Annotated in this window: 89 protein-coding genes, 4 tRNA genes, 1 rRNA gene and 4 pseudogenes (1 of these 98 only partly in view); 48 read left to right on the top strand and 50 right to left on the bottom strand. The window is 58.8% G+C overall.

Annotation, left to right across the window (positions count from 1 at the left end; all coding sequences use genetic code 11):
* Positions 1-202 (bottom strand): 16S ribosomal RNA (locus tag ACIPIN_RS07815) (it extends 1,337 nt beyond the left edge of the window).
* Between the two features lie 588 nt (positions 203-790).
* On the opposite strand from ACIPIN_RS07815, the gene ACIPIN_RS07810 reads away from it, so the two are divergent.
* From ACIPIN_RS07810 to ACIPIN_RS07800, 3 genes are all read left to right on the top strand, one after another.
* Positions 791-1,450: a methyltransferase family protein gene (locus ACIPIN_RS07810; RefSeq protein WP_401117225.1), complete on the top strand. Its 660-nt coding sequence runs from the start codon at positions 791-793 to the stop codon at positions 1,448-1,450.
* Positions 1,451-1,658: 208 nt separating this feature from the next.
* Positions 1,659-2,273, top strand: a complete 615-nt coding sequence (locus ACIPIN_RS07805) for a LysE family translocator (RefSeq protein ID WP_401117223.1) — start codon at positions 1,659-1,661, stop codon at positions 2,271-2,273.
* Positions 2,274-2,368: 95 nt separating this feature from the next.
* Positions 2,369-3,898, top strand: a complete 1,530-nt coding sequence (locus tag ACIPIN_RS07800; protein ID WP_401117221.1) for an FAD-dependent oxidoreductase — start codon at positions 2,369-2,371, stop codon at positions 3,896-3,898.
* Between the two features lie 18 nt (positions 3,899-3,916).
* Here ACIPIN_RS07800 and hemB read toward each other — a convergent pair whose 3' ends face one another.
* Together hemB and ACIPIN_RS07790 are read right to left on the bottom strand one after the other, a co-directional pair.
* Positions 3,917-4,891, bottom strand: coding sequence for a porphobilinogen synthase (hemB, locus tag ACIPIN_RS07795; protein WP_401117219.1), 975 nt, complete (start codon positions 4,889-4,891; stop codon positions 3,917-3,919).
* 228 nt (positions 4,892-5,119) lie between these two features.
* A complete protein-coding gene (locus ACIPIN_RS07790; protein WP_401117217.1) occupies positions 5,120-5,818 on the bottom strand; it encodes a glutathione binding-like protein in 699 nt (232 codons plus the stop codon).
* A gap of 331 nt (positions 5,819-6,149) precedes the next feature.
* On the opposite strand from ACIPIN_RS07790, the gene ACIPIN_RS07785 reads away from it, so the two are divergent.
* Both ACIPIN_RS07785 and ACIPIN_RS07780 read left to right on the top strand, forming a co-directional pair.
* Positions 6,150-6,824, top strand: coding sequence for a histidine phosphatase family protein (locus ACIPIN_RS07785; protein ID WP_401117216.1), 675 nt, complete (start codon positions 6,150-6,152; stop codon positions 6,822-6,824).
* A 92-nt stretch (positions 6,825-6,916) separates the two neighbouring features.
* Positions 6,917-7,972 carry a permease gene (locus tag ACIPIN_RS07780; RefSeq protein ID WP_401117214.1) on the top strand — a complete coding sequence of 352 codons (1,056 nt, stop codon included), beginning with the start codon at positions 6,917-6,919 and terminating at the stop codon, positions 7,970-7,972.
* 43 nt (positions 7,973-8,015) lie between these two features.
* Here ACIPIN_RS07780 and mnmH read toward each other — a convergent pair whose 3' ends face one another.
* Complete coding sequence (gene mnmH / locus ACIPIN_RS07775; protein ID WP_401117212.1) at positions 8,016-9,113, bottom strand: tRNA 2-selenouridine(34) synthase MnmH; 1,098 nt, start codon at positions 9,111-9,113, stop codon at positions 8,016-8,018.
* Positions 9,113-10,147 (bottom strand): selenide, water dikinase SelD, encoded by a 1,035-nt coding sequence (gene selD, locus ACIPIN_RS07770; RefSeq protein WP_401117210.1) that lies wholly within the window; start codon positions 10,145-10,147, stop codon positions 9,113-9,115. The genes mnmH and selD overlap by 1 nt, the downstream gene beginning before the upstream one ends.
* Before the next feature lie 268 nt (positions 10,148-10,415).
* Between selD and ACIPIN_RS07765 the strand changes: the two genes are divergently transcribed.
* Both ACIPIN_RS07765 and ACIPIN_RS07760 read left to right on the top strand, forming a co-directional pair.
* Entirely contained in the window at positions 10,416-11,372 is a 957-nt protein-coding gene (locus ACIPIN_RS07765) for a nucleoside-specific channel-forming protein Tsx (RefSeq protein WP_401117208.1), read from the top strand.
* A gap of 42 nt (positions 11,373-11,414) precedes the next feature.
* On the top strand, positions 11,415-12,449 hold the full coding sequence (locus ACIPIN_RS07760; RefSeq protein WP_401117206.1) for a purine-nucleoside phosphorylase: 1,035 nt from the start codon (positions 11,415-11,417) through the stop codon (positions 12,447-12,449).
* Positions 12,450-12,546: 97 nt separating this feature from the next.
* Here the strand turns inward: ACIPIN_RS07760 and ACIPIN_RS07755 are convergent, their stop codons facing one another.
* The 4 genes from ACIPIN_RS07755 to ACIPIN_RS07740 form a co-directional block, all read right to left on the bottom strand.
* On the bottom strand, positions 12,547-13,503 hold the full coding sequence (locus tag ACIPIN_RS07755; protein ID WP_401117204.1) for a zinc-binding alcohol dehydrogenase family protein: 957 nt from the start codon (positions 13,501-13,503) through the stop codon (positions 12,547-12,549).
* A 30-nt stretch (positions 13,504-13,533) separates the two neighbouring features.
* Complete coding sequence (locus ACIPIN_RS07750) at positions 13,534-13,707, bottom strand: DUF1427 family protein (RefSeq protein WP_071554717.1); 174 nt, start codon at positions 13,705-13,707, stop codon at positions 13,534-13,536.
* Between the two features lie 93 nt (positions 13,708-13,800).
* Positions 13,801-14,589, bottom strand: a complete 789-nt coding sequence (locus tag ACIPIN_RS07745) for an AraC family transcriptional regulator (protein ID WP_401117203.1) — start codon at positions 14,587-14,589, stop codon at positions 13,801-13,803.
* Positions 14,590-14,706: 117 nt separating this feature from the next.
* Positions 14,707-14,874 (bottom strand): metallothionein, encoded by a 168-nt coding sequence (locus tag ACIPIN_RS07740; protein WP_401117201.1) that lies wholly within the window; start codon positions 14,872-14,874, stop codon positions 14,707-14,709.
* A gap of 168 nt (positions 14,875-15,042) precedes the next feature.
* Here ACIPIN_RS07740 and ACIPIN_RS07735 point away from each other — a divergent pair, with 168 nt between their 5' ends.
* Positions 15,043-15,882: a hypothetical protein gene (locus ACIPIN_RS07735; RefSeq protein ID WP_401117199.1), complete on the top strand. Its 840-nt coding sequence runs from the start codon at positions 15,043-15,045 to the stop codon at positions 15,880-15,882.
* Between the two features lie 108 nt (positions 15,883-15,990).
* A complete protein-coding gene (locus ACIPIN_RS07730) occupies positions 15,991-16,569 on the top strand; it encodes a hypothetical protein (protein ID WP_401117197.1) in 579 nt (192 codons plus the stop codon).
* Between the two features lie 8 nt (positions 16,570-16,577).
* Here ACIPIN_RS07730 and ACIPIN_RS07725 read toward each other — a convergent pair whose 3' ends face one another.
* The 3 genes from ACIPIN_RS07725 to ACIPIN_RS07715 all read right to left on the bottom strand — a co-directional run bounded on the left by ACIPIN_RS07725 (position 16,578) and on the right by ACIPIN_RS07715 (position 19,913).
* Positions 16,578-17,288 carry an alpha/beta hydrolase gene (locus tag ACIPIN_RS07725; protein ID WP_401117196.1) on the bottom strand — a complete coding sequence of 237 codons (711 nt, stop codon included), beginning with the start codon at positions 17,286-17,288 and terminating at the stop codon, positions 16,578-16,580.
* Between the two features lie 544 nt (positions 17,289-17,832).
* The gene (locus ACIPIN_RS07720) at positions 17,833-18,945 is read right to left on the bottom strand and encodes a succinylglutamate desuccinylase/aspartoacylase family protein (RefSeq protein ID WP_401117194.1); all 1,113 of its coding nucleotides are present in this window, start codon (positions 18,943-18,945) and stop codon (positions 17,833-17,835) included.
* Positions 18,946-19,133: 188 nt separating this feature from the next.
* The gene (locus ACIPIN_RS07715) at positions 19,134-19,913 is read right to left on the bottom strand and encodes an ABC transporter substrate-binding protein (RefSeq protein WP_401117193.1); all 780 of its coding nucleotides are present in this window, start codon (positions 19,911-19,913) and stop codon (positions 19,134-19,136) included.
* A 280-nt stretch (positions 19,914-20,193) separates the two neighbouring features.
* Between ACIPIN_RS07715 and ACIPIN_RS07710 the strand changes: the two genes are divergently transcribed.
* On the top strand, positions 20,194-20,847 hold the full coding sequence (locus tag ACIPIN_RS07710) for a type 1 glutamine amidotransferase (RefSeq protein WP_401117191.1): 654 nt from the start codon (positions 20,194-20,196) through the stop codon (positions 20,845-20,847).
* 165 nt (positions 20,848-21,012) lie between these two features.
* Here the strand turns inward: ACIPIN_RS07710 and ACIPIN_RS07705 are convergent, their stop codons facing one another.
* A complete protein-coding gene (locus tag ACIPIN_RS07705) occupies positions 21,013-21,447 on the bottom strand; it encodes a rhodanese-like domain-containing protein (RefSeq protein ID WP_401117189.1) in 435 nt (144 codons plus the stop codon).
* A 100-nt stretch (positions 21,448-21,547) separates the two neighbouring features.
* Here ACIPIN_RS07705 and ftrA point away from each other — a divergent pair, with 100 nt between their 5' ends.
* Positions 21,548-22,525: a transcriptional regulator FtrA gene (gene ftrA / locus ACIPIN_RS07700; RefSeq protein WP_401117187.1), complete on the top strand. Its 978-nt coding sequence runs from the start codon at positions 21,548-21,550 to the stop codon at positions 22,523-22,525.
* Positions 22,526-22,597: 72 nt separating this feature from the next.
* Here the strand turns inward: ftrA and ACIPIN_RS07695 are convergent, their stop codons facing one another.
* Positions 22,598-23,827, bottom strand: a complete 1,230-nt coding sequence (locus ACIPIN_RS07695) for an acyl-CoA dehydrogenase (RefSeq protein ID WP_401117185.1) — start codon at positions 23,825-23,827, stop codon at positions 22,598-22,600.
* Positions 23,828-24,004: 177 nt separating this feature from the next.
* Here ACIPIN_RS07695 and ACIPIN_RS07690 point away from each other — a divergent pair, with 177 nt between their 5' ends.
* The 3 genes from ACIPIN_RS07690 to ACIPIN_RS07680 all read left to right on the top strand — a co-directional run bounded on the left by ACIPIN_RS07690 (position 24,005) and on the right by ACIPIN_RS07680 (position 26,553).
* The gene (locus ACIPIN_RS07690; protein WP_401117183.1) at positions 24,005-24,940 is read left to right on the top strand and encodes a LysR family transcriptional regulator; all 936 of its coding nucleotides are present in this window, start codon (positions 24,005-24,007) and stop codon (positions 24,938-24,940) included.
* 148 nt (positions 24,941-25,088) lie between these two features.
* The gene (locus ACIPIN_RS07685; protein WP_401117181.1) at positions 25,089-25,490 is read left to right on the top strand and encodes a MerR family DNA-binding transcriptional regulator; all 402 of its coding nucleotides are present in this window, start codon (positions 25,089-25,091) and stop codon (positions 25,488-25,490) included.
* Positions 25,491-25,653: 163 nt separating this feature from the next.
* Complete coding sequence (locus ACIPIN_RS07680) at positions 25,654-26,553, top strand: hydroxymethylglutaryl-CoA lyase (protein WP_401117179.1); 900 nt, start codon at positions 25,654-25,656, stop codon at positions 26,551-26,553.
* Positions 26,554-27,185: 632 nt separating this feature from the next.
* On the opposite strand, the gene ACIPIN_RS07675 is transcribed toward ACIPIN_RS07680, so the two are convergent.
* Positions 27,186-28,880 (bottom strand): AMP-binding protein, encoded by a 1,695-nt coding sequence (locus ACIPIN_RS07675; RefSeq protein WP_401117178.1) that lies wholly within the window; start codon positions 28,878-28,880, stop codon positions 27,186-27,188.
* A gap of 252 nt (positions 28,881-29,132) precedes the next feature.
* Between ACIPIN_RS07675 and ACIPIN_RS07670 the strand changes: the two genes are divergently transcribed.
* Genes ACIPIN_RS07670 through ACIPIN_RS07655 form a run of 4 tightly spaced genes read left to right on the top strand, consistent with a single transcriptional unit; the run spans position 29,133 to position 34,693 of the window.
* Positions 29,133-30,296, top strand: a complete 1,164-nt coding sequence (locus ACIPIN_RS07670; RefSeq protein ID WP_401117176.1) for an isovaleryl-CoA dehydrogenase — start codon at positions 29,133-29,135, stop codon at positions 30,294-30,296.
* A gap of 11 nt (positions 30,297-30,307) precedes the next feature.
* Positions 30,308-31,915 (top strand): carboxyl transferase domain-containing protein, encoded by a 1,608-nt coding sequence (locus ACIPIN_RS07665; RefSeq protein ID WP_401117174.1) that lies wholly within the window; start codon positions 30,308-30,310, stop codon positions 31,913-31,915.
* A gap of 13 nt (positions 31,916-31,928) precedes the next feature.
* Positions 31,929-32,744 carry a gamma-carboxygeranoyl-CoA hydratase gene (locus ACIPIN_RS07660; protein WP_401117172.1) on the top strand — a complete coding sequence of 272 codons (816 nt, stop codon included), beginning with the start codon at positions 31,929-31,931 and terminating at the stop codon, positions 32,742-32,744.
* The gene (locus tag ACIPIN_RS07655) at positions 32,744-34,693 is read left to right on the top strand and encodes an acetyl/propionyl/methylcrotonyl-CoA carboxylase subunit alpha (protein WP_401117170.1); all 1,950 of its coding nucleotides are present in this window, start codon (positions 32,744-32,746) and stop codon (positions 34,691-34,693) included. Before ACIPIN_RS07660 ends, ACIPIN_RS07655 begins: the two co-directional genes overlap by 1 nt.
* An 85-nt stretch (positions 34,694-34,778) precedes the next feature.
* Here ACIPIN_RS07655 and ACIPIN_RS07650 read toward each other — a convergent pair whose 3' ends face one another.
* A complete protein-coding gene (locus tag ACIPIN_RS07650; protein ID WP_401117169.1) occupies positions 34,779-35,444 on the bottom strand; it encodes a LexA family protein in 666 nt (221 codons plus the stop codon).
* A gap of 129 nt (positions 35,445-35,573) precedes the next feature.
* Here ACIPIN_RS07650 and ACIPIN_RS07645 point away from each other — a divergent pair, with 129 nt between their 5' ends.
* Positions 35,574-35,915, top strand: a complete 342-nt coding sequence (locus ACIPIN_RS07645; RefSeq protein ID WP_123426372.1) for a DUF6124 family protein — start codon at positions 35,574-35,576, stop codon at positions 35,913-35,915.
* Between the two features lie 518 nt (positions 35,916-36,433).
* Positions 36,434-37,585 carry a M14-type cytosolic carboxypeptidase gene (locus ACIPIN_RS07640; RefSeq protein WP_401117167.1) on the top strand — a complete coding sequence of 384 codons (1,152 nt, stop codon included), beginning with the start codon at positions 36,434-36,436 and terminating at the stop codon, positions 37,583-37,585.
* Positions 37,586-37,627: 42 nt separating this feature from the next.
* On the opposite strand, the gene ACIPIN_RS07635 is transcribed toward ACIPIN_RS07640, so the two are convergent.
* Positions 37,628-38,074 carry a winged helix-turn-helix transcriptional regulator gene (locus tag ACIPIN_RS07635; RefSeq protein WP_401117165.1) on the bottom strand — a complete coding sequence of 149 codons (447 nt, stop codon included), beginning with the start codon at positions 38,072-38,074 and terminating at the stop codon, positions 37,628-37,630.
* Positions 38,075-38,176: 102 nt separating this feature from the next.
* Between ACIPIN_RS07635 and ACIPIN_RS07630 the strand changes: the two genes are divergently transcribed.
* Positions 38,177-39,391 (top strand): MFS transporter, encoded by a 1,215-nt coding sequence (locus tag ACIPIN_RS07630; RefSeq protein WP_401117163.1) that lies wholly within the window; start codon positions 38,177-38,179, stop codon positions 39,389-39,391.
* On the opposite strand, the gene ACIPIN_RS07625 is transcribed toward ACIPIN_RS07630, so the two are convergent.
* Both ACIPIN_RS07625 and ACIPIN_RS07620 read right to left on the bottom strand, forming a co-directional pair.
* On the bottom strand, positions 39,385-39,927 hold the full coding sequence (locus ACIPIN_RS07625) for a cytochrome b (protein ID WP_401117162.1): 543 nt from the start codon (positions 39,925-39,927) through the stop codon (positions 39,385-39,387). The genes ACIPIN_RS07630 and ACIPIN_RS07625 overlap by 7 nt on opposite strands.
* Positions 39,924-41,018 (bottom strand): catalase family peroxidase, encoded by a 1,095-nt coding sequence (locus ACIPIN_RS07620; RefSeq protein WP_401117160.1) that lies wholly within the window; start codon positions 41,016-41,018, stop codon positions 39,924-39,926. The genes ACIPIN_RS07625 and ACIPIN_RS07620 overlap by 4 nt, the downstream gene beginning before the upstream one ends.
* A 158-nt stretch (positions 41,019-41,176) precedes the next feature.
* Between ACIPIN_RS07620 and ACIPIN_RS07615 the strand changes: the two genes are divergently transcribed.
* The 4 genes from ACIPIN_RS07615 to ACIPIN_RS07600 all read left to right on the top strand — a co-directional run bounded on the left by ACIPIN_RS07615 (position 41,177) and on the right by ACIPIN_RS07600 (position 45,171).
* The gene (locus ACIPIN_RS07615) at positions 41,177-41,683 is read left to right on the top strand and encodes an RNA polymerase sigma factor (RefSeq protein WP_401117159.1); all 507 of its coding nucleotides are present in this window, start codon (positions 41,177-41,179) and stop codon (positions 41,681-41,683) included.
* Complete coding sequence (locus tag ACIPIN_RS07610) at positions 41,680-42,432, top strand: anti-sigma factor family protein (protein WP_401117157.1); 753 nt, start codon at positions 41,680-41,682, stop codon at positions 42,430-42,432. The genes ACIPIN_RS07615 and ACIPIN_RS07610 overlap by 4 nt, the downstream gene beginning before the upstream one ends.
* 186 nt (positions 42,433-42,618) lie before the next feature.
* Positions 42,619-43,755, top strand: coding sequence for a cell division protein ZapE (zapE, locus tag ACIPIN_RS07605; protein WP_401117155.1), 1,137 nt, complete (start codon positions 42,619-42,621; stop codon positions 43,753-43,755).
* A gap of 90 nt (positions 43,756-43,845) precedes the next feature.
* Positions 43,846-45,171, top strand: a complete 1,326-nt coding sequence (locus tag ACIPIN_RS07600) for a protein kinase (protein ID WP_401117153.1) — start codon at positions 43,846-43,848, stop codon at positions 45,169-45,171.
* 136 nt (positions 45,172-45,307) lie between these two features.
* Here ACIPIN_RS07600 and ACIPIN_RS07595 read toward each other — a convergent pair whose 3' ends face one another.
* Entirely contained in the window at positions 45,308-46,012 is a 705-nt protein-coding gene (locus ACIPIN_RS07595) for a YebC/PmpR family DNA-binding transcriptional regulator (protein WP_401117152.1), read from the bottom strand.
* Between the two features lie 141 nt (positions 46,013-46,153).
* Between ACIPIN_RS07595 and ACIPIN_RS07590 the strand changes: the two genes are divergently transcribed.
* The gene (locus ACIPIN_RS07590) at positions 46,154-48,022 is read left to right on the top strand and encodes a type VI secretion system Vgr family protein (RefSeq protein ID WP_401117150.1); all 1,869 of its coding nucleotides are present in this window, start codon (positions 46,154-46,156) and stop codon (positions 48,020-48,022) included.
* 154 nt (positions 48,023-48,176) lie between these two features.
* Here ACIPIN_RS07590 and ACIPIN_RS07585 read toward each other — a convergent pair whose 3' ends face one another.
* Positions 48,177-49,037: a LysR substrate-binding domain-containing protein gene (locus tag ACIPIN_RS07585; protein WP_401117148.1), complete on the bottom strand. Its 861-nt coding sequence runs from the start codon at positions 49,035-49,037 to the stop codon at positions 48,177-48,179.
* Positions 49,038-49,148: 111 nt separating this feature from the next.
* On the opposite strand from ACIPIN_RS07585, the gene ACIPIN_RS07580 reads away from it, so the two are divergent.
* The 3 genes from ACIPIN_RS07580 (at position 49,149) to ACIPIN_RS07570 (ending at position 51,991) form a co-directional block, all read left to right on the top strand.
* Positions 49,149-50,258, top strand: coding sequence for a 2-aminoethylphosphonate--pyruvate transaminase (locus tag ACIPIN_RS07580; protein WP_401117146.1), 1,110 nt, complete (start codon positions 49,149-49,151; stop codon positions 50,256-50,258).
* 148 nt (positions 50,259-50,406) lie between these two features.
* The gene (gene phnX, locus ACIPIN_RS07575) at positions 50,407-51,234 is read left to right on the top strand and encodes a phosphonoacetaldehyde hydrolase (protein ID WP_401117144.1); all 828 of its coding nucleotides are present in this window, start codon (positions 50,407-50,409) and stop codon (positions 51,232-51,234) included.
* 199 nt (positions 51,235-51,433) lie between these two features.
* Complete coding sequence (locus ACIPIN_RS07570; RefSeq protein WP_401117142.1) at positions 51,434-51,991, top strand: cytochrome b; 558 nt, start codon at positions 51,434-51,436, stop codon at positions 51,989-51,991.
* Here the strand turns inward: ACIPIN_RS07570 and ACIPIN_RS07565 are convergent.
* Together ACIPIN_RS07565 and ACIPIN_RS07560 are read right to left on the bottom strand one after the other, a co-directional pair.
* Positions 51,978-52,910, bottom strand: coding sequence for a 1-aminocyclopropane-1-carboxylate deaminase/D-cysteine desulfhydrase (locus ACIPIN_RS07565; protein ID WP_401117140.1), 933 nt, complete (start codon positions 52,908-52,910; stop codon positions 51,978-51,980). The genes ACIPIN_RS07570 and ACIPIN_RS07565 overlap by 14 nt on opposite strands.
* A gap of 174 nt (positions 52,911-53,084) precedes the next feature.
* Positions 53,085-55,124 carry an FAD-dependent oxidoreductase gene (locus ACIPIN_RS07560; protein WP_401117138.1) on the bottom strand — a complete coding sequence of 680 codons (2,040 nt, stop codon included), beginning with the start codon at positions 55,122-55,124 and terminating at the stop codon, positions 53,085-53,087.
* Between the two features lie 210 nt (positions 55,125-55,334).
* On the opposite strand from ACIPIN_RS07560, the gene ACIPIN_RS07555 reads away from it, so the two are divergent.
* Positions 55,335-56,465 (top strand): carbon-nitrogen hydrolase family protein, encoded by a 1,131-nt coding sequence (locus tag ACIPIN_RS07555; protein ID WP_401117136.1) that lies wholly within the window; start codon positions 55,335-55,337, stop codon positions 56,463-56,465.
* Between the two features lie 3 nt (positions 56,466-56,468).
* Complete coding sequence (locus tag ACIPIN_RS07550; RefSeq protein WP_401117135.1) at positions 56,469-57,509, top strand: AraC family transcriptional regulator; 1,041 nt, start codon at positions 56,469-56,471, stop codon at positions 57,507-57,509.
* 59 nt (positions 57,510-57,568) lie between these two features.
* On the opposite strand, the gene ACIPIN_RS07545 is transcribed toward ACIPIN_RS07550, so the two are convergent.
* From ACIPIN_RS07545 to ACIPIN_RS07535, 3 genes are all read right to left on the bottom strand, one after another.
* Positions 57,569-57,751 carry a hypothetical protein gene (locus ACIPIN_RS07545; protein ID WP_401117133.1) on the bottom strand — a complete coding sequence of 61 codons (183 nt, stop codon included), beginning with the start codon at positions 57,749-57,751 and terminating at the stop codon, positions 57,569-57,571.
* 149 nt (positions 57,752-57,900) lie between these two features.
* Positions 57,901-58,782, bottom strand: a complete 882-nt coding sequence (locus tag ACIPIN_RS07540) for a DUF2242 domain-containing protein (protein WP_401117131.1) — start codon at positions 58,780-58,782, stop codon at positions 57,901-57,903.
* A gap of 91 nt (positions 58,783-58,873) precedes the next feature.
* A complete protein-coding gene (locus tag ACIPIN_RS07535; RefSeq protein ID WP_401117129.1) occupies positions 58,874-59,773 on the bottom strand; it encodes a LysR family transcriptional regulator in 900 nt (299 codons plus the stop codon).
* Between the two features lie 124 nt (positions 59,774-59,897).
* On the opposite strand from ACIPIN_RS07535, the gene ACIPIN_RS07530 reads away from it, so the two are divergent.
* The gene (locus tag ACIPIN_RS07530) at positions 59,898-61,103 is read left to right on the top strand and encodes an MFS transporter (protein ID WP_401117128.1); all 1,206 of its coding nucleotides are present in this window, start codon (positions 59,898-59,900) and stop codon (positions 61,101-61,103) included.
* 71 nt (positions 61,104-61,174) lie between these two features.
* On the opposite strand, the gene ACIPIN_RS07525 is transcribed toward ACIPIN_RS07530, so the two are convergent.
* The 10 genes and pseudogenes from ACIPIN_RS07525 to ACIPIN_RS07480 form a co-directional block, all read right to left on the bottom strand.
* Positions 61,175-63,034 carry a SurA N-terminal domain-containing protein gene (locus tag ACIPIN_RS07525; protein WP_401117126.1) on the bottom strand — a complete coding sequence of 620 codons (1,860 nt, stop codon included), beginning with the start codon at positions 63,032-63,034 and terminating at the stop codon, positions 61,175-61,177.
* Positions 63,035-63,135: 101 nt separating this feature from the next.
* Positions 63,136-63,212: transfer RNA gene (locus ACIPIN_RS07520), tRNA-Asp, on the bottom strand.
* A gap of 53 nt (positions 63,213-63,265) precedes the next feature.
* Complete coding sequence (locus ACIPIN_RS07515) at positions 63,266-63,538, bottom strand: HU family DNA-binding protein (RefSeq protein ID WP_002552737.1); 273 nt, start codon at positions 63,536-63,538, stop codon at positions 63,266-63,268.
* A gap of 147 nt (positions 63,539-63,685) precedes the next feature.
* Positions 63,686-66,082 (bottom strand): endopeptidase La, encoded by a 2,397-nt coding sequence (gene lon / locus ACIPIN_RS07510; protein WP_401117125.1) that lies wholly within the window; start codon positions 66,080-66,082, stop codon positions 63,686-63,688.
* A gap of 197 nt (positions 66,083-66,279) precedes the next feature.
* Positions 66,280-67,563: pseudogene (gene clpX, locus ACIPIN_RS07505) on the bottom strand (ATP-dependent Clp protease ATP-binding subunit ClpX).
* A 106-nt stretch (positions 67,564-67,669) separates the two neighbouring features.
* Positions 67,670-68,311 (bottom strand): ATP-dependent Clp endopeptidase proteolytic subunit ClpP, encoded by a 642-nt coding sequence (gene clpP / locus ACIPIN_RS07500; protein WP_019692758.1) that lies wholly within the window; start codon positions 68,309-68,311, stop codon positions 67,670-67,672.
* 92 nt (positions 68,312-68,403) lie between these two features.
* A complete protein-coding gene (tig, locus tag ACIPIN_RS07495) occupies positions 68,404-69,714 on the bottom strand; it encodes a trigger factor (RefSeq protein WP_103316154.1) in 1,311 nt (436 codons plus the stop codon).
* A 454-nt stretch (positions 69,715-70,168) separates the two neighbouring features.
* Positions 70,169-70,253, bottom strand: a tRNA-Leu gene (locus tag ACIPIN_RS07490).
* Positions 70,254-70,309: 56 nt separating this feature from the next.
* Positions 70,310-70,385 (bottom strand) — tRNA-His (locus ACIPIN_RS07485).
* A 40-nt stretch (positions 70,386-70,425) separates the two neighbouring features.
* Positions 70,426-70,502 (bottom strand) — tRNA-Arg (locus ACIPIN_RS07480).
* A 280-nt stretch (positions 70,503-70,782) separates the two neighbouring features.
* Here ACIPIN_RS07480 and folD point away from each other — a divergent pair.
* Positions 70,783-71,637, top strand: a complete 855-nt coding sequence (gene folD / locus ACIPIN_RS07475) for a bifunctional methylenetetrahydrofolate dehydrogenase/methenyltetrahydrofolate cyclohydrolase FolD (protein ID WP_401117123.1) — start codon at positions 70,783-70,785, stop codon at positions 71,635-71,637.
* A gap of 288 nt (positions 71,638-71,925) precedes the next feature.
* Here folD and ACIPIN_RS07470 read toward each other — a convergent pair whose 3' ends face one another.
* A complete protein-coding gene (locus ACIPIN_RS07470) occupies positions 71,926-72,321 on the bottom strand; it encodes a hypothetical protein (RefSeq protein WP_401117121.1) in 396 nt (131 codons plus the stop codon).
* Positions 72,322-73,263: 942 nt separating this feature from the next.
* Here ACIPIN_RS07470 and pbpG point away from each other — a divergent pair.
* Entirely contained in the window at positions 73,264-74,205 is a 942-nt protein-coding gene (pbpG, locus tag ACIPIN_RS07465; protein WP_401117119.1) for a D-alanyl-D-alanine endopeptidase, read from the top strand.
* A gap of 81 nt (positions 74,206-74,286) precedes the next feature.
* On the opposite strand, the gene ACIPIN_RS07460 is transcribed toward pbpG, so the two are convergent.
* Entirely contained in the window at positions 74,287-74,964 is a 678-nt protein-coding gene (locus ACIPIN_RS07460; RefSeq protein WP_401117117.1) for a peptidase C39 family protein, read from the bottom strand.
* Between the two features lie 209 nt (positions 74,965-75,173).
* Here ACIPIN_RS07460 and ACIPIN_RS07455 point away from each other — a divergent pair, with 209 nt between their 5' ends.
* The gene (locus ACIPIN_RS07455; protein WP_401117115.1) at positions 75,174-75,344 is read left to right on the top strand and encodes a hypothetical protein; all 171 of its coding nucleotides are present in this window, start codon (positions 75,174-75,176) and stop codon (positions 75,342-75,344) included.
* A gap of 85 nt (positions 75,345-75,429) precedes the next feature.
* On the opposite strand, the gene ACIPIN_RS07450 is transcribed toward ACIPIN_RS07455, so the two are convergent.
* Complete coding sequence (locus ACIPIN_RS07450) at positions 75,430-76,185, bottom strand: TerC family protein (RefSeq protein WP_401117113.1); 756 nt, start codon at positions 76,183-76,185, stop codon at positions 75,430-75,432.
* Between the two features lie 29 nt (positions 76,186-76,214).
* Positions 76,215-76,466, bottom strand: a complete 252-nt coding sequence (locus tag ACIPIN_RS07445) for a hypothetical protein (protein ID WP_401117112.1) — start codon at positions 76,464-76,466, stop codon at positions 76,215-76,217.
* Between the two features lie 135 nt (positions 76,467-76,601).
* Here ACIPIN_RS07445 and nhaR point away from each other — a divergent pair, with 135 nt between their 5' ends.
* The gene (gene nhaR / locus ACIPIN_RS07440; RefSeq protein WP_401117110.1) at positions 76,602-77,501 is read left to right on the top strand and encodes a transcriptional activator NhaR; all 900 of its coding nucleotides are present in this window, start codon (positions 76,602-76,604) and stop codon (positions 77,499-77,501) included.
* 4 nt (positions 77,502-77,505) lie between these two features.
* On the opposite strand, the gene ACIPIN_RS07435 is transcribed toward nhaR, so the two are convergent.
* A complete protein-coding gene (locus ACIPIN_RS07435; protein ID WP_401117108.1) occupies positions 77,506-78,660 on the bottom strand; it encodes an MFS transporter in 1,155 nt (384 codons plus the stop codon).
* A 283-nt stretch (positions 78,661-78,943) separates the two neighbouring features.
* Complete coding sequence (locus ACIPIN_RS07430) at positions 78,944-79,453, bottom strand: DUF1993 family protein (RefSeq protein WP_401117106.1); 510 nt, start codon at positions 79,451-79,453, stop codon at positions 78,944-78,946.
* A gap of 138 nt (positions 79,454-79,591) precedes the next feature.
* On the opposite strand from ACIPIN_RS07430, the gene ACIPIN_RS07425 reads away from it, so the two are divergent.
* A complete protein-coding gene (locus ACIPIN_RS07425; RefSeq protein ID WP_401117104.1) occupies positions 79,592-80,239 on the top strand; it encodes a YceH family protein in 648 nt (215 codons plus the stop codon).
* A 56-nt stretch (positions 80,240-80,295) separates the two neighbouring features.
* Here the strand turns inward: ACIPIN_RS07425 and ACIPIN_RS07420 are convergent, their stop codons facing one another.
* The gene (locus tag ACIPIN_RS07420; protein ID WP_401117102.1) at positions 80,296-81,114 is read right to left on the bottom strand and encodes a shikimate 5-dehydrogenase; all 819 of its coding nucleotides are present in this window, start codon (positions 81,112-81,114) and stop codon (positions 80,296-80,298) included.
* A gap of 245 nt (positions 81,115-81,359) precedes the next feature.
* Between ACIPIN_RS07420 and ACIPIN_RS07415 the strand changes: the two genes are divergently transcribed.
* From ACIPIN_RS07415 to ACIPIN_RS07405, 3 genes are all read left to right on the top strand, one after another.
* Positions 81,360-81,698 carry a hypothetical protein gene (locus ACIPIN_RS07415; protein WP_401117100.1) on the top strand — a complete coding sequence of 113 codons (339 nt, stop codon included), beginning with the start codon at positions 81,360-81,362 and terminating at the stop codon, positions 81,696-81,698.
* 261 nt (positions 81,699-81,959) lie between these two features.
* Entirely contained in the window at positions 81,960-82,154 is a 195-nt protein-coding gene (locus ACIPIN_RS07410; protein ID WP_054596479.1) for a hypothetical protein, read from the top strand.
* A 106-nt stretch (positions 82,155-82,260) separates the two neighbouring features.
* The gene (locus tag ACIPIN_RS07405; protein WP_019692817.1) at positions 82,261-82,443 is read left to right on the top strand and encodes a hypothetical protein; all 183 of its coding nucleotides are present in this window, start codon (positions 82,261-82,263) and stop codon (positions 82,441-82,443) included.
* Here ACIPIN_RS07405 and ACIPIN_RS07400 read toward each other — a convergent pair.
* Positions 82,440-83,501 carry an AI-2E family transporter gene (locus ACIPIN_RS07400; protein ID WP_401117098.1) on the bottom strand — a complete coding sequence of 354 codons (1,062 nt, stop codon included), beginning with the start codon at positions 83,499-83,501 and terminating at the stop codon, positions 82,440-82,442. The two genes, ACIPIN_RS07405 and ACIPIN_RS07400, sit on opposite strands and share 4 nt — an antisense overlap.
* Before the next feature lie 153 nt (positions 83,502-83,654).
* On the opposite strand from ACIPIN_RS07400, the gene yegQ reads away from it, so the two are divergent.
* Positions 83,655-84,980: a tRNA 5-hydroxyuridine modification protein YegQ gene (gene yegQ, locus ACIPIN_RS07395; RefSeq protein ID WP_401117096.1), complete on the top strand. Its 1,326-nt coding sequence runs from the start codon at positions 83,655-83,657 to the stop codon at positions 84,978-84,980.
* Positions 84,981-85,171: 191 nt separating this feature from the next.
* On the opposite strand, the gene ACIPIN_RS07390 is transcribed toward yegQ, so the two are convergent.
* The 3 genes and pseudogenes from ACIPIN_RS07390 to ACIPIN_RS07380 form a co-directional block, all read right to left on the bottom strand.
* Positions 85,172-85,927: a methyl-accepting chemotaxis protein gene (locus tag ACIPIN_RS07390; protein WP_401117350.1), complete on the bottom strand. Its 756-nt coding sequence runs from the start codon at positions 85,925-85,927 to the stop codon at positions 85,172-85,174.
* Between the two features lie 102 nt (positions 85,928-86,029).
* A pseudogene (locus ACIPIN_RS07385) lies at positions 86,030-86,854 on the bottom strand (cache domain-containing protein); the annotation flags it as partial.
* A gap of 162 nt (positions 86,855-87,016) precedes the next feature.
* Entirely contained in the window at positions 87,017-88,333 is a 1,317-nt protein-coding gene (locus tag ACIPIN_RS07380) for a Na+/H+ antiporter family protein (RefSeq protein WP_401117348.1), read from the bottom strand.
* A 395-nt stretch (positions 88,334-88,728) separates the two neighbouring features.
* Here ACIPIN_RS07380 and ACIPIN_RS07375 point away from each other — a divergent pair.
* Both ACIPIN_RS07375 and ACIPIN_RS07370 read left to right on the top strand, forming a co-directional pair.
* A pseudogene (locus tag ACIPIN_RS07375) lies at positions 88,729-90,018 on the top strand (HAMP domain-containing protein); the annotation flags it as partial.
* Positions 90,019-90,120: 102 nt separating this feature from the next.
* Complete coding sequence (locus tag ACIPIN_RS07370) at positions 90,121-90,876, top strand: methyl-accepting chemotaxis protein (protein ID WP_401117346.1); 756 nt, start codon at positions 90,121-90,123, stop codon at positions 90,874-90,876.
* A gap of 129 nt (positions 90,877-91,005) precedes the next feature.
* Here the strand turns inward: ACIPIN_RS07370 and ACIPIN_RS07365 are convergent, their stop codons facing one another.
* The 3 genes from ACIPIN_RS07365 to ACIPIN_RS07355 are packed head-to-tail and all read right to left on the bottom strand — an operon-like array spanning position 91,006 to position 93,298.
* The gene (locus tag ACIPIN_RS07365; protein ID WP_401117094.1) at positions 91,006-92,319 is read right to left on the bottom strand and encodes a sensor histidine kinase; all 1,314 of its coding nucleotides are present in this window, start codon (positions 92,317-92,319) and stop codon (positions 91,006-91,008) included.
* Positions 92,316-92,984 (bottom strand): response regulator transcription factor, encoded by a 669-nt coding sequence (locus ACIPIN_RS07360; RefSeq protein ID WP_401117092.1) that lies wholly within the window; start codon positions 92,982-92,984, stop codon positions 92,316-92,318. Before ACIPIN_RS07360 ends, ACIPIN_RS07365 begins: the two co-directional genes overlap by 4 nt.
* Positions 92,984-93,298, bottom strand: coding sequence for a PepSY domain-containing protein (locus ACIPIN_RS07355; protein WP_401117090.1), 315 nt, complete (start codon positions 93,296-93,298; stop codon positions 92,984-92,986). The genes ACIPIN_RS07360 and ACIPIN_RS07355 overlap by 1 nt, the downstream gene beginning before the upstream one ends.
* A 155-nt stretch (positions 93,299-93,453) precedes the next feature.
* Between ACIPIN_RS07355 and ACIPIN_RS07350 the strand changes: the two genes are divergently transcribed.
* From ACIPIN_RS07350 to codA, 5 genes and pseudogenes are all read left to right on the top strand, one after another.
* The gene (locus ACIPIN_RS07350; protein ID WP_401117088.1) at positions 93,454-94,533 is read left to right on the top strand and encodes a patatin-like phospholipase family protein; all 1,080 of its coding nucleotides are present in this window, start codon (positions 93,454-93,456) and stop codon (positions 94,531-94,533) included.
* Positions 94,534-94,627: 94 nt separating this feature from the next.
* Positions 94,628-94,984: a 6-carboxytetrahydropterin synthase QueD gene (queD, locus tag ACIPIN_RS07345; protein WP_401117086.1), complete on the top strand. Its 357-nt coding sequence runs from the start codon at positions 94,628-94,630 to the stop codon at positions 94,982-94,984.
* Positions 94,985-95,067: 83 nt separating this feature from the next.
* The gene (locus ACIPIN_RS07340) at positions 95,068-95,898 is read left to right on the top strand and encodes an alpha/beta fold hydrolase (RefSeq protein ID WP_401117084.1); all 831 of its coding nucleotides are present in this window, start codon (positions 95,068-95,070) and stop codon (positions 95,896-95,898) included.
* 14 nt (positions 95,899-95,912) lie between these two features.
* A pseudogene (locus ACIPIN_RS07335) lies at positions 95,913-96,062 on the top strand (cytosine permease); the annotation flags it as partial.
* Positions 96,063-96,075: 13 nt separating this feature from the next.
* Complete coding sequence (gene codA, locus ACIPIN_RS07330; protein ID WP_401117082.1) at positions 96,076-97,314, top strand: cytosine deaminase; 1,239 nt, start codon at positions 96,076-96,078, stop codon at positions 97,312-97,314.
* Positions 97,315-97,500: the final 186 nt, after the last annotated feature.

Raw genomic sequence — 97,500 nt, 5'->3', positions numbered from 1 at the left:
GTCCCCTGCTTTCTCCCGTAGGACGTATGCGGTATTAGCGTCCGTTTCCGAGCGTTATCCCCCACTACCAGGCAGATTCCTAGGCATTACTCACCCGTCCGCCGCTCGCCACCAGGTACAAGTACCCGTGCTGCCGCTCGACTTGCATGTGTTAGGCCTGCCGCCAGCGTTCAATCTGAGCCATGATCAAACTCTTCAGTTCAAACATCTTTGGGTTTTGAGAAAACCCTAAACTTGGCTCAGCAATCGTTGGTTACATCTTTGATTTCTCGCGGAGTAACTTGTGATGCTGACAATCTTGTTGACTATCAGTCTGACTGCACAAGCACCCACACGAATTGCTTGATTCAGTTGTTAAAGAGCGGTTGGTTAAGATCTTTCGTCTCAACCGAGGCGCGCATTCTACAGCAGCCTCTGTTGCTGTCAAGCGGTTATTTTCAGAAGTTTTCAAAGTTTCCTTTGCAACTTCAACCACTTGCGCTTCCGATCTCTCGTTAGCGGGAGGCGAATTCTACAGCGTTACTCGCTGCTGTCAACACCTCTTTTTCAACTCCTTCGGGCTTCGATGAACTGAAGCGTAACCGCTGCCGAAAACTGCGTAACTCTTTGTTTACCAAGGAGTTTTCCGTTTCGACTGCGCCGGAAGAGGGGCGAATTATAGACAGATACAATTCGTCGTCAAGCTCTAATTTTGGTTTTCTATGCTTACTGGCGAAAGCGGCCGATCAAACACCGCAATCCACCTGATCCCACTACGCTTAATAGAGTCTGCCCAACGAGCAACCCCGCCATGAAGATCTCCCTGAAGCTGGCCGTGTTCAGCATTGCAGCAACCTTGTTCTATCTCGGACTCGCCATTCTCGGTTTGGGTGGTTTTGCCGCGTTCTTCTCTCATCCGGCCCTGGTGGTCATTGTCCTTGCGACGCTGGTGATGACGGGACTGGCGCTGCTGACAGAAGGCAATTTGAGTTCCGGGGAACGTGAAGACCGTGCCAACCGGTGGGTGCTGCCGGTATTCGGCGTGATCGGTCTGTTGTCTGCATTTGTACCGGCCTATACCGACCGAGTGGATTTCTGGACCTTCGGTGGCGAAGGCATCCGCTGGGTTGGCGCGCTTCTATTTATTGCGGGGGGCGCGTTGCGGATGTGGCCAGTGTTCGTACTCGGCAAGCGTTTCAGTGGCCTGGTCGCCATTCAGCCTGGGCATACGCTGGTGACTGAAGGTATCTACCGAACGCTGCGTAACCCGAGTTATCTCGGGATGCTGGTCAACGCGCTGGGCTGGGCGCTGGCCTTTCGCTCCAGCGTCGGGGTCGTGCTCACCGCCCTGCTGCTCCCAGCCCTGATTGCCCGTATAAATGCAGAGGAAGCCTTGCTGCGTAGTCAGTTTGGTGCCGAGTACGAGGCTTACTGTGCGAAAACCTGGCGGCTTATCCCCAGGGTTTACTGAGATCGGACCTCGGCGCCGGCGCCGGCGCAGCCCCGCAGCCCCGCAGCCCCGCAGCCCATCTAGCGGAAGCCAGCCCCAACGCCGCCACGACTCAACATCCGAATCTACACTCCGGTTTCATCCATTGGAAAAGCAAGCGCCCTTGCACTTCAATGGGAGATTGATTTGTGGTTGTCAGACACCCAACCCTGTTCTGGAGTTCGCCCCGATGCTGAGCCTCGACTTCTTCATCACCTCGTTGATTGTCGTCTTGATCCCCGGTACCGGGGTGGTATTCACGATTTCCACGGGACTCACCGCCGGCAAACGCGCAAGTCTCTTTGCCTCATTGGGTTGCACGGCCGGGATCGTGCCTCATTTGCTAGCCTCGGTGCTGGGCTTGTCGGCGATTCTGCACACCAGTGCGCTGGCGTTTCAGGGCTTGAAGTTCGCCGGAGTCGCCTACCTGCTGTACCTGGCCTATGCGACGTGGCGTGATCGCTCAGCCTTTGCGATCGCCGATGTGTCGAACACGATGAGCGCTGGTCGACTGGTGCTCAGGGCCTGCCTGCTGAATGTGCTCAACCCCAAACTTACGATTTTCTTCCTGGCGTTTCTCCCGCAGTTCATCATCTCAAACGGTCCGGCCCCTTCGCTGCAAATGCTCACCCTGAGTTCTGTGTTCATGCTGATGACCTTTGCGGTATTCGTCATCTACGGGCTTCTGGCCAATGTGTTCCGCACGGCCGTGATCGAGTCGCCCGGCGTGCAGAACTGGCTGCGACGCGGCTTTGCCGCAACCTTCCTAGCACTGGGACTGAACCTGGCGTTTGCGCAAAGGTGAAGACCTGCCTGAATCAGTGGGCAAGCTCCTCGGTCAATCCGATCTAAACTGGTTACACCCCCTGTTCAGCGGGACTCTCGACCGAGGGCAACGACATGAACCGCAGCGATGTACTGATCGTTGGCGCCGGCCCCACAGGGCTGGTCCTGGCGCTTTGGCTCAGCAAGCTGGGAGTCCGGGTGCGCATTCTCGACAAAACCAGCGCACCCGGCACCACTTCGCGCGCCCTGGCGGTTCAGGCTCGCACACTGGAGTTGTACCGCCAGCTCGACCTCAGTCAGGCCGTGGTGCAGAACGGACACAAAGTGCCGGCAGTCAATCTGTGGGTCAAAGGTGAACCGGTGGCGCGGCTACCCTTCGAGGATATCGGCAAGGACCTGACCCCCTACTCGTTTCTGGAAATATTCCCGCAGGACCAACATGAGCGACTGTTGATCGAACGCCTGGAGAAGTTCGGCGTGGTGGTCGAGCGCGACACCGAACTGACCGGATTCATCGAACATGGCGGCACCATCACCGCGCAGCTACTCCTGCCCGACGGGCAAGAGCATACCTGTCAGGCCTGCTACCTGGCGGGTTGTGACGGCGCTCGTTCTACCGTGCGCAAGACACTCGACATTGGCTTTCCCGGTGGTACCTACCAGCAAGTGTTTTATGTCGCCGACGTCGAGGCCTCCGGTCCGGCGCTCAATGGGGAATTACATGCGGATCTTGATGAAGCAGACTTTTTGGCGGTTTTTCCGTTGGCCGGCGAAGGCCGTGCACGGCTGATCGGAACTGTGCGCGACGAACGCGCGGAGAAGGCCGAAACCCTCAAGTTCGAAGACGTCAGCAGCCGGGCCATAGAACACCTGAAGGTTCAGGTGCACAAGGTCAACTGGTTCTCGACCTACCGGGTCCATCACCGGGTAGCGGACACCTTCCGCTTCGGGCGTGCCTTTTTGCTGGGCGATGCCGCCCATGTGCACAGCCCCGCCGGCGGCCAGGGCATGAACACCGGCATTGGCGATGCAATCAACCTGGCCTGGAAGCTCGCCGCCGTACTCAACGGCGCAGCCAACGACAAACTGCTCGACAGTTATGATGTCGAGCGCATGGCGTTTGCCCGGCGACTGGTGGCGACCACCGACCGGGTGTTCAGTTTCGTCTCCGCTGAAGGCGCAATGGCCGATCTGATACGCACCCGCGTTGCACCGTTTCTGCTGCCAAAAATGGTCTCATTTGAACTGGCGCGCGAGTATCTGTTTCGTACGGTGTCGCAAATCACCCTGAATTATCGCGGGATGCCTCTGAGCGAAGGCCACGCGGGCCATGTTTTCGGCGGTGATCGCCTGCCCTGGGCGCATGACAGCGAGACCGATAATTTCAACAGCCTGGCAAGCCTGAACTGGCAGGTTCACGTGTACGGCGACACCAGCGAAGAAATGCTTGCCTGGTGCGCCGAACATCATCTGGCCCTGCACATTTTCGACTGGCATCCGACCCACGAAGCCGCCGGGCTGGCGCGCAACGGCTTCTATCTATTAAGGCCTGACAATTACGTGGCCATCGCCGACCTGTCTGCCGACCCGAAAGTCATCGAGCGTTACTTCCGGGACCACGGGATCAAGCCGTTCCTCTGGTAACAACGGCATGCCAGCGGCTTAAATCCCGCTCAACGCCAGGTCCATCGCAAAGTAGGTGAAGATCAGGTCCGCACCCGCTCGCTTGATCGCGCCCAGGCTCTCGCGCACCACGCGGTCTTCATCGATGGCACCGGCGGCAGCGCCGAACTTGATCATCGCGTACTCGCCACTCACCTGGTAAGCCGCCAACGGCAAACGCGACGCTTCGCGGATATCACGGATGATGTCCAGATACGCACCGGCTGGTTTGACCATCAGTGCATCTGCGCCTTCCTGCTCGTCAAGCAGCGACTCACGCACGGCCTCGCGGCGGTTCATCGGGTTCATCTGGTAACTTTTGCGATCACCTTTGAGCGCGCTGCCGCCGGCTTCACGGAACGGGCCGTAGAGTGCCGAGGCAAATTTGGTCGAATAGGCCATGATCGAGGTCTGGCTGAAACCGGCTTCGTCGAGGGCCCGGCGAATCGCCTGGACTTGACCGTCCATTGCCGCTGAAGGCGCAATCACGTCCGCCCCGGCACGCGCGGCAGCGACGGCTTGCTTGCCGAGGTTGATCAGGGTTTTGTCGTTGTCGACCTCACCCGAGTGAATCACCCCACAGTGGCCATGATCGGTGTACTCGCAAAAACAGGTGTCGGACATCACGATCATCTCCGGCACCGCGTCCTTGCAGATCCGCGCCATGCGCGACACCAGACCGTTTTCGTTCCAAGTGTCGCTGCCGCTGCCATCCAGGTGGTGGGAAACCCCGAAGGTCATCACTGACTTGATGCCGGCCCGCGCATAGCGCTCGATTTCCCCGGCCAGTTTCGACTCTGGAATCCGCCGCACGCCGGGCATGCTGGTAATCGGCACGAAATCGTCGATTTCTTCTTCGACAAAGATCGGCAGCACCAGGTCATTGAGGGTGAACTCGGTTTCCTGGAACAGGCTGCGTAACTGTGGATTACGACGTAAACGGCGCGGACGGGCTTCGGGGAACTGGCTGGACATGGGATTTCCTGGCAGGAGGCCAACGGCCTGGACAAGACAAAAGTCATAAAGGAAGGGAGCTTATGCCCCTCTCCCCCACCGATACAAACGTAAGTTCAGGAACAGTTTGTTTCCGAATCCGTAACAGTCTGGCTCTTGTCAGCGAAAAGCCTCGGGCTCCGCCAGCAGACTCTTGATCGCGACGTAATGCCACTCCAAGGCATTGTGCTGGAGTGGCGTTGTTTGCCGTTACTTGGGAATTTCCAGCCCGCGAATCACTGCCGGCCGTGCCAGGAAGCGTTCCAGTACACGCAACACATTCGGGAAGTTCTTGATCCCGACCAGATCCCCCGCTTCATAGAAGCCGATCAGGTTGCGCACCCAAGGGAAAGTTGCAATATCGGCAATGGTGTAACGCTCGCCCATGATCCAGTCGCGGCCTTGCAGACGTCCGTCGAGCACCTTCAGCAAACGCTTGCTCTCGTCGACATAACGGTCACGCGGACGCTTGTCTTCGTAGTCCTTGCCGGCAAATTTATTGAAAAAGCCCAACTGGCCAAACATCGGTCCGATGCCGCCCATCTGGAACATCAGCCACTGAATCGTCTCGTAACGCGCAGCCGATTCCTGCGCCAGCAGTTGCCCGCTTTTGTCGGCGAGGTAGATCAGAATCGCCCCGGACTCGAACAACGCCAGTGGCTGATCATCCGGCCCGTGGGGGTCCAGGATCGCAGGAATCTTGTTGTTGGGGTTCAGCGACAGAAATGCTGGAGACAGCTGATCATTGGTGTCGAAACCCACCCGGTGCGGCTCGTAAGGCAAACCGGTTTCTTCGAGCATGATCGAGACTTTGACGCCGTTGGGCGTTGGCAAGGAATAGAGCTGTATCCACTCGGGAAACTGCGCAGGCCATTTTTCGGTGATCGGGAATGCAGACAGATCGGTCATGGTGAACATCCAGTGACAATTGAATGGCAGAGGGTGGGCCTTGGTTGCGGCAGAAGTCAGGCCTTTACGGCGGCTAGATTATAGGAACGGCGTTGGCCGGGGCAGGTTAAATCAGAAACATTCTGTCGATAACCTTCCCGGCAGCCAGCCCGGTCCCGCAGATAAAGTAATGCGCGCCGTTTCGAATCGAACCAAAGGGTGCCAGCGGACTCTCAAGGCTGCCCTTGCGTTAGACACATCGGCCCCACGACATGAAAAGCACTTGAAGCCGAGCGCTCTCAGTGTGATGTTTTGTCAGCCTTAATCGAATGCGCTGAAGAATAATAACTCAATGAAAAAGCACCTGAACTTCGTTAAAAACCTGAAACCGCGCACCGTTGTGTTCTGTGCGGCCTTGCTCATGACCTGCGCCCTGTTCCTGGCGCTGAAGGCCAGTGAGAGCTGGGCTCAACCTGCAGACGGCACCCAAACCCTGGTGTTTTTACGTCACGCAGAAAAGCCAGCTGGTGGTCTCGGACAGCTGAACTGCCAGGGCCTGAACCGCGCGATCAAACTGGCACAGCTACTGCCTGAGAAGTTCGGCAAGGCCAATTACGTGTTTGCCGCCAATCCGACGCGCAACGTCGAGGAAGGCGAGTTCGACAACTCCTACAGCTACCTCCGTCCGCTGCTGACCATCAGCCCCACCGCGATCAAGCTCGGGCTGCCGGTGAACATCGAGTTTTCGGTCAACGACATCGGCGAAATGGCCGACGAGTTGCTTCACGACAAGTACCACAACTCGATCATCTACACGGCCTGGTCCCATGGCTATCTGCCGGAGTTGATCAACAAGGTGGCTGAAGAGGCCACCGGTGAAACACGCCCCCTTCTCGACGATTGGCCATCCAGCGATTTCGACTCGCTGTACGTGCTGACTCTGACCTGGCACAACGGCAAGGTCACGGTGCTCAGCCACAGCTATAAGCAGGAGCTGAACAACGGCCCGCAGACATGTCCGACATAATGGGTCGGCTTGTGCCCACCGTTATCCGGGCCGCTGGACTAGACTGCACTGGAGTATGATGCCCCACTGTCCCTATTGTCCGGAGCCTCTGCATGTCCAACTCCTTAGCGGCCCCCAACCGGGGCTTGACGCTCTGGTGGAAACCCGCCCTGTTCCTGCTGGTCGCCTGTATCGGCCTCTACTACGTCAAGTGGTCGCCCTACTACCTCAAGGCCTTCGCCGCCGCCGATAACCACAGCATCGGCGCCTCGATCCTCAACGATGAACAAACTGCACCGCTCGCCGCTGCACTGGCGTACGCCAAGGTGTACTTCCTGGCGATCTGGAAAGCGGCCGTACTGGCGGTGATTCTGGGTTCTCTGTTGCAGGTATTGATACCGCGAGACTGGCTGCTGCGGTTGTTCGGCCGTGCCGGTTTTGCTTCGACCTTGCGCGGCGGGTTGTTCGCCCTGCCAGGCATGATGTGCACCTGCTGCGCCGCGCCCGTGGTGTCAGGCATGCGCCGTCAGAACGTCTCGGTGGATGCGGCGTTGGCGTTCTGGATTGCCAACCCGGTACTCAACCCGGCAACGCTGGTGTTCATGGGCTTCGTACTCGGCTGGGGCTTTACCGCCCTGAGGCTGGTGGCGGGGATTGTGCTGGTACTGGGTGTTTCGTTGGTCGCCCAACGCATCTCGCGCCCCGAGTACATGCCAGAGGCGGCGCTGGAAGCAGTGGCCGAAGCCACCCGCACAACCGACGCACAACCCTTCCTGAGCCGCTGGGCGCGGACCTTGTGGCAACTGTTCTGGACCACTATTCCGATCTACGTGCTGGCAGTACTGGTTCTGGGCGCCGCCCGGGTCTGGCTGTTCCCTCACGTTGACGGCGCGATGGCTGACAGCTTGCTATGGCTGATACCACTGGCCATCGTCGGCACGCTGTTCATGATCCCCACCGCCGCGGAAATCCCCATCGTGCAAACCATGATGACCCTGGGTTTGGGTACCGCACCGGCCGTCGCGCTACTCATGACCTTGCCGAGCATCAGCCTGCCGTCACTGCTGATGCTGCGTAAGGATTTTGACACCCGAGTGCTGGTGACCGTGGCCGTGCTGACCATGTTGATTGGCGTGATTTGCGGGCTGATCGGGGCGTTGGTGCTTTAAAGGGGATTGCAGGCGCTGATTAGCCAGCGCCTGCGTCTCGGTTTTAACGGTTACCGCGCTCATGCAAGTACTCAAGCACGGCGGTCTGCTCGCCAACGAACTCGATTCGAGCGCCTTTCTTCTCGCGCTGGAAGGCGTACATCGGGTCGTAATACTCTTTCAACAATCCTTCGATCCAGCCACGATGCAAGTCCACTGCACCGCTGCGCACCTGCTCGGCCAACGCGGCCTCCATCAATTCGAACATGCGCTGATGACGCTCGCCGCCCAGGCGTTTGCTGATGTTGTTCAGGCTTCCCAGTAAACGCTCAGAGAACTGTGCGAATCCTTCATCGCCATACACAGTGATGAATTCCGCACATAGATTCACCACGTAATCACGCAAAATTCGCTCGACCCGACCCTGCAGGCTGTCTTCAAGCCAGACCATCGGAAACTGCTGCATGCCCTGATACAGCGCAAGTGGCAAGGCACAGCTGCCAACCATACGGCTTTCATCTTCGAGCACGAACTGCTCTATGCCACGGGCGCGCTTTTTCAGCACGTCCACCGCCAGGCGATTCTCGAAGTCGATATTGGTGGGCTGCCCGGTCGCACGTTTACCGAAGCTGGAACCGCGATGATTGGCGTGACCTTCAAGGTCCAGACCATTGTTCAAACGGGTGAGGACATCGGTTTTACCGGTGCCGGTCATGCCGCCGAGCAAGACAAAGTCGCACTGTTCGACTGCCTGATCGACCGTTTCCAGCAGGAAAGTCCGCATCGCCTTGTAGCCGCCACCGACCCGAGGGTAGTCGATGCCCGCCTCGTCCTTGAGCCATTGCTGAACAATCTGCGAACGTAAACCGCCGCGAAAGCAATACAGGTAACCGTCGGGATTAGCCCGGGCAAAATCAGCCCAGGCCTGGATACGCGCAGCCTTGATCTCGCCCGAGACCAACTGATGCCCGAGCACGATGGCGGCCTGCTGGCCTTGCTGCTTGTAACAAGTACCAATGCGCTCACGTTCGTCGTCCGTCATCAGCGGCAGGTTGATCACCCCGGGGAACGAACCCTTGGTGAACTCGACCGGCGCGCGGGTATCCATCATCGGCCGGTCGTTGAGGAAGATGTCGCGGTAATCAGTGAAATCGATGGGCATCAAATCACCTCTACCGCGTTGCCCTGTCGCTCAACCAACTCACCGATCGGCGCGAGGTTCAGCCCCAGTTCAGTGGCAACGGCAAGAAACTGCTCATTGCCCTCGGGTGTCACGGCAATCAGCAAACCACCGCTGGTCTGCGGATCGCACAACACGCGTTTGTGCAGTTCCTGCACACGTCCGACCTTGTTGGCGTAGCTGTCGAAGTTACGCAGAGTACCGCCTGGCACGCAGCCTTGATCGAGGTAGTACTCGACACCCGGCAGACGTGGCACCCGGTCGTAATAAATACGTGCGGTCACAGCACTGCCATCGGCCATTTCCACCAGATGCCCCAGCAACCCGAAACCGGTGACGTCGGTCATCGCGGTCACACCATCGAGTTTGCCGAAGCGGCTACCGGGTTTGTTCAGGGTGCACATCCAGTCACGAGCCAGGCCCACATCGCTGGCGCGCAGCTTGCCCTTCTTCTCGGCTGTGGTGAGGATACCGATACCCAGCGGTTTGGTGAGGTACAGCAAGCAACCAGCGGTGGCGGTGTCGTTGCGCTTCATGTGGCGCTTTTGCACCAGCCCGGTGACCGCCAGACCGAAGATCGGCTCCGGCGCGTCGATCGAATGCCCGCCGGCCAATGGAATACCCGCCTCATCACAGATCGAACGGCCGCCGCGAATCACCTCCCGGGCAATCTCCGGCGCCAGCACGTTGACCGGCCAGCCGAGAATCGCAATCGCCATCAACGGATCACCGCCCATGGCGTAGATATCGCTGATGGCATTGGTGGCAGCGATGCGGCCGAAGTCGAACGGGTCATCGACAATCGGCATGAAGAAGTCAGTGGTCGACACCACGCCACGCTCGTCGTCGATGGCATACACCGCCGCATCATCGCGCGATGCATTGCCCACCCAAAGTTTTGGGTCGAGATTCTGCGCGCCGCTACCGGCCAGAATCACCTCCAGCACCTGAGGCGAAATCTTGCAGCCACAGCCTGCGCCGTGGCTGTACTGGGTCAGGCGAATCGGCTCGCTCATGGGAACAACCTCTGGAATTCTAGATCTGCGATTCTAGCAGAGCACGGTGCAAGAGCTGACAGAGCCCGTCCCGCTTTCGAACAGACGCGCTCGCTGATGGGGCAAATTGCTAACCAAAACGTCAGCTAATTCACAAAGTTTCCATTTATTTCAATCGCCTATTCCAAGTTGGTCCGCAACATGCAAACGTTTGCGCTAGTAACTTGAACGGTTCATCAGCGCATCAGCGTTCAAGTTCTACCAACCACTGCACGAACAGGGATTTTCAATGCACGTCACTTTCAGACGCACCGCGTCCTGCCCCACTTTTGCTGCATCCTTGCTACTAAGCTCCGTTACGGGGCTACTCAGCTCCGCGGCCCTGGCTCAAGAAAAAACTGTTGATGAGTCCGCCCAAGGCGAGACCCTGAGCGCTGAAGCCAGCCCACCGAAAAAGGGCGCGTACCTGTCGGACTGGTTCAATCAGGACCTGACGCTGATCGGCAGCAAGGACATCCGCTTCGGCCCACAACCGGCCGACGACGTTTACCTGGAGTACGAGTACTTCGGGCGCAAGGGGCCGTTCGAACTGTATGGCTATATTGACGCCCCGAAGATCCTCGGCATCGGCAACAGCCATGACAAAGGCGTCTGGGATCACGGTTCGCCGTTGTTCATGGAGCACGAGCCACGTATTTCCATCGACTACCTGGCCGGTCGCAGCCTGGCGGTCGGGCCGTTCAAGGAATGGTATGTCGCGTTCGACTGGATCTACGACCACGGCAGCAGCACCGCCAATCGCGCCAACACGCTTTACAGTGGCCTGGGCACTGACATCGACACCCATTCGCGGGTCAACCTGTCGGCCAACTTCTACGGGCGCTATCAGTGGGAGAACTACGGAGCCAGCAACGAATACTCGTGGGATGGTTATCGCGCCCAGTTGAAGTACATCGTGCCCATCGATAGCTTCAGCAATGGCGCGTCATTGACTTACATCGGTTTCACCAACTTCGACTTTGGTTCAGACCTGCACAAAGACAATCCGGCGCGCACGGCCAACGCCACCGTGGCCACTAACGTATTGCTCTATTCATTCACGCACCTGCGCTTCACCTTGGTCGGGCGTTACTTCCATAACGGCGGCAACTGGGAGGATGGCAGCGAGTTGAACTTCGGTGACGGCAACTTCCGCGCTCGCTCCAATGGCTGGGGTTATTACGCGGGTGTCGGGTATCAGTTCTGAGTGGCAAGCTGGTTCGTTTTCAACATCTACCAAGGAGGTTCCATGCACACAGTTACACGCCTTTCTCTGTCAGCCGGTCTGGCCTGCAGCGCCCTGTTCTCTTCCAGTGTCTGGGCGAGCGAAGCGCCGATCACGCCGAAAGTCATGCTGATCAGCATGTTCGCCCCGGAAGCGCAAAACTGGATTGATCGCCTGGAGCTCAAGCAGGAGATCCGCGTTCCGGGACTTTCCGCCGAGTACCCGAACATTCGCTGCAATACACAGCAGGTTTGCCTGATGGTCACCGGCATGGGCCAGACCAACGCCGCGGCATCCACGCTGGCATTGGCCCTGTCACCGAAATTCGATCTGCGCAAAAGCTATTTCCTGATCGCCGGAATTGCCGGCATCAACCCACACCACGGCACCATTGGCACCGCCGCGTGGGCGCACTATCTGGTGGAGTTCGGCACGCAATGGGAAGTGGATTCGCGGGACGCTCCTTCGGCGTGGCCGACCGGTTACATCGGCATCAACACCAAAGGTCCGAACGAAAAACCGCCGCTGGACTACAAGACCGAAGTCTTCGAGCTCAACCCGAAGCTGCAAGCCAAGGCCTTCGCCCTGAGCGCGAAAGTAGCACTCAGCGAAAGCAAGGAGTCCGTCGCGTGGCGGGTGAAATACCCCTATGCCCCGGCCAATCAACCACCGGTGGTCACTCAGTGCGACACCCTGGCGGGCAATACCTGGTTTTCCGGAACACGCCTGAGCGAACGCGCCGAAGTCTGGACCCGGTTGCTGACAGACAACAAAGGCGTTTATTGCACGACTCAGCAGGAAGACAACTCGACGTATGAGGCGCTGCTGCGCGCAAGCCGTGAAGGTCTGGTGGATATCCAGCGCTTGGCCGTGGTGCGCGCCGGTTCCGACTTCGACCGTCCGTATCCGGGTTACAGCGAAGTCGACAACCTGCTCAAGTACGCCGATCAGGGTGGTTTTGTGCCGGCCCTGGAAAACCTCTTCCGCACCGGAAACCCGCTGGTGCAGGAGATTCTGAAGAACTGGTCGGCGTGGGAGAAGGGTGTGCCTGAGGCGTGAGGCTACGCCCGTAGGAGCTGCCGAAGGCTGCGATCCGTTGATTTTCGACGTTAGCGTGAAAAAGATCGCAGGCTACGCCAGCTCCTACGGGGCAGCATCACGGCAACAAAATCACCTTATCGCCGCTGCCCTGATTCACCTCGGCATAACGCTCAAGCCCCTCGGCCAGTGGCGACTCCACCAACCCTTCCGGTAGCGGCAACAATCCTTCATCGAAGAACCGACCAAACTGCTCAAGCATCACAGCGCAGGCTTCGACGCCGTACAGCAATGAGTTGATCCCGATCACCGAACCGCCACGGCGATACAACGCCAGCGCCGGCAGTTGCACATGCCCGTCGACCGGTGCGGCGATGATTGCGATGCGGCCGAAAGTGGCCAGCGCCGCTACCGCCGCCGGTAGCCAGAAACCTGTGGTGTCGAAAATCACGTCGGCACCGCCCGCGAAAACCGCATTGACCTGAGCGCCCAGCGCCTCCGGTGTTTCCAGCTGAATTGTATTAAAGCCTTGGTCCTGCAAAGCTTTGACCTGCTCGGGACGTCGCGCCGCCGCCAACACCTGGGCGCCGCGAATTTTTGCCAGCGCCAGCGCCGCGCTCCCCACCGCACCGCCACCGATCACCAGCAAACGGGTTTGCGCGGTCACCAGGCTGCGCTCCAGCGCATCCCACGCCGTGGTGTATGGCACGCCAAGACTGGCAGCCTGGGCAAAGCTCAAATGCGTCGGTTTGAGGGCGATGCCCTTGGCCGGCAGCTTCACGTATTGCGCATGGGAGCCATCGGCGAAAAAGCCCAACTCGCGGCCCGTGCCCCAGACTTCCTGACCGATCAGCGCTTGCGGACCTTCAATCACCACACCGGCAAAGTCGCGACCGGGAATCCGCGGCAGCGTGGTGTAGGGAAAACGTCCGAGCACGTTCTTCACGTCGCTGGGATTCAGGCCAGCAGCCTTTATCTGCACCAACACTTCGTTGGCGCCCGGAACCGGGGTCGGCACCTCAACGAAATGCAGGGCCGCCAGATCACCGGTTTTATCGAATTGCAGTGCTTTCATGGGAATGTCTACCAGATAAATGAAGGGATTTCAGGAGATCCAGCCAGCAACCAACTGCCGCCCCATGGGCCACAACTGCTCGCCAGCCAGCATGCCCAGCAACCCCACCAGCGCGATGGCCGGTGGCGCGGGCGAGCGGAAATCCAGCGCGCCGTAGAGCAGGCCGACGCCAAGACCAATAGCCAGTGAAATGAGGTAGTTCATGCTGAACTCCGTGCAATGGGGGATGCACAGAGTCTAGAGAATCGCCGCTAAAGCGATCGGCCAAGTACTTCAGGATTTCGGCCAAATGCCCTTCTACGGCGCCGAGCTGGAATCGCCTTCGCGGGAAAACTGCGAGGGTGGAACACCCAACTCGCGGCGAAACATGTCGCTGAAGCTGCTCGCCGAATAGCCCAGCTCACGGGCGATTGCGCTGACCGGCACACCCTGGATCAGCTCGGCGACCGCAATCGCCAATTGCACCTGACGCCGCCACTCGGCAAAACCCATGCCCAAGCCATCCTTGAACAACCGCGCCAGGGTCCGCACGCTGGCGCCGGCATTTTCGGCGTGCTGCTCAAAGGGGATGTCCAGCGATGGTGCGGCCATGACCGCCTGACAGAGATTGACCAGCCGCCGCTCGCTGTTGCCCGGCATGGGAATTTTCAGCAACGAACGTTTCGCCCGTTTCAGCTCCAGCAATGCCAGCCCCACCAGCGCCTCGTAGTACTCCGCCGGCCCACTGTCGCCCTGCTCCACCAATCCGAGGATCAACTCGCGCAGCAAACCGCCGACCTCGATCACCTGAACGCTGCTGTCCAGAGTCGCGGCCAACGCCGGACGCAGGTAGATATTGCGCATCTGCAAGTCCGACACCACGCGAATCCCGTGCACGACGCCCGGCGGTAACCAGACCGCCCGTTGCGGCGGTACCACCAGCGTTTCGGCCGGAGTCTCGACCCACATCACCCCGCTCATCGCATACAACAACTGACCCCAGACATGCTCGTGCGGCTCTATATACAAGCCGCGCGGATAGGTGCGCGCCAATGGCTGCACCGGCACATCGGTGTCACTGAGATCAGGCGGAGCGGCAAGGGCCATGGGCAAGGATCGTGATAAAGGGCGAAGACCTCATGGTAACGAGGCACCGCGATTGCTGCCAGTTGACACGTCTGCTCAACGTGGAGCGCAACCGGCTCCACGTTCAGGCAGAGGTTTTCAGCCGTGAACCCCCTTGGCGCATTGGCAACCCGCCGAGGTGCAGGCTTCGCCGTGTTCATGATGCTTGGCGCAACCCTCACAGCAATAGTGTTTGCCGTGACGGACGATAGAGTGCTCACCCAGTTTGCACGTGCAGTTGGGACAGGCGCAGGTCGTTGCTTTCATCAATCTGACTCCATACGTGTGGTCGTCCAGAGGCGGCACCAATGCCGCACCTGAGCAGTGACCGCACCCGACGACGTGATACGCGGCCCTCGCTCACCTTTTAGGGTAGTCGATGGCGAGACGAAGCCGGGTATGCTGTGGCGACTGCCATTGACCAAGGACTTGTCCGTGCTGCTTCTGAAACTGTCGCTGATCCCCGGTTTTCTCTTGTTGATTTCCCTCGCAGGCAAACGCTGGGGACCGAGCGTAGCCGGTTGGTTGTCAGGATTGCCGGTGGTGGTGGGGCCGATTCTGTTTTTTCTGGCAGTTGAGCAAGGTCCGGCCTTCGCGGCGCAAGCGGCGACAGCCGCCCTGTCAGCGATGTTTGCGATGATCGCCTTCTGCGTGGTTTACGCCCAGGCGGCGCAAAAACTCGACTGGCCTGCGGCATTGATGATCGCCCTGCTGAGTTGGGCCACGGCGGCCGTGGTGTTGTCGCTGATTCCAGCGTCGCTGGTGTTTTCGACCCTCGCTGCGACCACTGCGCTGCTCGCGGCACCTTATCTGTTTCCGTCAGTCCAGCCCTTGGCTTCAGGTCCTGCGCCGAAGTCCGACAAACTCTTGCTGCGCATGCTGGCCGGGGCGCTTCTGACCCTGGCGGTGACCTTGCTCGCCAGCACCGTTGGCGAACGCTGGAGCGGATTGCTCGCGGTGTTCCCGGTGCTCGGCAGCGTCATGGCGGTGTTCTCCCAGCAAACCCGAGGGCCGGCGTTCACCGCCGCGTTACTGCGGGCCACGGCCACCGGCATGTACTCGTTCGCGGCATTCTGCCTGACGCTGGCGTTGGCACTGCCACATTGGGGGTGGGGTGCATTCGTCCTCGGCGTGGCGGTGTCCCTTGGCATGTTGCTGATTACCAAGCGGCTGGCCGCGCCATCGCGTGGTAACGCCCGACAAATGCCCGAAGTGGCGATCGAACGAGTACCGGCCAAGCACGTTGGCGGTGCTGATACTTCACTCAAGCCTTGATCGTGACCTCACGTCGCCTCTCGCGCCATGACTCAAGATCGCGCTGGAGTGATCAAGGTTGGCCGTGGGATGATCGCCGCCACCGCGCGATTACCCCGGAGAGTTTGCATGTCGTTTACTAAAAAAGCCGTTGTCCTGTTCCTGACAGCGGTCACCAGCTTCGCTGCCGTGAGCGTTTACGCCGCCAAGCAACCGGCCGCGAAAACCGCACCCGCGCAAAAAATCTCGGCGCTGGGCGGCAAATTCGCTTTCACCCTGCCCCAGGGTTTCATCGCCAACCCACTGGCAGGTGGCGACGCGGCCCAGGGTACTTCCGGCGCAGAAGGCACCATGTACACCAATCAGGCGAGCAAAACCGTACTGATCGTCGCCGAAAACACCTTGCCCAACGGCCTGAACGTCAAAGACAACGACGCCGCATTTCTCGATGAGTCAGTGTCCGGTTTTGCCACTCAGCAACGCGAGGCTTTGTCTGACTTCAACAAACAAAGCGAAAAAAGCCTGACCGTCAAAGGCCTCGGCCTGCGTCAGATCGATAGCACCGCCACCCAGGGCGGTGGCCCGACCCTCAACACCAGCCTGCTGGCTGGCTCCGGCACGCGCATGATGCTGATCCAGATCATCTCCCGCGCCGACGACAAGGCTGGGCATGCGGCACTGGTCAAACAGATCCTTGGCGATAAATAAGCCCCCGGCTACTGATTGATCCGCAGCAGCCAGGCATTCAAATCCTGCATTTCGGTCGCACTGATGGTGTGGCCGATGCCCGGATAAGCATGAAATTCAGGCGTGAGCGCAATGCTCTGCAACAGGCTGCTGGCCTCACTGCCATCGCTGTAGGGCAGCTTCAGGTCAGCGGTCCCGTGACCGATGAAAATCGCCAGTGGCTCAAGCGCCTTGTCGGCCTTGAGCTGCGATCGCAACACCGGCAGAACCTTGCCACTCAACGCCGCAATCCCGCGCACCACGTCGGGATGACGCAAGGCGACTTCATACGACATGATCGCGCCTTGGCTGAACCCCACCAGAAACACCTTATCGGCCTCGGTGTGATACTTCTTCGCCGCCTGCGCGACGAAATCGACAATCAGCGCGCTGCTGCTGTTCAGATCGTCGGTATCACCGTCATAAGCGCCTTCGCCCTTCTTGCGAAACCACTGATAACTGTCCTCCTCCACCGTCTGCGGCGCCCGCATTGACAGGTACGTGTACTGCGCCGGCAACTCATCCTTGATGTCGAACAGGTCCTCTTCGTTACTGCCAGAACCATGAAGAAAAATCACCAACGGCTGATTGCGCGAATCAGGGTTCGATTGCTCAAGGTACGGCAACGGCAAATCACCGTTGAGCGCCGCGTGGGCAACGGAAGACACCAGCAACATCAACACAGCAAAAAAACGAAACATGGACCTTCCCAGAAATACGGCGAATTCGCCCCAGAGCCTAACACCACAAGAAGCACCTCCGAAAACCGCCCCTAAACCACTCAGGCCGGCTGTCAGACCGCCAAGATCAAAAGATCGCAGCCTGCGGCAGCTCCTACAGATATCACCCACCCACAATGAAGCGGCGTGCCCGCTCCCACCACTCAACAGGCCGAGCGTTAGCTCGCCTGCCGCTGTTGATCTTGATCCACCCGCCCCTTCGGGAGGCCGAGTGGAGGTGTTCAGCAGGGGGTTGGCGCGCAGCGCCGTACGGCGCAGCCGGACACATCGAGAGGAGGTCGTCGCGCAGCAGACCGTAGGCGATGCCCCCTGATGGACACCGAAGCGAGGGAACCCCGAGCCCCAGCGAGGGGCCGTACGCTCGGGGCGAAGACCTTTGCTTCCTTTGGGGCGTTTGCCAAAGGGAGTTGCCGTAAGGGCGAAACCGCCAGCCGCCGTTACCGCAGAAACGGATATGTACACCAGCAAAAGACAGGCCGGCTATCAGGCCGCCTAGACCAAAAGCTCAATCGTTGACCAACTTCCCAACCCGAATCGCCTCCCGCCCCGCCACTTTCGCTTGCCAGGTACCCGGCTGCGTATACCGCCCACGATCCAGCGCAAACAACACCCCACTGGTCCCGGCACACACCACCGTCACCCGATCACTCAACGGATCAACCACCTCAAACAACGCATCGCCCTTCTCGACCCACTCACCCGCCTCACGCAGAAAACTCACCACCCCGTGATGCGGCGCAAACAGATACTCCGTCCCCTCGAACGGCACCCCCTCACAGCACTCGCTTGGCGCTTGCGGCCACTGCCCGGCAATAAAACCCTGCTCCGCCAGAAACCCAAGGATCGCCTCGCAATTGGCTTGAGCCTGATCAACCCGCGTGTCGCCCATGCTCCCCAGCTCCAGCGTCGTGGCAAGGTTGGCCGGTGGAATCGCCGCCTCTGGAAACGCTTTGGCCAGCCGCAACCACGGCGACGAGCAGGACTCATCGAACGAACTGCCACCGGAGTCTTCACACAACAACGCCACCCCGGCCTTCAACCGCGCCGCCAGAGACTGCCACTGCGGCCAGTGTTGCGGCAGCGCATAAAGATGGATGGCTGCCTCGAAATCGCAATGCAAATCCAGGGTGATGTCAGCCTCACAGGCATGACGCAACAACAACCGATGCAAGGCCTCCAGCTGTGACGCCGGTGCCGGCAACCGGTCGAGGACCTGACCCATGGTCTGGCGGATCAACACAATGTTGGCGTCGGCGTCGCTCCCCAACTGCGAACCGATCAACTCACCCACCGGCCCGCTGAGTTCGTAGAAAGCCCGGTTGAAATTCTTCCCGCTGCCCAGCTCGAAACGGCCCATGTGGGCGCTTTGCAGATGCTGGTCCAGGCCAATCGGGTTGGCCACCGGCACCAGTTCGATAACGCCGTTGAGCTGGCCCTGGGCTTCGAGTTCGGTGAGACGCTTTTTCAGCTCCCAGGCCGTACGCATGCCCGGCAGCTCATCGGCGTGCAGACTGGCCTGAATGTAGACCTTGCGCAAACCCGCGCCAAAACGAAACACACTGAGGCGGCGCTCGGTGCCGAGGTGGCTCCAGGGCAGTTGATGATCGATACGTTGCATGGCGGGCTCCTGTGTTGAGCCTCGTAGGAGCTGCCGAAGGCTCGGGCCGCGTTCGGACGATCTTTTCAGATCAAAGGATCGCAGCCTTCGGCAGCTCCTACGAGGTAATGTGTCGGGCAGAGTGATTCATATGGGCACAAAAAAGGTGGCCACCGCGTCAACGGTAGCCACCTTTTTGAACGGAGAAATTATTTTCCGTAAACGTCGAACTTGAAGTACTTGTCCTGCACTTGCTTGTACTTGCCGTTGGTGCGGATTTCGTTGATGGCGGTGTTGAACTTGTCCGCCAGCTCTTTATCGCCTTTGCGCACCGCAATACCGGCACCACCGCCGAAGTACTTGGCGTCTTCGTATTCCGGGCCAACGAATGCGAAGCCTTTGCCGGCGTCGGTTTTCAGGAAGCCGTCATCAAGGTTGACCGAGTCAGCCAGCATCGCGTCGAGGCGACCGGAGGTCATGTCCAGGTTGGCTTCCTGCTGGGAGCCGTAGCGCACCAGGTTGATCCCTGCCGGTACCAGCACTTCAGTGGCGAAGCGGTCGTGGGTACTGGCGCGCAGCACACCGACTTTCTTGCCTTTGAGTTCGGTCAGCGGGTCTTTGATGTTGGTGCCTTCCTTCATCACGAAGCGTGCCGGGGTGTGGTAGTACTTGATAGTGAAGTCGACGTTCTTCTTGCGGTCGTCGGTGATGGTCATCGACGACAGGATCGCGTCGATTTTCTTGACCTTGAGCGCCGGGATCAGGCCATCGAACTCTTGCTCGACCCAGGTACATTTGACTTTCATCTGCTCACACAGCGCGTCGCCGATGTCCACGTCAAAGCCGCTGAGTTTGCCTTCAGGCGTCTTGAACGAGAACGGTGGGTAGCCGGCTTCAATCCCCAGACGGATCGGCTTGGCATCTTCGGCCACGGCCGAAAGGGACAACACGGACAGTGCCAGAGCACCGAACATCACTAGCTTCTTCATTTATAACTCCTGTGTGCGGAGACTCTTATTGGCAGCATTCGATGGGTAGCTTGTGGCTAGTATTTATCGAAGTGGCCGGCAGTCTAGAGCTGCACCCAGGATGCAAATTGTGCATATGCGACAAATAGTTATAAAAAAGCAATCGAGGTGTTTCACCCGGTAATTACGTGCGCCAGCGCGGTGCAACGACCTTCAGAAACACCTCGTTTTCAGTCAAGATGCCGCACGTACCGACGGAAAAAGCCGAGCGCACAATTCACTGCCACCTGAGAGCCGCGCCATGCCCGAGCATTCGACCTCGTTGAACCTGATCCAGCACCACCCCGCCGAAGGCCCGGGTGCAATTGACGATTGGGCCGAGTCCCGGGGGCTGACGCTGAAGGTGTTTCGCGCCGATCTTGGTCAGCTTCCGCCAGCAGGCGCTGCGCCGGTAATCATTCTGGGCGGGCCCTATGAAGCCAACGCAGGTCCCGAGTGGCTGGCCGAGGAACGTCGGTGGCTGGCCGCCAGCCTCGCGCAGGGCGCACCAGTGTTCGCCATTTGCCTGGGCGCGCAGTTGCTGGCCCTGAGTCTGGGTGGGAACGTGCGGCGAATGGCCCAGACCGAAACCGGCTGGACCTCGGTGACCTTCGCCGATGGGCGCGCATTGAAGGTACTGGAATGGCATGAGGATGCGATCGACCTGCCGCCAGATGCACGGTTACTGGCCAGCAGTGCCTTGTGTGAGCAGCAGATGTACGCCGTGGGCTCGACCCACGTGGGATTGCAGTTTCACCCGGAATGGAACGCCGAGTCGGTCGCGCTACTCAATGCTCACTTCGGCGAAGAGTCGCCCCTGCCCCGGGATCAGGACGACAGCACCGCTTACCGCCAAGTGTTCGACTGGTTGCAAGCGACGCTCGATGAATGGCACGCGGCCGTGTCCAGGGTTTAGCACTCCCCTGTGGCGAGGGAGCTTGCTCCCGCTCGATCGCGAAGCGGTCGCAATAAAGTTGATGCGTTTTCCTGATAGAACGCATCGGCAGTTTTTACGACTGCTACGCAGCCGAGCGGGAGCAAGCTCCCTCGCCACAAGAGCTCACTCGACAATGTGTCGTGATCAGCACTCGCATCCGATGGCCGCACTGGCTTGCCGTTCAACCGCGCGGCTCAACTCAAAGCCTTCATCCAGCCACCCGGTTACTCCGCCGATCATTTCCTTGACCGGGTATTCCAGTGCCGCGAGCTTCACCGCAGCCTTGTTCGCGCCATTGCAGTGAGGACCGGCGCAATACACCACGAACAGCGTGGTTTTCGGGTAAGCCGCCAGTAGTTCAGCGCTGATCAAGCGCTGAGGAATGTTGATCGCGCCCGGCACATGACCGCGCTCGAACGCCAACGGACCGCGCACATCCACCAGAACGAAATCCACGTCGCCGGCCTGCTGGCTGCCAAAGACGTCGGAACAGTCGGTTTCAAAGGTCAGGCGGTTGCTGAAGTGCATCAAGGCAACGGCGGATGGAGCGGCAGGAATGTCGCGAACCAGGCTGGTCATGGGTGTTCTCCAAAGCGTGTGTGGGCGTAGGAGGACTGTATCCAACTCGCCGTTACCGCTACAGTGGCGCACAAGACACTCACTGGGAATTTTCCGCCAAATGCACATTGAACCCGGATTAGTCGCAATTCTGGCCTACGACGGTCTCTGCACTTTCGAGTTCGGGATTGCCGTGGAGATCTTCGGCCTGGCGCGACCGGAGTTCGATTTTCCCTGGTACGAACACCTGATCGTCGGCGTCGATCAGGGACCGATGCGCGCCATGGGCGGCATTCAGGTATTGGCGGACGGCGGTATGGAACTGCTGGAAACCGCGCGGACCATCATCATCCCCGGTTGGCGCAGCCGCACTGAGGCGGTACCCGAGGCGCTGCTTATCGCTCTGCGCCAGGCGCATGCCCGTGGAGCACGGCTGCTGTCGATCTGTTCCGGGGTATTTGTACTCGCGGCCACGGGGTTGCTCGACGGGCTGAGCGCGACGACTCACTGGCGTTATACCGAGGAGCTGGCCGAGCGCTTCCCGAATATTCTGGTCGACCCCGACGTGTTGTATGTCGACGCGGGTCAGTTGATCACTTCCGCCGGCAGCGCCGCCGGCATTGATGCGTGCCTGCACCTGGTGGCGCGGGACTTCGGCACCCAGGTCGCCAACTCGGTGGCACGCCGACTGGTGATGTCGCCGCAACGTACCGGCGGCCAGGCGCAGTTCATTCCCGCCCCCGTCAGCCGCACGCCGCGCAGCGATCTGTCGCGCGTCATGCAGTGGGCGCGCGAGCGCTTGCATGAACCGCTGGGCGTACGCGAACTGGCGAGCCAGGCGGCCATGAGCGAGCGAACTTTTTTGCGACGTTTCAGCGAAGCCACCGGTGCCTCGCCCAAATCCTGGCTGCAACAACAACGGCTGGCACGCGCCCGAGAGCTGCTGGAAAGCAGCGCCCACAACACCGAATCCATCGCGTTGCAATGCGGTTACCGTTCGGTGGAGAGTTTCCGGGTGGCGTTTCGCAGCGTGGTCGGGCTGCCGCCGTCGGTGTATCGGGAGCGGTTTGGCCGCGAGGTGAAAGCGCTATCAGTATGAGGGGTGGCTGCAAATGCACTCACCCGCAAACACAGCAGCACTGCGTTTGCGGGTGAGGTACAGCGACGGGACTCAGTGCCCGCTGCGCATCATTTCATTGGGTACGTATTTGCCGATTTCGAACTTGCCGATCGCCGCACGGTGCACTTCATCCGGGCCGTCGGCCAGACGCAGCGTGCGTTGCATGGCGTACATGTAGGCCAGCGGGAAATCGTTGGAGACACCCGCGCCACCGTGGATCTGAATGGCCCGGTCGATTACCTTCAAGGCAACGTTCGGCGCAACCACTTTGATCTGGGCGATTTCGCTTTTCGCCACTTTGTTGCCCACGGTGTCCATCATGTAGGCGGCTTTGAGGGTCAGCAGCCGCGCCATATCGATTTCCATCCGCGAGTCGGCGATCTTGTCGATATTGCCGCCCAAGCGCGCCAGCGGTTTGCCGAATGCGGTGCGGTTGATCGAACGTTTGCACATCAATTCCAGTGCGCGCTCCGCCATGCCGATCGAGCGCATGCAGTGGTGAATCCGCCCTGGGCCCAGGCGCCCCTGGGCGATCTCGAAGCCACGGCCCTCACCTAACAGCACATTCTCGTAAGGTACGCGGACGTTCTCGAACAGCACTTCGGCGTGACCGTGAGGCGCGTCGTCGTAACCGAATACCGGCAGCGGACGGACGATCTTCACGCCGGGAGTATCCACCGGCACCAGGATCATCGAGTGCTGCTGGTGACGCGGTGCATCGGGGTTGCTCAGGCCCATGAAAATCAGGATTTTGCAGCGTGGATCGCACGCGCCGGAGGTCCACCACTTCTTACCGTTGATCACCCATTCATCGCCATCGCGCACCGCACGGGCGGCCATGTTGGTGGCATCGGAGGACGCCACGTCCGGCTCGGTCATGGCGAACGCCGAACGGATCTCGCCGCGCAGCAGCGGTTCCAGCCAGCGGTGTTTTTGCTCTTCGTTGGCGTAACGCACCAGCACTTCCATGTTGCCGGTGTCCGGCGCCGAGCAGTTGAATGGCTCAGGCCCGAGCAAGGATCGGCCCATGATTTCCGCCAATGGCGCGTATTCCAGGTTGGTCAGGCCGGCGCCCAGTTCGGACTCCGGCAAAAACAGGTTCCACAAGCCTTCGGCCTTGGCCTTGTTTTTCAGCTCTTCCATGATCGCGGTCGGCTGCCAGCGATCGCCTTCGGCGACCTGACGTTCGAACACCGCTTCGGCTGGATAAACATAAGCATCCATGAACGCAGTCACGCGTTCACGCAGTTCCTGGACCTTGGGGGAATAGGCGAAATCCATGGGCAGCTACCTTTTTTGACGAGGTGTTGAAGACGTTGTTGAGGTCATGAATCGATGCTAGATCAGCTACGAAAATTTACCTAGCCTATTCTCGGCGTGTATTAACATTCATCACCGATATATGATCGGCTGATCGAGCCCACCTGCTCCTATAACAAAAGCCAAGAGCGAAACGCCATGAATCTAAGCAAGGTCGACCTCAACCTTTTCATCGTTTTTGACGCGATCTATACCGAAGCCAACCTGACCCGCGCCGGGCAGATTGTCGGCATTACCCAGCCGGCGGTGTCGAACGCTCTGGCCCGACTGCGCGAGACCTTCAACGACCCGTTGTTCGTGCGTACAGCCCAGGGCATGGTGCCTACGCCCATGGCGCAAAACATCATCGGCCCGGTACGTAACGCGCTGTCGCTATTGCGGGTATCGGTGCAGGAAAGCCGGATTTTCAACCCGCTGCAGGCGGTCAAGACCTACCGCATCAGCATGACCGACCTCACCGAAGCGGTGATCCTGCCGCCGCTGTTCCAGCGCCTGCGACGGCTGGCGCCGACGGTGATCATCGAGAGTTTCCTGTCCAAACGCCGCGAGACCACCAAGGAGCTCGCCGCTGGCCGCCTGGACTTTGCCGTCGATGCCCCGCTCAACACCGACCCGCAAGTGCGCCACGTCAAGTTGATGGAAGATCGCTACGTGTGTGCCATGCGCAAGGGCCATCCCATGGCGAGCAAGGAAAAGTTCAGCCTCGACGACTACCTGTCACTGACCCATGTGCACATTTCCAGCCGTCGTAGCGGCCTGGGCTATGTCGACCTGGCCTTGGGCAAAATGGGCATCCAGCGCAAGATCGCCCTGCGTTCGCAGCATTATCTGATGGCCTCCCAAGTGTTGCAGCAGACCGATATGGTGATGACCGTGCCAGAGCGTTTCGCCCGACGTCATGATCTGCACGCCTTTAATCTGCCGGTCAACGATGTGCCGCCGGTGGAAACCCACCTCTACTGGCACGAAAGCACCGACCAGGACCCGGCCAACCGCTGGATGCGCGAGCAGATGATCGAGTTGTGCCAGCAAGTGACGGCGCATGAGAAGAAGCTGGATAAGCCGTTGGCTTGAGAAGATCAAAAGATCGCAGCCTGCGGCAACTCCTACGTTGGAATACGATCCCCTGTAGGAGCTGCCGCAGGCTGCGATCTTTTCCAGCTTGACGTTCACGTCAACCTGGAATTAGCTTAGCGCCATGACCTCTTTTTCGAGCGCGCCCATGAGCAGCCAGACCTACAGTATTTCCGACCTCGCCCGCGAGCTCGACATCACCACCCGCGCCATTCGTTTTTACGAAGAGCAAGGCCTGCTCAGCCCCGAACGCCGCGGCCAGGAACGCATCTACTCGCCACGCGACAAGGTCAGCCTGAAGCTGATCCTGCGTGGCAAGCGCATCGGCTTTTCCTTGGCCGAATGCCGCGAACTGATCGAACTCTACGACCCCACCAGCGGCAATCAGAAACAGTTGCACAGCATGCTGGCGAAAATCACCGAACGTCGTGAACAGCTTGAGCAGCAACTGCTGGACATCGAGCAGATGAAACTGGAACTCGACACCGCCGAAGAGCGCTGTGTTCAGGCGCTGGAACAAACGATCAAGAGCCAGCAGGCGGTCCAATAGCCGTCAGAAAATCCAGAGTGGGAGCGGGCTTGCTCCGGGCGGCGATCCGACGAAAGCAGACTTACATTCAACATTGAAATTGACTGACCGACCGCTTTCGCAAGCAAGCCCGCTCCCACTAAGGCTCTCTGAACATTCAAATAATCACAACAGGTCCATTGCCATGTCCCTCCCCACCCACGTACGCCTGATCGAAGTCGGCCCACGCGATGGTCTGCAGAACGAAGCCCAACCCATCAGCGTCGCGGACAAGGTGCAGTTGGTCGATGCACTCAGTGCCGCAGGCCTTGGCTATATAGAAGTCGGCAGTTTCGTGTCGCCCAAATGGGTGCCGCAAATGGCCGGCTCGGCCGAGGTTTTCGCGCAGATCCAGCGCAAGCCCGGCGTGACCTACGGTGCGCTGGCGCCGAACCTGCGCGGGTTCGAAGACGCGATCGCGGCTGGGGTCAAGGAGGTCGCGGTGTTCGCCGCCGCGTCCGAAGCCTTCTCGCAACGCAATATCAATTGCTCGATCAGCGAAAGCCTGGAGCGTTTCGCGCCGATCATGGAGGCCGCCAGACAACACGGGGTCAGCGTGCGCGGTTACGTGTCTTGCGTGCTCGGCTGCCCTTACGAAGGTAACGTGGCACCAGAGCAAGTCGCGAGGGTCGCACGCGAGTTGTACGCCATGGGCTGCTACGAAGTCTCCCTCGGTGACACCATCGGCACTGGCACCGCGGGCGCGACACGCAAGATGTTCGAAGTGGTTTCAGCCGATGTACCACGGGACAAACTGGCCGGGCATTTCCATGATACCTACGGTCAGGCCATGGCCAACATCTACGCCAGCCTGCTGGAAGGGATCGCGGTGTTCGACAGTTCCATCGCCGGCCTTGGCGGCTGCCCGTACGCCAAAGGCGCCAGCGGTAATGTCGCCACCGAAGACGTGCTGTACCTGCTCAACGGGCTGGGCATAGAGACCGGTGTCGACATGGAGAAACTGATTCTGGCCGGCCAGCAGATCTGCACCGTGCTGGGTCGCCCTACCGGTTCACGCGTGGCGAAGGCCCGTAGCGCGAAGTGATGTGTCGGGGGTGTTACCGCCCCCTCAACAAAACGAGTAACACGGAAACAATCTGACTGAATTTTTATGAGCGAATCATCCTACAAAATATTAAATCGTTGATTTTAAAGGATTTTATAAAATTGGCATGGCTTCTGCTATCTCTATGGCATAACAAGAATAAAAAGCAGCAAACCAAATAAAAATAAGACGTAACGACTCTGACATAACAAAAACAACACGGCAGAGACGCAGCTAACAGATTTTTTTGGAGAAGGTGTGCTTTTCAGGGTGCTGCTTGCAGTAACCCGCAACCGGGCAGAGAACAATAAAACTACCTTCAGGTAGCTCCCGAACTGGTTGGATCGCTTGGCGAAAAGGCAGATCAGCGCTCAAAAAAATACGTTTGCTCTTGACCCCGGATGGGGGTCGCCCAAAACAGCTGTAAAGGGTCACGGTTGCCAAAAACAACAACAGACCGCCCCTTAATAATAAAAAAAGAGCACGCAACGACAAATTAAAGGGGAGCTTCGGCTCCCCTTTGTGCTTTCTGGCGTTTGGCCAAACCTGTAGGAGCAAGGCTTGCCCGCGATGGAAACGCCTCGATCCAACAGGGAAACCGCGTCATCGTTCATCGCGGGCAAGCCTTGCTCCTACGGTTTATCGCGTAACTCCTCGATACTGATCTCGCGCATCCGGAACTTCTGGATCTTGCCGGTCACGGTCATCGGAAACTCCTCAACGAACTTGAAGTAACGCGGTGTCTTGAAGTGCGCGATGCGCTCCTTGCACCAGGTTTGCAGCTCCTGTTCGCTAACGCTATGGCCTGGATGAAACTTGATCCAGGCAACGATCTCCTCACCGTATTTCTCGCAGGGAATGCCGATGATCTGCACATCCGCCACTGCCGGATGAGTGAAGAAAAACTCTTCCAGCTCACGCGGGTAAATATTCTCACCACCGCGAATGATCATGTCCTTGTTACGCCCGGCGATGCAGACGTAGCCGTCCTCGTTCATGGTCGCCAGATCGCCGGTGTGCATCCAGCCAGCCTGATCGATCGCTTCGGCCGTGCCCTGCGGGTTGTTCCAGTAACCAAGCATCACACTGTAACCGCGGGTGCACAGCTCACCGATGGTCCCACGGGGCACGGTATTGCCCGCCTCATCGATGATTTTGCTTTCCAGCTGCGGCTGGGTGCGGCCGACCGTGGTGACACGCAACTCCAGGTCATCTGACGGACCGGTCTGTAACGACACCGGACTGGTTTCCGTCATGCCGTAGGCAATCTGCACTTCGCTCATGTGCATTTCGCTGATGACCCGGCGCATGACTTCAATCGGACAGGTCGCCCCGGCCATGATCCCGGTACGCAGCGTCGACAGGTCAAACTCTGCACGGCGCGGTTGATCGAGCATGGCGATGAACATGGTGGGCACACCGTACAACGCGGTGGCTTTCTCTTGCGCAACGGTGGTCAGCGTTAACAATGGGTCGAACGCATCGTTGGGGTAAATCATGGTGCTGCCATGGGTGACGCAACCCAAATTACCCATGACCATGCCGAAGCAGTGATACAGCGGAACCGGAATCACCAGACGATCATTGGCGGTCAGCCCGAGGCTCTCGCCAACCATGTAACCGTTGTTGAGGATGTTGTAGTGACTGAGGGTCGCGCCCTTGGGGAAACCAGTGGTACCTGAGGTGTATTGAATGTTCACCGCCTGATCGAAATGCAGACTGTTTTGGCGCGCCTTGAGCTGTTCGACCGGCACCCCGGCACCGAGATCTGCCAGTTGCGACCACGGCAGGAAACCTGATGGCGGCTGCGCATCGAGGCTGATCACACCGCGCAAATCCGGCAGGCGTTCGGACTGCAAGCGACCAATGGATTGCTCGGCCAGTTCCGGCACCAGACCTTGGAGCATCGCGTGGTAATCGGAAGTCTTGAACGAGCCGGCACACACCAGCCATTGGCAACCGGACTGTTTCAGCGCGTACTCAAGTTCGGAACTGCGGTAGGCCGGATTGATGTTGACCAGAATCACCCCGATTTTCGCGCTGGCGAACTGGCTGATGCACCACTGCGCACAGTTTGGTGCCCAGATGCCGAGACGGTCGCCGGTCTGCAAGCCCAGCGCCAGCAATGCTCTGGCGTGCAAATCGACGGTTTCGGCCAATTGCGTCCAGCTAAAGCGAAGTTGCTGATGACGCACCACCAATGCTTCGCCCTGCGGATACTTCGCGACGGTGTTATCGAACGCCTGACCAATGGTCATCGCCAGCAAGGCTTTGTCCTGCGAGCCACGGCTGTAGCTGTGCTGTGGGTGAGCACTGTGTTGATCCATGACGACCCCTATTGTCTTTTTTGTAGGAGCGAGGCTTGCCTGCGATAGGACCGCCGCGGTTTAGCTGAAAGTCCGCCCTATCGTTCATCGCGAGCAAGCTCGGCTCCTACAGAGTCGCTCAAGTTGACGTTAACGTAAAGGGTGATTGACAGCCATTCGTCACAGGCTTACGTTAACGTAAAGGTGACAGCCGATTCGGCGTACTTCGCAGGCCGAATCTCCATTTATAAAAACAAGTTTGAAGGTGCCCCCATGAGCTATCCGACTCTGAACTTTGCCCTAGGCGAAACCATCGACATGCTGCGTGACCAGGTGCGCGCCTTTGTTACCAAAGAGATCGCCCCGCGCGCAGCACAGATCGATATCGACAACCTGTTCCCTGCTGACCTGTGGCGCAAATTCGGTGACATGGGGTTGCTGGGGATTACCGTTCCAGAAGAATACGGCGGTGCCGGTCTGGGCTATCTGGCTCACGTGGTGGCCATGGAAGAAATCAGCCGCGGTTCGGCGTCGGTCGCCCTTTCCTACGGCGCGCACTCCAACCTCTGCGTCAACCAGATCAACCGCAACGGCAATCACGAACAAAAAACCAAGTACCTGCCCAAGCTGATCAGCGGCGAACACATCGGCGCCCTGGCCATGAGCGAACCGAACGCTGGCTCCGACGTGGTGTCGATGAAACTGCGCGCCGACAAACGTGGCGACCATTACGTGCTCAACGGCAGCAAGACCTGGATCACCAACGGCCCGGACGCCAATACCTACGTGATCTACGCCAAAACTGACCTGGAAAAAGGCGCCCATGGCATCACCGCATTCATCGTCGAACGCGACTCGAAAGGCTTCAACCGCAGCAACAAATTCGACAAGCTCGGCATGCGCGGTTCGAACACGTGCGAGCTGTTCTTCGACGACGTTGAAGTCCCGGAAGAAAACATCCTCGGCATTCTGAACGGTGGCGTGAAAGTGCTGATGAGCGGCCTCGACTACGAGCGCGTGGTGCTCTCCGGCGGGCCAACCGGGATCATGCAGGCCTGCATGGACCTAATTGTCCCGTACATCCACGACCGCAAACAGTTCGGCCAAAGCATCGGCGAATTCCAGCTGATCCAGGGTAAAGTCGCCGACATGTACACCCAACTCAATGCCAGCCGCGCCTACCTGTACGCCGTGGCCCAAGCTTGCGAGCGCGGCGAAACCACCCGCAAGGACGCTGCCGGGGTGATCCTCTACAGCGCCGAGTGCGCCACGCAAATGGCCCTCGATGCGATCCAGATTCTGGGTGGCAACGGCTACATCAACGAATTCCCGGCAGGCCGTCTGCTGCGTGACGCCAAGCTGTATGAAATCGGCGCGGGCACCAGTGAGATTCGTCGCATGCTGATCGGTCGCGAACTCTTCAACGAAACCCGCTAACGGAGCTGTCCATGGCAATCCTGCATACCCAGCTCAACCCCCGTTCAGCGGAGTTCGCCAGCAACAGCGCGGCAATGCTTGCCCAGGTCGACGCGCTGCACACCTTGCTCGCTCAGGTCCAGCAAGGCGGCGGCGCCAAGGCTCAGGAACGGCATACCTCACGCGGCAAGTTGCTGCCCCGTGAGCGGATCAATCGCCTCCTCGATCCTGGTTCGCCCTTTCTGGAAATCAGCCAACTGGCGGCTTATGAAGTCTATGGCGAAGACGTGCCGGCAGCCGGGGTGATCGCCGGCATCGGCCGGGTCGAAGGCGTCGAATGCATGATCGTCGCCAACGACGCGACGGTGAAAGGCGGTTCGTATTACCCGCTGACGGTGAAAAAACACCTGCGCGCCCAGACCATCGCCCAACAAAATCGCCTGCCGTGCATCTATCTGGTGGACTCCGGCGGCGCCAACCTGCCGCGTCAGGATGAAGTGTTCCCGGACCGTGAACACTTCGGCCGGATCTTCTTCAACCAGGCCAACATGAGCGCTATGGGCATTCCGCAGATCGCCGTGGTCATGGGCTCTTGCACCGCCGGTGGCGCCTATGTGCCGGCCATGGCCGACGAAGCGATCATGGTCCGTCAACAGGCGACGATTTTCCTCGCCGGCCCGCCGCTGGTGAAAGCCGCAACCGGTGAAATCGTCAGCGCCGAAGACCTTGGCGGTGCCGATGTGCACTGCAAGATTTCCGGCGTGGCCGACCACTATGCCGACAGCGACGAACACGCGCTGGCGCTGGCTCGGCGCAGCGTGGCCAACCTCAACTGGCGCAAGCTCGGCGAGTTGCAGCAACGCACGCCGATCGCCCCATTGTTCGCCAGCGATGAGCTGTACGGCGTAGTGCCGGCCGATGCCAAGCAGCCGTTCGATGTACGTGAAGTCATCGCGCGTCTGGTCGACGGTTCGGTGTTCGATGAATTCAAAGCGCTGTTTGGTACGACGCTGGTCTGTGGCTTCGCGCATTTGCACGGCTACCCGATCGCGATTCTCGCCAACAACGGCATCCTCTTCGCCGAAGCCGCGCAGAAAGGCGCGCACTTCATCGAACTGGCCTGCCAGCGCGGGATTCCATTGCTGTTCCTGCAAAACATCACCGGCTTCATGGTCGGTCAGAAATACGAGGCCGGCGGCATCGCCAAGCACGGCGCAAAACTGGTTACCGCCGTGGCCTGCGCCAAGGTGCCGAAATTTACCGTGATCATCGGCGGCAGCTTCGGCGCCGGTAACTACGGCATGTGCGGAAGGGCCTACGATCCGCGGTTCCTGTGGATGTGGCCAAACGCGCGAATCGGCGTGATGGGCGCCGAGCAAGCCGCGGGCGTGCTGGTACAAGTCAAGCGCGAACAGGCTGAACGTAGCGGTCATCCTTTTTCTGCCGCTCAAGAAGCCGAGATCAAGCAACCGATCCTCGATCAGTACGAAGAACAGGGCCACCCCTACTACTCCAGCGCCCGCTTGTGGGACGACGGCGTCATTGACCCGGCGCAAACCCGCGACGTACTGGCTCTGGCCTTGTCCGCATCGTTGAATGCACCTATCGAACCGAGCCGCTTCGGCGTGTTCCGGATGTGATCTGGAGAAAACCATGAGCGACTTCAACACCCTGGAACTGCTGACCGACCCGCGTGGTTTCGCCACGCTGTGGTTGAGTCGCGAGGCAAAGAACAACGCCTTCAACGCCGAAATGATCCGCGAACTGATCCTTGCGCTGGACAAGGTCCAGAGCGACCCGAGCCTGCGTTTTCTTCTGGTGCGCGGGCGCGGCAAGCATTTCAGTGCTGGCGCTGACCTTGCGTGGATGCAGCAATCGGCCGAACTCGATTACCACACCAACCTCGACGACGCCCGCGAACTGGCAGAGCTGATGTACAACCTGGCCAAGCTGAAGATCCCGACGCTGGCGGTGGTACAAGGTGCGGCCTATGGCGGCGCACTGGGCTTGATCAGTTGCTGCGACATGGCGATTGGTGCCGATGACGCGCAGTTTTGTCTGTCAGAAGTGCGCATCGGTCTGGCACCCGCGGTGATCAGCCCGTTTGTTGTGCAAGCCATCGGCGAACGTGCAGCACGCCGTTATGCGCTGACCGCTGAACGCTTCAGCGGCCAACGCGCTCAAGAAATCGGTCTGCTCAGCGAAAGCTATCCGACCACTGAGCTTGAGCCGCAGATCGAGCGCTGGATCAGTAATCTGTTGCTCAACAGCCCTCAGGCCATGCGCACCAGCAAGGACTTGTTACGCGAAGTCGGCAACGGTGAGCTGACCCCGGCGCTGCGGCGCTATACCGAAAACGCCATTGCCCGAATTCGCGTCAGCCCTGAAGGTCAGGAAGGCCTACGGGCGTTCCTGCAAAAACGTCCGCCAAGCTGGCAGCCCGAATCCATCACCAAGGAGCCGCGTTGATGAGCGCCCCTGTTCTCACCACCTTGCTGGTGGCCAACCGTGGCGAAATCGCCTGCCGGGTAATGCGCACCGCCAAGGCATTGGGCCTGACCACCGTGGCCGTGCACAGCGCCACCGACCGTGACGCGCGGCACAGTCGCGAAGCGGACATTCGCGTCGATCTGGGCGGCAGCAAAGCTGCTGACAGTTACCTGCAAATCGACAAACTGCTCGCTGCCGCCAAGGCCAGTGGCGCCCAGGCAATTCATCCAGGTTATGGCTTCCTCTCGGAAAACGCCGGGTTCGCCCGCGCCATTGAAGCCGCCGGTTTGATTTTCCTCGGCCCACCCGCTTCGGCCATCGACGCCATGGGCAGCAAATCCGCCGCCAAAGCCCTGATGGAAACCGCAGGTGTACCGCTGGTGCCGGGTTATCACGGCGAAGCCCAGGACCTGGAAACCTTCCGCGACGCCGCCGAACGCATCGGCTATCCGGTGCTGCTCAAAGCAACGGCTGGTGGCGGCGGCAAAGGCATGAAAGTGGTCGAGGACGTCAGCCAGTTGGCCGAAGCCCTGGCCTCGGCGCAGCGTGAAGCCCTGTCTTCATTCGGCGACTCACGGATGCTGGTGGAAAAGTACCTGCTCAAACCACGTCATGTGGAAATCCAGGTCTTCGCTGATCAGCACGGTAACTGCCTGTATCTCAACGAACGCGATTGCTCGATTCAACGTCGTCACCAGAAAGTCGTCGAAGAAGCCCCGGCGCCCGGCCTGAGCACGGAACTGCGCAAAGCCATGGGTGAAGCGGCAGTCCGTGCGGCGCAGGCTATCGGTTATGTCGGCGCAGGCACCGTTGAGTTTCTGCTGGATTCGCGCGGCGAGTTCTTCTTCATGGAGATGAACACTCGCCTGCAGGTCGAGCACCCGGTCACTGAAGCCATCACCGGCCTTGATCTGGTCGCCTGGCAGATTCGCGTCGCCCAAGGCGAGCCGCTGCCAATGACTCAGGCGCAGGTGCCGTTGATCGGCCATGCGATTGAAGTGCGCTTGTATGCCGAAGACCCAAGCAATGATTTTCTGCCGGCCACCGGCCACTTGGCGTTGTACCGCGAGTCAGCGGCAGGTCCGGGCCGACGCGTCGATAGCGGTGTCGAGGAAGGCGACAGCATTTCGCCGTTCTACGATCCGATGCTCGGCAAGCTCATCGCCTGGGGCGAGGACCGCGAGCAGGCACGTCTGCGGCTGCTGAGCATGCTGGATGAGTTTGCCATTGGCGGACTGAAAACCAACATCAGCTTTCTGCGCAGAATCGTCGGTCACCCGGCCTTCGCTGCGGCTGAACTGGATACCGGATTCATCCCACGCTATCAGGAACAATTGCTGCCAGCGCCAAACGAACTCAGCGATGAATTCTGGCAGGCTGCCGCTCAAGCCTTTGCGCAAAGCCAGGCACACACCGTACGCACTGATGACCCGAGTTCGCCATGGGCCGTTGGCAACGGTTTCCGTGCCGGGTTGCCGGCAGAAATCACGCTGCACTTGAGTTGCGAAGGGCAAGACCGGGCAATCACCCTGACCCCGGCCGACACACGCAACGCCGAGCTCAATGGTGAGCAGCTGCTGGTCGAGCATCACGGCTTGCGCCGTCAACATCGCGCAATCCGCCATGGCGAAAACATCTACCTGCAATGGGAAGGTGAGCTGCGCTGCATCAAGACTTACGACCCTATTGCCGCTGTGGAAGCCAGCCATAGTCATCAGGGTGGCCTGACCGCTCCGATGAATGGCAGCATTGTGCGAGTACTGGTGGAACCGGGGCAAACGGTCGAAGCCGGTGCGCAACTGGTGGTACTGGAGGCGATGAAAATGGAGCACAGCATTCGTGCGCCCCATGCTGGCGTGGTCAAAACCTTGTATTGCCAGGAAGGCGAGATGGTCAACGAAGGCAGCGCGCTGGTGGAGTTGGAATAGTCGCGGTCTGATGACAGGTCCTACGCCGTAGGACCTGTTTGACTAGGGTCTGTACGAAAACGCGCAGGCAGTTTTCGTACAGAGCCTAGAACTTGGCCGTTGCCTGCACCACCACACCAATGATTCGGCACTCGTCGGTAAACAGGGCCTTCGGGTAAGTCGGATTCAGCGGCACGAGATAGCGTTGCCCGCCCTCTTCTATCAGCTTGCGAAAAGTCGCTTCGGCGCTGTCGGACCACTGCACAATCACCAGTTTGCCGGGCACGGCTTCAACCGCCGGGTCGACCAGAATCAGCATGTCTTGCGCAATACTGATACCGCTCGGCGCAGTCATCGCATCGCCGACCACCACCAGCCAGAACGCCGGACCTTGGGCGTGATAATCCGATAACTCGTAGCGGCCCTTGGTGTAAGCGGCCGGTGCGGGCTCGCGCACTTCGCCAATGCCACGCCAATCACTGACCGGGTAGCGGAAGTACGGGTTGTACTTTTGCGCCAGCGACACTTCGTAATCGCCCTCTTGCGCATCGTCCTGCGCAATCTCGGGCTCCCTGATCACCAGGGCGACTTCGAGAAACCCCAACCCCAACTCCTGAAGCACCCGGTTCATGTCCTCGAGGCTGGGCTGGCGACGTTTGTTCAGCCAATGGCCGACGCCACCCTGAGACATTGCGAGGCGCTCTGCGAGCTTTTCCTGAGTGATTTTGAGTTCACTCATCTTGGCCTTGACCAACTCAATCCATTTATCCATGGGCGGAACAATACTTCGCGTGGTCGGACCCTCAACACACACATTGTAGTATTTAATTTTTCGTCATGAATACATTTAGTACTAGGATTCAGATTACTCATTCGCCCCACCCACGGAGCAATACCCAGCATGGATATCACCCGCAAAGACACGACTGAACCGGAAATCGACGCGAATTTCACCTCGCTCAAAGGCTGTGCAGCCGCCCAGCGCGCCCTCGACTATTACTTGAAACCAACTGTTTCAGAATTCGAAGTCGCGGAACGATTCTTCGATGTAAACCGTAACATCAGCAGTGAAGAAGCTCTGGTCCATGCGTCGGACTTGCTGCGCTGTGCAGCCGCGACTGCTTATGAGTCGGCAGACAACCTGCATGGCGCAAGCCGCGATCTGGCGTTTTCAGTGGTACACATGATCGACATGGCCAAGGCCATGGTGGACAGGTCCCTGGACGGAGACCAGAAAGATTGAACAGGAAAAATCGAAGTGAACGCTGCGATTCGACTCAAGCCGCAGACGTTTGGGAAAGCCACAGGAAAAATTTTCCAATGAGGCGGATGAAAACATTTGACTTGCAAATGATAATGATTATTATTGCATGCAGCTGATCGCGAAATCAGTCGATAGACCAAGAGACCTTAGGTCGGACTCCTGGAATATCTCCTCATCAGGCTAATCACGGTTTTTGACCCGGCTTTTTGCCGGGTCTTTTTTTGCCAGTTATTCTGGCTATGGCTTCAGGCTAATGAAGACTGGTGCTGCTAAATTCGATGGCGCGGATGATATCAAAAGAGCATCTTTTTGCAACAGACCGTTCAAGTACGGGCTTTAGGCAGCAAAAAATAGCACTTGAGAATCAATCGCATAAACACTAAGCTGCGGCTGCGTCAAGGACGACGCCCCCCGTTTATCCCCCCGTAAATTGCCCTCGGTTTTCACCCCCTTGCGTGTAAAGTAACAGCCATAAAAATCATACTCAGGAATAGATTATGACCGTGGCTCACCGCTCCTTTGATATCACCGCCAACTTCGACAGCGGCAACATCGAGGTGCTGGACCTCAGCAATCCGTTACAGGCCTTGCTGGCCATCAAACCAGACACCCGCAGTCAGCATTTCCAATGGTTTCACTTCAAGGCCAGTGGTCTGCACGTCGGCCAGGAACATTGGTTTCGACTGAACAACGCCAGTAAATCCTCCTACAACAAGGCATGGGACGGTTACCAGGCGGTGGCCTCATATGACCACGTGAACTGGTTCCGCGTACCGACGATCTTTGAAGGTGACTGCCTGCGCTTCAGCCTGGAAGCCACCGAGACTCACGCCTGGTTCGCCTACTTTGAACCCTACAGCCGCGGACGCCATGACTGGCTGATCGAGCAAGCGCTGGGCAAGGCTGGCACCGAACTGCTGGCCACCGGCAAAAGCGTCGAAGGTCGCGATATTCAACTGCTGCGCAAAGGTAGCGGCGCCGAAGGCCAGCGCAAGGTCTGGATCATCGCCCAGCAGCATCCTGGCGAACACATGGCCGAATGGTTCATGGAAGGTGTCATCGAGCGCCTGCAACAGCACATTGACCCTGAGTTGAACAAACTGCTGGCCAGTGCCGATCTGTATCTGGTCCCGAACATGAACCCGGATGGCGCCTTTCATGGCCACTTGCGCACCAATGCCATGGGCCAGGACCTCAACCGCGCCTGGCAGAGCGCGAGCCAGGAAATCAGCCCGGAAGTATTCTTCGTTCAGCAGCAGATGGAGAAGTACGGCGTCGACCTGTTCCTCGATATCCACGGCGATGAAGAAATCCCCTACGTATTCACCGCTGGCTGCGAAGGCAACCCGGGTTACACGCCACGAATCGCGAAACTCGAAGAACACTTCCGCAGTCATCTGAAACACCTGACCCGCGACTTCCAGACCACCCACGGCTACACCCGCGATCTGCCGGGTCAGGCCAACATGAAACTGGCTTGCAATAGCGTCGGCGAGAAATTCGATTGCCTGTCGCTGACCCTTGAAATGCCGTTCAAGGACAACAATGACGCACCGAATGCGCGCACCGGCTGGTCCGGCAAACGTTCGATGCAGTTGGGTAAGGATGTGTTGTCGACGGTGGCGGAGATGGTTGGGATGTTGCGCTGATGTCGCTCAATGGCTGCATGCCCATAGGCGTGCAGCCATTTTTCACTCGACGGGGATACGCCGACAATCCTCTGGCCCGAGCAAACGCCCATCCTCGGAACGCAACTCCAAAAGCCTGATTGGCTGACCCTTCTCGCGATCCACCATCCGCGAATGCGGCTCCCCCGCCTCAAAGAAAAACGCCTCGCCCCACTGTCGCAAGCCGATGATCAGGGTGAACAGGCCCTGCCCTTTTTCCGTCAGCACATATTCCTGATAGGCGCTGCCGTCCGATGCCGGGACCACGTCAAAAATCCCGTGGGCCACCAGCGAGCGCAGGCGCGCAGACAATATGTTCTTGGCCATGCCGAGGCTGCGCTGGAACTCGCCGAAACGCCGAATGCCGTCGAAGGCATCGCGCACGATCAGCAATGACCACCAGTCGCCGATGGCGTCCAGCGAACGCGCGACCGGGCACTCGGCATCAGCAAAGGTTGTGCGTTTGACCATGATTGAACTCGCAGGCTGACAGCAGAAAATGTGGTTGCAATATAAAACCAGTCTCTCTACCGTACAACTGGTTTTAATTTGAAACCACATTCGGAGTCCGGCATGAAACCCTCCCATCCCTCTACGCACCTCAGCAGCGGCGTCGTTCTACTGTTCGCCATCGCCTGCGGGCTGGCAGTCGGCAATGTCTATTACGCCCAGCCACTATTGGACGCCATGGCCCAAGCGTTTGACATGGACCCCGCGACTATCGGCATCGTCGTGACCCTGACCCAAGTCGGTTATGGCCTGGGCTTGCTGTTGTTGGTGCCGCTGGGCGACCTGCTCAATCGCCGACGTCTGATCGTGACTCAGACACTGCTCTCGTCCGTCGCCTTGCTGATGATCGCCCTGGCCCCGAGCAGCCTCTGGCTGTTGATCGGCATGGCCCTGACCGGTCTGTTGGCGGTGGTCACTCAGGTGTTGGTGGCTTACGCCTCCACATTGGCGGTGCCTGATGAGCGCGGCCGGGTGGTGGGCGTGGTGACCAGCGGGATCGTGGTCGGTATTCTGCTGGCCCGAACGGTTTCCGGTGCGATGGCGGATCTGGCCGGCTGGCGCTCGATCTATGTGTTGTCGGCCGGTTTGACACTGCTGATGGCGCTGCTGTTGTTTCAGGTATTGCCCAAACGCGAACAAACCCAACCGGCCAGCCGCTATTGGAGTCTGATCGGCTCAGTGTTCGTTCTGTTCAAAGAAGAAGCCGTGCTGCGTCAGCGCGCCACTCTCGCCCTGCTGACATTCGCCAGTGCCATGGTCCTGTGGACGCCGATGGTGCTGCCGCTGAGCGAGCCGCCCTTGTCACTGTCCCACAGTGAAATCGGCTTGTTCGGACTGGCCGGTGCCGCCGGTGCCTTGGCCGCCGCACGCGCCGGGCATCTGGCTGATCGCGGCCTGGGCCACTGGACCAGCGGACTGTCGCTGCTGTTGATGCTCGCCTCATGGCTGCCGATCGGTCTGACCCAATCGTCACTCTGGGCATTGCTGCTGGGAGTGATCGCCTTCGATCTCGGCTTGCAGGCCGTGCACGTGACCAGCCAAAGCATGATCTACAGCGTACGGCCCGAAGCCCAAAGTCGGCTGACTGCAGGCTACATGCTGTTCTACTCGATAGGCAGCGCTCTGGGTTCCATCGGTTCGACAGCGATCTATGCATGGGCCGGTTGGCTGGGCGTCTGCTGGCTGGGCGCGGGGATCAACGCCGTGGCGCTGGTCTATTGGCTGCTGACACTGAAAAGCGGCGCACCCGAGCGCTGCGCCGTGCCGGCCGATCAGTGATCCTTGCCGTGCAGCATGCTGTCCAACACCCCATCACGCCGCACCCAGCCATGGAACAACGCCGCTGCCAGGTGCGACAGAACGGTCAGAAACAGCAGGTACGCCAGATAACCATGAGCCGTGCGCAGGAAGGCAAACAGCAGCGCATTCGCTGGCACAATCGAGGGCAGTTGCCACGAACTGCCGAGCATCACCGGATCCCCCGCCGCCGAAATCATCGCCCAGCCCAGCAACGGCAGGATCAGCATCAAGGCGTAAAGCAGCACATGCGATGCCTTGGCCGCCAGCACTTGCCAGCCCGGCAAGTCTGTCGGCAGCGGCGGTTGGCGGGTCGAGAAGCGCACAAACAGCCGCACGATCACCAACAGCAAAATCGCCACGCCCAACGGCTTGTGCAGATGGATCAACCATTCATGGCGTTCGGACACTGACGCAACCATGCCGGCACCGATAAACAGCATGGCGATGATCATCACGGCCATCAGCCAGTGCAACAGCCGCGCCAGTGGAGCGAAATGATGAGGTTGCGCGCTCATTGTGGCGACTCCTGTTTGGCGGTGGGCAACTGGCTGACTTCATGGGTACGACGCAGATAAGAACTGGCATAAGCCGCCGAACGTGCGGCCAGCAACGGATCATCGGAACCCTCGATGCCGCTCGGCAATACCAACGGGTCGTAGTTGATGTCGCGGCACTCACCGTCGTTTTGCGCCTGAGTGCTTTCCAGCACCAGGGTCCCGGCGTTCAAGACCGTGCGCTCACCCAGCCAGGCCTTGCTGGCGTCGTTGGTCGGGTCAGCAGGCGCGGCCAGCGTGATATTCAGCTGCCAACGCAGCGGCCCGGTCTTCAAGCGCTGGAGCAGCTCCTTTTCGAGGAAGTCCGCACCGTCAGGGGCGGCGTTGGTGCCCGCCGCGTCTTGCGCCACGGGAACCACGCTCCACCGCACCGCCTGACGCTGGCCTGCCGCGTTGACCAGATAAAACGCATTGATGCCGTTGTAGGTCTCGGTCGCGTAACTGGCCGACGGCTTGGCGGTCTTGACCCATTGCAGGAAAGGCGCGGTTTCCGGGTGTGCAGCGAAAAACGCTGGCACGCTGGCAGGATTGGGTTTGCCGGTGGCCGGATCGGGCGTCTGGGCTTGTTGTAACTGATAGAACGCTTCGGGTGTACCCACCGGGAACACCGGCATGCTGTTCATCCCCGTGCGCCATTGCTGACCGTTGGCCTGCTTGAAGCGCAACGCCAGGCTGCGGATCGGTACGCTGCTGTCCGGCGCGTAGGGATTGCCACTGGGCAGCGCAAAACGCCCCACGACTGGCGTTCGCACCGCGCTGAAAACCTGGGCGGTTGAATACGGGCGCGCCTCACTGCTGCTTTCGAAATACCCGACCACGCACACGCCTTTGGCGTGATTACGCCGAAACCCCAGGTGTACGCCGTTGTTTTTCTCCAACACGTCGACCAGCGCTTTCGGCGTCAGACGCTGTGGGTCAAACGAGCCATTGACGTAGGCAAAGGCCCCGGCCAGTGCGGCGACTACCGCGCCGATACCGGCCAGACGCAAGGCCAGGCTCGCGCTGCTCAGGGGAATTTTGTCGGGCCGTGGCGGTGGTGAACGATCAACCATGAATATCTCCAGGGCCGTGGGCCGCCGGTGGGAAGGATCAATCAGACGAAGCCCACGAAGGTTTATTCCATGGCCCGGTTTTTATTTTTCCAACGCTGGAATAACCTCCAATGCCGGGCGTCTCCCTAGTCCAACGCGTAAAGACTAGCCAGCATTCCATGAACGATCTCGACGAACCGTTACGTGAACTCATCCCCAGGCTGCGGCGGTTTGCCGTGTCGCTGACGCGCAACCCCAGCAACGCTGACGATCTGGTGCAGTCGTGCCTGGAGCGGGCGCTGTCGGGTTGGGGCGACAAACGCCAGGACGGCGATTTGCGCGCCTGGCTGTTTTCGATTCTGTATCGGCAGTTTCTCGACGCTCATCGGCGTTCGAGGCGCTATGCGCGAATGCTTGAGTTCTTCACCGGTCGCGACGATGCGCAGCCCTCGGTCGAGCGCACGGTGTTGGCGCAATCGACGCTGCAAGCCTTCGACAAACTGACCACCGAGCAACGCGCGCTGCTGCTTTGGGTCTCGGTGGAAGGCTTGAGTTATAAGGAGGTCGCCGAGATTCTCGACGTCCCCACCGGCACTGTGATGTCTCGCCTGTCCCGCGCCCGCCAGGCCTTGCGCCAGCTCAGCGACGGCGAAATCACCAGCCCTTCTTTGCGGATACTCAAATGATCAGCATGCCCCCAAGCGTTAATGACTTGCACGCCTACGTCGACCATCAACTCAACGACGTGGACCGGCGCCTGGTGGAAACGTACCTGGCGGCCAACCCGCACATTGCCGAGCAGGTTCAGGCCTGGCAACAGGATACCCAGCAACTGCGCGCAGCCTTGAGCGGCGCCTTGCAGCAACCGCCCAACCCGAACCTCGACCCACGCGTGATTCGCCAGCGCCTGAAACGTCAGTCCCGCCGCCACTTGGCCAGCGCCGCCGTATTACTGATCGCAGTCAGCGTCGGCGGCCTGAGCGGCTGGCAAGCACGGGAAATGACCATGACAGGCATGACACCGCCGATGACCGATGCGATGCAGGCATACCGGATGTTCGCCCAGCAAGGCATCCTGCCGGCCGATTACAAGGTCCTCGATGACGGCGATATGCAGAGCTGGCTCGACCGTTACTTCTCCCAGGCCAATCGCTTGCCGAACCTCGCCAACTCGGGGTTCAAACCGGTCAGCGGACGTTTGCTGAGCACCGACCAAGGGCCCGCAGCGATGGTGATGTACGAGGACCAGAGTGGCCGCAAAATCAGTTTTTACATCCGCCCGCCAGGCCCGAAGAACAGCCTGCTGCCACGCGGCAGTCGTAGCGACGGCGAGTTGCAGGCTGAGTACTGGTCGGGGGCCGGGTACAACTATGCGATGGTCAGCGAAGCCCGGGATCCGGCGACGCAAATGCTCAAGCAGATGCAGAGGTTTTAAGACTTGCATAATAATCGGCTAAAAACTCAGCGACTTTCATAGGCAAAAAGCTGTACCGACTGTCTATTTTTGTCGAACAATCCATGACTTTCATCGACACCGGTGGAAGGAAAATTCACCGTTTGGTTAGAATTGCACCGCCATCGCTCAGGGGGAGCAGGCAAAAAGACCAGGGGGGGACAACACTTGGCCGCTATCCCGCCAAACCGTTCACGACTCAAACCACGTTGGCCGGCCCTGCACAGGCTCTTCGGCAAGCCCCTCGTCGACCCTGCAAACAACAGCGCAAACGGCCAGGTGATCGACGATTACTTTCGCCACAAGGCCCACGGTCAGGGCTACACCCTCAGTCACAGCCAGCAACGGGTGATCGACTGCATGGCGCAATTGGCGAATGCGCTGCCGGGCAGTTGCGTCTCTGCGCAGGCAACTCGAAGCCTTTACCTGCACGGCGCGGTCGGCCGAGGCAAGAGCTGGTTGCTCGATGGGTTTTTCCAGGCATTGCCGGTTGCCGAAAAACAACGTGTGCACTTCCATGACTTTTTTGCGCAACTGCATCAGGGCATGTTCCGCCATCGTGCACAGACCGATTCGCTGGCGTGCACGCTGAATGAACTGCTCAGGGATTGCCGCGTGCTGTGTTTCGACGAGTTTCACGTGCATGACATCGGCGACGCGATGCTCATCACCCGGTTGTTCAAAGCGCTGTTCCAGCGCGGCATCCTGCTGCTGGTCACGTCCAACTATCCACCCCAGGGCTTGTTGCCCAACCCGCTCTACCACGCACGTTTCAAGCCGGTCATCGACCTGATCCATTCGCGTATGCAGGTCATGGAAGTCGGCGGCCCTCACGATTACCGCAGCCAGGTGCGAACCCATTCGCAGCAGGTGTTTACCCAGGGCCAATACATTTGGCCAACCACGGCGTCGCAACGTCAGGCCTTGAAGTTGCCTCAACAGGATGCTTCGGCTATTGCCCTACCGGTCGGCACTCGCCAGCTTCAGGCTCGGCATTGGGAAGATCGAACCATCGCGTTTACCTTCAACGACCTGTGCGAACAACCGACGGCGGTCATGGACTACCTGGAACTGTGCCGACGCTTCGACACCTGGATCATCGACGCCCTGCCGGATCTGGCGGACTGTCCGATCGCCACTCAACAGCGTTTCATCAACCTGATCGACGTGCTCTACGATCAGGACAAACGCCTGATCCTGCTCGGCGAACGGCCGTTGCGCGAGCACTTGGGCGGCGACGCCATCGACCTGGCGCGTACCCGCAGTCGTCTGGGACAACTGGTGGACGTCGGGCCGGCGCTATAAAGCGTCCAGGGCAGCGGGTTTTGCCGTTATCATGGCGGCGCTTTTTTTGTGGGCTACACGCCGTTCTCTTCTCATTGGTTGGATGTGTTCATGCATACCCTTGCACAACTGCAGGCCGGCGCGCTTGCGGGGCTCAAACGTCTGGATCTGTCGTGCGGCCTGACTGAGTTCCCCGAGGAAATCTTCGATCTGGCGGATTCGCTGGAGGTGCTCAACCTCAGCGGCAATGCCTTGAGCAGCTTGCCGGATGACCTGCATCGCCTGACGCGTCTGCGCGTGCTGTTTTGCTCGGACAATCAGTTCCGCGAACTGCCGACCTGCCTGGGTCAATGCGCACAACTGACGATGATCGGTTTCAAGGCCAATCGCCTTGAGCGAGTCCCGGCCGCCGCGTTGCCGCCACTGCTGCGCTGGCTGATCCTGACCGACAACTGCATCAGCGAGTTGCCGAGCGAATTGGGCGAACGGCCACACCTGCAAAAACTGATGCTGGCCGGCAACCACCTGCAAAGCCTGCCCGCGAGCTTGAGCCAGTGCCATCAGCTGGAACTGATCCGCATCGCCGCCAACCGAATGACCGAATTACCGCAGTGGCTGCTGACATTGCCGGGGCTCGCATGGCTGGCGTACGCCGGCAACCCGCTGGAAACCGAGGCCGATGCCGCCGCCCTCGAAGCCACGGCGAACATTCCCTGGTCGCAGTTGCACTTGCAGCAACAACTGGGCGAAGGCGCGTCCGGGGTGATTCACCAAGCGTTGTGGGAGCAGCCTTCACAGCCTGAGCGCAAGGTCGCGGTGAAACTCTACAAAGGGCACATGACCAGCGACGGCTCACCGCTGCATGAAATGAATGCCTGCATCACCGCTGGCATTCATCCCAATCTGATCAAGGTCGAGGGCCGGATCGTCGGGCATCCACAGGCGCAGGCCGGATTGGTCATGCACTTGATCGAACCGAGCTATCACAACCTGGCGGCGTTGCCGAGCCTGGCCTCTTGCAGTCGTGATGTTTACGCAGAGGACACCCGCTTCAGTGCCACAGTGGCACTGCGGATCGCCAGCGGCATTGCCTCGGCCGCCGCGCACCTGCATCAGCAGGGCATCACCCACGGCGACCTGTATGGCCACAATACGCTGTGGAATGAGCACGGCGATTGCTTGTTGGGCGACTTTGGCGCGGCGTCCTTCCATGCCACCTCAGACACGCTAGAGACGCGCGCGCTGCAACGCATCGAAGTGCGGGCGTTCGGGATTCTGTTGGGTGAGTTGCTGGAGCGGATCGACTCAGGTTTGAGCGTTGAACGCCGTGAGCGCTTGATGGACTTGCAGAGCCGCTGCTGTCAGCCGGATGTGCTGGCGCGCCCAGGATTCAGCGAGATCGTGCGCGAGTTGGCCGCCTGCCAATCGAATCACTAGCGGCACATTCAAACCCTGTGGCGAGGGAGCTTGCTCCCGCTGGATGGCGAAACCGTCCCAACAACGACGACTGCTGCGCCGCCGAACGGGAGCAAGCTCCCTCGCCACAAATCAGCTCACAAACCGACAGTACGGTTTAACCCGCCAACCCGACAAACATGTCCTGCACGTCGTCATGGTTATCGAGGCCTTCGAGGAAGGCTTCGACTTCTTCCATTTGCACGTCGGTCAAACCGCTGACCGGGTTCTTCGGCTTGTAACCGAGCTTCGCCGACAACACCGTGAAACCCTGCTCAGGCAAGGCTTTCTGTACCGAGTCGAGGTCGGTGGCTTCGGTGATGAACAGGGTCGCGCCGTCTTCGCCCGGCTCGAAATCCTGTGCACCGGCTTCGATGGCGGCCATTTCCGGATCGGCATCCGGGGTGTCCGGGGACGCCTCGATCATGCCAACGTGGTCGAAGTCCCAGGCCACGGAGCCGGAAGCACCCAACTGCCCTTTACGGAACGCTACGCGGATTTCCGCTACGGTACGGTTGATGTTGTCGGTCACGCATTCAACGATCAGCGGCACCTGATGCGGGGCGAAGCCTTCGTAGGTCACACGGTGATACTGCACAGTTTCGCCGAGCTGGCCCGAACCTTTCTTGATTGCACGCTCCAGGGTTTCACGCGGCATCGAGGCTTTCTTGGCCTGTTCGACCACCAGTCGCAGGTGCGCGTTGGTGCTGATATCAGCGCCGTTACGTGCAGCAATGGTGATTTCTTTCACCAGTTTGCCGAAGATCTTGCCCTTGGCGTTGGCTGCCGCTTCTTTGTGTTTAACCTTCCACTGTGCGCCCATTACTCACTCTCTTGATCTGTGGCGCCGAGACATCTATTGGCCGACGCTTTGCGCAAGTTTATACGGCAAAAAGTTGGCAATCGACCAAAAAGTGTTGTGAGCGATCGACATCGTCACAACCTGTTGTAGGGCTTTTCTGAAATGTCGGTTTACCGTGACTATTGGGCGCCAGTGTTTCGTAACCTCTGTGCCCCGTACTTCAAGGCAGAAGAGTGTTTGATGCGCAACAACATGGAAAGTCCCTTCACCCTGACGCTCACCGAGCTCGCCTTGAGTTTTCAGGTCCGACAGTTCAGCGGTCGCGAAGCCCTCAACCAGATCTATCGATTCGACATCGAAATGCTCGGCCCACTGCCGGCAATGAATCTGGATCAACTGCTACATCAGCCGGCATTTCTGCGCCTGAGCCACAACACTGGCATTCACGGCATCATCCACAGCGCCGGCTTGCAATACTGCGGCGCACAGCAGATTGGCTACACCCTGAACCTGGCCCCCCGCCTGCTTGCGCTGGAGCAACAGCGCTGTCGACGGGTATTCCAGCAACTGAGCGTGCCAGAGATCCTGCGCCAGCTGCTGGCAGAGCATCGACTGCCGCCCGACAGTTATCGTTTTGAGCTGCCAAACGGTGAGTATCCGCGGCGCCCGTTTTGTATTCAGTACGATGAAACCGATCTGCACCTGTTGCAACGGCTGTGCGAAGAGGAAGGTATCCACTTTCACTTCGAACACCAATGCGAGGGGCATGTGCTGGTGTTCGCCGATGACTGTGAAAGCTTTGCGCAGCAGCCGGTCGAGAGTGCTTTTCACCCCAGCGCGTTGAATGCCGAACAGCCACGGATCAGCCAGCTCTTTCAATGCCATAGCCGACCGACCACAGGGCCGCAAACCACCTTTCAACAGCACGCCAGAACTGACCTCGCAACCACCGAACCTGAAGACTCTGCAAACCAGACAGACCTCGACAGCCTGCACCCAACGGGCCGAATCACTCCCCAAAAGGCCCGGTGCAACCAGTTCGGTCGCCGCGAGCTCGAGCGGCTGCGCAGCCTGCATCGCCAGATCCAGGGCCACAGTACACTGCCCGAACTGCTCAGCGGCCGGCTGCTGCAAGTCACCGGGCATCCCGTTCCGGCGTTCAACGATCAATGGTTGTTAAGCGAAGTGCTGCACCTGGGCAAACAGCCTGATGTCGACACGGCGCTGCCTGAAACCGAGGGTTATCGCAATCAATTCAAGGCCATTCCCTGGTCAACCGCGTTCCGACCGGCCCTCAAACATTCCAGGCCGTGTATCAGTGGTTACCAGATGGCTCAGGTCCTCGGCCCAGCAGGAAAGCCGCCGCACGTCGACGAACACGGGCGAATCAATATCTGCCTGTGGCCTGACCCGCAATCCGATGGGCAAGGCTCCTCAAGCATCTGGTTGCCGATTGCACACTCCGGGACGGGGCGCACGAGCTTGCCACTGGCTGGCAGCGAGGTGCACGTGAGTTTCCTCGATGGTGATCCTGATCGACCGGTGCTCTGCGCGGGCATCGCTTGCGTACCACCGGGCGAACCGCTACAGAGGGGCAATGAGCAGGAGCCATCGCCGACTTGCTGGAGCGGCGAGATCTATTTGTTCGAACGGCCTCCCGCCACCACCGAACGCCTGGCAGACACCACGTGGTACATCGTGCGCATGCCGCGTCCCAGGCTCAAGGAACTCGGGAGCCTCAACCGTGACGATGTGGTGATGACCGGTAAAAGCCGGGCACTGGGCAACCTGTCGCTGACGAATGAACAGAAACAGCGCCTGACCAGCGAGTTCGCCCGTACCCCTAAACAGCTCTGCCTGCTGTATCCAGGGCAATGCGTGGCGCTGGCCGATTACTTCCAGCAGCACTGGAACAGCGAGCAACGCCTGAGCTTTATCAACAATACCAACCCTGCCAGCACTCAGCGTCCGCCTCGCGAAACCCGTCTGCTGTTCGATTGGCTGGTGAACCGTCCGGACGCTACTCCCTAGGGTTTGTTGACGTTCAGCGCCGACGTTTCTGGAAATGGTGCGCGAGAGCCTTGTGTAGTCAGTACTGGCCTCATCGCGAGCAAGCTTTGCTCCTACAGACGCCGCTGTACGTAGGAGCAAAGCTTGCTCGCGATGGCCGCGCCGCGGTCTGTCATCAAGTCGGTGCCAAGCCGAAAAACGCCTGTATCAAGCGCAGATCCCGGCGCCGCTCCATGCAGCCGATCATGTGCCGGTTGACCAGCCCTTCGCCAATAATCGGCACCGCCCGCACACGCGGGTCGTGGCTGACTTCCACCGAAGACACCACGCCCACCCCCAACTCGGCCGCCACCGCCTCGGTCACCGCCTCACGGCTGTCCAGTTCCAGCAGCACCCGAGGATTGACCCTGGCCTGGGCGCAAGCCTCATCGAACGTGCGACGGGTGATCGAACTCGGCTCACGCAACACCATGATCACCTGATCCAGTTGCTTGAGCGCAACCCCTTCGTGCAGCGTCGACCACGGGTGCCCCTCCGGCACCAGCGCGCAAATCCGTGACTCGCCCAAGGCTTGCAGGTGCAAGCCTTTGCGCGGCTCGACCTCGGTCAGCACCGCGACATCGGCGTGCTCGGACAACAACGCCGCGAGGGTTTCCTGGGCATTGCCCAGCCGCAGGTTCACGGTGATCCCCGGATACCGCGCACGCAGGCTGGCGAGCATCGGCATGACCATGTGCGGGCCGTCCGCCGCCACTTCCAGGCGACCGGTCAACAACTGCCGGCTGGCCTCAAGCATCACTTGTGCCTCTTCGGCCAGACCGAACATCGCTCGGGTGATGGCCGCAAGCTTGATGCCCTCCTCCGTCAACTCGACCCGCCGCGCGGTGCGCCGCAGCAGGGTGATCTGATAGTGCTCCTCCAGCGCCTTGATATGCCCGGTGACCGCCGGTTGGCTGATGAACAAACGGGCCGCGGCACGGGTGAAGCTGCCTTCACGGGCCACGGCATCAAATGCACGGAGTTGGAACAGGTTCATAGCTATCGGCCTTACTGATGGCTGGCATAACAATAAACAATTTGATTGATAGCTCGCCAAATTGCAATTTATCTCCCGCAGCTTCATCCCACCGATTGCGAGGCCACCCGAATGAGTACTGCCGAACCCATCCTGCTGACCCCCGGCCCATTGACCACGTCGCAGCGCACCCGTCAGGCGATGATGGTGGACTGGGGTTCATGGGATGACCGCTTCAACCAATTGACCGCCAGCCTCTGCGAACAACTGTTGGCAATCATCAACGGTGCCGAGAGCCACCATTGCGTGCCGTTACAGGGCTGCGGCACCTTCGCCGTCGAAGCGGCCATCGGCACCCTGGTGCCCCGCGACGGTAAAGTACTGGTACTGATCAACGGCGCTTACGGCAAACGTCTGGCGAAAATCTGCGAAGTGCTCGGTCGCTCTTTCAGCACCTTCGAAACTGCCGAAGACGAACCGACCACCGCCCCCGACGTCGACCGCCTGCTACTGGCCGACAGCAGCATTACCCACGTGGCGCTGATCCACTGTGAAACCAGCACCGGGATTCTTAATCCCTTGCCGGAAATCGCCCAGGTCATCGCCCAGCACAGCAAACGTCTGATCATCGACGCCATGAGTTCCTTCGGCGCACTGCCGATCGACGCTCAAAAAGTGCCGTTCGACGCACTGATCGCCGCTTCGGGCAAATGCCTGGAAGGCGTACCGGGGATGGGTTTCGTCTTCGCCAACAAAGCCGCCCTGGCGAATGCCGCCGGCAACTCCCACTCGTTGGCAATGGACCTGTTCGATCAATACACCTACATGGCCAAGACCGGCCAATGGCGCTTCACCCCGCCGACCCACGTGGTCGCGGCGCTGCACGAAGCACTGCTGCAATACAACGAAGAAGGCGGCCTGCCGGCACGGCATCAGCGATACGCGAACAATTGCCGAGTGCTGCTCGATGAAATGGCCAAACTCGGTTTGCGCAGCTTCCTGCCCGCCTCGATCCAGGCGCCGATCATCGTCACCTTCCATGCGCCGAAAAATCCGCGCTACCAGTTCAAAGAATTCTACGAACGGGTGAAAGCCAAGGGTTTCATCCTCTACCCGGGCAAGTTGACCCAAGTCGAAACCTTCCGCGTCGGCTGCATCGGCCACGTCAATCAGGCCGAGATGAAAGCGGCGGTGGCGGCGGTAGCCGACGTGCTGCGCGAAATGGAAGTCCTCGACATCTGAACCACCACAGTCCCCTGTGGGAGCGGGCTTGCTCGCGAAAGCGATCTGTCAGCCAACATTATTGCTGAATGTCAGACCCTCTTCGCGAGCAAGCCCGCTCCCACAAAGATCATTCCACACAGTTAGCTCTCACAGGATTCTGATCACCATGAACTATACAAACCCAAACAAACTGCAAGCCGCCATCCTTGACTGGGCCGGCACCGTGGTCGACTTCGGTTCTTTCGCGCCGACTCAGATCTTCGTCGAAGCCTTTGCCGAATTCGACGTCCAGGTTTCCATTGAAGAAGCCCGCGGACCGATGGGCATGGGCAAGTGGGACCACATTCGCACCCTCTGCGATCAGCCAGAAGTTGCCGAACGTTATCGCAAGGTCTTCGGTCGTACGCCGACCGACGATGACGTGACCGCCATCTACAAACGCTTCATGCCGCTGCAAATCGAAAAAATCGCTGAGCACTCGGCACTGATCCCGGGAGCCCTGGACACCATCGCCAACCTGCGTCGGCAAGGGATCAAAATCGGCTCGTGTTCCGGTTACCCGAAGCAAGTCATGGACAAAGTCGTCGAACTGGCCGCCACCAACGGCTACGTGGCTGACCATGTGGTCGCCACCGACGAAGTGCCGAATGGCCGCCCATGGCCGGCTCAGGCCCTGGCCAACGTGATCGCCCTGGGAATCGACGACGTCGCCGCGTGTGTGAAGATCGACGACACCGTGCCGGGCATTCTCGAAGGTCGCCGGGCCGGCATGTGGACCGTCGCGCTGATCTGCTCAGGCAACGCGCTCGGCCTGACCTACGACGGTTATCGCGCGCTGGGCAGCGACACACTCGCCAGCGAACGCAAACGCATTCACGCGATGTTCGAAAGCTCGCGCCCGCACTACATGATCGACACCATCACCGACCTGCCGGAAGTTATCGCCGACATCAACAAGCGCTTGGCCAACGGTGAGATGCCGCAAAGCAGTTGATTGCCGCGCCGTAACGCAAAAAAGCGCCAGCCCTTGAACGGGGCTGGCGCCGTTTTTTGCCCAAGCATCTGTCGCAGAGCGCTCGATGAGGCAGAAAAGCCTGATCTGACTCAGGCAAATCCACGCAAACAGGATTACAGTTAAAGCACTCCGTCGCATAAGAACGGAGACTTCAGACCTGAAAAGCGAGGAAAACCGTATGCCCTGGAAGAACTCCGAATCACGCTACAGCACCGTATCAATCGCGCTGCACTGGTTGATGCTGGTACTGCTGGCGGTGGTCTACGCCTGTATCGAACTGCGCGGGATCTTTCCCAAGGGCAGTGGCGGGCGGACCCTGATCACGGAAGCACACTACATGCTCGGCCTGACGGTGTTCGTATTGGTCTGGTTGCGGCTGTTTGCCCGCAGTCTGGGCAGCGCCCCGAAAATCTTCCCGGCCTCGCCCCAATGGCAAACCGTGCTTGCCCGGTTGATGCACTGGGCGCTGTATATATTCATGATTGCCACGCCGATTCTCGGCTGGCTGGTTACTAGCGCCAAAGGTCAGCAAGTGATGTTCTACGGTGTTGACCTGCCGTTGTTGATCGGGGAAGACAAACCGCTGGCCAGGCAAATCCAGGGCTGGCACCAGCTCGCGGGCACCATCGGCTATTGGTTGATCGGCCTGCATGCCGCGGCCGGGCTGTATCACCACTACGTGGTGCGCGATAACACCCTGCTGCGGATGATGCCCAAGCGCATCAGCCCTGACTGAGCGGCGCAAAACCCCGGCGACCCTGCAAACCGCCGGTGTGCACAAAGATCAATCGTGTGCCGGAGGCGAAACGCCCGGCTTCGATCTGTAGCTTCAATGCCAATAGCGCCTTGCCGGTGTATAGCGGCTCCAATGGCATACCACAGGCCTGCTCGGTCTCGTCGATAAACCCCAACAACACTGGATCGACTTTGGCGAAGCCACCGCGACTGCCGTCGAACAACTCATATCCCCGGTCCGGCAAGCCGCATTCGCCGAGAATCACCTCGACCTGTTGCGTCACACCATGATCATCGGGCACCGCCAGCACGCCATACACCGGATGCCTTTCCTTCTCGGCCAGCACCAGCCCGGCCAGCGTGGTGCCGGTTCCGCAGGCCAGCCACCAGCCGTCATGGTCATTCCAACCCAACTCGCTCAACTTTTCGCCGACCTGCGTCAGCAATTGCCCACAACCGCGCGCGCCGAGTAAACCACCACCGCCTTCGGGGACTGGATGCAGATGCGGGTATTGCGCCTGCCATGGCTGCCAGAAACCCGGTTCGTGGCGTGCGCGATAACCGCCGTAACCCAACCAGTGCAAGTGCATGCCAAAGGCCTGCAAGTCCTGCACGGTCGAGGTGTCTTGCGGATGCCCGCGCAGCAGGCCAACAGTAGGAAAGCCAAAGCGCTTACCCGCGGCCGCCAGCGCATGCAGATGGTTGGACCAGGCGCCACCCAGACTGATCACACCTTCGGCACCCGCCTCGCGGGCCACCCTCAGGTGATCAATGAGCTTGAACCACTTGTTGCCGGAGATCAGCGGGTCGATCTGGTCCAGACGCAGCACCATCACCTCGACACCGGACTGTGTGAGCCAGTCCAGGTGAAGACGCTCGAGAGGGGCCTGGGGGAGCCAGTCAAAAGGAGGAGAAAGCATTGATACCGGCTCTTTGGGAAAGAGCCAGCATCTTAGCAGCAGATAGAACGCCTTCGCGGGCAAGCCCGCTCCCACAGGGGTTCAGAGTTGAACCACCATTTGGTGAACAACACAGAACCTGTGGGAGCGAGCTTGCTCGCGATGGCCATTGGCACGCTTAACCTGCTGTCACTATCAGAGCTCAGCAGCCAGACGCGAACCCTGGTTGATTGCGCGTTTGGCATCCAGCTCCGCCGCCACGTCCGCACCACCGATCAAATGCACGTTCTGCCCGGCCGCTACCAGGCCATCGTGCAATTCGCGCAAGGGATCCTGTCCAGCGCAGATCACAATGTTGTCCACCGGCAGCACCTGCGGTTCACCGGTTTCACCGATTCGGATATGCAGGCCTTCATCATCGATTTTCAGGTACTCGACGCTGTTGAGCATCTGTACGTGCTTATTCTTCAGCCCCGTGCGGTGAATCCAGCCAGTGGTTTTGCCCAGACCGTCGCCGACCTTGGATTTCTTGCGCTGTAACAGGAACACCTGGCGTGCAGGCGCGTGCGGTTCGGCCTTGATCCCGGCGACACCGCCGCGGGCCTGCAGGTGAGTATCGATACCCCACTCTTTCCAGAACGCTTCACGGTCCTGGCTGGTGGCAACGCCTTGATGCACGAGGAATTCCGAGACGTCAAAACCGATACCGCCGGCGCCGATCACCGCGACGTTCTTGCCGACCGGTTTGCGCTCCAGGATCACGTCCAGGTAGCTCAACACTTTGGCATTCTCGACGCCCGGAATCGCCGGCACACGCGGCGCAATCCCGGTGGCCAGAATCACCTCGTCATAACCGCCGTCCACCAGTTGCGCGACATCGACCCGCGTGTTCAGGCACACCTCGACATTCGTGGTCTGCAGCTTGCGTTTGAAGTAGCGCAAGGTTTCGAAAAACTCTTCCTTGCCCGGTACACGCTTGGCAACGTTGAACTGGCCACCAATTTCACTGGCGGAATCGAACAGCGTCACTTGATGTCCACGCTCGGCGGCCACGGTTGCCGCGGACAAACCCGCAGGACCGGCACCGACCACGGCGATTTTCTTGATCTGCTGCACCGGCAAGTAGTTGAGCTCGGTTTCATGGCACGCCCGCGGGTTCACCAGACACGAGGTCAATTTGCCGCCGAAGGTGTGGTCCAGACAGGCCTGGTTGCAACCAATGCAGGTGTTGATTTCATCACCGCGACCGGCAGCGGCCTTGTTGACGAACTCCGGGTCGGCGAGGAACGGCCGCGCCATCGACACCATGTCGGCATCGCCTTCAGCGAGGATCTGCTCAGCCACTTCCGGGGTGTTGATGCGGTTGGTGGTGATCAGCGGAATACCGACTTCCCCACGCAACTTGGCCGTGACCTTGCTGAACGCGGCACGTGGAACCTTGGTGGCAATGGTCGGAATCCGCGCTTCGTGCCAGCCGATCCCGGTGTTGATGATGGTCGCGCCCGCTTTTTCGATGGCCTTGGCCAACTGAACGATTTCTTCCCAGCTACTGCCACCTTCCACTAGATCGAGCATCGACAGACGGAAGATAATGATGAAATTCGGACCGACCGCTTCGCGTACGCGACGAACGATTTCCACCGGCAGGCGCATACGGTTTTCGTAGCTGCCGCCCCAACGGTCGGTACGGTGGTTGGTGTGGGCAGCGAGGAACTGGTTAATGAAATAACCTTCGGAGCCCATGATCTCGACGCCGTCGTACTCGGCTGTTTGCGCCAGGGTCGAACAGGTGACGAAGTCACTGATCTGCTTCTCGATGCCTTCCTCGTCCAGCTCTTTGGGCTTGAACGGGTTGATCGGTGCCTGGATCGCACTCGGCGCAACCTGTTTCGGGCTATAGGCATAACGCCCGGCGTGGAGGATCTGCATGCAGATCTTGCCACCCGCCTCGTGCACCGCACGGGTGACGATCTGGTGCTTGAGCGCCTCATCGACAGTGGTCAGCTTGGCGGCGCCGGAGTACACCCCTCCCTCATCGTTCGGGCCAATTCCGCCGGTGACCATCAGGCCAACCCCGCCGCGAGCACGCTCGGCGAAGTACGCCGCCATGCGTTCGAAACCGCCAGGCTTTTCCTCAAGACCGGTGTGCATCGAGCCCATCAGGGTACGGTTGCGCAGCGTGGTAAAACCCAGATCCAGCGGGGCCAACAGGTGCGGGTAATGAGCGGCGGTCATCGGTAGCTCCACAACGAACAATCACGAAAAAAGTGCGGGCGCTCTTTGGCACCCATCAGTTATGTGCCACAGACTAAGAGCAGGTCCGTCATCGCTCAATGACCGTAACTGACAACTTATTGATCCAAACGCGCAGCACCTCTTGGCATTCGTCGGCATGGGGCCTACCCTAGTCGGCGAACCCTGCACACGGCCGCTTACTGTTTTCCCATGCGCAAACTTCTTTACCTGACCGCTTCCATGGCGTTGATCGCCGTCATCGCCGCGTACGCGATGTGGACCGCTGATCGCCCGGAAGGCCATTACCTCTCGGACCTGCGCATCAAACTCGCCGTTGACCAAGGCGTTCCGGCCGACCGTGGCAACCTGCTGGGCATTCAGCCCGAACTGTTTCCCACTGACTATCAAAGCCCCGAGCACCTGCACCGCAAGCTCGCAGCCTATTTGCAGCAGGCTCACGAACAGGGCCTGCTGAACGAAAAAACCATCGTCGTGCTGCCGGAACACATTGGTACCTGGTTGATGGTCAGCGGTGAGAAAGACGAGCTGTATCAGGCCAGCACACGGGACGAAGCCATGAACTGGCTGGCGGTGAGTAATCCTCTGTCCTTTTCGCGTGCGTTGATCAGCGCCAAGGGCGACAGCCGCCTGGATGACGCATATGTGCGCATGAAAGCCAAAAGCATGGCCAAACAGTACCAGGCACTGTTCGGTGGGCTGGCCAAAGAGTTCGGCGTCACCCTGGTGGCGGGCAGCATTGTGTTGCCCGAGCCCAGTGTCAGCGACGGAACGCTGAAAATCGGCCGTGGCGCGCTGTACAACAGCAGTCTGGTGTTCGGTCGCGATGGCTTGCCGATCGGCCAGCCACAGCGTCAACTGAGCCCGGCCTTCGATGAACAGGCCTTCATCCAGCCAAGCGCCGATCAAGTGATCAACGTCATCGACACTCCGGCCGGACGTCTGGGCGTATTGATCGGCAACGACAGCTGGTATCCGGACAACTATCGAAAACTCAACGATCAGGGCGCTCAGTTGATCGCCGTGCCTGCCTTTGTCATCGGCCGAAATACCTGGGACAAACCCTGGCGTGGTGACAAGGGGCCATCAACCCCGAGTGAAATCGGCGTCAAACCCGGCGAGCTCAGCGAAGGCCAAGCCTGGCATCGCCTGACGCTGACCAGTCAGCGCCCGGTCAGTCAGGCCAGCGCCGGTGTCAGCGTGTTCCTGCGCGGGCAATTCTGGGATCAGGGCTGCGCCGGCCAAAGCTTTCTCAGCAGCAACGGCCAGCACTTCGCCGACCGCGAAGCCCGCGGTGCACGTTTGCTGAACCTCTGGTTGTAAGCGATGAAACCTCAACCGATGCGCCTCGGGGATTTGTCGGTCGGCTTCGTCCATAGCCTGGCTGACGCAGTACGCAGCCACGGTCTGGACCCACAACCGCTGCTGGAACAATACGGTCTCGACCCGGCGCGGTTGGCCGAAGCCGGAGCTCGGCTGTCGATTCCGCGCTATATGCGCCTGGGCCACGCGGCGATTCAACTGACCGGCGACCCGGCGCTGGGCCTGCGCATGGGTCAACTCAGCCGCCTCAGCCAGACCGGGCTCGCCGGGGTCACTGCCGCTCAGGCGCCAACCGTGCGCGAAGCAGCGCGCTGCCTGATTCGCTTCGAAGCCTTGTACGGCTCCAACTACCGCGGTCAGTCGAGTTTCCATGAGGATGCGCAAGGTGCATGGCTGCGGTTCTACTCCATCAGCCCGTACAACGCCTATAACCGCTTTGTGGTGGATTCGATTATCGCAGGCTGGCTGCAGCAGTTGTCCAGCCTGAGCCCTGAGCCGCTGCGCGCCGAACGCATCGACATCGAGTTCGCCGAGCCGGATTACCGCGAGCGTTACGCGCTGCTGGGCGACTGCCCGATCCAGTTTGGCGCCGAGCATAATCAACTCAGGCTGAGTCAGGCCAGTCTGGCGCTGCGCAACCCCGAGCACTGCCCGAGTACCTGGCGACATCTGCTGCAATTGTGTGAACGGGAACTGGAGCAATTGACCCGCACCCGCAGCCTGCGTGAACGCATCACTCAGTTGCTGGGGCCTTTGCTCAATGGTGGTCGCGAACCCGACCTGGAAGAAGTGGCGGCACGCCTGAAGCTGCCGACCTGGACCTTACGTCGCAAGCTCGCCGAAGAAGGCACGCAATTTCGCGCCATTCTCAACGACACCCGCCGCGATCTGGCCATGACCTACATCCGTGACACGGAACTGGCCTTTGGTGAGATCGCCTACCTGCTGGGTTTTGCCTCGGCCGAAGCCTTTCAACGCGCCTTCAAACGCTGGAACAACCAGACGCCTGGCGAATTCCGTCGCAGTCACCGGAAATCAGCTTAAAGCGGCAAGTTTCGAGCTCCAAGCTTGAAGCTGAAAGCTTGTGGCTGTCAGCTGCTCTTCTACAACTCTGTGGCGTCTTCGGCTGGTTCCAGTGGGTCCAGTTCAAACGCCTGGTATTCGAGCAGCTCTTCTTGATAATCGTCCATTGAGATGTCCTTTTGAGTCGAGTTAAAACCACTGTACCAATGACCTTCGCCATCAGCATAAAGTGCCCGCATGAAAGAAAAATGACGCGGGCACACAGAAGCGATCCTGCTAATAAAACGTAGCAGGCACTCAAGAATTTATCACGGGAGACTTTGAATAAAAGCTGAAGAAAATCAGCCTCGGGTGGCGCAGATGATTCCGAACAAACGCCGCGGGATTCGCCCCCGCAGCGCTCGACTTCAGATTACTTGCCGGACGATGGCAGTGCCGGAATCGGCTCGGTCGGCGCCGGCAACGAGCTCGAATTCGCCGGTGGCGTGATGACTTCAGAGGCCGGTGTCGGCTCGACATTGCTCGCAGGTGCAATCGACGACGCCGCAGGCGCTGACGCCACAGGCGCCGATGCGGCAGAGACCGGCTCTATCGGCGCACTCACCGCTGGCGCTGGTGCAGCCGTCACCGGCTCGGCCGCCGCTGGTACGACAGGCGCTGGAGTTGGCGCTGGCGTCGCTGCGGGAGCAGGTGCTGGCGCTGCAGGGGCTGGCGTGGGTTCAGGCACACCCAGATCGGTCTTTGGCTTCTCGACGATATGCGCCTCTTTCTTCGCATCAGGCGGGAGGAACAGCTCTACCAGCGTGAAAAACCGCTCGTAGAACTTTCCGGACGACACGGTTTCACTGGCAACCTTGACCATCGAGTCATCGGAAGAACCAATCGGCATCGACACCGAGCCCAACACACCGACGCCGAGGCTGGCGGAGTTGTTGGTTTTCTTCAACGCATAGCGGTCCTGCAAGGCATTGGCAAACATCGTCGCGTGATGCTTGCTGTCTTCGGCGCAAACCACGTTGAAGCTGATCTCCATATGCGTGTCGCCGGTCTGCTGAAAACTCTTGTGACCGCTGATCAGTTTCGGGTCAGTGCTGGTGATGATGTAGCCCTGGCTCAACAATGCCCGACGAGCGGCCTCGCAGGAAGCGACATCGGTAACCGGGTATTTGCGTGAAAACGTCCCGGAATCATCGAAATTTTCATGCTCATAGATAGCCTGGTCCTTGGCGCAACCGGCTGCGGCTGCCAGTACCAACGCCAGCCCGGCGGCACGCACGTGGAATGATTTGAACATTGAACATCCTGAAGAAAACGATCCGGGGTGTATTGTGCAACAGATCACCCCGGAACGGCGCATGGATTAGTGTCTTGTAAACGTTACAAGTCTACTGACCATCGTTTACCGGAAAAAGTCGTACGCACAGATGATCGATGAATACCCGCAACTTGGCCGCCGCGTGGCGACTGGATGGCCAAAGCATCCAGAACGTTCCGCTGTACTCAAGGCATTCATCCAACACTCGCTGCAAGCGCCCCTGCTCCACAGCCTCGCGGACCATGAAATCCGGCAGGCAGGCAATCCCTAGCCCTTGTTGTACCACATGGTGCACGGCTTCAATGGAGGTAGTGACAAACCGCGTCGGCAACAGCGGTTCGCTGCCATCCACCAGTCGCCGCAACGGCCAGGGTTCCAGCTTGCCAGTGGCGTGGAGGGTATGGCGCAGGCAGGCATGCCCGGCGAGATCCTCCACAGTACGCGGTACACCCTGCCCGGCGAAGTATTCGGGCGTTGCCACCAACACCAATCGGAAACGCCCCAATTGACGCGCCATCAAGCGCGAGTCCTTCGGATTGCCGGTGCGTATCACCGCGTCGAATCCTTCTTCGACCACATCGACCATGCGATCGGACAGGTCGACGTCCAGTTCGATGTCTGGATAAAGTCGCATGAACTCGGTGAGTACCGGCATCACCAACCCGTGAACCTGCGGCACGCTAATGCGCAGTTTGCCCCGAGGCGCGCTGGCCGCACTGCACAATTCGAACTCAGCGGCCTCGACCTCAGCCAGAATCCTGCGGCAACGCTCCAGATACAGCGCACCTTCGGCGGTCAGGGTGATGCTGCGCGTACTGCGGTGGAACAGACGAACCGCCAAACGCTCTTCAAGTCGCGCAACGCTTTTGCCGACTGCCGATGAAGAAACACCCAGCAGGCGCCCGGCCTCGGTAAAACTGCGGGTGTCCGCAACCTGCACAAACACCGAAATACTGCCCAGGCTGTCCATCACACACTCCCAACATTACGGACATCCACGTCCTATAAGTTCGGAACCTTAGCCTGTTTTTCCGTAAGGCGCAGCGCCCTACCCTTGGCTCCGTAGTCATAACCTCTGATACGGACCTGAGCACATGAACGAACCTGAACTGACCACGCCGCTATTGGCGGCTGACCTGCGCCGCGCCGAACGACTTCCAATCGGCGGGCTGCTGGCACTGGCCTCTGCCGGCTTCATTACGGTCATGACCGAAGCGCTACCCGCCGGCCTGCTACCGCAAATGAGTGAAGACCTGGGCGTCTCGCAAGCGTTGATCGGTCAACTGGTCACGCTGTACGCCATCGGCTCGCTGCTGGCGGCCATTCCCCTGACCGTCGCCACCCAAGGCTGGCGCCGGCGCCCGTTGCTGCTGATTGCAATTGGTGGCTTCGCCCTCGTCAACAGTGTCACTGCGCTGTCCGACAACTATTGGCTGACATTACTGGCACGCTTGTTTGCCGGGGTCTTTGCCGGATTGCTCTGGGCGCTGCTGGCCGGTTACGCCAGCCGAATGGTTGCGCCGCACCTACAAGGCCGAGCGATTGCCGTGGCGATGCTTGGAGCGCCGCTGGCGCTATCCCTGGGCGTTCCCGCCGGGACCTTTCTCGGGACGGTCGCAGGCTGGCGTTCAAGCTTCGCCATCATGACCGGACTGACGGTGTTGCTGGTCGCCTGGGTGCGCTGGCAAATCCCGGACTTTGCCGGCCAAAGTGCCGAAAAACGCTTACCGGTGCGAAAGGTCATCGCCCTGCCGGGTTTAAAAGCCGTGCTGTTGGTGACGTTCGCCTATGTGCTGGCCCATAACATTCTCTACACCTACATAGCGCCCTTCCTGCAACCCGCCGGCCTCGCCGGACAAACCGATCAGGTGCTGCTGGTGTTTGGCCTCGCTGCGCTGCTGAGCATCTGGATCGTCGGCCTGTTGATTGATCGCTGGTTACGCGAGCTGGTGCTGATCAGTTGCGGGCTATTTACCTTGTCCGCGCTGATCCTGGCCTTTCGCAGCGGCTCACCGGCAGTGATCTACGGATCGGTCGTGATCTGGGGACTGGCCTTTGGCGGACTGGCGACGCTGCTGCAAACCGCCCTGGCGAAAACCGCAGGCGACTCGGCGGACACCGCGCAGTCGATGCTGGTGACGATGTGGAATCTGGGGATTGCCGGTGGAGGTCTGGCGGGCGGTATGTTGCTGGAAAGCCTCGGGGTGATGGCATTCCCGTGGGTTGTCAGCGGTTTGGTGGTGTTAAGCCTGCTGGTGGCATTGAACGCTCGGCGCCATGGCTTCCCGGCCACCCCTTGAACCGCACAAAACAAAAGACCCCGGCCTTTCGGCCAGGGTCTTTGTTTACAACCAACGGAGTCAGTCAGGCATCAGTAACGCTTGATGTCCGCCTGGCTTTCCAGCTGCTTGCGATAGGCAGCAAAGTCTTGCTGGCCAATGCGCGACGCAAGGAAACGACGATACTGAGCCTTCTCTTCTTCAGAAGGAGCAGCGGCTTCGTTCACACCGTTCAGACGTACGATCACCAGACTACCATCGGTCAGGGTCACGCTGCTGAATGTCGGCTTGTCCTTCGCGGCAGGCTTTGGCATACGGAACAACGCTTGCAGCACGGTTGGGTCAACCCCTTCCTGAGCACGAGTCGCCGCATTGGTGACTTTCCAGCTTTGGCTTGCGACCGGTGTCTTGCCATCACGCAGACTGGCGATCAGCTCATCAGCCTTGGTCTTGGCAGCAGCACTGGCGTGCTCCTTGGTCAATTGCACACGGATGCTCGCAGCGACGCTTTCCAGCGGCAACTGTTCAGGCTTGCGATGCTCTTTGGCACGCAGCACCACGACAGTTTCCGGATCCAGCTCGATGCCGGTGCTGTTGGCACCTTCATCCAGTACTTCCGGGCTGAATGCTGCAGTGACCACGGCACGGTTGGCCGCGATACCTTCGCCACCTTCACGGCCAAACGGCGCGGACGTGTGAACGGTCAGTTTCAGGTCCTGAGCCGGTTGAGCCAGATCGGAGGCTTCGAACGAGGAGTCTTCCAACTGCTTGGTCGCGTCAACAAAGCGCTGCTCGACCTGCTGGGTTTTCAGTTCCTTGGTCAGCTTGTCTTTCAGGCTGGCGAAGCTTGGCACTTGAGGTGCTTCAACACCCAACAGCTTGATCAGGTGGAAACCGAAATCAGTGCGCACCGGAGCCGATACCTGATCCTTGTTCAACGCATACAGTGCTTTCTCAAAGACCGGATCGTAAACGCCTGGGCCAGCGTAACCGAGGTCACCGCCATTGGCTGCCGAACCTGGATCCTGCGAGAACTCCTTGGCCAGGGCCTCAAATCTCTCACCTTTGGCCAGGCGCGCCTGGACCTCTTCGATCTTCGCCTTGGCTTGCGCCTCGTTCACCTTGTCATTCACTTCGATCAGAATGTGCGCAGCCCGGCGTTGTTCGGCCAGGTTCGCGGTTTCTTTCTGATACAGCGCTTGCAGGTCTTCGTCCTTGACGGCGACCTGATCAAAGAAGGAAGCCTTCTTCAACTCGAGGTAATCGATGACCACCTGATCCGGCGTCATGAACTCTTTGGCGTGTTCGTCGTAGTAAGCCTTGACCTCTTCGTCGGTCAGTTTCACCGCAGCAGGATCTGCCTTGACGTTCAGGGTCGCGAAATCGCGGGTCTGTTTTTCCAGACGAGCGAAAGCCTGCACCTGTGCATCGGTGACGAAACCGCTACCTGCCAGACCGGCACGCAGTTGGCCGATCAGCATTTCCTGAGCCAGCATCTGGCGGAACTGCATACGGCTGTAGCCCAACTGACGGATCACCTGGTCGAAACGCTCAGTACTGAACTTGCCGTCGACCTGGAATTCAGGCGTTTGCAGGATCACTTGGTCCAGTGCTGCTTCGGAGAAAGCGAATTTCGATTTTTCTGCGCCTTGCAGCAACAGTTTGCGGTCGATCAGCCCTTTCAGAGCGGCTTCGCGCAGCATTTTTTCATCAAGCAAGGAAGCATCGAAATCCTTGCCCAGCTGTTGCATGAGCTGACGGCGTTGCATATCAACCGCCTGACTCAGCTCGTTCTGGCTGATTTCTTCACCATTGACCTTGGCCGCATCATTGCGGTGGGTAGTGGCCTTGAAGATGGCGTCGAAACCGGTCAAAGCCATCAGTGCAACGATGACCCCGATAATGGTCTTGGCAATCCAGCCTTGTGAATTGTCCCTGATATTCTGCAGCATGCGTCCCCCAGAAACGGTTGAACTTCAATTTAGGCAACCGTGGAGCGTGGGTAGAATCCGGATAGAAGAAAGGCGCATCCGAGGATGCGCCTTCTCGTAACTGGCGGAGCGGACGGGGCTCGAACCCGCGACCCCCGGCGTGACAGGCCGGTATTCTAACCGACTGAACTACCGCTCCGCTGCCAAGTCAGGAATGACCCCGACCCGGATAGGCAAAAAACCGAGTGAGGCTTAGTTAACAGCTTCTTTCAGTGCTTTACCGGCTTTGAAACCTGGTTTTTTGGCTGCTGCGATTTCCAGCGTCTTACCGGTCTGTGGGTTACGACCAATGCGAGCTGGACGATCTGTTACGGAAAAAGTACCGAAACCAACCAGAACAACAGAGTCGCCAGCCTTGAGAGCGCCAGTGACGGATTCGATTACAGCGTCCAGCGCACGGCCAGCAGCGGCTTTCGGGATATCAGCGGATGCAGCGATAGCATCAATCAGTTCCGACTTGTTCACTCTAAGTCCCCTTATATCTATTTGAGATGATTCTAAGTTTTTTGGTAAAAGCAAAAACGAGTGCTGAATGGCCTACAGACACTTAAGAGCCGCTTTATAACAAGGGCTCTAAAAAGCTGTCAAGGAAGCCCCCCAGGCTAATACGTACTAGTGCGTGCTAATTCTTTCCTTAGAGTCAGACTCGCGTTTCTCATCCTTTGCAACTATCTCGGGAGCCACATCCGGCAAGGGCTCCGGCGCGTATTGCAGCGCAATTTGCAGGACTTCGTCAATCCATTTAACCGGTTTAATCTGAAGATCTTGCTTGATATTGTCAGGAATTTCCTTCAAATCGCGAACGTTCTCTTCAGGAATGATCACAGTCTTGATTCCGCCGCGGTGTGCCGCCAGCAGTTTTTCCTTAAGACCACCGATCGCCAGCACCTGGCCGCGCAAGGTGATTTCGCCGGTCATGGCAACATCAGCGCGCACAGGAATCCCGGTCAAAGCTGACACCAGTGCCGTGCACATGCCTACACCCGCACTAGGACCGTCTTTGGGCGTCGCCCCTTCCGGCATGTGGATGTGGGTGTCGCGTTTTTCGTGGAAGTCCAGCGGGATCCCCAGGCTTTTCGCGCGGCTGCGAACAACCGTCAGCGCAGCGGTGATCGATTCGACCATGACATCGCCCAGCGAACCGGTCTTGATCAACTGACCTTTGCCCGGCACAACCGCGGCTTCGATGGTCAGCAACTCGCCGCCCACCTGAGTCCAGGCCAGGCCCGTCACTTGACCGATCTGGTCTTGTTGCTCGGCCAGGCCGTAGCGGAACTTACGCACGCCAAGGAAGTGTTCCAGCAGCTCGGCAGTGACCTTCACCGAGAAGCGTTTTTCCATCGCATGCTCTTTGACCGTCTTGCGGCAAACCTTGGCAATCTGGCGCTCAAGCCCACGTACACCGGCTTCACGGGTGTAGTAACGAATGATGTCGCGGATCGCCTCGGCGTCGAATTCCAGCTCGCCTTTTTTCAAGCCGTTGGCCTGAATCTGCTTGGGCGAAAGGTATTTGACGGCAATGTTGATCTTCTCGTCTTCGGTGTAACCCGGCAGACGAATCACTTCCATCCGGTCGAGCAGCGCCGGCGGAATGTTCATCGAGTTCGACGTGCAAAGGAACATCACATCGGACAGGTCGTAGTCGACTTCCAGATAGTGATCGTTGAAATTGTGGTTCTGCTCAGGATCGAGTACTTCCAGCAAAGCCGACGCCGGATCGCCACGCATGTCGCTGCCCATCTTGTCGATTTCGTCGAGCAAGAAAAGTGGGTTGCGCACGCCAACCTTTGTCATCTTTTGAATCAATCTTCCTGGCATCGAACCGATATAAGTCCGGCGATGACCACGAATTTCCGCCTCATCGCGTACACCGCCGAGGGCCATGCGTACAAATTTGCGATTGGTTGCGTGGGCAATCGACTCCGCCAGGGAGGTTTTACCAACCCCAGGAGGACCGACCAGGCACAAAACCGGGCCGCGAATTTTCTTCACGCGTTTTTGCACGGCGAGGTATTCGAGAATCCGCTCTTTGACTTCTTCCAGACCATAGTGGTCGGCGTCGAGAATGTCTTCTGCGCGCGCAAGATCCAGACGAACCTTGCTTTGAGCCTTCCACGGCACCTGAACCAGCCAGTCGAGGTAGGAGCGCACAACCGTCGCTTCGGCAGACATTGGCGACATTTGCTTCAGCTTGTTCAGCTCGGCCTGGGCCTTGATCAGCGCGTCTTTTGGCAAGCCTGCGGCATCGATGCGTTTTTTCAGCTCTTCGACTTCGTTATGGCCTTCTTCGCTATCGCCCAACTCTTTCTGAATGGCCTTCATCTGCTCATTCAGGTAGTACTCACGCTGGCTGCGCTCCATTTGCTTTTTGACGCGGCCACGAATGCGTTTTTCGACTTGCAGCAGATCGATCTCGGCGTCCAGCAATGCCAGAACGTGCTCGACCCGGGCCGACAAATCGATGATTTCGAGGATTTCCTGCTTCTGCTCGATCTTCAGCGCCATGTGCGCGGCCATGGTATCGACCAGGCGACTTGGCTCATCGATGCTGTTGAGCGACGACAGGACTTCAGCCGGAACCTTCTTGCCCAACTGAACGTATTGTTCAAATTGCGACAGCAAACTGCGGACAAACACTTCCGACTCGCGCTCGGGAGCGTCGACTTCGTCAATCAGCGAAACCTCGGCACGGCAATGGCCGTCGACTTCACTGAAACGCTCGACCGCACCACGCTGTTCGCCCTCAACCAGCACTTTGACCGTGCCGTCAGGCAGCTTGAGCAGCTGCAGAACCGTCGCGATAGTACCTACGCGATAAAGTGCGTCTTCACCGGGATCGTCGTCAGCAGGGTTTCTCTGAGCCAGCAGAAGGATCTGCTTGTCGCCCGTCATCGCGGCCTCGAGGGCTTCGATAGATTTCTCGCGCCCCACGAACAGCGGGATAACCATGTGCGGATAAACCACAACATCACGCAATGGCAGGAGAGGCAATTCGATGGTTGTCTTCATGATTTCGCCTCTACGGCGGCCATAAGGCCGGAAACAGATGGAAGTAAGCTTGAAACCAAGATGGGGGCTGCTTTCGAAAAAAACAAGCTGATTAAAAAACCACTTAAAAGATCGTCCGAATTCGGCCCGAACCTGCGGCAGCTCCTACAAAAGCAAAGGGGCCCGAAGGCCCCTTCTTTAATCCAGCAGTGCGACGCTTACGCGTCTGGCGCCGCCTTGGCAGCCGGCTCACTGTTTTCGTAGATATACAGTGGCTTGGACTTGCCTTCTATAACGCTTTCATCGATCACTACTTTACTCACCTCGGACTGCGAGGGGATTTCATACATAGTGTCGAGCAGTACACCTTCGAGGATCGACCGCAATCCACGAGCACCTGTTTTACGTTCCAGTGCGCGCTTGGCGACCGATTTCAGTGCATCGGCCCGGAACTCCAGGTCAACACCTTCCATCTCGAACAGCTTGGCATACTGTTTGGTCAAAGCATTTTTCGGCTCGGTGAGGATCTGCATCAGAGCAGCCTCGTCGAGCTCGTCCAGCGTCGCAAGAACCGGCAGACGACCGACGAATTCCGGGATCAGACCGAACTTGACCAGATCGTCAGGCTCGACTTCACGCAGGGACTCACCCACCTTCTTGCCTTCTTCCTTGCTGCGAACTTCTGCGTTGAAGCCAATACCGCCACGGGTGGAACGGTTTTGAATAACCTTTTCCAGACCGGAGAACGCACCGCCGCAGATGAACAGGATGTTACGGGTGTCGACCTGAAGGAATTCCTGCTGCGGGTGCTTGCGACCACCTTGAGGCGGAACGGAAGCGACCGTACCTTCGATCAACTTGAGCAGAGCCTGCTGCACGCCTTCACCGGAAACGTCCCGGGTGATCGACGGGTTGTCAGACTTGCGCGAAATCTTGTCGATTTCATCGATGTAGACGATGCCCATTTGAGCTTTTTCTACGTCGTAATCGCACTTCTGCAACAGTTTCTGAATGATGTTTTCAACGTCTTCACCTACGTAACCCGCCTCGGTGAGGGTGGTTGCGTCAGCGATGGTGAAAGGCACATTCAGCAAACGGGCCAGAGTTTCAGCAAGCAGGGTTTTACCCGAGCCTGTAGGGCCGATCAGCAAGATGTTGCTTTTGCCGAGTTCGACATCGTCATTCTTTTTGTCACGCTGGTTGAGGCGTTTGTAGTGGTTATACACCGCTACGGCCAAAACCTTTTTCGCACGCTCCTGACCAATCACGTACTGATCAAGGATGCCGCTGATTTCTTTAGGCGAAGGCAATTTATGCGCGCTGCTTTCGGCCTGTGCTTCCTGCACCTCCTCGCGGATGATGTCGTTGCACAGGTCGACGCACTCGTCGCAGATAAAGACCTAGGGGCAGTCAATCAATTTACGCACTTCATGCTGGCTTTTGCCACAGAAGGAGCAATAGAGCAGCTTGCCGTTGTCCTCGCCGTTGCGGGTGTCAGTCATTCGATCGATCCAAATCCGATAGGCTTGCAACACAAGATGAAGGCAATTGCGGGCTTTTTCAAGCCCGCTGGTGGCCAGTTAAACCAACCACCTGCATTTGAGCTGCTTAGGCGGGCATTTTACGTTTGTCGATCACGGAGTCGATCAGGCCGTATTCAGCCGCACGCTCTGCGCTCATGAAGTTGTCACGTTCGGTGTCGCGCTCAATGGTTTCGAGGCTCTGACCAGTGTGATGAGCCAACAACGAGTTCAGGCGCGAACGAATATGGAGGATTTCCTTGGCATGGATGTCGATGTCCGACGCCTGACCCTGGAAACCGCCCAATGGCTGGTGAATCATCATGCGCGAGTTCGGCAGGCAGTAACGCTTGCCAGCAGCACCACCGGCAAGCAGGAAAGCACCCATGCTGCAGGCCTGACCGATACAGGTGGTGGAAACGTCAGGTTTGATGAACTGCATGGTGTCGTAGATCGACATGCCCGCAGTCACCGAACCGCCTGGTGAGTTGATGTAAAGATGGATGTCCTTGTCCGGATTTTCCGCTTCAAGGAACAGCAGTTGCGCCGCGACCAGGTTGGCCATGTAGTCTTCTACCGGGCCGACAAGGAAAATCACTCGCTCCTTGAGGAGGCGCGAATAGATATCATAGGCACGTTCGCCACGGGCGGACTGCTCGATAACCATCGGGACCAGACCACCTGCGGCCTGGATGTCAGAGCTCTGCTGATAATAAGAATTGCGGGACATGTCTCGCAGTCACTCCCAAATAGTTATGTCTTGAATACGCATAAGCCAGCTCGAAAGCTGGCTTATGGTGTGTGCTTCTAACGCAAAAACAATCAGTCGGCTTGTGGAGCTTCTACCGGCTTGACCGCTTCTTCGTAAGAGACCGATTTGTCGGTCACGCTAGCTTTCTGCAGAACAGTATCCACAACTTGCTCTTCCAGCACAACCGAACGGACTTCGTTCAGTTGCTGGTCGTTCTTGTAGTACCAGGACACGACTTGCTCAGGCTCCTGATAAGCCGAAGCCATTTCCTGAATCAGCTCGCGAACGCGGGTTTCGTCAGGCTTGAGGTCGTATTGCTTGACCACCTCAGCAACCACCAGACCCAGCACAACGCGACGCTTGGCTTGTTCTTCGAACAGCTCGGCCGGCAGTTGATCAGGCTTGATATTGCCACCGAACTGCTGAACAGCCTGAACGCGCAGACGATCAACCTCGTTGGACAGCAGAGCCTTTGGCACTTCGATCGGGTTGGCAGCCAGCAGACCGTCCATCACCTGATTCTTGACCTTGGATTTGATCGCCTGACGCAGCTCGCGCTCCATGTTCTTACGAACTTCGGTGCGGAATCCGTCGATGCCAGACTCTTTGATACCGAACTGAGCGAAGAATTCTTCAGTCAATTCAGGCAGTTTCGGCTCGGAAACAGTGTTTACAGTCACGGTGAACTCGGCTGCTTTGTTAGCCAGGTCCAGGTTCTGATAGTTCTCAGGGAAGGTCAGGTTCAGAACGCGTTCTTCGCCCGCTTTAGCGCCAACCAGGCCTTCTTCGAAGCCAGGGATCATGCGACCGGAACCCAGAACCAGCTGAGTGCCCTTGGCGGAACCACCAGCGAACACTTCACCGTCAACCTTGCCAACGAAATCGATGTTCAGTTGGTCTTCGTTCTGAGCGGCACGATCGGCAATTTCAAAACGAACGTTCTGCTTGCGCAGGATTTCCAGCATTTTGTCCAGATCGGCGTCCGCCACGTCAGCGCTCAGGCGCTCGACAGCGATGGATTCGAAGCCGGCAACGGTGAACTCAGGGAACACTTCGAACGTTGCAACGAATTCCAGATCCTTGCCCTTCTCCAGGACTTTAGGCTCTACCGAAGGAGCGCCAGCCGGGTTCAGCTTTTGCTCGACAATAGCTTCGTAGAAAGAAGCCTGGATCACATCGCCTACAGCTTCCTGACGCGCATCAGCTTCATAACGCTGACGGATCACGCTCATTGGCACTTTGCCAGGACGGAAGCCTGCAATTTTGGCCTTTTGGGCAGTCTGCTGCAGACGCTTGTTGACTTGAGTCTCAATGCGCTCAGCTGGCACGGTGATGCTCATGCGGCGCTCAAGAGCAGAAGTATTTTCAACAGAAACTTGCATGGATATTCCTCGTTGCACAGACGTTAGCCGGCCGTTTCCGACCCCAGAATCAAGGGCATGCATTCTAGTGGGTCAAACTCAAGAAGTCACCCTACTGAAAACGGGTAAAAAAGCAGCAGGCAATTTATCGGCGGGGACAAGCGGTTGAGCCTCGCCATGGGAGCAAATACAGCGAATCACGCCAGGGCTCTGCGCCAACCCTTCTCACCTTCTATATATAAGCAAGAAGGATCCAGCAGTCACATCCCTGACTGCCGATCTCACAAGGAGACCGACGGGCATATCGGGCATCATCGAGAAACACATTATCGAGAGAAACACGTTGTCGACGAACCGAGCACCCTACCAGCACAAAATCTGCGGCCGCATGGAAAACCACGGCCGACTGAAACAAAAACGGCGCAGACCCTTTCAGGTTCTGCGCCGTTTTCTGCTATTAACATAGCGACTTAACTGGTGCGGACGGAGAGACTCGAACTCTCACACCTTGCGGCGCTGGAACCTAAATCCAGTGTGTCTACCAATTCCACCACATCCGCGTATCAAGCTTTTAAAGCAAAGGCGCCAGATTATTAATCTGGCGCCTTTCTAAATATGGGGTGGACGAAGGGGATCGAACCCTCGACAACGGGAGTCACAATCCCGTGCTCTACCAACTGAGCTACGCCCACCATATTGCCATGTTGCGTTACTTGTGCCAAAGCTGCCTAATGGCGCACCCGGCAGGACTCGAACCTGCGACCATCCGCTTAGAAGGCGGATGCTCTATCCAGCTGAGCTACGGGCGCCTTGTTAATCTGTATTCTTGGACGATTACAAACTAAGTGCTTTCAGTCTCACCGAATTAGACATCAACTCTGCTCGACCTTCTTAACCAGTGCTAGGCTGTGCCCGACAAGTGCGACGAATGTTATAGGTGAGCCTGAAGGTCGTCAACTCTTTTTTGAAAAAAATTCATTTAATTAAAGGGCTTAGGGGAATTTGCAGACCAAGCGCCTTTGCCCTCACGTCCTGACATGCGAGAATGCGTTCTCTTTTCTTCCCCCTCTCGATGGTTAATCACGCGCAATGACTGCACAACTAATCGACGGCAAATCGATCGCCGCCAGCCTGCGCCAGCAGATCGCCAAACGTGTCGCCGAGCGTCGCCAGCAAGGTCTGCGCACGCCCGGCCTCGCGGTGATCCTGGTCGGCAGCGATCCCGCCTCTCAGGTTTATGTCTCGCACAAGCGTAAAGACTGTGAAGAGGTCGGCTTCCTCTCCCAAGCCTATGACCTGCCCTCCGAAACCACCCAGCAAGCCCTGACCGATCTGATCGACCGTCTTAATGACGACCCGAATATCGATGGCGTGCTGCTGCAGCTTCCTCTGCCTGAGCACCTGGACGCGTCCAAACTGCTGGAGCGCATTCGTCCGGATAAAGACGTGGATGGTTTCCATCCTTATAACGTCGGCCGCCTGGCACAACGCATCCCTCTGCTGCGCCCGTGCACCCCTAAAGGCATCATGACCTTGCTGGAAAGCACAGGTGCCGATCTTTACGGGATGGATGCAGTGATCGTCGGCGCTTCCAATATCGTCGGTCGTCCGATGGCGATGGAATTGCTGCTGGCCGGTTGCACCGTGACCGTGACCCACCGCTTCACCAAGGATCTGGCCGGCCACGTCGGTCGCGCCGATCTGGTCGTAGTCGCCGCCGGCAAACCTGGCCTGGTTAAAGGCGAGTGGATCAAGGACGGCGCCATCGTCATCGACGTCGGCATCAACCGCCAGGAAGACGGCAAGCTGGTAGGCGATGTGGTTTATGAAACCGCCCTGCCCCGCGCCGGCTGGATTACTCCAGTACCTGGCGGTGTCGGCCCGATGACCCGCGCCTGCCTGCTGGAAAACACGCTGTACGCAGCGGAAACCCTGCACGGCTGAGTCAAGGTTTGTTCTGCAGCACAAACCAGAACCCCGCCAATTGGCGGGGTTCTTTTTTTTATGGCAACAAAACCTCCGGCATCAGGCCGGGGCGTTCACATCAGCAGCGATACAATCACTGACCCTATCAAGATCCACAAGCGCTGAAAGGACGTACAGGCATAAAAAAACCCGACGCCATGGCCGGGTTTTTTCTTTCGTGTTGCACTAAGTCAGCTGAACACGTTGCCTTGAAATAAAGGAGTTCACACCAACAACTTCATTTAGATCATGGCATCTCTTCAGACACTACTTTGTAATCCTCAAGAATGGATCGAAGTTCATCTGCTTCCCATCCATTATAAGTGTTGCCGAGTACTGCTGATCTCCAGTAAAACCATGCGGTTCGACCCGACCCTGCCAGTAATTACCTGACGGACTGGTCACTGACTGAGGTACGCAAATACCATCGTTGACCATCTGACCCGTGAAAGCATAGATCTCTACATCACTGGAAGGAGAGACAGGCGCTACGGTCCAGTTAATGTATTGCCCAGCCTTACACACCGTATAAAGCTCCGCCTGACCCTCATTACCCGAGCCGACGTGTTTATTACTGTCTATCAGGTACACATTATCCTGGAGATTGCCTGATGCCAGAGCGCCCTCGACATCGACAACAATCAAAACATCTACTGAGTTCATCACACTATTCCTTTTGTGTAAGTTGTCTTTAGCGTTGTCAAGCCGCTTGAACCATCGACACCTGGGCGCGTGCTCGCTTAGGGGAGAAGCATGAGGTGTCCGGACAGCGCACATCCACGCCTTTCCATAGGCTTTAGCAGAAGGCATGAATTGCATTCAATGCCCGGTCACAAACTACCCAGCCATGCACTCGGATCAAAAAACCAACTCGCAACATTTCACTGAGTCGGCAGCGTTAGCGACACTCGGCCGTATACAGTCTTTCCGTGATCGGGCCTGATGACGTTGTATAACATTGTCGTTCAATGCGAGGGTGAGATTAGCACCGCCGATTTAAAAGTAAAGGCACGACCTCCCCACTATAAAAATAAAAAGCCCTACAGTAACGCCATATTTTTGGCGAAACTTTTCCTCAGTAACAATAACCACCACAAACTGATACGCAAACACCTTACATACAAGGCTAAATAGCTGGCATTTCACGCGACAGAATTTTGAACTGCACCACCGACAACCACAACCCGTTGTGATCATTGGAAATTACAGATACCCCTCCAACTTTATATGCCAACAATCACTTCAATGGTTACAACTGCTTTATAGAGCATTTCTCTATATCTATTTTAAAGTTAAATTCGCTATTAATAGTCCTGGCGCCATGACCGTTCGAAATAATCCGCCTGCCTCATCAGCCCACCCTCACATGACCGCACGAAGCCGTATCGTCGTACGCCAAAGCAATCATGCTGCATGCCTCCCAAGCATCGCTGAAGCCCGAAAATCAGACTGTTACAGAGTCGATACACCCTAAAATATTTTTCATCTGAAGCACCGCTATAGCAGGCGTATAGCGCTTTCCTGTCGCATACTCATAAAATGTAACGTTTTACCTAGAAAGCCCGTTGCAGAACGGCATATCCATACCTTAGCGAGTCCGCCCGCGTGAAAATCCGCCTATCTATCCTGAGCCTTTTTTTTGTACTTACAGGCCCTCTTGTCACGTCAAACGTCTACGCACGTGAAACCACCGCGGCGCCCCGAGACACCTCACATCTGCGCATCGCTTCCGGCAGCGCGATGCTGATCGACCTGCAAACCGACAAAGTCATCTACGCCAGCAACCCGGACGTGATCGTGCCGATCGCCTCGGTGACCAAATTGATGACCGGGCTGATCGTGCTGGACGCCAAACAGAATATGGACGAGTACATTTCCGTGTCGATCAGCGACACCCCGGAAATGAAAGGTGTGTTCTCCCGAGTCAAACTCAATAGCGAACTGTCGCGCAGGGAAATGCTGCAGATTGCACTGATGTCCTCGGAAAATCGCGCCGCCGCGAGCCTGGCCCACCACTACCCTGGCGGTTACGCGGCCTTTATCGCCGCGATGAACGCCAAGGCCAAGGCGCTGGGCATGACCAGCACCCATTACGTCGAGCCGACCGGCCTTTCAGTCCACAACGTTTCCACGGCCCGCGACCTGAGCAAATTGCTCCAGGCGGCACGCAAGTACCCGATGCTGAGCCAACTGAGCACCACCAAGGAAAAAACCGTGACGTTCCGCAGGCCCAACTATTCCCTGGGCTTTCACAACACCGACCACCTGATCAACAAGGCCAACTGGGACATCAAGCTGACCAAGACCGGCTTTACCAACCAGGCTGGCCACTGCCTGGTATTGGTCACCACCATGGGTAATCGCCCGGTGTCGCTGGTGATTCTCGACGCCTTCGGCAAATACACCCACTTCGCGGACGCCGGACGGATTCGCCAATGGGTTGAAACCGGCAAGAGCACTTCTGTGCCGAATGTTGCTCTGCAATACAAAGCCGAGAAAAACCTGAAACATCGTCAAGGCAATGGCATGGCGCAGACCGGCAAATAAGCGCATTAAAAAAGGCCCGCGACGCGAGTCGGGGCCTTTATCGATGACGGCGCCTCAAGGCGCCGTTTTTATTCGGCTCGATTAATGGGCAGTCAACGCTTTGGTCGCCTTGGCTGCAGCCTGCTCCTGTCCAGCCCGCGCCAGATCGTTAGCGGCGTTGAGCCAGCGCTGCTGGTCAACCTGGGCCGGAATCTGGGTCGGCCCCTGAATCAGCACCGCCCAACCGCCAGCGTTCTGGAAAGCGGATTCAAACGACTTGAAGCCCATCAACAAATGGCGGTCCATTCCTGAACGCAGCAGCACCGTCTGCTTGTGACGGTTGTAGCCGGCAAGAATCGCGTACCTTGGCTCTTTCCAGAATGCCGAGCCCTCACTGAAGCGCAGCAACACCGGGTAACCCGCCGCGACCTGAGTCAGCAACGCCGGCAGATTGCTGTCCAGCGGATACACGACCATCCCGTATTCACGCGCCAGGTTCTGCATGTTCTGCTGCAACTGCTCCTCGGCGCCCGGCAGGTGCAGCGGCTTGTCGAGTAATCCCGGGGTAATCACGATGCCTTGCTGGGAAAGCATGCTGGCCAGGGATTGCGGTCCGCTTTGATAGGCTTCGCCTCGGTAAAACGGCATACCACTGAGCTCGACGCGCTCTGGCAGACGCTGGATTTCAGGTTGCACGCTCCCGGCACAACCGGCCAGGCTCAAGACACAGGCCGCTGCCAGCAAGGCGAAGCGGAATCGGGGAAATACCGGCAACATCATCACTCACTTGTTCAGGCGCCAGGCAATCGGTCTCCCGGCTTCGACCATGATCATAGCAGCGGTATAGCCTTTAACGGCAGTCGCGTGCAGCTGATAGAGCGAACTGGTTGATGACTCACGACTATTGGTCAATTGCCTGCAACACATCAACGACTAGACTGCCCCTTACAAAGAGTGTGTGCTCGAAGCAGGGCAAAGAGGAGGCACGGATGAGCCTGACGATGATAATCCTGATGCTGATCGGTGGCTGGCTGGCCGTGGCCGCCGCGATGCTGTGGGGTGTGTTGCGCATTACCCGCAGACACCATCATGCGCATGTTCAACCTGCGGCCCCCGTCAAAACCGAGAAACCTGCCCGACGCCACGCCACGGCGCACTGATCGATTCGTTTTTAATCCCCTATAAAACAAAACGGCCGTCTGCACACTTTCAAGCGCAGACGACCGTCCAGTTTTACTTTACCGCTTACGCTTCAGCTTCTGCCGCGACCCGCTTCTCCCGGGCCCGACGTGACAGCATGTTCAGACCTTCAATCGTTGCCGAGAACGCCATGGCCGCATAGACGTAGCCTTTCGGTACGTGGGCGCCGAAGCCTTCGGCAATCAGGGTCATGCCGATCATGATCAGGAAACCCAGAGCCAGCATCACCACCGTCGGGTTGTCGTTGATGAACCTGGCCAGAGGCTCAGCTGCGAACAACATCACCAGCACCGACACCAACACCGCGATGATCATGATCGGCAAATGCTCGGTCATGCCGACAGCAGTGATGATGCTGTCGATGGAAAACACCATGTCGAGCATCAGGATCTGACCGATTGCCGCGGCAAAGCCCAATGTCACGCCAGACGTTTGCGACTTCGGGTCCTCCGGCGACGGGTCCATGCTGTGATGGATTTCGCTGGTCGCCTTCCACAACAGGAACAGACCGCCCGCGATCAGGATCATGTCTTTCCAGGAGAACGCATGATTGAACAGTTCAATCACCGGCTCAGTCAGTTGCACGATGAACGCGATGGTGCTCAGCAAGCCCAGACGCAGGACCAACGCCATGCTGATACCGATACGGCGTGCTTTGGCACGGTGTTGCACGGGCAGCTTGTTGGTCAGGATCGAGATGAAGATCAGGTTATCGATACCCAGCACGATTTCCATCACGATCAAAGTAGCCAGGGCGACCCAGGCTGTGGGGCTTGCAGCAAGTTGTAAAAGATAGTCCATGGGTCAGTCCTGACTCGGTGTTAGACGGATTAGATTTCCTGCGACGTGCGTGGCTTTTTCTCGCTGTCGTCAGCTGGTTTTTCCTTGTTGCCGACGATGTTCCCGGTGGCATCGCTCAGCGCTTGTTCTGCCGCCTTATGGGTATCGTCGATCACCTGCCTGGCGGTTTCAGCGGCTTTTCCCATCAATTGCTGAGCGCTTTTCTCGGCCTGGTCACAGCCGGTCAGCAGCAGCGCGGAAACGGCCAGCAGCGAGATGGCGGTCAGGGATTTGAGCTTCATCATGCGTTCCTCAATAGAACTGACAGGGCCAAGGTAGTGGCCCGTCGATAGCGAGGCATTCTAAGGAGACGAACACTTCAGGAAAATTCGTATTTTCAGCAGCTATACTTCGGTTTTTACGAATCGGCGCTTCGCATGCTCAATTATCGGCAATTGCATTACTTCTGGGTCGTGGCCAAAACCGGCAGCATCGTGCGCGCCTGCGAGCAACTGAACCTGACCCCACAGACCATCAGCGGGCAGATCAGCCTGCTGGAGCAAACCTACGGGATAGAGCTGTTTCAGCGGGTCGGTAGGCAACTTGAACTGACCGAGGCCGGGCGTCAGACATTACCCTACGCCGAGCAGATGTTTCAGTTGGGCGGCGAATTGGAGGCAATGCTGCGGGCACCGCCCAATGAACAACAGATTCTGTTTCGGGTGGGCGTCGCCGATGTGGTGCCCAAATCCATCGTCTATCGCCTGATCGCGCCGACCATGGAGTTGAGTGAGCCGCTGCGCATTACCTGTCGCGAGGACAAACTGGAACGCTTGCTGGCCGACCTGGCCATTCAGCGGCTGGACCTGGTGATCTCCGACAGCCCGATGCCCTCACACCTGGACATCAAGGGCTACAGCCAGAAGCTCGGTGAATGCGGCATCAGCTTTTTCGCCACGAAGGAGCTTGCACAACGCTACGGCAAAGACTTCCCACGCTGCCTGCACGGCGCTCCGCTGCTGATTCCGGGGCAGGAAACCGTAGTGCGCAATCGCTTACAGCGCTGGTTCGCCGAACAGCAGATTCAGCCGCGCATTGTGGGCGAGTTCGATGACAGTGCCCTGATGCAGGCGTTCGGCCAATCCGGCAGCGGGATTTTCATTGGCCCGAGCGTGATTGCCGATGAGGTGAGACGACAGTACGGCGTCGAGTTGATTGGGCAAACCGATGCGGTGACCGAGTCGTTTTACGCGATCTCGGTGGAGCGCAAGGTCAAGCACCCCGGAATTGTCGCCATTACCGAAGGTGCCCGACGCGAGCTGTTTACCGCTCTTTAATGCTTCAGGCGCAGACGACCGGGGCTTTGACCTTCATCAGCAACAGCGCCAGCACAATCGACACCAGGATAAAACCGGCCGCCGCAAACCCCAGGCTACCGAGACCCAGGGTATCGATCACGTGCCCACCGACCATCGCCCCCAAGCCAATCCCCAGATTGGCCCCGGCGATGTTCAGCGACGCAGCAAAGGCTGGCGCCTGCGGGGCGGCCTTCATCAGGCGCACATGGCTGACCAGGAACAACGCGGCCTGAGTCACACCCCAGATACCCATTGCCGCCGCCAATCCCAGCGTCGAATGGATACTCGGCACCAGCGCCACCATGCCGCCGATCATGAAGCCACAAAACACCATCGACGCGATCAACGGATGGCGGTCGACCATGCGCCCGCCCAGCGAGTTGCCGATCAACCCGACTGCGCCAAAGCCCATCAGGCACCAGCCGACCACGGTGCCGTTGAAACCGGCCAGTCGCTCAAGGATGTCAGCCAGGTAGGTGTAAGCGGTAAACATCCCGCTGAAGACCAGAATCGACAACAGCACGTGCCCCTGCATCAAAGGGCTACGCAGAATCTTGAACTGCGAACGGAAGCTCACCTGCTGGTTGTGGAGATTGGTTTTCGGCAAATAGATAAACAACAACAGCGCCTTGGCAAAGGCAATGACCGCGAGAATACCGAACGCCGTGCGCCAGCCGAACGCATCGGAAATCAACGTACCGACGGGGATCCCGAACACGGTCGCGCAGACAATTCCGAAACCGATTTTGGCAATCGCTCGCCCGGCGTAGTCCGGCCCGACGATGTCCACCGCCGTTTCACTGGCCAGCGCCCAGAACACCGGCAGACCCAACGCCGGTATCAGCCGCGCGACTGCCATCACACCAATGTTCGGTGCCATGGCCGCCAGGGTGTTCGCCAACCCGAACATGATCAGCACGCTGATAAACAGACGCCGACGCTCAAAGCGTGCGAAGTACGCGGTCAGGAACGGTCCGAAGGCGGCGACGGTAAACGCGAACAAGGTCACCAGCAATCCCGCCTGGGAAACGCTGACGTCGAGGTCGCGAGCAATCGACGGCAACAGACCGACGATGATGAATTCTGTGGTCAGCACGGTGAAACCGGCGGCTGACAACAACAGGATGGGCAACAGCATGGGTAACTCCAGAAAACGACAACGCCAGCGACAGCCCAAGGGCTCACTGAGGGGAGATGTAAAAGAGGATGGCGAAGCTTATCAGAGTGTGTCCGACAGCGCTGAGGCAAACCTGACCTATCAACTTAAACACTCGGGCGGCAGATCGTCACAGGCCTGATCGCCGGTATTACTCTGGCGCTCTTCGCGCCCGAGGTGGCGAAGTCCACCGCGTAATAACGCTGCACCAACAAAAAGCCCGCCAAGGTTCACACCTTGGCGGGCTTTTTCGTATCCGGCAGGTTTAGAACGCGCCCATGTAATCGCGCTTGCCGACTTCAACACCGTTGTGACGCAGGATCGCGTAGGTGGTGGTGACGTGGAAGAAGAACTGCGGCAAGCCGTAGGTCAGCAGATAAGCCTGGCCACTGAAGCGTTTTTCTTTCGGGGTGCCTGGACGGGTAACGATCTCGATACCTTCCTTGCCATTGATTTGCTCAGGCTTGATGCCTTCGATGAAGGACAGCACCTTGGTGATCAGTGCTTGCAGCTCGGCGAAGGTCACTTCGGTATCGTCGTACTTCGGCAGTTCAACTTCGGCCAGACGGGCAGAAACGCCTTTGGCGAAATCAACGGCGATCTGCACCTGGCGCACCAGCGGGAACATATCCGGGTACAGACGCGCTTGCAGGAAAGCATTCGGCTCGATGTTTTTGGCGGTGGCGTGAGCTTCGGCCTTGTTCAGAACGTCGCTCAACGCGTTGAGCATTTGCTTGAAGACCGGAACGGAAGCAGCGTACAGAGAAATAGTCATGGCAGTCTCGTTGGGTGGCGGGTGCTGTGAAAGGAGTGAAACGTGGCGCGATTATAGCCATGCTTGAAGCACCGTGCGGCTTGTCTTTTATCGCGCAAGGATTAGGCTAGGCGGCTTCGACAGCATAGGGAAAGCGCGATGAGCACCGAACAAGAGACGTCCACCGATGAACTGCGGCTGAGCAGCACGGAGCTGCGGATTCTCGGCTCTTTGATCGAGAAACAGGCGACCAGCCCGGAAACCTATCCGCTGACCCTTAACGCACTGGTCATCGCCTGTAACCAGAAAACCAGCCGGGAACCAGTGATGAACCTCAGTCAGGGCCAGGTCGGGCAAAGTCTGCGTGCCCTGGAAGGTCGTGGCTTCACCAAACTGGTCATGGGTAGTCGCGCCGATCGTTGGGAGCATCGACTCGACAAGGCGCTGGAGCTGGTGCCGGCCCAGGTTATTCTGGCCGGCTTGCTGTTTCTGCGCGGTCCGCAGACGGTCAACGAACTGCTGACACGCAGCGGCCGCATGCACGACTTCGAAGATGCCGAACAGGTTGTCCATCAACTGGAACGCTTGATTGCCCGCGGTCTCGCGATGTTGTTGCCACGCCAGTCGGGCCAACGCGAAGACCGCTACATGCACGCACTGGGCGACCCGGCAGATATCGAAGCGATCCTCGCCGCCCGCCAGAACCCGGCGGAACGCGGCGCCAGCGGTGGTGTGTCGGCGGAACGCATCGAAGAGCTTGAAGCGCGGATTGCGGCCCTGGAAGAGCGTCTGGCGCGCCTCGAATAACACCGCAGTTTTTATCTGGCGAAGGAGCAAGCTCCCTCGCCATTGATGTTCATCTGCTAACTGCGGGCGAACGCCACGGCCTTCTGGAACTGCTCATCGCTGGGGCGCACGCCGGTGTACAGCACAAACTGTTCAAGCGCTTGAATGGCGATGACTTCAAGCCCGGTGATGACCCGCTTGCCCGCCGCACGAGCGCGCATGATCAGCGGGGTTTCCGAGGGGATCGCCACCACATCGAAGACAGTTTCTGCTGCATCGATGGCGTCGGCGTCGAAGGCCAGTTGATCGGCCTCCGCGCCACCGGTCATGCCAATCGGCGTGACATTGACCAGCATCCGCGGGCGCTCGCTGCCGAGTTCTGCTTGCCAGCGATAACCCAGCGATTTGGCCAGGGCACGACCGGCGCTCTCGTTGCGCGCCACGATCGATCCGTTTTTATAGCCACCGTCACGCAAGGCGCTGGCCACCGCTTTGGCCATCCCGCCACTGCCGCGCAAGGCGAACGTCGAGTCCTGCGGCACGGCATGGGTTTTGAGCAGTTGCTCGATGGCGATGTAATCGGTGTTGTAAGCCTTGAGGTGTCCGTTGGTGTTGACGATCGTATTGATCGAGGCAATGGCCTCAGCCGACGCGTCCAGCTCATCGACCAGTGCGATGCAGGCTTCCTTGAAAGGCATCGACACGCCACAGCCGCGAATACCCAAGGCACGAATCCCGCCAATCGCCCCCGGCAGATCCTGACTGCTGAACGCCTTGTAATAGAAATTCAGGCCCAGTTGCTCATACAAATGGTTGTGGAAACGCAGGCCGAAATTCCCGGGGCGCCCAGACAGCGACATGCACAGTTGGGTGTCTTTATTCGGGTTCATCAGCATGTGGATCTCCTTCAAATTGCACTTTCAGATGGACGGGATTAGCCAGCCCGCCGGGTTTATCGGATCATGGCGCGGCACTTGGCCCGACTGGCGTGGCAAGGTAAAGATGCCGGTACAGACCTTACACAATATTTACTCAGACGCGTCGCAGATTCGCCAAAAAACGCTGTCTTAGAGATATCCCCGCGACTATCCTTGAATCTATTGAAGGCTCAAGCGCTGGGGCGAAAACACGAGGAATTATCATGATCCGCAAACTCCCTGTAATAGCCTTGCTGATCGGTGCATTTGCTGTCGCAGGACAGGCGCAAGCCCATGGCTACTATGATGGTCATGGCCATGGCGGCGGCTGGGGCTGGGGTGCGCCGCTCGCCGTTGGCGCTGTGTTGGGCGCCGTGGTAGCAGGATCAGTCGTCTCCAACTCGCAGCGTCCGGTTTACGTAGAGCAACCGGTCTACGTTCAGCCGCAGCCGGTTTACGTACAACAACCGGTCTACGTTCAGCCACAGCCGGTGTATGTCCAGCCACCGCCACCGGTCTACTACCGCCCTGCACCGGGGTATTACGTTCAGCCTCGTTACTGAGGCCCAGGCTGGTAATCACTGAAGGTGACATAACACAGGCCCCGCCTCGAAACGGGGCCTGTTTTCGTTCCACTATTTGAACAATGTCTGAATAAATCTCGCCAAGGTCGCTGCCGGGACAGTGACTGCGGTTAAATTTGACATGATTGATCCGACGAATGCCCTGGTTTCAGTGCTACAGCCGTCATATTTATGTCATGACAGTTCAGCAAGCTTTGAATTGTCCGTAATAAACGGTTCATAAAAACAAGGACGACCCCTATGCCCACGCAAAACCCGCACCGCATTGTTGGACTCTGTACCTCAAGCAAGGTCTATAACGCACTGACCGAGCTCAAACACCTGGAAGGCCATCGCAGCGCCAAGTTTCTCTCGCTGCTGGCCGAAAACCTGGTGCGCAAAGGCCTGCTCAATGATCATGAAGTGATGAACATGCTCGACCAGGTCGTCGACTGACAGCGGCAATTCGCCACGTTGTCGTCAATGTCCACTATCGAGCGTGTTGATTTTCCGTTGAACCGCCGGGTCAGTAAGGTAGCTCCATAGATTGATGGAGGTACTTATGCCCAAGGTTCAGATCATGTCCGTTATCGGCAGCGCCGTTCCCGCACCGCTCAGAGAGCTAGGATTGCTCGCCTGTTGGTATCTGGTTCAGGACGGCGTCGCGATCAGCGGCCCGCTCACTTCACTGCCTGCCGCCCAGGCCCTGTCGCAACGCATCGGTACCTACGCGCTGGGCGCTTAAGGCAACTGCACACGCGGCTTGGTTTCGATGTACAAGGCCCAACTCGACATGAACAGCGCGGCGATCAACGGCCCAATGACAAAACCATTGAGACCGAAGATCGCCAGACCGCCCAAGGTCGAAATCAGAACCAGGTAATCCGGCATCCTGGTGTCCTTGCCCACCAGGGTCGGCCGCAGCAGATTGTCCACCAGACCGATCACGAACACCCCGAACAAGCCCAGCACCACACCTTGCCAGATCGCACCGCTGAGAAAAAAGTAAGCGGTTACCGGCGCCCAGACAATCCCCGCCCCCACCGCTGGCAACAGCGACAGAAACGCCATTATCACCGCCCAGAGCAATGCGCTGGGAATGTCCAGAAACCAGAAAATCAAACCACCCAGCGCGCCTTGTGTGATCGCCATCAGCAAGTTGCCTTTGACCGTGGCTCGCACCACGCGATTGAACTTGAGCTGCAAGCGGCGCTTTTGGTGTTCCGCTAACGGCACGGCCGCGCGGACCTTGCGCGCCAGTTCGGCACCGTCGCGCAGAAAGAAGAACAACAGGTAGAGCATGATGAAAAAGCTCACAACGAACTCGAAAGTACCCTGACCGAAGCTGAACGCCTGACTGGCGAAAAACTCACTGCCCTGCATCGCGCTCTTGACGATTTTTTCGCGCAAGGCGTTCAGCTCTCCCATGCCAAAGCGGTCCAGCAGGTGCTGAAAGTACGGTGGCAGGCTGTGTTTGACCTGCGCCAGGTAGCCGGCGATGTCCAACTGGCCGCTCTCGATACTCTTGTAGAGGTTCGCCCCCTCCTGCACCAACAGGACGCTGGTAATGATCACCGGCAAAATGGCAATGACCAGACAAATGCTCAACGTGCAAAGTGCCGTCAGATTGCGGTGCCAGCCGAACTTCAATTGCAGCCGACGCTGCAAGGGCGCGAACACAATGCCGAGAATCACCGCCCAGAACACCGCACCGTAGAACGGCAGCAGAATCCAGATGAACGCGGCGGTCACCAGTACCAACAGCACCAGCAGTGATTTGTCTCGCACAACGGTTTGGTTCATGTCCGATCCCTGTCAGCAACACGCAGACACTGGCGGTCTTAGTCCGCCACGTCACGCCCGAGCGCTCTGCTTTGTTCATCAAGCATAGATCCAGATCAATAAACGCCCGCCGCGGCTGCTCTACCCTCGCGAACTTTTGCGATCGATGCCCTCATGACTCTCGCCATGCCTGAACTGCTCGCCCCTGCCGGCACCCTGAAAAACATGCGTTACGCCTTCGCCTACGGCGCCGATGCGGTCTACGCCGGCCAGCCGCGCTACAGCCTGCGCGTGCGCAACAACGAGTTCGATCATGCCAACCTGGCCCTCGGTATCCGTGAGGCCCAGGTCCAGGGCAAACGTTTCTATGTGGTGGTGAACATCGCCCCGCACAACGCCAAACTGAAAACCTTCCTCAAGGATCTCGAACCCGTCATCGCCATGGCTCCGGATGCGCTGATCATGTCCGACCCCGGCTTGATCATGCTGGTGCGCCGGCATTTCCCGCAGATGCCGATCCACCTCTCGGTGCAGGCGAACACGGTGAACTGGGCCAGCGTCGAGTTCTGGCAGCAGCAGGGCCTGAGCCGGATCATCCTGTCGCGGGAGCTGTCACTGGAAGAAATCGCCGAGATTCGCCAGCAAGTCCCCGCCATGGAGCTGGAAGTCTTCGTTCACGGCGCGCTGTGCATGGCCTATTCCGGGCGCTGCCTGCTATCGGGTTACATGAATAAGCGCGATGCCAATCAGGGCACCTGCACCAATGCCTGTCGCTGGAAGTACTCCGCGAAGCCAGCTACAGAAAACAGCGTAGGCGAGATCGTTCAGGCGTTTGTCCCGGAACCTGCGCTGGGAATCGGCGCACCGACCGATCAACTGTTTTTGCTACAGGAAGCCAACCGTCCCGATGAGCTGATGCCGGCCTTCGAAGACGAACACGGTACCTACATCATGAACGCCAAGGACCTGCGCGCCGTGCAGCATGTCGCTCGCTTGACGCAGATGGGCGTCCACTCGCTGAAGATCGAGGGCCGGACCAAATCGCACTTCTACTGCGCCCGAACCACTCAGGTTTATCGCCGAGCCATCGACGATGCCATGGCCGGCCGCGAGTTCGACCGTAGCTTGATGACCGACCTCGAATCCCTGGCCCAGCGTGGCTACACCGAAGGATTCCTGCGCCGGCATGTACATGACGAATACCAGAACTACCAGAACGGCAGCTCGGTGTCGGAGCGTCAGCAGTTCGTCGGTGAACTGACCGGTGAGCGCCGTGTTCGGCTGGCCGAGGTCAAGGTGAAAAACCGCTTTGGTTTGGGGGATCACATGGAGTTGATGACGCCCAAGGGCAACTTCCACTTTGACTTGCATCAGTTGCAGAACGCCAAAGGTGAGGCGGTTGAAGTGGCACCGGGGGATGGGCACACCGTGTATCTGCCGATTCCGGATGCGGTGGATTTGCGGTTCGGGTTGTTGATGCGGGATGTGACGGTGGTTTAGTCGCGATTAGCGGATATCCTCCCCGTAGCAGCTGCCGAGCCCGCGAGGCTGCGTTCGGCCGCGAAGCGGTCGTAAAATCAGGCAATGCGTTCTGTCAGACAAACCGTGTACACAGGATTTGCGACGGCTTCGCCCTCGAACGCAGCCTCGCGGGCTCGGCAGCTGCTACGGGAGTTCGGACAAAAATATCTTCAGATACGGAACTGCCCGACCAATTTGCCCAACCGCTGCCCCAAATCCGCCAGGCTGCGGGAGGTCTGCGCACCGAGCTGGGTTTCGTCGGCGACGCTGTCTACTGCCACGGCGATCTGATGCACGCTGCGGTTGATCTCTTCGGCCACAGCAGTTTGTTCTTCGGCGGCGCTGGCGATCTGCGCGTTCATCGAGTTGATGGTGCCGATCAACTGGGCCATGGTGTCCAGCGAAGCGCCAGCCTGGTTGGCCTGGATCGAGGTACCATCACCCGCCTCGCTGGAGCGGCGCATGGCGTCGACCGCCGACTGCGTGCCGGCCTGCAAGCGGTCGATCATGCCCTGAATTTCCTGAGTGCTTTGCTGAGTGCGGCTGGCCAGCGCGCGCACCTCATCGGCGACCACCGCAAAGCCACGCCCGGCCTCACCGGCGCGTGCGGCTTCGATGGCGGCGTTAAGCGCCAGCAAGTTGGTCTGATCGGCAATCGAACGGATCACCCCAAGCACGCTGACGATTGACGACACGTCCTGCTGCAAACTGTCGAGAGAAACCCCGCTGTTGCGAATATCTTTAACCAATGCATGGATCTGCGAAATGCTCCCGGCCACCACGCGCTTGGCCGCCTGGCCTTCTTCGTCGGTTTGCTGGGCCGCAACCGCAGCGCCCTGGGCGCTTTTCGCCACTTCCTGCGCTGCCGCCGACATCTCGTTGATCGCCGTGGCCACCTGATCGGTCTCGTGACGTTGGCGTTCCATGGCCTGATCCGAACGCTGGGCCTGATCGGAAACCTGATTGACCAACCCGGTCAGCTGCGACGTCATCTCGGTAATCTGCCGCACCAGGCTGTGGATCTTGTCGACAAAACGGTTGAACGAGCCGGCCAGCTCGCCCAGTTCGTCCTGGCTGGTGATTGCCAGCCGACGCGTCAGGTCCCCCTCACCCGCGGCGATGTCATCCAGGTTGGCTTTCATCAGGTGCAGCGGACGCAATATGGTGTTGGCCACAAACAGACCGACCGCAGCGATCACCAGCAACACCACCGCCGCGATGCCGACGATGCTCAGCACCACGCCTTCCATGCGATCGCGAACCTCGGCCTGGACCGCTGCGACCTGGGCTTCGACACCATCGAGATTCACCGAGGTCCCGATGGCCATGTCCCATTTAGGCAGGTATTCGGTGTAACCCAGTTTGGGCACCAGAACTTTACTGTCGCCAGGCAATGGCGAGCTGTATTGCAGGTAGTGCGTACCGTCCTTGGCGACTTTTACCAGGTCACGGTTGACGTACACACCGTTCGGATCGCGGTTGTCCTTGAAGCTCTGGCCGACGCCTTCCGGGCTGTTGGCCTTGAACAGGCGCACGGTGTTGGAATCGTAACCGAAGAAGTAACTGTCCTTGCCGTAGCTGATGCTCGACAGCAATTTGATCACTTGCGCACGGGCCGCCGCATCGCCGGGTGCCGCCGCGTCGTAGAGCGGTTTGATCGTGGTCATCGCCACCGCAACGTAACTCTGCAGGGTGGCCTTGGCATCGTTCATCAAACGCTGACGGGTTTCTTCGACTTCTTTACGGGCCTGTTCCTGCAAGATGAAGGCGGTGGTCAGACTGATCACCAGCGCAAAGAGCAAAACCGGGAGGACGGAGAGGGACAAGACTTTGGCTTTTAGGCTCAGGCGCATGTGTTGTTCACTCTGAATGGGCGGAGGGGGTATAACCGTTAACGGCACATAAACGCAAAACTGTAGGAGCAAGGCTTGCCCGCGATGGCGATCTCAAGGACGCCATCGCGAGCAAGCTTTGCTCCTACAGAGATAGGGGGTGCAGGGGGTGCAGCGGGGGGATCAGAGGACCATCGCCGCCACCCAGCCAAACGCCAGCAGCGGCAGGTTGTAGTGCAGGAACGTCGGGACCACGGTGTCCCAGATATGGTGATGCTGGCCGTCGATATTCAGACCGGAGGTCGGGCCCAGGGTCGAATCGGACGCTGGCGAACCGGCATCGCCCAAGGCACCGGCAGTACCGACGATGCAGACGATCGCCAACGGGCTGAAACCCAGTTGCACGCACAACGGCACGAAGATCGCTGCGAGAATCGGCACCGTGGAAAACGATGAACCGATACCCATGGTCACCAGCAGGCCGACCAGCAACATCAGCAGTGCGCCGATGCCTTTGCTGTGACCGATCCATGAGGTCGAGGCTTGCACCAGGGTTTGCACTTCGCCGGTGGCCTTCATGACCTCGGCGAAACCCGAGGCGGCGATCATGATGAAACCGATCATCGCCATCATCTTCATGCCTTCGGTGAACAGGTCGTCAGTCTCGCGCCAACGCACTACGCCCGACACCGAGAAGATCAGAAACCCGGCCAGTGCACCGATAATCATCGAGTCCAGCAGCAACTGAATGATGAACGCGGCGGCAATCGCCAGCCCCGCCACCATCAGGGTCAACGGGTTGTACTGCACCGAGACCTGCTCGACCCGCTCGATTTTCTCCAGGTCATACACGCGCTTTCTGCGGTAGCTGATGAACGCCATCAACAACCCGAACACCATGCCCAACGCCGGAATACCCATGGCATGCGTAACGTTGACGCCACTGATGTCCACTCCGCTCTTGCTGACGTTGGCCAGCAGGATTTCATTCAGGAAGATGTTGCCGAAACCCACCGGCAAGAACATGTACGGCGTGATCAGGCCAAAGGTCATGACACAGGCAATCAATCGGCGATCCAGTTGCAGCCTGGTCAGTACATAGAGAAGTGGTGGCACCAGCAGCGGAATGAAAGCGATGTGGATTGGCAGGATGTTCTGCGAGGCGATGGCCACCACCCAGAGCAAACCGATCAGCAGCCATTTGACCTGACCACCACCCGCAGCGTCCTGCCGGTCGACCAGCAGCAAGGCCTTGTCCGCCAAGGCGTGGGCCAGGCCGGATTTGGCAATAGCCACCGCAAAAGCGCCCAGCAAGGCGTAAGACAAGGCCACGGTCGCACCGCCACCCAGGCCACTGTTGAAAGCCTTGAGCGTTGCATCGATGCCCAGGCCGCCAGTCAAACCACCCACCACGGCGCCGACGATCAGCGCGATCACCACATGCACGCGGGACAGGCTGAGCACCAGCATGATGCCGACCGCGGCAATTACTGCATTAATCATCGTTACCTCAAAACACGGCGACGGCTAAAACCTTCGCGAACAGGATGAGTCCGCCCAGCCAGCTGCATGAGCCGACGGCGGATTGAAGAGAGGGTTTTATTAGAGGGCGCGCACTGTGCCGCAGCAGGCCCTGCTTGTCAAAACCAACACAGATCCCCGTAGCAGCTGGCGCAGCCTGCGTTCGGCGGCGAAGCCGTCGTAAACCCTGCCTGCACGGTATTCCTGAAACACCGCATCGAATGAATTCACGACTGCTGCGCACTCGAACGCAGGCTGCGCCAGCTGCTACGGGCTTAGTGTGATTTCTTATTTATTCGAATGGATAAAGAAAGGAGAAACGTGGCCGCTACAGTGCAAAGTCTCAGATATTTATCGAATAAAAGGACGTTTCCATGTCGCTCAGACAACTTTCCATTCAATGGAAGATCACCCTGCTCGCCGGGCTGTGCCTGGCCGGCATCGTGACTTTGCTGGTAGGTCTTTCGCTGTATCGCATGGAGCACAGTTCGGAGCTGGTAAAAGCTTCGAGCATGGAGATGCTCAACGAAGCGGCTCAAGCACGCATCGAGGCACAGGGTGAAGTTCAGGCGCTGGGGATTCGCCAGCAGTTCATGGACGCCTATCAATATGGCCACGGTTTCTCGCGTCAGGTGCTGTTCCTGCGTGAACAGGCCGAGAAGCGTTTCCTCGACGCCTTCGACCTGCGTGAAGACCTGACCCGTCAGGTCAAGTCGGCGCTGCAAGCCAACCCGCAATTGCTCGGCCTGTCGCTGGTATTTGAAGCCAACGCGCTGGACGGCAAGGACGAACTGTTCGTCGGCCAGAAAGAAATCGGCAGCAACGACAAGGGCCGCTTCGCCCTGTACTGGTCGCAACCGACCGCCGGCAAGCTGGACTTGATGTCGCTGCCGGAAAGCGACATGGCCGACACCAGCACCGGCCCAAGCGGCGAGCCGGCCAACGCCTGGTTCACCTGCCCGCGCACCACCCTCAAGCCGTGCGTGATCGAACCCTACTTTTATGTGATCGACGGTCAGAACGTGCTGATGACCAGCATCGTCTTCCCGTTGATGGTCGACGGTAAGGTCATCGCGTCGCTGTCGGTCGACATCAACCTCAACAGCCTGCAAGCGGTCAGCCAGCAAGCGAGCAAAAAGCTCTATGACGGCCAGACCAACGTCAGCATCCTCAGCCCGGTTGGCCTGCTCGCCGGTTACAGCCCCGACGCCAGCAAACTCAGCCAGCGCCTGGACAGCGTGGACAAGGACAGCGGTGCCGAGCTGATCCGCATGCTCGCCGCCAGCGCGCAGACCCAGAGCCTGCGCAGCAATCAACAACTCAAAGTGTTGTCGCCATTCCAGCCTATTCCCGGTGGCAAGTCGTGGGGCGTATTGCTCGACGTGCCGGAGAAAGTCCTGGTCGGTCCGGCCGAAGCCCTGAAGAAACAACTCGATGAACGCAACACCGCCGGCACCCTGATCGAGCTGAGCCTCGGCGTGCTGGCGGCCGTCATCGGTTTGTTGCTGGTGTGGCTGATGGCGCGCAGCGTGACCAAGCCGATTCTCGGCGTGGCGCACATGCTTGAAGACATCGCCAGCGGCGAAGGCGACCTGACCCGCCGCCTGGCCTACGACAAGCAAGACGAACTGGGACAATTGGCCGGCTGGTTCAACCGTTTCCTCGACAAGCTGCAACCGATCATTGCCGAAGTGAAACGCTCGGTGCAGGACGCGCGCAGCACGGCGGATCAATCGTCAGCCATCGCCACACAGACCAGCGCCGGCATGGAGCAGCAATACCGTCAGGTCGATCAGGTGGCCACCGCGTCCCACGAAATGAGCGCCACCGCCCAGGACGTCGCCCGCAGCGCCGCACAAGCGGCTCAAGCGGCACGCGATGCCGATCAGGCGACTCGTCAGGGCCTGACCGTGATCGACCGCACCACCGCCAGCATTGACAGCCTGGCGGCAGACATGAGCACGGCAATGACCCAGGTCGAAGGTCTGGCCGCCAACAGCGAGAAGATCGGTTCAGTGCTGGAAGTGATTCGCGCCATCGCCGAACAGACTAACTTGCTGGCACTGAACGCCGCCATCGAAGCGGCCCGTGCCGGTGAAGCCGGCCGTGGTTTTGCGGTGGTGGCCGATGAAGTTCGCAACCTGGCGCGCCGCACGCAAGAGTCGGTGGAAGAAACCCGTCTGGTGATCGAACAACTGCAAAGCGGCACGCAAGACGTGGTTGGCTCAATGAGCAACAGCCATCGCCAGGCCCAGGGCAGCGTCGAGCAAGTCAGCCAGGCGGTCACCGCCCTGCGGCAGATCGGCGACGCAGTGACGGTGATTACCGACATGAACCTGCAAATCGCCAGCGCTGCCGAAGAGCAGAGCGCGGTGGCCGAGGAGATCAACAGCAACGTGGCGACTATTCGTGACGTAACGGAATCGCTGTCGGGGCAGGCCAATGAATCGGCGCGGGTCAGCCAGTCGCTCAATAGTCTGGCGAATCAGCAGCAGAGTTTGATGGATCAGTTCAAGGTTTGATGTAGCAGGTTCATGTGGGAGCGGGCTTGCTCGCGAAGACTGCGGCGCATTCAACATCTCGTTGACTGTCTGACCGCTTTCGCGAGCAAGCCCGCTCCCACAGGTGAATCGGCGTGCTTCAGACTGGTGTCAACGCTTAGGCAACTCCACCACGACCTTCAACCCGCCCCACTCGCTCTCCTGCAACACCAACTCCCCGCACCACGCCTCGACGATATCGCGCACGATGCCCAATCCCAGACCATGCCCGTCAGTCTGCTCATCCAGGCGCGCACCGCGGCTGAACACCTGATCACGCTGCGCTTCGGGAATCCCCGGCCCATCGTCTTCCACGGCCAGCACAAACCCTCCAACCGTCTCGACGATGCTCAAGCGAACCTCGGCGTCCGCCCATTTGCAGGCGTTGTCCAGCAGGTTGCCGAGCAGCTCCAACACGTCCTCACGATCCCAAGGCAAGTGCAAACCGGCCGGCGCGATGTAGCTCAGATGCAGGTGCTCGCCGTGGATCATGTTCAAGGTCGCCAGCAACCCCGGCAGCTCGGCAGCGCAATCGAACTGCGCACCGGGCAAGGCATCACCCGCCAGGCGCGCGCGGTTGAGTTCGCGATTGAGTCGCTGCTGAACCTGTTCGAGTTGCTCCTGAAGCATCCTGCGCAGTTCGGGATGAGCGTCGAGTTTTTCGCTCGACGCCAAACTCAACAGCACAGCCAGCGGCGTCTTCAACGCATGCCCGAGGTTGCCCAGGGCATTGCGCGAACGCTTGAGGCTGTCTTCGGTGTGCGCCAGCAAATGGTTGATCTGCGCCACCAAAGGCTCCAGCTCCAGCGGCACTTGAGCGTCCAGTTGCGAACGTTGCCCCTGTTGCAACTGAGCGATCTGCTCGCGGGCATTTTCCAGCGGTCGCAAGGCGCGTCGCACGGTGACGCGCTGCAACACCAGAATCAGCAGCAAACCGGTCAACCCCAACCCAAGTCCGATCTGGCGCATGCGCTGGAAGCTCTCGCGCACCGGGGTGTAGTCCTGCGCCACGCTGATAGAGATCGACTGCCCCAACCGCCGGTAGTCCGAGCGCAAGACCAGCAATTGTTGGCCTTCGGGCCCCAGTTGAAGGTTGCTGTGCAGCCCGGGATGATCGAGCAACGGTAATTCCTGATCCCACAACGAACGAGAGCGCCAGTGGCTGTCGGCGAAGTCGATATGGAAATAATGCCCGGAGAACGGGCGCTGATAGGCCGGTGACAGACGTCGTTCGTCCAGCTGCAAACCCTGCGGACCACGCACCAACGCCATCAGCAAGTTTTCACTGTCGTTGCGCAACCCGGATTCCAGATACCGCTGCAAACCCATTTCGAACAACCACAGACTGGTTTGCGCCAGCACCAGACCCACGATCACCATGACGCTGATCAGCCCCAGGCTCAAACGACGCTGAATCGACCTCACTGAGCGTATCCACCGAACCGGTAACCCTGACCGCGCCGGGTTTCGATCACACTGCGGCCGAGTTTGCGGCGCAGGTGGTTGACGTGAACTTCCAGCACATTCGAGTCGCGCTCGGTTTCACCGTCGTAAAGGTGTTCGGCGAGGTGGCTTTTGGAAAGGATCATCTGCGGGTGCAGCATGAAATAGCGCAACAGGCGAAACTCGGCAGCGGTCAGCTGAATGTCGGCACCGTCACGAATCACGCATTGACGCCCCTCGTCCAGCAGCAACCCGGCAGCCTTGAGCGTCGGTTGATTGACCTGGCCATGGGAACGCCGCAGCAGCGCTTGAATCCGCAGGTGCAATTCTTCCGGGTGAAACGGTTTGCTCAGGTAGTCGTCGGCACCGGCCTTGAGCCCTTCGATACGCTCGGCCCAGGAGTCGCGCGCGGTCAGCACCAACACCGGCGTGGCCAGGCCAGCGGCACGCCATTGGCTGAGCACCTCCAGTCCCGGCAAGCCTGGCAGCCCCAGATCGAGGATGATCAGGTCGTAGGGTTCGCTGCCGCCCTGATACACCGCATCGCGGCCATCGGCCAGCCAGTCCACCGCGTAACCCTGACGGTTGAGCCCGGCCATCAATTCGTCGGCCAGCGGTACGTGGTCTTCCACCAGAAGCAGGCGCATCAGTCATCTTCCTTGTCTTTGATCAAGCGCCCGGTGGCGGCTTCCAGGTCCAGATCACGCACCACGCCGTCGGCGGTCAGCAACTCGACTTCGTAGATGTAAACGTCGTGCTTTTTTTCCAGCCCGGCTTCCAGCAGTTTAGCGCCAGGGTAACGGTCCATCGCCCGCTGCAATAGCTGCTCAAGCGGTAGAATCACCCCTTGCTGACGCAGGCGCAGGGCTTCGTCCTGATCCAGGTCGCGGGCCAGCACCACCGAGCAAAGTGCCAGAAGTGTCAGGGTCGCCAGACCATAAGCGCGCAGATTAACCTTCATTACGTATCCTGAGCATGGAGTGCCTGCGTATTCTTCATGGATTCCCCGGGGAGTCACCCTAGCCACATGAACTTAACTGAAACTGAATTGCCATCATTGGTGCGTTTACACTCCCCTCCTGTGTACACAAATCCGGCAAATACATTGAGACCGGTATGACCGCCATCCACATCAAATTCCCCGCCCTGACCCTCAAGGCCGGCCCACGGGCCTTTACGCGGATTCGCGATAATGGTTTGAACGCCTTGGATGTCGGCACGCTGCCCGGTGCCGCCGGTGGACCGAAAGCCCTGGGGATTCAAGGTCTGGACCTGGCGCTGTTCGGCGAATGGCTACCGGCCGCACCGCGCGAGCGCTCGTTGATCGGCGCTTCGGTCGGTTCCTGGCGCTTCGCCAGTGCCTGCTTGCCGGACGCTGCCGAAGGCATCAGACGTCTCGGTGAGCTGTACAACGCCCAGAGTTTTTCCAAGGGCGTGACCATGGCGCAGATCAGCCAGAGCTCGCAGCGCATGCTGCATGACTTGCTCGACGGCCGCGATGCGCTTCTGCTCGGCAACCCGCTCTATCGGCTGAACATCATGATTGTGAAAAGCCACGGCCTGCTCGCCGACGACCATCGCGGGCGGCTCGGGCTGGGCCTGTCATCGGTGATCGCCGACAACCTGCGTGGGCGTTCACGGTTGTCGCGGCACTTTGAACGGCTGATCGTCCATGACCCTCGGCTGGCACCACCGCTCAACGCACTGAACGACTTCCCGTCGCGTTTCGTCCCGCTGAACGCCGGTAACTTGCGTCAGGCGTTGCTCGCGTCGGGTTCGATCCCGATGGTCATGGAAGGCGTGCGCGACCTGCCCGGCGCAGGTGCCGGGACTTACCGCGATGGCGGCTTGCTGGATTACCACCTCGACTTGCCCTACAGCGGGGATGACATCGTGCTCTACCCGCACTTCACCGATCGGGTGATTCCCGGCTGGTTCGACAAAACCCTGCCGTGGCGGCGCGGCAATCCGGGGCGTTTGCAGGACGTGCTGCTGGTGGCGCCGTCGAAGGCGTATTTATCGCGCCTGCCTTACGGCAAGTTGCCCGACCGGAACGATTTCAAGCGTTTCATGGCTGACCCGGCCAGCCGTCAGAAATACTGGAAAACCGCCATGGACGAGAGCCAGCGGCTGGGTGACGAGTTCCTCGAACTCACTGCCAGCGGGCGTTTGGGCGATCAGCTGTTGACCCTTTAGTCAGTGTTTTCCCGCAACCCGGAACCCAAGCTGTTAAACTCGCGATCTGCCCCATCGCCGCTGGCGATAGCCACCTGACAGAGCTCAAACCACTGTGGAAATCTTCAAAGAATTTACCTTCGAGTCCGCCCACCGCCTGCCCCACGTCCCGGAAGGCCACAAGTGCGGCCGCCTGCACGGTCACTCGTTCAAAGTGGCGATTCACCTGAGCGGCGACCTCGATCCACACACCGGCTGGATCCGCGACTTCTCGGAAATCAAGGAGATCTTCAAGCCGCTGTATGAGCGTTTGGATCATAACTATCTGAACGACATTCCTGGTTTGGAGAATCCGACCAGTGAAGTGCTGGCCAAATTCATCTGGAAGGAGTTGAAGCCTCTGCTGCCGGAACTCAGTGCGATCCGCATCCACGAGACCTGCACCAGCGGTTGCATCTACCACGGCGAATAAGCCTGGGAATCAAAAAACCACCGAGACCGGTGGTTTTTTTACGCCTATGCTTTTTGACTCGCACACGCCAAAAGGACAGGCCAATGACTGACTGGCCGCTGGATCAGGAATACCGTTTCAACGGGCAACGGGTTCGCTACGCCATTGTGGGTGACGGCCCACCGCTGGTGTTCGTGCATGGCACGCCCTTCTCTTCGTATGTCTGGCACCGGATCGCGCCGTACTTCACGACGACTCACCGCGTGCACTACTTCGATCTACTGGGTTATGGCCAGTCCGAGCAAAGCGACAGCGATGTGTCTTTGGGCGTACAAAACGAACTGCTGTCGCAATTGCTGGAGCATTGGGGTCTGGAACGGCCAGATGTGGTGGCCCACGATTTCGGCGGAGCTACCGTCCTGCGCACCCATCTGTTGAACGGCAAGGATTACCGCAGTCTGACGCTGATCGACCCGGTGGCGCTGACACCCTGGGGTTCGCCGTTCGTGCAACACGTGCGTCAGCATGAGGCCGCGTTCGGCGGTCTGCCTGATTACATCCAGCGGGCCATCGTGCCGACTTATATTCGCGGTGCGATCAAGCGGGAGATTCCCGATCACGAGCTGGCGCCCTACGTGCAGCCGTGGCTGGGGGAGCCGGGGCAAGGGGCGTTCTATCGGCAGATCGCGCAGATGGATGAACGCTATACCCGTGAGGTTGAAGGGCTGTACCCGACGATACGCTGCCCGGTGCAGATTCTTTGGGGTGAGGACGATCAGTGGATTCCCATCGAGCGCGGGCGGGCCTTGCATCGGATGATTCCGGAGTCGCAGTTTCACGCCATCCCCAATGCAGGGCATTTGGTTCAGGAAGATGCGCCGGAGGCAATTGTCGCGGCGGTGTTGCGGTTTTTGCCGATACACGAATCACCCTGAAAAAACTGGCCCGCCTGAGCGCTTATGCGGTCGGTACGGTCGCTGCGTTCCGTTCGCCATGGGTCGCACCGCTGGTAGGGATTGCCGCTGCCGCGCTAACGTATGCGTTATTGACCGGCGTACTGAGTGCCCGTACCGCCAACGCCCCCCTACAAGATCTATAAAGGGATTCGCCTGATGCACATCATCAACGCCCGCCTGCGCAACCGTGAAGGCCTGCATGAGTTGCACCTGGAAAACGGCCTGATCGCCAATATTGCCCGTCAAACCGAAGCCCCGACCCTGGGGCCTGAGGACCTCGACGCCGGTGGCAATCTCGTCGTGCCGCCCTTCGTCGAACCACACATTCATCTCGACGCGACGCTGACCGCCGGTGAACCGCGCTGGAACATGAGCGGCACGCTGTTCGAAGGCATCGAATGCTGGGGCGAACGCAAAGCGACCATCACTGCCGAAGACACCAAAGCCCGCGCCAAAAAGACCATCAACGCCCTCGCCGCCCACGGTATCCAGCATGTGCGCACCCACGTCGACGTTACCGATCCTGCGCTGACCGCACTCAAGGCGATGCTTGAAGTGCGCGAAGAGAGTCGACACCTGATCGACCTGCAAATCGTCGCCTTCCCCCAGGAAGGCATCGAGTCCTACCGCAACGGCCGCGATTTGATGGAGGAAGCCATTCTCCTGGGCGCCGATGTGGTCGGCGGGATTCCGCATTTCGAGTACACCCGCGATCAAGGTGTCAGCTCGGTGAAGTTCCTGATGGACCTGGCCGAGCGCACCGGTTGCCTGGTGGACGTGCATTGCGACGAAACCGACGACCCGCATTCACGCTTTCTTGAAGTGCTGGCCGAAGAAGCCCGCAGCCGCGACATGGGTTCACGGGTGACCGCCAGCCACACCACGGCCATGGGCTCCTACGACAACGCCTACTGCGCCAAGCTCTTTCGCCTGCTCGGGCACTCGGGAATCAGTTTTGTTTCCTGCCCGACCGAGAGCATTCACCTGCAAGGGCGCTTCGACAATTTTCCGAAGCGCCGTGGCGTCACCCGCGTCAACGAGTTGCTGGAAGCCGGGATGAACGTGTGTTTCGGTCAGGATTCGATCGTCGACCCGTGGTATCCGCTGGGCAACGGCAACATCCTGCGGGTACTCGAAGCCGGCCTGCACATCTGCCACATGCTCGGTTACCGCAACCTGCAAACCGCGCTGGATCTGGTCACCGACAACAGCGCCAAGGCCATGGCCCTGGGTGACCGCTATGGACTGGAGCCGGGGCGTCCGGCCAACTTGCTGATTCTCTCGGCGGACAGCGATTACGAGGTGATCCGCAGCCAGGGCTTGCCGCTGTACTCGATTCGGGGCGGTAAAGTGCTGATGAAGCGGCAGATGCCGGTGGTGGAGCTTTTCGGCTGAGCGGGCTGACGCCATCGCGGGCAAGCCTTGCTCCTACAGGTTTGGGGTTGATCGCACCTTTAGACACGACACAAAACCGTAGGAGCAAGGCTGTTGTGGTCGAATATTTTTGGACCATGATGTAGGAGCGTCGATTTAAGGAAGCATCATGGGATATCGGGTTGTTACGTCTGAGGAAAAAGCGGA

Origin of the sequence: Pseudomonas sp. NPDC087697, from assembly GCF_044743155.1 — a bacterium.
In the GTDB taxonomy this organism is placed as follows: Bacteria; Pseudomonadota; Gammaproteobacteria; order Pseudomonadales; family Pseudomonadaceae; genus Aquipseudomonas.
This window is presented reverse-complemented; position numbering and strand designations above follow the sequence as displayed.

Coding starts and splice junctions, on each gene's coding strand:
- ACIPIN_RS07810 (WP_401117225.1), top strand. CDS start 791: ATGAAGATCTCCCTGAAGCTGGCCGTGTTCAGCATTGCAGCAACCTTG.
- ACIPIN_RS07805 (WP_401117223.1), top strand. CDS start 1,659: ATGCTGAGCCTCGACTTCTTCATCACCTCGTTGATTGTCGTCTTGATC.
- ACIPIN_RS07800 (WP_401117221.1), top strand. CDS start 2,369: ATGAACCGCAGCGATGTACTGATCGTTGGCGCCGGCCCCACAGGGCTG.
- hemB (WP_401117219.1), bottom strand. CDS start 4,891: ATGTCCAGCCAGTTCCCCGAAGCCCGTCCGCGCCGTTTACGTCGTAAT.
- ACIPIN_RS07790 (WP_401117217.1), bottom strand. CDS start 5,818: ATGACCGATCTGTCTGCATTCCCGATCACCGAAAAATGGCCTGCGCAG.
- ACIPIN_RS07785 (WP_401117216.1), top strand. CDS start 6,150: ATGAAAAAGCACCTGAACTTCGTTAAAAACCTGAAACCGCGCACCGTT.
- ACIPIN_RS07780 (WP_401117214.1), top strand. CDS start 6,917: ATGTCCAACTCCTTAGCGGCCCCCAACCGGGGCTTGACGCTCTGGTGG.
- mnmH (WP_401117212.1), bottom strand. CDS start 9,113: ATGCCCATCGATTTCACTGATTACCGCGACATCTTCCTCAACGACCGG.
- selD (WP_401117210.1), bottom strand. CDS start 10,147: ATGAGCGAGCCGATTCGCCTGACCCAGTACAGCCACGGCGCAGGCTGT.
- ACIPIN_RS07765 (WP_401117208.1), top strand. CDS start 10,416: ATGCACGTCACTTTCAGACGCACCGCGTCCTGCCCCACTTTTGCTGCA.
- ACIPIN_RS07760 (WP_401117206.1), top strand. CDS start 11,415: ATGCACACAGTTACACGCCTTTCTCTGTCAGCCGGTCTGGCCTGCAGC.
- ACIPIN_RS07755 (WP_401117204.1), bottom strand. CDS start 13,503: ATGAAAGCACTGCAATTCGATAAAACCGGTGATCTGGCGGCCCTGCAT.
- ACIPIN_RS07750 (WP_071554717.1), bottom strand. CDS start 13,707: ATGAACTACCTCATTTCACTGGCTATTGGTCTTGGCGTCGGCCTGCTC.
- ACIPIN_RS07745 (WP_401117203.1), bottom strand. CDS start 14,589: ATGGCCCTTGCCGCTCCGCCTGATCTCAGTGACACCGATGTGCCGGTG.
- ACIPIN_RS07740 (WP_401117201.1), bottom strand. CDS start 14,874: ATGAAAGCAACGACCTGCGCCTGTCCCAACTGCACGTGCAAACTGGGT.
- ACIPIN_RS07730 (WP_401117197.1), top strand. CDS start 15,991: ATGTCGTTTACTAAAAAAGCCGTTGTCCTGTTCCTGACAGCGGTCACC.
- ACIPIN_RS07725 (WP_401117196.1), bottom strand. CDS start 17,288: ATGTTTCGTTTTTTTGCTGTGTTGATGTTGCTGGTGTCTTCCGTTGCC.
- ACIPIN_RS07720 (WP_401117194.1), bottom strand. CDS start 18,945: ATGCAACGTATCGATCATCAACTGCCCTGGAGCCACCTCGGCACCGAG.
- ACIPIN_RS07715 (WP_401117193.1), bottom strand. CDS start 19,913: ATGAAGAAGCTAGTGATGTTCGGTGCTCTGGCACTGTCCGTGTTGTCC.
- ACIPIN_RS07710 (WP_401117191.1), top strand. CDS start 20,194: ATGCCCGAGCATTCGACCTCGTTGAACCTGATCCAGCACCACCCCGCC.
- ACIPIN_RS07705 (WP_401117189.1), bottom strand. CDS start 21,447: ATGACCAGCCTGGTTCGCGACATTCCTGCCGCTCCATCCGCCGTTGCC.
- ftrA (WP_401117187.1), top strand. CDS start 21,548: ATGCACATTGAACCCGGATTAGTCGCAATTCTGGCCTACGACGGTCTC.
- ACIPIN_RS07695 (WP_401117185.1), bottom strand. CDS start 23,827: ATGGATTTCGCCTATTCCCCCAAGGTCCAGGAACTGCGTGAACGCGTG.
- ACIPIN_RS07690 (WP_401117183.1), top strand. CDS start 24,005: ATGAATCTAAGCAAGGTCGACCTCAACCTTTTCATCGTTTTTGACGCG.
- ACIPIN_RS07685 (WP_401117181.1), top strand. CDS start 25,089: ATGAGCAGCCAGACCTACAGTATTTCCGACCTCGCCCGCGAGCTCGAC.
- ACIPIN_RS07680 (WP_401117179.1), top strand. CDS start 25,654: ATGTCCCTCCCCACCCACGTACGCCTGATCGAAGTCGGCCCACGCGAT.
- ACIPIN_RS07675 (WP_401117178.1), bottom strand. CDS start 28,880: ATGGATCAACACAGTGCTCACCCACAGCACAGCTACAGCCGTGGCTCG.
- ACIPIN_RS07670 (WP_401117176.1), top strand. CDS start 29,133: ATGAGCTATCCGACTCTGAACTTTGCCCTAGGCGAAACCATCGACATG.
- ACIPIN_RS07665 (WP_401117174.1), top strand. CDS start 30,308: ATGGCAATCCTGCATACCCAGCTCAACCCCCGTTCAGCGGAGTTCGCC.
- ACIPIN_RS07660 (WP_401117172.1), top strand. CDS start 31,929: ATGAGCGACTTCAACACCCTGGAACTGCTGACCGACCCGCGTGGTTTC.
- ACIPIN_RS07655 (WP_401117170.1), top strand. CDS start 32,744: ATGAGCGCCCCTGTTCTCACCACCTTGCTGGTGGCCAACCGTGGCGAA.
- ACIPIN_RS07650 (WP_401117169.1), bottom strand. CDS start 35,444: ATGGATAAATGGATTGAGTTGGTCAAGGCCAAGATGAGTGAACTCAAA.
- ACIPIN_RS07645 (WP_123426372.1), top strand. CDS start 35,574: ATGGATATCACCCGCAAAGACACGACTGAACCGGAAATCGACGCGAAT.
- ACIPIN_RS07640 (WP_401117167.1), top strand. CDS start 36,434: ATGACCGTGGCTCACCGCTCCTTTGATATCACCGCCAACTTCGACAGC.
- ACIPIN_RS07635 (WP_401117165.1), bottom strand. CDS start 38,074: ATGGTCAAACGCACAACCTTTGCTGATGCCGAGTGCCCGGTCGCGCGT.
- ACIPIN_RS07630 (WP_401117163.1), top strand. CDS start 38,177: ATGAAACCCTCCCATCCCTCTACGCACCTCAGCAGCGGCGTCGTTCTA.
- ACIPIN_RS07625 (WP_401117162.1), bottom strand. CDS start 39,927: ATGAGCGCGCAACCTCATCATTTCGCTCCACTGGCGCGGCTGTTGCAC.
- ACIPIN_RS07620 (WP_401117160.1), bottom strand. CDS start 41,018: ATGGTTGATCGTTCACCACCGCCACGGCCCGACAAAATTCCCCTGAGC.
- ACIPIN_RS07615 (WP_401117159.1), top strand. CDS start 41,177: ATGAACGATCTCGACGAACCGTTACGTGAACTCATCCCCAGGCTGCGG.
- ACIPIN_RS07610 (WP_401117157.1), top strand. CDS start 41,680: ATGATCAGCATGCCCCCAAGCGTTAATGACTTGCACGCCTACGTCGAC.
- ACIPIN_RS07600 (WP_401117153.1), top strand. CDS start 43,846: ATGCATACCCTTGCACAACTGCAGGCCGGCGCGCTTGCGGGGCTCAAA.
- ACIPIN_RS07595 (WP_401117152.1), bottom strand. CDS start 46,012: ATGGGCGCACAGTGGAAGGTTAAACACAAAGAAGCGGCAGCCAACGCC.
- ACIPIN_RS07590 (WP_401117150.1), top strand. CDS start 46,154: ATGTCGGTTTACCGTGACTATTGGGCGCCAGTGTTTCGTAACCTCTGT.
- ACIPIN_RS07585 (WP_401117148.1), bottom strand. CDS start 49,037: ATGAACCTGTTCCAACTCCGTGCATTTGATGCCGTGGCCCGTGAAGGC.
- ACIPIN_RS07580 (WP_401117146.1), top strand. CDS start 49,149: ATGAGTACTGCCGAACCCATCCTGCTGACCCCCGGCCCATTGACCACG.
- phnX (WP_401117144.1), top strand. CDS start 50,407: ATGAACTATACAAACCCAAACAAACTGCAAGCCGCCATCCTTGACTGG.
- ACIPIN_RS07570 (WP_401117142.1), top strand. CDS start 51,434: ATGCCCTGGAAGAACTCCGAATCACGCTACAGCACCGTATCAATCGCG.
- ACIPIN_RS07565 (WP_401117140.1), bottom strand. CDS start 52,910: ATGCTTTCTCCTCCTTTTGACTGGCTCCCCCAGGCCCCTCTCGAGCGT.
- ACIPIN_RS07560 (WP_401117138.1), bottom strand. CDS start 55,124: ATGACCGCCGCTCATTACCCGCACCTGTTGGCCCCGCTGGATCTGGGT.
- ACIPIN_RS07555 (WP_401117136.1), top strand. CDS start 55,335: ATGCGCAAACTTCTTTACCTGACCGCTTCCATGGCGTTGATCGCCGTC.
- ACIPIN_RS07550 (WP_401117135.1), top strand. CDS start 56,469: ATGAAACCTCAACCGATGCGCCTCGGGGATTTGTCGGTCGGCTTCGTC.
- ACIPIN_RS07540 (WP_401117131.1), bottom strand. CDS start 58,782: ATGTTCAAATCATTCCACGTGCGTGCCGCCGGGCTGGCGTTGGTACTG.
- ACIPIN_RS07535 (WP_401117129.1), bottom strand. CDS start 59,773: ATGGACAGCCTGGGCAGTATTTCGGTGTTTGTGCAGGTTGCGGACACC.
- ACIPIN_RS07530 (WP_401117128.1), top strand. CDS start 59,898: ATGAACGAACCTGAACTGACCACGCCGCTATTGGCGGCTGACCTGCGC.
- ACIPIN_RS07525 (WP_401117126.1), bottom strand. CDS start 63,034: ATGCTGCAGAATATCAGGGACAATTCACAAGGCTGGATTGCCAAGACC.
- lon (WP_401117125.1), bottom strand. CDS start 66,082: ATGAAGACAACCATCGAATTGCCTCTCCTGCCATTGCGTGATGTTGTG.
- clpP (WP_019692758.1), bottom strand. CDS start 68,311: ATGTCCCGCAATTCTTATTATCAGCAGAGCTCTGACATCCAGGCCGCA.
- tig (WP_103316154.1), bottom strand. CDS start 69,714: ATGCAAGTTTCTGTTGAAAATACTTCTGCTCTTGAGCGCCGCATGAGC.
- folD (WP_401117123.1), top strand. CDS start 70,783: ATGACTGCACAACTAATCGACGGCAAATCGATCGCCGCCAGCCTGCGC.
- ACIPIN_RS07470 (WP_401117121.1), bottom strand. CDS start 72,321: ATGAACTCAGTAGATGTTTTGATTGTTGTCGATGTCGAGGGCGCTCTG.
- ACIPIN_RS07460 (WP_401117117.1), bottom strand. CDS start 74,964: ATGATGTTGCCGGTATTTCCCCGATTCCGCTTCGCCTTGCTGGCAGCG.
- ACIPIN_RS07455 (WP_401117115.1), top strand. CDS start 75,174: ATGAGCCTGACGATGATAATCCTGATGCTGATCGGTGGCTGGCTGGCC.
- ACIPIN_RS07450 (WP_401117113.1), bottom strand. CDS start 76,185: ATGGACTATCTTTTACAACTTGCTGCAAGCCCCACAGCCTGGGTCGCC.
- ACIPIN_RS07445 (WP_401117112.1), bottom strand. CDS start 76,466: ATGAAGCTCAAATCCCTGACCGCCATCTCGCTGCTGGCCGTTTCCGCG.
- nhaR (WP_401117110.1), top strand. CDS start 76,602: ATGCTCAATTATCGGCAATTGCATTACTTCTGGGTCGTGGCCAAAACC.
- ACIPIN_RS07435 (WP_401117108.1), bottom strand. CDS start 78,660: ATGCTGTTGCCCATCCTGTTGTTGTCAGCCGCCGGTTTCACCGTGCTG.
- ACIPIN_RS07430 (WP_401117106.1), bottom strand. CDS start 79,453: ATGACTATTTCTCTGTACGCTGCTTCCGTTCCGGTCTTCAAGCAAATG.
- ACIPIN_RS07425 (WP_401117104.1), top strand. CDS start 79,592: ATGAGCACCGAACAAGAGACGTCCACCGATGAACTGCGGCTGAGCAGC.
- ACIPIN_RS07420 (WP_401117102.1), bottom strand. CDS start 81,114: ATGCTGATGAACCCGAATAAAGACACCCAACTGTGCATGTCGCTGTCT.
- ACIPIN_RS07415 (WP_401117100.1), top strand. CDS start 81,360: ATGATCCGCAAACTCCCTGTAATAGCCTTGCTGATCGGTGCATTTGCT.
- ACIPIN_RS07410 (WP_054596479.1), top strand. CDS start 81,960: ATGCCCACGCAAAACCCGCACCGCATTGTTGGACTCTGTACCTCAAGC.
- ACIPIN_RS07405 (WP_019692817.1), top strand. CDS start 82,261: ATGCCCAAGGTTCAGATCATGTCCGTTATCGGCAGCGCCGTTCCCGCA.
- ACIPIN_RS07400 (WP_401117098.1), bottom strand. CDS start 83,501: ATGAACCAAACCGTTGTGCGAGACAAATCACTGCTGGTGCTGTTGGTA.
- yegQ (WP_401117096.1), top strand. CDS start 83,655: ATGACTCTCGCCATGCCTGAACTGCTCGCCCCTGCCGGCACCCTGAAA.
- ACIPIN_RS07390 (WP_401117350.1), bottom strand. CDS start 85,927: ATGGAACGCCAACGTCACGAGACCGATCAGGTGGCCACGGCGATCAAC.
- ACIPIN_RS07370 (WP_401117346.1), top strand. CDS start 90,121: ATGGAGCAGCAATACCGTCAGGTCGATCAGGTGGCCACCGCGTCCCAC.
- ACIPIN_RS07360 (WP_401117092.1), bottom strand. CDS start 92,984: ATGCGCCTGCTTCTGGTGGAAGACCACGTACCGCTGGCCGACGAATTG.
- ACIPIN_RS07355 (WP_401117090.1), bottom strand. CDS start 93,298: ATGAAGGTTAATCTGCGCGCTTATGGTCTGGCGACCCTGACACTTCTG.
- ACIPIN_RS07350 (WP_401117088.1), top strand. CDS start 93,454: ATGACCGCCATCCACATCAAATTCCCCGCCCTGACCCTCAAGGCCGGC.
- ACIPIN_RS07340 (WP_401117084.1), top strand. CDS start 95,068: ATGACTGACTGGCCGCTGGATCAGGAATACCGTTTCAACGGGCAACGG.
- codA (WP_401117082.1), top strand. CDS start 96,076: ATGCACATCATCAACGCCCGCCTGCGCAACCGTGAAGGCCTGCATGAG.